The organism is Stenotrophomonas maltophilia (assembly GCF_002799245.1).
Classification (GTDB): domain Bacteria; phylum Pseudomonadota; class Gammaproteobacteria; order Xanthomonadales; family Xanthomonadaceae; genus Stenotrophomonas; species Stenotrophomonas maltophilia_S.
The window spans coordinates 113,061-227,772 of the sequence record NZ_NEQV01000006.1 but is presented as its reverse complement, the minus strand read 5'-3'; the positions used below and the strand labels follow the sequence as shown (position 1 = coordinate 227,772).

Below are 114,712 nucleotides of genomic sequence, written 5' to 3'. Positions count from 1 at the left end.
CGAGCGTAGGCTTGGCTCTACAGGGAGTCTCCTGCCGGATCGGGCCAGTCTTCGTGCGACCATGCCAGGCAGCGCATCAAGGAACTGAACCTCACGCATGAGTCGCATCGTTGCACTGGATACCGAAACCACCGGCATCTCCCACCGCCTGGGGCACCGGGTGATCGAAATCGGTGCCGTCGAGCTGATCGATGGCCAGCTCACCGGCCGTCAGTTCCACACCTACCTGCAGCCGCAGCGCAAGGTCGACTGGGGCGCGCAGCGCGTGCATGGCATCAGCGATGCGATGCTGGTGGGCAAGCCGCTGTTCTCCAGCAAGGCCGCAGAACTGCTGGAGTTCCTGCGTGGCAGCGAGATGGTCGCGCACAACGCCACCTTTGATGTGGGTTTCCTGGACAACGAGCTGCGCCTGGCTGGCATCCCCGCCACGCTGGCCCAGCACTGCCACATCACCTGCAGCCTGAAGCTGGCGCGGGGGCGCTGGCCGGGCCAGGGCAACAAGCTGGACGATGTGCTGCAGCGCCTGCGCATTCCCGGCAACCGGGGCCTGCACGGCGCGCTGAAGGATGCCCATCTGCTGGCCCAGGTCATTCCGCACCTGCGCTGAGCCAGCTCTGTCGCTGTTGTAGAGCCGAGCCCGCGCTCGGCGGCCTTCCCGTCACACCGCGGGTGCGGCGTGACTGGGCCGAGCATTGGCTCGGCTCCACAGCAAGGCGGTCGCTGTTGTAGAGCCGAGCCCACGCTCGGCTGCTTTCCCGTCACACCGCAGGTCCGGCGTGACTGGGCCGAGCATCGGCTCGGCTCCACAGCAAGGCGGTCGCAGTTGTAGAGCCGAGCCCACGCTCGGCTGCTTTCCCATCACACCGCGGGTCTGGCGTGACTGGGCCGAGCATCGGCTCGGCTCCACAGCAAGGCGGTCGCTGTTGTAGAGCCGAGCCCACGCTCGGCTGCTTTCCCGTCACACCGCGGGTGCGGCGTGACTGGGCCGAGCATCGGCTCGGCTCCACAGCAAGGCGGTCGCTGTTGTAGAGCCGAGCCCACGCTCGGCGGCCTTCCCGTCACACCGCGGGTGCGGCGTGACTGGGCCGAGCATGGGCCCGGCTCTGCAGGACGGCGGTTGCCGTGTTCAGCCCCAGCCTGTGGGTAACTTGCGCAAGTGCTTGAACCCGTGCATAATGCGCGGCTCGCTGTGTCCGGTTTTCTATCGGGCGGCGCCCCCGGGAGCACGTCCCCGGCCGCCCAACGCCAGCGTAACCCTTTGATTCTCTTGACGTGTGGTGGGCAACCATCGAGGCCGCCGTCTCCCGGGCTACGGGCTGACAACTACTACTATCGAGGTGCGCAATGTCCCGCGTATGCCAGGTTTCCGGCAAGCGAGTGCAGACGGGTAACAACGTCTCGCACGCCAACAACAAGACCCGTCGTCGTTTCCTGCCGAATCTGCACGAGCGCCGTTTCTGGGTGGCCAGCGAGAACCGCTGGGTCAAGCTTCGTGTTTCCGCGCATGCACTGCGCACCATCGACAAGAACGGCATTGATTCCGTTCTGGCTGAGCTGCGTGCGCGCGGCGAAAAGGTCTGAGGAGTAAAGCATCATGGCAGGCAAGCGCGATAAGGTCCGTATGATTTCCTCGGCCGGTACCGGCCACTTCTACACGACCGACAAGAACAAGAAGAACACCCCGGGGAAGATGGAATTCCTGAAGTACGATCCGGTCGTGCGCAAGCACGTCCTGTACAAGGAAGGCAAGATCAAGTAATCCGCACGGATTGCTGATCCCCGCGAAGAAACCCGCCCTTGTGGCGGGTTTTTTCATGCCCGGCATTTCTGTGGTGGCTGCTGCCTGCTGCGGCATAGCCATGGTGGGTGCCGACCGTTGGTCGGCACTGCCGGACTCCCTGCGCACGCTGTCGCCAATGGCGCCCTGCCTGGTGTGAAGGGCCGGATGCGATAAGTGATTGTTCCTACCGGTTCCGGCGCCTCGTGCGCTCCAAATCGATTGGAACGACAGGGCTCGCCGTGCCCATGATGGCGAGCCGCTGCGGTTGCAGTGGCCGGGCTTGCAATCCCGTCGAATCGGTAGCCAGTAAACTCGCCCGCCGTTGCCGGAAAAACTCCGCCGACGGCGGGTGACCCATCTGCCTCTATGGCGGACGGTGCGTGGGGGCCTCGCGCCCGCCGGTTTGGTGGCTACCGTTCCCGGTATTGCAACCACGCATCGTCCGCCACCTTCACCGGTGGCCAGATCCGTTGAAGGAGGTTGCATGAACACCCCATCACACCGGCAGGACCTGGAACTGGGCTGGCTGCGCCTGCAGCGCATGCTGGAAGGCATCGAGGGCATGGCGCTGCTGCTGTGCGATCACCATCTGGCACTGGCCAACGGTGCACCGTCGCCGCTGCCGGAGGCGCAGCTGGAGCGGGCCGCGCAGGCCATTGCCTGCATGGCGCTCAACGGCCGCCGCCACGCCGATTCGGTGCGCCAGCTGTGCGAGGTGCCGGTGCGGCATTGAGCCATCCCGTAGCGTCGAGCCTGCTCGACGGCTCTTGTAGAGCCGAGCCCACGCTCGGCTGCGCTGCGGCAGTCGAGCAAGCTCGACTCTACACACCCTGCTGGGCAGAATGGCCCATCACCTCCCGACGGGCGACACGATGCTGTTCGAGTGGTTGCTGGGTTCGTACCTGCTGCTGATTGACTGGCTGATCCGGCTGGTCGCGCTGTGCTGGATCCCCACCCGCACCACGCCGGGGGCCGCGCGCAGCTGGCTGCTGCTGGTCGGCTTCGTGCCACTGCTGGGCCTGCCGCTGTACCTGCTGTTCGGCCACCCCTGGCTGTCGCGCGAGCGCATCCGCCGCCAGGCCGAGGCCTCGCAGGTGATCCGCGAGGAACAGGCGTTGCAGCATCGCCTGCGCTGGACCCCGCAGCCGGATACCGCCAGCGCCGAGATCGTGCCGCTGGTGCAGCGCCAGGGTGACTTCATGCCGGTGCACGGCAACGCAGTCGATCTGTTGACCGACTACGACGAATCGCTGCACACGCTGATCGCCGACATCGACCAGGCCGAAGACCGCGTGCACCTGCTGTACTACCTGATGTTCGACGACGCGGTGGGCGAGGCCATCGTCGAGGCGCTGCAGCGTGCAGCGGCGCGTGGCGTGCAGTGCCGTGTGCTGCTCGACGCGGTGGGCGCCAAGCGCGGCCTGCGCGCCTATCGCAAGCGCCTGGAAGCGCGCGACATCGAAGTACGGGCGATGCTGCCGGGTGGCCTGCGCTGGCGCCGCAGCGGGCGCATGGACCTGCGCAACCACCGCAAGATCGCGGTGATCGACAACGAAGTGGCCTATGTCGGTTCGCAGAACCTGGCGGGCCCGCAATTCGTGCCCGGCCACCCGAACCGCGAACTGGTGGCGCGCGTGCGTGGCCCGGCCGTGGCGCATCTGGAAGCGGTCTTCGCCAGCGACTGGTACATGGAAACCGGCCAGCGCCTGGACGTGATCGCCGATGTGCCCGAGTGCAGCGACGACATCGCCACCCAGCTGCTGCCCAGCGGCCCGGCATACCCGTACAGCAACGCGCGCGATGCGGTGGCGGCGCTGATCCATCTGGCGCGGCGCCGGCTGGTGATGGTCACCCCGTATTTCGTGCCCGACGAAGCCACGCTGAGCGCGCTGCGCATTGCCGCATTGTCCGGCGTGGACGTGCAGCTGATCCTCTCGGCCAGCAACAACCAGCGGCTGACCTCGTGGGCGCAGGAGGCGTACTACGACGAGCTGCTGCGCTGTGGCGTGCGCATCGCCCTGTACGAACCGCAGTTCCTGCACGCCAAGCACATGAGCGTGGACGAGGACATCGCCGTGCTCGGCTCGATCAACATGGATATCCGCTCGTTCGCGCTGAATGCCGAGATCGGCCTGATCTGCTATGACCGTGCGCTGGTACAGCAGTTGTGCGCGATCGAGGATGGCTACCTGCGCGAGGCGCGCCAGCTGGATCTGCAGCAGTGGCGCAGCCGTCCCACGTGGCGGCGCAGCCGCGAGGGCATCGCACGCCTGGCCGATGCGTTGATGTGAGGCGGCGGCAACCGCCCATTCCGGCACTCCGGCCTGTCATCGCCGATGGCCTACAATCAGTGCATGACTGATTCACCGCGTAATGGCGAACTGGACCTGGCGATCATCGGTGGTGGTGCGGCCGGGGTGCTGGTGGCGATCCAGGTACTGCGCCAGGCCCACGCGCCGCTGGCGCTGGCCATTTTCGAGCCGGCCTCGCAGCTGGCGCAGGGCATCGCCTATGCCACGCCGTGGCCGGAGCACCTGCTGAACGTGCCGGCGGCGAAGATGAGTGCGTTTGCCGACCAGCCTGGCGATTTCCTCGACTACCTGATGGCCGCCGATGCCTACCCGGGCGAGGCGCGCGAGGTGCTGGGCGAGCGTTACGTGTGCCGCCACTACTTTGCTGCCTACCTGCAGCAGCGCCTGCAGGAGGCCGCCGCGGTCAGCCCGGCGCAGCTGCAGGTGATCGCGCAGCCGGTGCTGGGCCTGCAGCCGGATGACCATGGTTACCGGCTGCAGCTGGGCGATGGCCAGGCGCTGCATGCCGCGCAGGCGGTGCTCGCCACCGGCAACAGCATGCGTCCGCTGCCGGTGGCCGGTGCTGACGCACTGCCCGCCGATGACGTGATCGAGGCCTGGGACTACGACGGCGTGCGTACCCTGGCCGGCGAGCAGGCCGTGGCCATTGTCGGGTCCGGCCTGAGCATGGCCGACACCGCGCTGGCATTGGTCGCCGCCGGCCACACTGGTCCGCTGCATGTGATCTCGCGCCATGGCCTGCTGCCGCTGCCGCATGCGCATGGTGGCCTGCCCACGTTCGACCCGGCCACGCTGCTGCCGATGAACCTGCGCCAGCGCCTGCGTGCGCTGCGCGGGTTCGCCCGCCAGGCGCAGGCCGACGGCCTGCCGTGGCAGGGCGTGATGGACCGCATCCGCCCGCACGGGCAGGCGCTGTGGTGCAGCCTTGGCGAAGCCGACCAGCGCCGCTTCCTGCGCCATGTGGTGCGCTACTGGGACGTGCATCGCCACCGCATCGCCGAAGAGGTCGACGCGCAGCTGCAGGCCCTGCAGGACAGCGGCCAACTGCGTATCCACCGGTCCCGCCTGCAACGCGTCTGCCGCGAAGGTGATGCGCTGCAGCTGTGTGGTCGCGATGGCTCAGGCAATGAACAGCACTGGACGATTGGCGGGGTGATCAATGCCACCGGCGTAGAGACCCGCGCCAGCGCACTGCGCAATCCGCTGCTGCAGCAGTTGCTGGCCGATGGGCTGGCCCGCCCCGGCCCACATGGGCTGGGCCTGGACAGCACGGTGCCGGGTGACCGCCTGCGTGCAGCGGGTGGCCAGCCGCAGGCCCGGCTGGGCGTGCTCGGCAGCCTGCGCATCGGCAGCCTGTGGGAAAGCCTCGCAGTGCCTGAACTGCGCCAGCAGGCGCAGGCACTGGCGACCCAGGTGGTCGCAGGAGCCGCGACGGCGATGCCGTAAAATGGAGGCATGGATGTCTCCCACCTGCTCGATGGCCTGAACCCGGCCCAGCGCGAAGCCGTCTCCGCTCCCCCCGGCCACCACCTGGTGCTGGCCGGTGCCGGTTCCGGCAAGACCCGCGTACTCACCCACCGCATCGCCTGGCTGCATGAAGTCGATGGCGTGCCGACCCACGGCATTTTCGCGGTGACCTTCACCAACAAGGCGGCCGGCGAAATGCGCCACCGCATCGATGCCCAGTTGCCCAACGGCAGCCGCGGCATGTGGATCGGCACCTTCCACGGCCTGGCCAACCGCCTGCTGCGCCTGCACTGGCAGGACGCCAGGCTGCCCGAAGGCTTCCAGGTGATGGACTCGGACGACCAGCTGCGGCTGGTCAAGCGCGTGGTGCAGGCGCTGGAACTGGACGACGGCAAATACCCGGCCAAGCAGATCGCGTGGTGGATCAACGCGCAGAAGGACGAAGGCCGCCGCCCGCAGCACATCCAGCCCGAACCGCACGACGCCTGGCTGGAAACCATGCGCCAGGCCTACATCGAGTACCAGGCGCGCTGCGACCGCGCCGGCCTGGTCGACTTCGCCGAGCTGCTGCTGCGCGCGCATGAACTGCTGCGCGACAACCCGGCCCTGCTGGCCCACTACCGCGCCCGCTTCCGCGAAATCCTGGTGGACGAGTTCCAGGACACCAATGCCATCCAGTACGCCTTCGTGCGCGTGCTGGCGGGTGATTCCGGCCATGTGTTCGTGGTCGGTGACGATGACCAGGCCATCTACGGCTGGCGCGGTGCCAAGGTCGAGAACGTGCAGGGCTTCCTGCGCGACTTCCCGGGCGCACAGACCATCCGCCTGGAACAGAACTACCGCTCCACCGCCAACATCCTCGGCGCCGCCAATGCGGTGATCGCGCACAACCCCGACCGCATCGGCAAGCAGCTGTGGACCGACAGCGGCGACGGCGAGCCGATCGACCTGTATGCCGCGTACAACGAGATGGACGAGGCCCGCTACATCGTCGAGCGCGCCCGCCAATGGGTGCGCGATGGTGGCAGCTACACCGAAGTGGCCGTGCTCTACCGCAGCAACGCACAGTCGCGTGCGCTGGAAGAAGCACTGCTGAGCGAGCAGGTGCCGTACCGCGTGTATGGCGGCATGCGCTTCTTCGAGCGTGCCGAAATCAAGGACGCGCTGGCCTACCTGCGCCTGCTGTCCAACCGCAACGATGACGCCGCCTTCGAGCGTGCGGTCAACACGCCGACGCGTGGCATCGGCGACCGCACGCTGGACGAAGTGCGCCGTGAGGCACGCGCGCAGGGTATTTCGCTGTGGGAGGCGACCATGCTGGTCACCCAGGGCAGCGCGCTGGCCGCACGCGCACGCAATGCGCTGGCCGGCTTCCTGGTGCTGGTCAACGAGCTGCAGGCACAGACCCTGCACATGACCCTGGCCGAGCGCGTGGACCATGTGCTGGCCCGCTCGCAGCTGCGCGAGCACTGGAGCAAGGAGAGCCGCAACGCGCTGGACTCCGAATCGCGTACCGACAACCTCGACGAACTGGTCTCGGTGGCCTCGCGCTTCGTGCGCCGGGCAGACGACATCGAGGAGGTGGGCGAGGACATGGACGAGCTGGTCGCGTTCCTGGCCTATGCCGCGCTGGAGGCCGGCGAGGGCCAGGCGCAGGCGGGCGAGGACGGCGTGCAGCTGATGACGCTGCACTCGGCCAAGGGCCTGGAATTCCCGCTGGTGTTCCTGGCCGGCCTGGAAGAGGGGCTGTTCCCCAGCGCACGCTCGCTGGAGGAAAGCGGGCGGCTGGAAGAAGAGCGCCGCCTGGCCTACGTCGGCATCACCCGCGCGCGCCAGAAGCTGGTGCTGAGCTATGCCGAGTCGCGCCGCATCCACGGGCAGGACAACTACAGCCTGCCGTCGCGCTTCCTGCGCGAGATTCCGCGCGAGCTGCTGCACGAAGTCCGCCCGAAGGTGCAGGTTTCGCGGCCGGCCTCGATGGGCGCCAGCCGGGTGATGGGTCATGCCTCGATCGAGGCACCGCCGATCAAGCTGGGTGCACTGGTCACCCATCCCAAATTCGGCGAAGGCATGGTGACCGACTACGAAGGCAACGGCGCCCACGCCCGCGTGCAGGTCGAGTTCGCCGATGCCGGCAGCAAGTGGCTGGTGATGGCGTATGCCAACCTGACGGTGATCTGATCACTGTCGGGGTCGGATCCCTCCCGCAGGGAGGGCTCTGAGCCCAACGCGGTACACGCATGGGGTCAGAGCCCTTTTCCGTTGGAAAAGGGACCCGACCCCGATACGCTGCAGCCATGACCCGCAATGTGCTCTTCCTCTGCAGCCAGAACCGCCTGCGCAGCCCTACGGCCGAGCAGGTGTTCGCCGACTGGCCGGGCATCGAGACCGCCTCGGCCGGGTTGCTGGCCGATGCCGAGGAAGTGCTCAGCCCCGAGCTGCTGCAGTGGGCCGACCAGGTGTTCGTGATGGAGAGGGCCCACCGCAACCGGCTGTCCAGCCGCTACAAGGCCTGGTTGAACGGCAAGCGGGTGATCTGCCTGGACATCCCCGACGACTACGACTACATGGACCCGGTGCTGGTGGAGCTGCTCAAGCGCAAGGTGGCGCCGTTCCTGCGTTGACCACGGTGCTGTAGAGCCGAGCCCACGCTCGGCTGCTTCTGCCGGGAGGGCAGGCGAGCATGGCACGGCTCTACAATGGGGCGACATCTTCCAGGAACGCCCCCATGACCGAACCGACGCTGCACGTCACCGTGAAGTTGAACGCCCGTCTGCAGCCCGAGCACCGCCACGAACTGTTCGAGGATCCGCTCGACGCGCTGCTGCAGGCGGCCCAGGTGGGCGAGCTGACCGGCGGCGGCACTGCGATCTCCGACCTGGGTGAGGTCGAATACGGCGATATCGAAGTGGCGCTGGTCGATGCGGCCGGCGTGCCGAAACTGATCGACCTGCTGGAACAACTGGGTGCGCCGAAGGGCTCGCAGATTCAGGGCGCGGGCGAGGCCGACCGCAGCTTCGGCGTGACCGAGGGGCTGGGCATCTACCTGGATGGCCTGAACCTGCCGGACGAAGTCTACGAACAGTGCGATTCCAACCACGTGTTCGAGCAGCTGTCCGAGAACATCGACGGCCTTGGCGAGATCTGCAGCTGGTGGCAGGGCCCGACCGAGACCGCGCTGTACATGTATGGCGAATCGTTTGAAGCGATGCGTGATGCGATTGCCGAATTCGTGGGCAGCTATCCGCTGTGCCAGAACGCGCGCGTGGTGCAGATCGCCTGAAGGCGGGCCTGATGTAGAGCCGAGCCCATGCTCGGCTCCTTCATCCGCAGCCGAGCATGGGCTCGGCTCTACAGAAGCAGGTTACTTGCCCGCTGTCTGAAGGGCGTTGTCTCGCAGCGCCATGTCCTTGCCGATCTGGTAGCCACCGAAAAGCACCGCCAACGCGACGATCAGCGCGACCATGATGGACTTCTGTGAGCTCCAGACCGGGGGCTTGTTGTCCTGCATGTGCGTTCTCCTTGGGGGCGGCGCGGTGCCGCTGGTCCAGCATGCGCCGCGGTCAGGGGGTGTGCAAGCGGGCGGTGCGCACACGCCGCTGCGCGGCGCCAGGATTGATCCTGCTCAAGGCGCGGCCTGCACATCCGGTGTGCAATGGTGACGTTCCCATCTGGCAGATCGTCACGGAGCCCCACCATGTACAAGCGCATCCTGATTGCCACCGACGGGTCCGAGCTGGCCGACAAGGGCCTGGCCAAGGGCCTGGAGCTGGCCAAGGACCTCAACGCCGAGGTCGACATCGTGACTGTTTCCGAGCCGTGGGCGGTCGGCATGTACGACGCCATGGGCTGGAGCGTGGGCTACATGAACAGCCCCGAGTACAAGGCCGACCGCGAGGAAGGTGCACAGAAGGTGCTGCAGCCGGCGTTGGCCAAGGCCGCCGAGCAGGGCATTACCGCCAATCCGGTGCATGTGCTGGACCGCTATGCGGCCGACGGCATCATCGAGACCGCCGGCGAGCGCAACAGCGACCTGATCGTGATGACCTCGCATGGCCGCCGTGGCGTGACCCGCGTGCTGCTGGGCAGCCAGACCGCCGAAGTGCTGGCACGCAGCACGCTGCCGGTGCTGGTCATCCGCTGATCCACACCCGCTGATCCAAGCGTTCCCGGGGAGGGGACCCGACGCCGGTCGCAGGATGCGCGCCGGCGTTGTTTTTTGTGGGGCCGGGGTGCGTATCCACGCATGGCGTGGATCCACTGGACCGGCGATGGGCGTTGCCGCCGACCCCGGTCACATCACCAGCTGTACAGCTTCCAGTACACCGGCGACACGCCGTCCTTGTCGTTGTCCATGCGGCCGTCGCCGTTCTTGTCATACATGTAGAACGGGGCACCGCGCGACGGGGTCACTTTGACCATGCGCAGCTGGCCGGAGACACGGTATTCCTCGATGGTGTCGCCGTTGTCCATGGTGCGCTTGGAGACATCGGCGCCCTTGACGTCCACCGGGGGAGCACCTGCGCCACCCATGCTGGCGCAGCCAGCGAGCAGGAGCAGGGAAGCCAGCATCAGGGTCTTCATCGGCGGGGGCCTTTGCCTGGATAGAGCCTTGATTATGCCCCATCGCCGGGTGCGTGCCGTGTCGTCGCGGTGCAGGCGTGGGCGCGTAGAATCGGCGCATGAGCAGATTAGTCCTGATCGACGGGTCCAGTTACCTGTACCGCGCGTTCCACGCGCTGCCGCCCCTGTCCAATGCACAGGGTGAACCCACCGGCGCGCTGTTCGGCGTGGTCAACATGCTGCGTTCGACCCTGAAGGAACGCCCGGCCTACGTGGCGTTCGTGGTCGATGCGCCCGGCAAGACCTTCCGCGACGACCTGTACGACCAGTACAAGGCCAACCGCCCGCCGATGCCCGATGAGCTGCGCAGCCAGGTTGAGCCGATGTGCCGCATCGTCGAAGCGCTGGGCATCAGCATCCTGCGTGTTCCCGGCGTGGAAGCCGACGATGTGATCGGCACGCTGGCCCTGCAGGGCCTGGCGCAGGACCTGAAGGTGACCATTTCCACCGGCGACAAGGATTTCGCCCAGCTGGTGCGCCCGGGCATTGAACTGGTCAACACCATGACCGGCAGCCGCATGGATTCGGACGCGGCGGTGATGGAGAAGTTCGGCGTGCGCGCCGACCAGATCATCGACCTGCTGGCACTGATGGGCGACACCGTCGACAACGTGCCGGGCGTGGAGAAGTGCGGGCCGAAGACCGCTGCCAAGTGGCTGGCCGAGTACCAGCACCTGGACGGTGTGATGGCGGCCGCGCCGACCATGAAGGGCAAGATCGGCGAGAACCTGCGCGCCGCGCTGGAGCGCCTGCCGCTCAACCGCGAGCTGGTGACCATCCGTACCGACGTGGAGCTGGACGCCAGCCCGACCACGCTGGCCCTGCGCGAGCAGGACGTGCCGGAGCTGACCGGGCTGTATACGCGCTATGGCTTCACCCAGGCGCTGAAGGAACTGGGTGCGCCGCTGCCGGCGCCGGCAGCCGCCAGCGAAGCCACCCCGAGCCTGCGTGGCACGGCGGCCGGCTTCGCCCGTGGCAGCGCCGAGGCACCGGCCGCCGGCACGCTGGATCCGGCGCTGTCCGCGCCGGGCGAGTACGAGACCGTGCTGACCACCGGGCAGCTGCAGGCGTGGGTCGAGCGCGTGCAGCAGGCCGACCTGGTCAGCTTCGATACCGAAACCGATGCGCTGGACGCGATGCGCGCGCGCCTGGTGGGTATCAGCCTGGCGGTCGAGCCGGGCAAGGCGGCCTACATTCCGGTCGGCCACGATTACCCGGGCGCGCCGGCCCAGTTGCCGCTGCAGCAGGTGCTGGATGCATTGCGCCCGGTGCTGCAGGACCCGGCGAAGAAGAAGCTGGGCCAGCATGGCAAGTACGACCTGCATGTGCTGCGCCGCCATGGCGTGGACGTGCAGGGCTACCACGACGACACCATGCTCGAAAGCTTCGTGCTCAACTCCACCGCCACCCGCCACGACATGGACTCGCTGGCCCTGCGTTACCTGGGCTACAGCACCATCAAGTTCGAGGACGTGGCCGGCAAGGGTGCCAAGCAGATTCCGTTCTCGCAGGTGGGCATCGACGAGGCCAGCCGCTATGCGGCGGAGGACGCCGACATCACCCTGCGCCTGCATCGCGCATTGCAGCCGCAGCTGCTGGCCGTGCCGGCGCTGGACAGCGTGTACCGCGACATCGAGATGCCGCTGGTGCCGGTGCTGACCACGATCGAAGCCAATGGCGTGCGGATCGATACCGATGAACTGCGCCGGCAGAGCCAGGACCTGTCCTCGCGCATGCTGGCGGCGCAGCAGAAGGCCACCGAGCTGGCCGGGCGCAGCTTCAACCTGGATTCGCCCAAGCAGCTGCAGGCGGTGCTGTTCGACGAGCTGAAGCTGCCGGCGGTGGTGAAGACACCGAAGGGCCAGCCCAGCACCAATGAAGAGGCGCTGGAGGCGATTGCCGACCAGCACGAGCTGCCGCGGGTGATCCTGGAGTATCGCGGCCTGGCCAAGCTGCGCAGCACCTACACCGACAAGCTGCCGGAGATGGTCAACCCGGATACCGGCCGCGTGCATACCAGCTACCACCAGTCCGGTGCCGCCACCGGCCGCCTGTCCTCGTCGGACCCGAACCTGCAGAACATCCCGATCCGCACCGAGGACGGCCGCCGCATCCGCCGCGCGTTCGTGGCGCCGGAAGGCTTCCAGCTGCTGGCGGCCGACTATTCGCAGATCGAGCTGCGGATCATGGCCCACCTGTCCGAGGACCCGGGCCTGGTGCGTGCCTTCGAGCAGGGTGCCGACGTGCACCGTGCCACCGCCGCCGAGGTGTTCGGGCGCACGCTGGAGGAGGTGACCCCGAACGAGCGCCGCGCCGCCAAGGCGATCAACTTCGGCCTGATGTACGGCATGAGCGCCTTCGGTCTGGCCCGCAACCTGGGCATCGACCGTGGCCAGGCGCAGGACTACGTGGCGCTGTACTTCAGCCGCTACCCGGGCGTGCGCGACTTCATGGAGCGGATGCGCCAGCAGGCCCGTGACCAGGGCTACGTGGAAACCCTGTTCGGCCGCCGCCTGTACCTGAACGATATCAACGCCCGCAACCAGGGCCTGCGTGCCGGTGCCGAACGCGCGGCGATCAACGCGCCGATGCAGGGCACCGCCGCCGACATCATCAAGCGCGCGATGGTGGATGTGGACCAGTGGCTGCGCGACAGCGGGGCACCGGCACGGATGATCCTGCAGGTGCACGATGAACTGGTATTCGAAACCGAAAGCAGTTTCGTTGAAGACTTGCGTTTGCAGGTGGTGGAGCGCATGTCGCAAGCGGCCAAACTGCGGGTGCCGCTGGTGGTCGATACCGGCATCGGCAATAACTGGGACGAAGCGCACTGACGGCATTTCAGGCCGAAAACGACGTGAATTTGTTCATGCGTCGGGGCTTTCTGACTCGACCATGAATGTTGCCCCGATTGAATTTCATTAAATGGGGCCCCTTCACGAACCGTTAGTGTTCGGAGTGCTTCTATAACTCCCGACAGGCGCAATGCCTGTTGTGGATCTCTCCCATCCCCTGGAGCAGATCTCGGAACGGGGACTCCTCCCCAAGTGCCCGTTCCCCGGCCCCGTTGACCTCCCCCTGGTCAGCGGGGCTTTTTATTTGTGCCGCCCGAACACCTCGGATGGGGTCAGATCCCTTTGCCCATCGGGCAAAGGGATCTGACCCCAGGTGCTAGGCTGGGCCAACGTCCAGCAGGGGAATCCGCAATGCCCGATCTGTTCGCACTGGCGATGCCGTGGTGGGAATTCATCCTGCGCGCGGTGGTGGTGTATGTCGTGGTGCTGGGCATGGTCCGGCTCAGCGGCAAGCGCCCGCTGGGGCAGATCACCCCGTTCGACGTGCTGCTGGTGGTGCTGCTGGGCAATGCGGTGCAGAACGCCCTGCTGGGCACCGACACCTCGCTGGGCGGCGGCCTGCTGCTGGCAGCCACCCTGATCCTGCTCAACTACGGGGTGGGTTGGGTGAGCACCCGCAGCCGGCGGATTGAACGCCTGGTCGAGGGCGAACCGGTGGTGATCGCGCGCGAAGGGCGCCTGTTCGACGCCGTTCTGCGCCGTGAACAGGTCACCCGCTCGGATTTCGAGGCCGCCATGCGCCAGCAGGGCTGCCTGGACGTGGGGGATGTCGAGCTGGCCCTGCTGGAGATCAACGGGCACATCACCATCATCCCCAGAAAGCCCGGCTGAGCTTGTGGAGCCGGGCACGGGCTCGGCTCTGCAGGTGCCGCGCGTCAGGGCGCGGCTTCGGCTTCGGCCTTCAGCGCCGGCCAGTTGCGGGTGGCGTCCACATCACAGGCCACATGCGTGCCCTTGCCATCCTTGGCGCAGATGGCGGCCATGGTCTGCGGCACCTTGGGGTCGCCGGTGTGGACGTACCCGGCGGCCAGTCCCAGGCAGCCATCGCGCACGCCAGCGCTGCACAGCTTGATGAAGTAAGGCTGCGCCTGCTGCCACTTGTCTGCGCGGTGCAGTTCCTCGCCCGCCACCTTGCAGCCCAGCAGCTTGCCGTCGTCGCAGCAGGCGGCAGCACCACCCTTGCGGGCCACGGTGGGGCAGTCCAGTGGCTGCGGGATCTCCACGAATACGGCGGGCGGCTGGCACTGTGATGCGGCCTTGTCCATGCGCTCGTAGTAACCAAAGCGGTTGTCATGGTCGATCCCGACGAGGTTGCCGTTGGCCAGCGGTTGCAGCACGAAATCGCTGCCGACGTCGCGCCGGAGCAGAATCCGCCCGTCCTGCACACGTGCGCGCAGCCGGCTGCCGAGGCCGGCCACCTCGACCAGGCCGCCATCCAGGAAGTGCAGGTTCGACAGCAGGCCGCGGCCGGCCTCGAAGCGTCCGCAGGGAAGCGTGGTGGCGGCCACTGCGGCCAGTGCCGACGCGGGCTGCCGGGAGACGATCGCCAGCGCCTTGGCGGCGTCGCAGGCTGCGGCGCCCGGACGCTGCGCGCAGGAGCGCTGCAGCGCTTCGGCGGCCTGCTGGAGGCGCCCGCCGTTCCACAGTGCTTCGGCCACATTGCTGCAGAACGCCTCGCCCTGCTGCCGTGCGCACAATGCCGCCAGTTCATCCAGCTGCGGTGCAGGCAGTGGTGCGTCCGGGGACCGCTGCAGGCCGAGCACCGACATGCCCATCAATTCGCTGGCCATGACCTTCATGACCGCCAGGCAGGCCTCGGCTTCATCGGGCGAAGCGTCATCCCGGCAGAAGGCCGGCATGCGCGGCTCGGCCTTGGCTGGCTGCGGATGCGCCTCCTTGGCCTGGCGCTGGTAGGTGTCCTGCAGCTGGGTGCAGGCCACCTCCACGCCCTCGCTGCACCAGGCATGCAGCTGCGCAGGTGCGGCATCCGGCAGGGCTTCCAGGCAGTCGCTGGTGTCGGCCATGCAGCTGCCTTCGACCATGTCCGGGACCGGCTTGCAGGCGGCCGCCGCCTGCCGCTGGAACGTGTGGTATCCGCCTGAGATCGTGCGATCGTCGTCGCTGAATTCCCAGTTTTCCAGGCGCCCGGTGGACAGGTTGCCTGTGCCCAGCAGGTTGTCCTGGCGTACCAGCCGAAGCCGTTCGGTGGCCTGGTAGGGACTGGACAGGAAGCCATGGGCTTCGCTCTCGATGGTCAGCGTGGCGCCGCCGTCGACGTCCTTGTAGGTACCGCAGGCCATCGATTGTGCGGCAGCCGGCAGGCTGGCCGAGGCCAGCGCGAGCACCAGCAGGGTGCGCCAGCCCGCGACGCGGGAGCGGAAGGGAACAGCAACAGGCATGGGGTCATCCTTGAAGGAGGCAAAGCAGGGCCTGTCAGGTGCAGGGCGCACCACAGGCGGGAGAAGGCCCCACGCGTCAGGCGTGGCGCCGGAAGATCAGAGCCAGTCGCGTGGCACCAGGTAGTCGGCCAGGCGCGCCTCGGCGCTGCCCGCTTCCGGGTTGAAGCCATACTCCCAACGCACCCGGGGCGGCAGGCTCATGAGGATGCTTTCGCTGCGGCCACCGCTCTGCAGCCCGAACAGGGTGCCGCGGTCGTAGACCAGGTTGAATTCCACGTAGCGGCCGCGGCGGTATAGCTGGAACTCGCGTTCGCGCTCGCCATATGCGGCGTCCTTGCGCTGCTGCACGATCGGCAGGTAGGCGTCGAGGAAGCCATCACCGACCGCACGCAGATAGTCGAAATCGCGCTCGAAGTCGCCGTGCAGGTCGTCGAAGAACAGGCCACCAACGCCACGCGTTTCGTTGCGGTGGCGCAGGAAGAAGTATTCGTCGCACCAGCGCTTGTGCGCGGCATAGCGTTCTTCGCCGAACGGCGCGCACAGGCCACGGGCTACCTGGTGCCAATGCTGCACGTCCTCGTCGAACGGATAGAACGGGGTCAGGTCGAAGCCGCCGCCGAACCAGCTGGCCACCACCTCGCCGTCGCGCTGCGCCTGGAAGAAGCGCACGTTGGCATGGGTGGTCGGTACATAGGGGTTGAGCGGGTGGAACACCAGCGACACGCCGGTGGCGCGCCAGGAGGCGCCAGCCAGTTCCGGGCGGTTGGCCGAAGCCGACGGCGGCAGGCGGCTGCCGGCCACGTCGGAAAAACCGATACCGGCCTGCTCGAACACCGCACCGTCGCGCAGCACGCGGGTGCGCCCGCCACCGCCCTCGGCACGCTGCCACAGGTCTTCCTGGAAGCGGGCCCGGCCATCGGCGGCCTCGATCGCCGCACAGATGCGGTCCTGCAGGTCGGTGAGGTAGGCGCGCACGCGCTCGAATTCGTTCATGGCGCGTACTTTACCGCAGGGGCCGCCCGAGGCTGTCGGCCGGACGGCTGCAGGAGGGCACGCCTTCCTGCGGGCGATACCGCTGGTAGGCGGTCTGGCTATCAATGCCAAGCAGGTCACCGTTGGCGAGCGGCCGCAGCACCAGGCTCTGACCGTCGTGCTGCAGGTGGATGGCACCCTTGTGCAGGCGTGCATGGGTGCCATTGCCGAAGTCGAGCATGTCGATCACGCCACCGTCGGCCTGGTAGCGGCCGCACGGCACCTGCTGGGCCGGGACCAGGCGCAGGTCGGCACCGAGTTCACGCAATGGTGCGGTACGTTCGCAGGCACTGACGCGTCCGGCATCGCAGACCACCTGCAGCGCCTGCACCGCCAACGCAGGTTCCAGCGCATCCAGCTGCTGGGCGGCCATCTCGACGCAGAAGCGGCCAACGCGGTGCTGCAGGCACAGCCGCTGCAGGCGATCACGGACAGCAGCGGGCAGCGGCAGATCCGGCGTGCTTCGTTCCTCCTGTTCAAGCTGCTGGCCCACCCGCTGCATGGCAATGGCCAGCGCATCGTCGGTCAGTGCTTCGCAGGCCTGCGGGTCATGCCCGGGCGTGTGCTCGCGGCAGGCGGGCGGGCGCTCGAAGCGTGCTGGGCCGACGTCATTGCTTTCCGCCACGGCCGTGCCCTCGCGCAGTTGTCGCAGCAGCGCCGAGCAGCCCGCGCCAACGCCTTCGCTGCAGGCGCGCTGGGCCTGGCCGGGTGAAGCGGTGGGCAGCTGCGCGATGCAGTGGCTGCCGGCGGCGCGGCAGCTGCCATCCATCGCGCGGGGTTCGACGGCGCAGGCCCGGGGCTGGCGGAGGGTGTAGACCACCACAACGTCATCCTCGATGCGCTGCCCATCGGCGCTGATCCGGATCGGCGCCGCGACGCCATCGTCGAGCATGACCAGGCGGGTCTGTGCCGCACTGCGATCGACCCACAGCGGCTCCGGCTCACCGATGTCGTTGTGGCGGTAGCCGCTGTTGGCGGTGGTGAACACCAGCGCCATGCCGCCATCGTCGCTGCGGTACTCGCCACACCGCAACGCGTCGGCGGAAGCAGGCGGCGCGGCGAACAGCAGCAGTACGGGGAGAAGGGGCAGCACGCGCATGCGACGGTCCTTGTCGAGCGGGAATCGGACAGGGTTCAGTGGAAGCGCGAGCGGATGTCCGGCCGCAACAGGCGCCAGGCCAGCCAGCCCTGCAGGCCCAGGAACAGGATCGAGGTAGCGACCACGATGAAGGTGACCATCCAGCGCCGCGGCTGCAGCTCCTGCTGCAGGGCCGGATCATCGGCCAGCAGCGCGATGAGATCGCGCATGCAGGCGTCCAGCCACCAGGCGATCGCGAAGTTGGCCAGCGCGCTCAGCAACAACAGCGCCACGAAGCCCCACAGGCCCCAGCGGCGCTCGCGCAGCAGGCCCCAGCTGGCGGTGGTCGAGGCCAGGCAGATCAACGCGGTGATCATCGAGGCGCCGACCGGGTGGGCCAGCAGCCAGGTGACGCTGTGCATCCGGTGCGCCTGCGCCATGCCGGCCAGCGACTGCCACAGCGGGGTGCCGTGCAGTGGCCACAACAGCAGCGCCTGCAGTACGAAGTAGAGCGTCAGCAGCAGGCACAGCCAGAACGACGCCTGCGCCATCGGGCGCACCCAGGCGTTGGCGGTCGGGGTGATGGGGGTGGGAAGCGGCGGGAGCGGCACTGACATCCGATGTCCTTGCAGTCGGCGCCCGCCTGCTCAGCGGGCCGTCACCCGGGTGGCGACCGCCGGCAGGATATGGTGTTCGCTCAAGGGTGCCAAGGGCAGGCCATGCGGTGGCTGCAGGGGCACCCAGGCCAGTTCGGCGATCTCGGCGCTCGCCTGGGGCGTGCCGTCCACCTGCACCCACCACGCCTGCGCCTGCACACGGTGGCCGGGCTCGTTCACCGCCCAGTCCTCGAACGTGCCCAGCGCGATGGCCGAAGCGGCGCACAGCTGCACGCCCAGTTCCTCGTGCAGTTCGCGGGCCAGCGCCTGCAACGGTGCTTCGCCGGGTTCGGGCTTGCCACCGGGCTGGATGAAGCGGCGGGCGCCGTGCTTGCGCACCAGCAGCGCCCGGCCGCGGTCATCCAGGATGACCGCGGCCACGATCCGGATCGTGGCCGCGGCAGTACTCACTTCAGGTTCTGCTCGAACAGCTTGAGGATGCGCTTGTACTGGTCCAGCCAGGAGTCGGCACGCACGTAGCCGTGGCGCTCCAGCGGGTACGGTGCGATCGACCAGTTGTCCTTGTGCAGTTCGATCAGGCGCTGGGTCAGATGCACCGAGTCCTGGAAGAACACGTTGTCATCCATCATGCCGTGGGCGATCAGCAGGTTGTCCTGCAGGTTCTGCGCGTATTCGATCGGCGAGGACACGCGGTACGCCTCCGGATCGATGTCCGGGGTGTTGAGGATGTTGCTGGTGTAGCCGTGGTTGTAGTTGTGCCAGTCCACCACCGGGCGCAGCGCGGCGCCGGCCTTGAAGGTGCCCGGTGCACGGAACAGCGCCATGAAGGTCATGAAACCGCCGTAGGAACCGCCGTAGATGCCGGCGTGGTCACGGTCGCCCTGCTGGGTGTCGACCAGCCAGTCCAGGCCGTCCTTGTAGTCTTCCAGTTCCGGGTGGCCCATGTTGCGGTAGATGGCCGTGCGCCAGTCGCGGCCGTAGCCCTCGCTGCCGCGGTAGTCCATGTCCAGCACGATGTAACCCTTCTCCACCAGCAGGTTGTGGAACATCTGCTCGCGGAAATAGGCCGGGTAGCGCTGGTGCACGTTCTGCAGGTAGCCGGCGCCGTGCACGAACATCACGATCGGGTACTTCCTGCCCGGTTCCTTGTGCTCGGGCTCGTAGTACTTGGCCCAGACCACGCCGGCACCATGCTTGGACGGCACCGCCACCAGCTTGGGCTGGATCCACTCGCGTGCCTTGTAGTCGGCAGTGCGGGTGTCGGTCAGTACCCGCGCCTGGCCACCGGCACTGGGCAGCACGGCCAGCTGCGGCGGCAGGTAGGCTGCGGAGTAACGCACCAGCAGCTGCTGGCCATCCGGCGACAGCGAGAAGTCTTCCACGCCGTTGAGGCTGGTCAGCTCGCGTACCTGGCGGTTGCCGGTGTCGACCGCGCAGACTTCGTAGTCATGCGGCGCCTGCTGGTTGCACAGGAAATAGAAGCCCTTGCCATCGGCCGACGGCACCGGCGCCGAGGTTTCCCACTTGCCGCTGGTCAGCGCCTGCGGCTTGGCGGTGCCGGCCTGGGTGTACAGGTGCGAGAAGCCCGATTCTTCGGACAGCAGCCACAGCGTGCGGCCATCGGCCATCCAGCCGAAATCGTTGAAGCCCCAGTTGATCCAGGCGTTGTCGGTCAGGCGGTGGCGGTTCTGCACGCGGCCGTCGGCTGCGTTGACGCTGATGATCCAGCGGTCCTTGTTGTCGTTGGCACGCAGCATCACCGCTGCCTGCTGGCCGTCGGCGCTCCAGCGGATGCCGCCGCCCATGAAATCGCTCATCACCTGCACGCTGCGCTCGCCCTTCAGCGCATCCTTGCCGGCCTTGCGGCGCAGTTCGGCCAGCGGGTCGGTATTGATGCCCGGCAAGCTGCCCAGCGAGACCTTCTCGGCCTTGCCGGTGCGCACGTCCACGTACCACAGGGTGTGCGGTTCGAAACCGTTGCGGCCGACGCGGGTGCGGGTGTCCTCGGTTTCCTCGTAACCCGATTCGGTCACGTACAGCGGCATCTTGCTGGTGCGGCCGTCGTCGAAGTCCTTCGGCTTGGTCACCACGATCAGGTGGGTCAGGTCCGGTGACAGCACGCTGTCACCGATCTCGACATCGGCGCCCAGGTACACCGGGCCCGGCGCGCGGGTCGGATCGGCCTGGCGCCAGCGCTGGTCCTGGTCCTTCAGTGCTTCGCGCTGGTCGCGGTCGCGGCGCAGGGTTTCCAGCGTGCGCAGCTGCTGGTCGCGCAGCACGTCGGCCTTCGGCGCCGTACGCGGGTCCTTGTCGGCCTTCAGGCTGGCCACCTGCTGTACACCGCTGGCTGCGGTCCAGTGGAACCAGTTCTGGCCGACGCGCCAGATCACGCCGTTGTCGGCGGCGAAGTTCACGCCGCTGGCGCGTTCGTTGCTGCGGGTCAGCTGGGTCAGCGCGCCGCTGCGCAGGTCGCGCACGAACACATCGCCGTTGCGGACGAAGGCGCTGCGGCTGCGGCTGCGGTCGTAGACCGGCTCGGCGACGTCCAGGGTGCCGCGCTGGTCATCGGCCACCTGCGCGGCCACGCCGCCGGCGACCGGCTGGCGGAAGGTGTCGCGCACCGGGCTGCCGTTGCGCTTGAGCTGGTACTCCACCTGCTGGCTGTTCCACGACCACCAGGCCTTCTCGACCGGCGGACCGATCCAGTCCGGGTCGGCCATGGCCTGTTCGATGGTGATCGGCGTCGGCGCGGCATGCGCAGCCGGTGCGGCCAGCACGGCCGACAGCAGGAGGGACAGGGGCAGCACTCGGGACATGGGCGGACGGCACCAGAAGAGGAAACCGGGCAAGCGTAGCAGCCGCAAGGGCCCCGGGCAGGGGCCACAGGTCATGGCAGCGGAATCGGCAAAATGCTGCAACCGGTTGCCGTGGTCGCGCATCCATTCTCCTGAACCCGCATCATCCACCGAACAGGAGCCCGACCATGCAGGAACTGATCCCGATCACCCTCTTCATCTGCATCGCCTACGCGATCCATGCCATTGCCGATGCCCGCGCCCGCAGCAAGCTGGTGGCCCCGCACGTGCCGGAGGAAGTGATCCGCTCGCTGGCGGTGCTGGAAGAAGAGCGCCGCCGGCAGGGTGCGCTGCGCTGGGGCATCAGCCTGGTCAGCCTGGCCGTGGCGATGGGCCTGCTGGAGGCGATCGGTGCGCGCGAGCTGACCTTCGGCGCTGCCGCCGCAATGGTCGGCAGCGCCGGCCTCGGCCAGCTGCTGGCCTGGCATTTCACCCGTCCCGCCGCACGCCAGGGCTGAGGCAGGCATGCCACGGGCACAGGGGGCGCCCCGCGCATGAGCCTGCTGGGCGGAGCACTGGCTGCATTGCGGGGACGTCGCCGCAATGCAGCGGCGATGGCGGCACCCGCCGAGCCGCTGGACGCGGACCAGGCCCTGGTGCGGGCCATCATCGACGGTTCGCAAGCGGCCTTTGCACAACTGGTGGAGACGCACCAGCGCACCTGTGCGCATGTGATCGGGCGTATGGTCGGCGACCGCGACCAGGTTGCTGACCTGCTGCAGGAAACCTTCCTGGCGGTGTTCCGCCAGCTGCACCGGTTCCGCTTTGAATCCTCGCTGCGCACCTGGGTTTCCCGGGTCGCTTACACCACTGCGCTGCAGCATCTGCGGCGGCGGCGGTTGGAGAGGCAATGGATGGTGGCGGTGGAGGTGCCGGAGGAACTGGGGATCGGCGATGAAGGCCCCGGGCCCGCCGAGTTGAGTGAGGCCCTGCAGGCCGGGCGCCAGCTCGGCGCGGCACTGGAACGCTTGAGTGCACCGCAGCGCCTGATCGTCGGCCTGCATTACCTGGAGGATTTCGACCTGGCCGAGATCGAACAGGTGACCGGGCTGGCACGCGGTACCATCAAGAGCCACCTGCACCGCGCGCGCCAGGTCCTGAAGCAGGAACTGACGCGGCATGCCACCGCCGGAGAGCTGCTGTGAACCCACCGACCGACCCTCGCGATGCGGAAGCGCGCGCGCTGGCACAGGCGTTGCGTGAGCAGGCGCAGCAGGAAGAAACGCCGGACGTGAATGAGGCGCTGCAGAAGCGCATTAGCGCTGAGTCGCGCGACAGTGGTGTGTGGTATGTGGTGGTGCAGGTGCTGCTGGTTGCGGCGTTGCTGGCGGCAGGCGTCGTGTACTTCTGGCAGTGAGGCGCCCACCGGGCGATGGGCCGCTCCCATTGCTGTGGGTGGATGCCGGCCTTGGTCGGCGCTGGGGTGTGCGTGCCAACCAGGGTTGGCAGCTACTCATCCAATCGCTGTGGGTAGATGCCGACCTTGGTCGGCGCTTGAGTGTGTGCCAACCAAGGTTGGCGGCTACCAAAGCGGTCAATCGGTAGCCCCGGGCCATGCCCGGCGGCGGTCACGCCGCCCTGCGACAAAGTGAAGCAGCGCGTCACCCGGTCGCATCCCGGCTCAACGAAATCCTCCTAAAGTGGTCCGGTATCCCACCGGTCGCAGGCAGGAGGCGTCCCTTGGACGCGTTGTTGTTGTCCCGGATCCAGTTCGGATTCGTCATCAGTTTCCATGTGCTGTTCCCCGCCTTCACCATCGGTACGGCCAGCTGGCTGGCCTTCATCGAATGGCGCTGGCTGCGCACGAAGTTGCCCGTGTGGCGCGAGCTGTATTTCTTCTGGCAGAAGATCTTCGCAGTGTCGTTCGGCATGGGTGTGGTCAGCGGCATCGTCATGGCCTTCCAGTTCGGCACCAACTGGCCGCGGCTGAGCGAGGTGGCCGGCACGGTCATCGGCCCACTGCTGACCTATGAAGTGCTGACCGCCTTCTTCCTGGAGGCCAGCTTCCTCGGCGTGATGATGTTCGGCTGGGGCCGGGTCTCGCCACGCCTGCATTTTCTCTCCACCTGCATGGTGGCGCTGGGCACGCTGTTCTCCACGTTCTGGATCCTCTCGTCCAACAGCTGGCTGCATACGCCGGCCGGCTACGAGATGGTCAACGGCATCGTGCATCCGGTGGACTGGTGGCAGGTGGTGTTCAATCCCTCGTTCCCCTACCGCCTGGCGCACATGGCGCTGGGTTCGTTCATCACCACCTGTTTCGTGATTGGTGGCGTGGGCGCGTGGTACCTGCGCAGGGGCACGCACGTGGAAGCGGGCCGGCGCATGTTGATCGCCGCCGTGGCATTCGCTGCGCTGACCGTGCCGGTGCAGATCTTCGTTGGCGACATGCATGGCCTGAACACGCTCAAGCACCAGCCGATGAAGATCGCGGCGATGGAAGCGCACTGGCACGAAACCAGGGAGGGCGAGGGCGTGCCGCTGGTGGTGTTCGCGCTGCCCAATGAGAAGGAAGAGCGCAACGACTTCGAAGTGGCCATCCCGAAGCTGGGCAGCGTGATCCTCACCCATTCGCTGGACGGCACCTTCGATCCGCTCACCTCGGTACCGGCCAGCGAGCGGCCGCCGGTGACGCCGGTGTTCTTCGCCTTCCGCATCATGGTCGGGCTGGGCACGCTGATGCTGCTGCTGGCGTGGGTGTCGGCGTTCCAGCTGTGGCGCAACAGGCTGCTGGATTCGCCGTGGCTGCTGCGCGGCTGGAACTGGATGCTGCCCAGTGGCTTCATCGCGCTGATCTCCGGTTGGTTCGTCACCGAGATGGGGCGACAGCCGTGGGTGGTGTACGGCGTGCTGCGCACGGCTGATGCGGTGGGCCCGCAGAGGGCGTGGATGACCGCGCTGTCGCTGGGCGTCTATGTGGTCGGCTATGCCTTCGTGTTCGGCTGGGGCATCTGGTACCTGGTGAAGATCCTGCGCCATGGGCCGCAGCCGTACGCCGAAGGGCCGTCGCTGGACCACGGCAGCCACACCCCGGCGCGCCCGCTGTCGGCGGCCGACGAACCGCTGGAGGAGCGCTGACATGGACCTGATGACCTGGCTGCCGGTGGCATGGTTCGCGGTGATCGGCTTCGGCGTGCTGATGTATGTGGTGCTGGACGGCTTCGTGCTCGGTATCGGCATCCTTGCCCCGTTCGCCGAGGACGAGGAACAGCTGGACCTGATGATGAACACGGCCGCGCCGATCTGGGATGGCAACGAGACCTGGCTGGTGCTGGGCGGCGCTGGGCTGTTGGCGGCCTTCCCCAAGGCCTATGCGGTGCTGTTGTCGGCGCTGTACCTGCCGGTGTTGCTGCTGGTGGTGGCGCTGGTGTTCCGCGGCGTGGCCTTTGAATTCCGTTTCAAGGCGCATCGTTCGCGCCGGCTGTGGAGCGTGGCGTTCGGCCTCGGTTCGCTGCTGGCGACCTTCGCCCAGGGCGTGATCCTGGGCACCCTGGTGCAGGGCATCCCGCTGGTGGACGGTGTCTACCAGGGCGGTGCGTTTGCCTGGTTCAGCCCGTTTGCGATGCTGACCGGTGCTGCGCTGGTGGCCGGCTATGCGCTGCTGGGCAGCACCTGGCTGATCCTGAAGACAGAGGGACGCGTGCAGGCGCTTGCGCGGCAGATGACCCGGCCGCTGGTGGTGGCGGTGATCGCGGCGATGGGCCTGGTCAGCAGCTGGCTGCCGTTCCTCGATTCGCGGTTGATGGCACGCTGGTTCAGCGACGGCAACTTCTGGTGGCTGTCGCCGGTGCCGCTGCTGACCCTGGCGGTGGCTGCGGCGCTGTGGCGCAGCGCGACCCATCCGCGTCGCGATCTACCGCCGTTCCTGCTCAGCCTGGCCCTGTTCGTGCTTGGCTTCCTCGGCCTGGTGCTGGGCATGTGGCCCTACCTGCTGCCGCCGTCAATGACCCTGTGGCAGGCCGCCGCGCCGGCCTCCTCGCTGGGCTTCACCCTGGTCGGGCTGGTCATTCTGCTGCCGGTCATCCTCGGCTACACGGCCTGGTCGTACCGGGTGTTCCGCGGCAAGGTGCACGCCGACACCGGTTACCACTGATCGATTGAAGCGGGGCCGGCCGGTGCCGGGTCCCGCGTTGGGGAATGTGAAGGCCTGCACACCCCGTGCAGGACGTGCTAGCGTGCGCTCCTTTCCGGCGGCCAGGGGGGCAGCCGGCGACGTCCTGGACGGACGCACGGCTGCAGGAACGGGGGGCCGCCGCGCGTCGCCGTAATGGCTCGTGCCTATCGTTCTCCTGTTGAAGCACCTTCGCTAAATGATCGAATTCTCCATCGTCGACTGGGCTGCCTGGGCACCTGGCCTGAGCGAGCGCAGCCAGTGGCTGGGCTGGGCCGATGCGCCGTATCCGCCAGATGGCGAAGACACGCCGGCGCTGGCCGAGATACCGGCGATGCAGCGCCGCCGCATCGAGCGGCTGGGCCGGATGGCGATCCAGGCTGCGTGCTGGTGCGAGGACGGGCAGGGTGCCGACAGCCAGGTGCCGCTGGTGTTCGCCAGCCGCCATGGCGACGTGGCCCGTTCGATGGACCTGCTGAGGGCGCTGGTTGGCGAGCAGCCGCTGTCGCCGACCGGGTTCGGCCTGTCGGTCCACAACGCGATCGCGGCGCTGTACTCGATCGCCCGCGGCCACCGCGGCAACTACCTGGCGCTGGCTGCCGGCCAGGCCACGGTCGAGACCGCCTGCCTGGAGGCGGCCGGCCTGCTGGCCGATGGCGCCCGCGAAGTGCGGGTGGTGGTCTATGAATCGCCGCTTCCCGAGATTTACGCGACGTTCGCCGACGAACCCGACCCGTTCTTTGCCTGGTGTTGGCGATTGACGACGCCGACGCCGGGCCAGCCGACCCTCTCGCTGCAGTGGGAGGCGGCGCCGGACGCGACTGCCACCGCACCGGGCACGTTGCCGCACGCGCTGGACCTGCACCGCTTCCTGTTGTCCGGCGCGCCGGCACTGGAGCACGTGACCCAGGGCCAGCGCTGGCGCTGGGGGCGCCGTGGCTGAGGCGCTGCGCCGTCTCGATCATGCCTGGCGGGTGTTCGGCACCGGCCTGAGCTTTGCCGCATTTGGCATGGGCGGCCTGCTGCTGGGCGTGCTGGTGATGCCGGTGCTGCTGCTGATGCGCGACCCGGTGGTCCGCCGCCGCCGGGCCCGCCGCGTGGTCCAGGTCGCCTTTGCCAGCCACCTGCGCCTGATGCGTGCGCTGGGGGTGATGACCTACCAGATCGAGGGCGGTGAACGCCTGCAGCGCGACGGTTTGCTGGTGCTGGCCAATCACCCGACCCTGATCGATGTGGTCTGCCTGATCGCGCTGCTGCCCAACGCCGATTGCGTGGTGAAACGCGCCGTGGCCTGCAACCCGTTCATGCGCGGCCCGGTGCGGGCGGCCGGCTACATTGCCAACGATGACGGGGCTGGCCTGGTTGATGACTGCGTGGCGGCGGTGCATGCCGGCGGCACCCTGGTCATCTTCCCGGAGGGCACCCGCAGCGTGCCGGGCCAGCCGCCACGGCTGCAGCGCGGGGCCGCCAACATCGCCGTCCGCGGCCGGCTGGACATCACCCCGGTGCGGATCACCTGCACCCCGCCCACGTTGACCAAGGGACAGAAGTGGTATCGTGTCCCCTCACGTCGCTTTCACGTTCGGCTGCAGATCGGCGAAGATATCCCGATCGCGCCCTTCCTGGCCGATGACGACTCGCCAAGGGGGGATGCCTTGGCAGCACGCCGCGTCACCGAGCACCTTTCTCGTTACTTCGACCTGTCTGGAGATCCGCCCCGTGCAAGCACTTGAGCACGAGATCAAGGAATTGATCATTTCCTCCCTTTCGCTGGAGGACATCACGCCGGAGGACATCGATCCGACCGCGCCGTTGTTCGTCGAGGGCCTCGGCCTGGATTCGATCGATGCGCTGGAGCTGGGCCTGGCGCTGCAGAAGAAGTACGGTGTCAGCCTCTCGGCCGATTCGGAAGAAACCCGTCGCCATTTCTCCAGCGTGCGCGCGCTCGGCGAGTTCGTCGCCGCCCGCCAGTCGTAACGGCGCCAGGAATTGCCATGACCAAGAATGAACTGTTCGAACGCATCGTCAGCATCCTGACCGACAGCTTCGAGATTGAAACCGCCCGGATCACCCCCGAGGCCCGCCTGTACGACGACCTAGACATCGACAGCATCGATGCGGTCGACCTGATCGTGCAGCTCAAGCCGCTGCTTGGCCGCAATCTGCAGCCGGAAGCGTTCAAGGCCGTGCGCACCGTGCAGGACATCGTCGATGTCGTACATGGACTGCTGCCGGACCAGGCAGCCGCCTGACCGCAGCGCCGGCGGCTTCGCCATGGCTCGCGCACGTACCGTCGTGGTGGCAGCGATTTCGCTTGCCTACCCGCTGCTGGTGTACCTGGCGATGGGCCGTTTCGAGCCGCGCTGGCTGTCGCTGCTGCTGTTCACCCTGGCCCTGCTGCGTGCGCTGAGCACGCGCCAGCCGTTGTGGTGGGCTGCCGCGGCCGGCACCGGCCTGCTGGCGGTGCTGGCCACCGTGCTCAACCAGGCCCTGCCGTTGAAGCTGTACCCGGCGCTGGTCAACGCGGTGATGCTGGCGGTGTTCGGTACCAGCCTGCGCTTCGGGCCGCCGCTGGTGGAGCGCCTGGCGCGGCTGCAGGAGCCGGACCTGCCCCCGTTCGCGGTGGCCTATACCCGCCGCGTCACCCAGGTATGGTGTGGCTTCTTCGTTCTCAACGGCAGCCTGGCCCTGCTGACCGCGCTGTATGCGTCGGACCGGGTCTGGATGCTCTACAACGGATTGTTGGCGTACGTGATGATGGGCGTGTTGTTCGCAGGTGAGTGGCTGGTGCGGCGGCGGGTGAAGGCGGCGCACGCGCATGGCTGAGTGGATTGCCCTGGACCGGTTGCTGCTGGAGGCACGGCCGCAGCGCGTCGTCGGCCTCTGCGATGGCCACGTGGTCGACCACGCCAGCTTCCGGCAGCGCGTGCTGGACTGGCGCGCCGCCTTTGCGGCGGCCGAAGGCCGCGACTGGGCCCTGTACTTCGATGATGCCGTGGCCTTCGCCGCAGCGCTGTTCGGTGCCTGGCATGCCGGCAAGCGGGTGTTCCTGGCGGCTGACAACCTGCCGGCCACGCTGCAGGCACTGCAGCCGCAGGTGAGCGGTTTCGCGGGTGATGTCTGCGCCGATTACCACCCGCTGGCTGCACCGGACGCCGGGCGTGACGACGGACTGCAGACGCTGGACGAGCGCGCCTGCGAGCTGTGCGTGTTCACTTCCGGCAGTACCGGCCAGCCCAGTGCCATCGGCAAGCGCCTGGACCAGCTGGCGCGCGAGGTGGAAGCGCTGCAGGACGCATTCGGCGCACAGATGGAAGGGGTGCAGGTGCATGGCACGGTGTCCCACCAGCACATCTACGGGCTGCTGTTCCGCGTGCTGTGGCCGCTGGCCGCCGGTCGCCTGATCCATCCGCGCCGCTTCTTCCACGAAGACCTGGTGGGCGCGCTGGCCGGTACCGATACGGTGCTGGTGGCGACGCCGGCCCACCTCAAGCGCCTGCCCGAGCAGCTTGACTGGGCCAGCCTGCATGGCCGCCTGCGCGCGGTGTTCTCCTCCGGTGGCCCGCTGCCGGAAGACGCGGCGCGGCAGGTGCGGCAGTGGCTGGGCGTGGCCCCGACCGAGGTCTATGGCAGCAGCGAGACCGGCGGTATCGCCTGGCGTCGCTGGGACACCGACCTGCCGCCGTGGCAGCCGCTGCCGGGTGTGCAATGGCGGATCGACGACGGCTGCCTGGCGGTCGCCTCGGCACATCTGGAAACCCCCGGCTGGTGGCGCACCCAGGACCGCGTTGAAGCCCTGGCCGATGGCCGCTTCCGCCTGCTGGGACGCGCCGACCGTATCGTCAAGATCGAAGAGCGCCGCGTTTCGCTGGATGCGCTGGAACGCGCGCTGCGCGAAGACGCCGAAGTGGATGACGTGCGCGTGCTGGTGCTGGCGGGGCAGCGCGAGCAGCTGGCCGCCGTGGTGGTGCCGGCCGATCCGGCGCTGCTGGACGGCGGCGACGCCGCGCGCCGTGCGCTGGGCCAACGCCTCGGCGCGCGCCTGGCGCATGCGCACGACGCGGTGACCCGGCCGCGCCGCTGGCGCCTGGTGCAGGCCTTGCCGATCAACGCGCAGGGCAAGGTGACCCAGGCGGCATTGGCGGCGCTGTTCCAGCCACTGATGCCGGTGCCGGTCTGGGATCACCGCGATGCTGACAGCGCCACGCTGCGCATGACCCTCGACCCGGCGCTGCGGCCATTCCAGGGCCACTTCCCGCAGGCGGCGATCCTGCCCGGCGTGGCGCAGCTGGACTGGGCGGTGCGTTTCGGCCGCCAGGCGTTCGCGATGCCGGCCGGCTTCCTGCGCATGGACGCAGTGAAGTTCCAGCATGTGGCCCGCCCGGGCGATGAGCTGACCCTGCAGCTGGACTGGGATGCCGCACGCAACGTGCTGGCCTTCCGCTACACCTCCAGCCACGGCGTGCATGCCAGCGGCAAGGTGGTTTTCGCTGATGCGGACTGACCCGGCCGTCGCCGGTGCCGCGTTCGCGCCACTGGTGGTGATTCCCGTCTACGACCACGAGCAAGCCATCGTGGCGGTGGTCGATGGCGTGCAGGCCGCCGGCCTGCCCTGCCTGCTGGTCGACGATGGTTCGCGTGCGTCCTGTGCGACGGTGCTGCGTTCGCTGGCACAGCGCCAGGGCGTGGACCTGCTGCGCCTGGACGTGAACCAGGGCAAGGGCGGGGCAATGCTGGCCGGTTTTGCCGAAGCCGGTGCGCGTGGCTACAGCCACGTGCTGCAGATCGATGCAGACGGCCAGCACGATACCGCTGACCTGCCGCGCTTCATCGAGGCCGCATGCGCGCATCCCGATGCGGTGATCTGCGGCATTCCGGCCTACGACGCCAGCGTTCCCAAGGCGCGCCTGTATGGCCGCTACGCGACCCACATCTGGGTCTGGATCAACACGCTGTCGCTGCACCTGCGCGACACCATGTGCGGCTTCCGCGTGTATCCACTGCCGCCGGTGCTGCGCCTGATCGGTGAAGAGACCATCGGCCGGCGCATGGATTTCGATACTGAAGTGATGGTGCGCCTGTACTGGCGCCAGCTGCCGGTCGAGCACCTGGCCACGCGCGTGACCTATCCTGCCGATGGCGTGTCGCACTTCGATGTGTGGCGCGACAACGTGCGCATCAGCCGCATGCACACCCGCCTGTTCTTCGGCATGCTCTGGCGCGCTCCGCGCCTGCTGTGGCGCCGCCTGCAGGGACAGCGCTGAGATGGCGACCACGCAGGACGCCCCGCACTGGGCCGACATCGGCGAATCCACGTCGGTGGCCGGCGTGCTGTTCCTGTGCTGGGTGCACCGCTGGTTCGGGCGCTGGCCGTTCCGCCTGTGCGTGTGGCCGGTGGTGGCCTGCCATTGGCTGGGCAACCGCGTCGGGCGCCAGGCCTCGATGCAGTACCTGCAGCGGCTGCAGGCGTACAGCGGCGTGCTGGGACGCACGCCGACCCGGCGCGACAGCCTGCGCCACTTCTTCGCCTTCGCCGATACGATGCTGGACAAGATCCTCGGCCTGGGCGGGCGCTATCCGGCCGAGCGCATCCACCTGCATCGCGACCTGGTGCTGCAGAAGATCGCGCGCCGCGAAGGCGGGCTGATCCTCACCGCGCACATCGGCTGCCTGGAACTGTGCCAGGTGCTTGCCGAACAGGTGCCGGGTTTCCGCATCACCGTGCTGGTGCACACCGCGCATGCGCAGCGCTTCAACCGCCTGCTGCAGCGGCTGGACCCGCTGGCCGCGGTGGAGCTGGTGCAGGTGACCGAAATGGGGCCGGCCACCGCGGTGATGCTTGCCGAGCGCGTGGCGGCAGGTGGCTTCGTCGCCATCGTCGGCGACCGTACACCGGTGCAGGGAGGGCGCAGCGTCACCGCCGATTTCCTTGGCCACCGCGCGCCGTTCCCGATCGGTGCCTATGTGCTCGCCGCTGCGTTGGGTTGTCCGGTCTACACCATGGCCTGCCTGCACCAGGGCGAGGGCTATCGCGTGGCATTTGAACAATTCGCCGAACGCATCGTGCTGCCACGTGGCTCGCGCGACGCAGCACTGGCCGAACAGGCACAGCGCTTCGCGCGCTGGCTGGAACTCCAGGTCATCCAGTCCCCGTTGGACTGGTTCAATTTCTTCCCCTTCTGGGATCAGGCTCCGCATGACGACTGACGCCGTACCCGTGTGCCGCTTTGGCGATGCACCGTTGACCATCGAAGACGTGGTTGCCCTGGCCCAGCGCCAGTGCGAGGCCGCGCTGAGCGACGCGCCGGCGTTCCGCGCGCACATCCAGCGTGGTGCCGACTTCCTCGACCGCCTGCTGCGCGAGGACGGCGTGATCTACGGCGTGACCACCGGCTATGGCGATTCGTGCACGGTGAACATCCCGCCGGCACTGGTGGCTGAACTGCCGCACCACCTGTACACCTACCATGGCTGCGGCCTGGGCCGTTACCTGGATCCGGTCGAGACCCGTGCGGTGCTGGCCGCGCGCCTGGCGTCGCTGGTGCGCGGCATGTCCGGCGTCAGTGTGCCGCTGCTGGAAGGCCTGGCCACGCTGCTGCAGCACGACGTGCTGCCGATGATTCCGGCCGAAGGCTCGGTCGGTGCCAGCGGCGATCTGACGCCGCTGTCCTACGTGGCGGCGGTGCTGTGCGGAGAGCGCGAGGTGCTGCACGAGGGTCGCGTGCAGCCGGCGGCCGGGGTGCTGGCGAAGATCGGCATGACCCCGCTGAAGCTGCGGCCGAAGGAAGGCCTGGCAATCATGAACGGTACCGCCGTGATGACCGGCCTGGCCTGCCTGGCCTGGCAGCGCGCCGACTACCTGGCACGCATGGCCACGCGCCTGACCGCGTTCAACGTGCTGGCCAGCGACGGCAACGCGCACCACTTCGACGAAACCCTGTTCGCGGCCAAGCCGCACCCGGGCCAGGGCCGCATCGCCGCGCGCCTGCGCAGCGACCTGCACAGTGAGCGTCCGCCACGCAATGAACAGCGCCTGCAGGACCGCTATTCGCTGCGCTGCGCGCCGCATGTGATCGGCGTGCTGGAGGACAGCCTGCCGTTCCTGCGCCAGCTGATCGAAACCGAACTGAACAGCGCCAACGACAATCCGCTGATCGATGCCGACGGTGAGCGCATCCTGCATGGCGGCCACTTCTACGGCGGCCACATCGCGCTGGCGATGGACACCCTGAAGAACACCGTGGCCAACGTGGCCGATCTGCTCGACCGCCAGCTGGCACTGGTGGTCGATGCCCGCTACAACCATGGCCTGCCGGCCAACCTGTCGGCGGCCACCGGCCCGCGCGCGGCCATCAACCATGGCCTGAAGGCGCTGCAGATCAGCGTTTCGGCCTGGACCGCCGAAGCACTGAAGCAGACCATGCCGGCCAGCGTGTTCTCGCGTTCCACCGAATGCCACAACCAGGACAAGGTCAGCATGGGCACGATCGCCGCGCGCGACTGCCTGCGCGTGATCGAGCTGACTGAACAGGTGGTGGCCGCCATGCTGATCGCTGCCCGCCAGGGCCTGGCGCTGCGCGAACGGGTTGGCCTGAACGCGCAGCTGCATGGCAGTCTGGCCGACATGTACGCCGACCTGGGGCAGCGCATCGCCCTGGTTGAAGAAGACCGCGCGCTGGATCGCGAACTGCGGGAACTGCTGGTGGAGATCCGCGCGCAACGTTGGGAGCTGTATGCCGGTGAATGAGGCCATCGAACGGGTTGGCGAGATTGCGTTGACCCCCGCCTTCCATGACTGCGATCCGATGAACGTGGTCTGGCATGGCAACTACTTCAAGTACTTCGAGATCGCGCGCTGCGCGCTGCTCGGGCGCTACGACTACGACTACCCGCAGATGCTCGAATCGGGCTACCTGTGGCCGGTGGTCGATGCACGGGTGAAGTATGTGCGCCCGCTGCTGTTCAACCAGGCGCTGCGCGTGATCGCGCGCATCGTGGAATGGGAGAACCGGCTGAAGATCGAGTACGAAATCGTCGACGCGCAGAGCGGCCAGGTGCTGACCCGCGCGATGACCATCCAGGTTGCGGTGGACGCGGCCAGCAAGGAAATGCTGTACCAGTGCCCGCCGGTGCTGTGGGAGCGCCTGGGAGTGCCTGCGCCATGAACCTTGCCAACCGTTTCGCGCGTGCACTGCTGTGCGCCTTGCTGCTGCTGGTTGCGCCGCTGGTGCAGGCGGCCGCCCCGGCCATCGATGCGATCACCCAGGCGGTGGCGCGGCCGGATGTGCTGCGTGGCCAGTTCAGCCAGGAAAAGCAGGTCAGTGGCTTCAAGAACCCGCTGCGCTCGCAGGGCCAGTTCGTGGTCGCGCGCCAGCACGGCGTGATCTGGACCACGCTCAAGCCGTTCCCCTCCGAGGTGGTGGTCACCGCCGACCGCATCCTCAGCCGCCAGCGCGATGGCAGCACCCGCGTCGAGCTCGATGCACGGCAGCAGCCGGCGATGCGTTCGGTGAACGCGATCATGTTCGCGCTGATGAGTGGTGACGTGCAGGCGCTGTCCAGCCAGTTCAACGTGGCGGCCAGCCGGGAAGGACAGGGCTGGCAGCTGCGCCTGACACCGAAGTCGGCGATGCTGGCCAAGGCCTTCCAGTCGCTGACCCTGCAGGGTGACCGCTACGTGCGCCAGGTCGAGATCGTCGAGGCCAACAAGGACCGCACCCAGATCCGGTTCAGCGCATTGAGCGAAGCGCCGGCCACGCTCACCGCCGACGAGGCCCGCCGCTTTGAGTGAGGCCGTGGCATCGAACGCACCGGACCGCTTGCGGCGCTGGTGGCACTGGCTGGGTATCGCCTGGCTGGTACTGCTGCTGGTGATGGGCGCGCAGCAGTGGCGCCTGTGGAGCCAGCAATCGCGGATCGACACCGATATCCTCGCCCTGCTTCCGCAGGATGCGCACGACCGCCTGTTGAGCGACGTCACCCGGCGCATCGCCGACGGCAGCTCGCGGCAGGTGGTGGTGCTGCTGGGCAGCAAGGACGGCGGCGCCGCCAAGCGCGCGCAGGCGGCCTTCGCTGCGGCCATGGCCAAGGACACCGACCATGCACTGCTGGTGCCCAGTGGTTCGATCGAAGGCTGGTTCGATGAGGCGCGCGCGTTCTACGCGCCGTACCGCGACCGCCTGCTGACGCCGGCCCAGCGCGAGCAGCTGCAGGGCAGCGAACCGGGCGCGTTGGCCGAGCAGGCGCTGGCCGCGCTGTACGGCCCGATGGGCGCGCCGCGCCTGACCGATTGGCGCCAGGATCCGCTGTCGCTGTGGCCGCAATGGTGGCAGCAGCAGGCCCAGGGTTCGGGGTTGCGGCTGGGTGATGACGGCCTGCTCGAAGCCGAGGGCAAGCATTGGGCCGCGCTGCAGTTCGATACGCCGGGTTCGGCGTTCCAGCTTGACGGTGAGCGCCATCTTGATGGCCTGCTGGAACGTGCCGGGCAGGCCGCCAGGGCGGCAGCGCCGGAGCTGGAAATCCTGCATGCCGGCGTGCCGCTGCACGCCGAGGCAGCCGCGGTGCAGGCCAACCAGGAGATCAACACGATCGGCTGGGGCTCGCTGGCCGCGGTGCTGCTGCTGGTGTGGCTGGCGTTCCGTTCGCTGCGGCCGATCCTGCTGGTCGCTGCGTCGTTGCTGATCGGCTGTGGCGTGGCGCTGGCGGTGACCGTGCTGGTGTTCGGCAAGGTGCACGTGCTCACCCTGGTGTTCGGTGCATCGCTGGTGGGCGTGGCCGAGGACTATGGCATCCACTGGTTCGCCTCGCGCCAGGCCGAACCGGCCGATCGCCGCTGGAAACTGCTGCGGCACCTGTTGCCGGGCTTGTGGCTGGCCCTGTTGACCAGCGCGCTGGCCTACCTGGCGCTGGGCCTGGCGCCGTTCCCGGGCCTGCGCCAGATGGCCTTGTTCTCGGTGGTCGGGCTGGCCGCCGCCTTCCTTACGGTGATCTTCTGGTTCCCGTGGCTGGATGGCGGCGAGATCCGCCAGACCCGTTTCTCGCAGTGGCTGGGCAACACGCTGGAGCGTTTCCCGCGGCTGCATGGCCGTCGCCCGGTGACGGTGTTCGTGCTGGTTGCGCTGGCGTTCTCTGCCATCGGCATTGCCCGCCTGCACAGCAACGACGACCTGCGCAGCCTGCAGTCTTCGCCGCCGGCGTTGATGGCCCAGCAGATCCGCCTGAGCCAGCTGCTGGGCATGCCCAGCCCCGCGCAGTTCTATCTCGTGCAGGGCGCCGATGCCGCGCAGCTGCTGCAGCGCGAGGAGGCACTGACCGAACGCCTGCGTTCGCTCGCCCACGACCAGCGCATCGGTGGCTACCGCGCGATCAGCGACTGGCTGCCGTCGCCGGCGCGCCAGCAGGCCGATGCCGCGCTGACCGCGAAGGTGGAACCGGGCGTGCTGGATGCGGTGTCCGATGCAGTCGGCGAACCGTTGCCGCGCCCGGACTTCGCCGCTGCACCGCTGACCGCGGAAGCGTTCCTGGCCTCGCCGGCCTCGCAGCCGTTCCGTCACCTGTGGGTGGGTGAGGTCGGCGGGCAGATGATCAGCGTGGTGATGGTCGATGACCTGTCGCGCGCCGATGCGCTGACCACCCTGCGTGGGGCGGCCGAGGGCCTGCCGGGTGTGCGCTGGGTGGACCGCACTGCCGATTTCTCGCAGCTGCTGGGCCACTACCGCAAGCTGATGGGTGGGCTGCTGCTGGTCGGCATCGTGCTGGTGTTCGGCGCGCTGTGGCTGCGCTACCGCCGCCAGGCCTGGCGCGTGTTCGCGCCGACCCTGGTTGCCGGTGCATTGACCCTGGGCCTGCTGGGCCTGTTCGGCCAGCCGCTGCAGCTGTTCAACGTGCTGGCACTGATGCTGCTGCTGGGCATGGGTATCGATTACGGCATCTTCCTGATCGAGCACCGCGGCGATGCCAGTGCCTGGCTGGCGGTGTGCGTGGGCGCGGCCAGCACCTGGCTGTCGTTCGGCCTGCTGGGCCTGTCGCAGACCCCGGCGTTGCGCGCGTTCGGCCTGACCCTGCTGTTCGGCATCGGCCTGGTCTGGCTGATCTCGCCGCTGTTCCGGCCGCCGCCGCACGATCTGCCGCCGGCCTGAGCCTGTTTTCCGACTTCCTTCTTTCTACTTGATCGAGCAACAAGGACGCACCGATGACTACTGCTGTGGATGCTGTCGAACGCACTGAAATCCTGATAATCGGCGCCGGCCCGGCCGGCTCCGTGGCTGCGGCGATGCTGCGCCAGCAGGGCCGCCAGGTGCTGATGCTGGAGCGCCAGCAGTTCCCGCGCTTCTCCATCGGCGAAAGCCTGCTGCCGCAGAGCATGGAGTACATCGAGGCCGCCGGCCTGCTGCAGGACGTGGTCGAAGCGGGTTTCCAGCACAAGAACGGCGCCGCCTTCGTGCATGGCGAGGCACGCACTGCGTTCGACTTCAGGAAGAAGTTCTCGCCGGGTTGGGGGACCACCTACCAGGTGCAGCGCGCCGACTTCGACAACGTGCTGGCGCGCGGTGCCGAGCGCATGGGCACCACGCTGCGCTTCGGTGATGAAGTGCTGTCGGTCGAAGCGGGGGAGCAGCCGGCGGTGACCGTGCGCCGCCCGGATGGCAGCGAGTACCGCATCGAGGCCGATTTCATCCTCGATGCGTCCGGTTTCGCGCGCCTGCTGCCGCGCCTGCTGCAGCTGGAATCGCCGTCCAACTTCCCGGTGCGCGGCGCGATCTTCTGCCACGTGCGCGACAACATTCCGGCCGAAGCGGACTTTGATCGCAACAAGATCCTGATCACCACCCACCCCGAACACATCGACGTCTGGTACTGGACGATCCCGTTCTCCAACGGCTGCTGCTCGCTGGGCGTGGTGGCCGAGCCGTCGTTCTTCGAACGCTACGAGGGCGACGACCTGCAGAAACTGCAGGCCATCGTCGGCGAGGATCCCAACCTGGCCCGGCTGCTGGCCAACGCCGAATGGGCGGTGCTGCCGGTGCGCCGCATCACCGGGTACTCGGCCAACGTCAGTTCGTTGTGGGGCCCGGGCTACGCCCTGCTGGGCAATGCCGGCGAGTTCCTCGACCCGGTGTTCTCCTCCGGCGTCACCATCGCCTTCAAGTCCGCGCAGCTGGCGAGCGAGTGCCTGGCGCGCCGCTATGCCGGTGAAACCGTCGACTGGGAAGCCGGGTTCTCGATCCCGCTGCGTGCTGGCGTGAAGACCTTCCGCCGCTTCGTCGAAAGCTGGTACGAAGGTGGCTTCCAGAAGATCATCTACCACCCGCAGCAGCAGCCTGAAGTACGCGACATGATCAGTTCCATCCTGGCCGGCTACGCCTGGGACACCAACAACCCGTACGTGGCCGACGAAAGCGGCCGCCGCATGCGCGTGCTGGAGCAGCTGTGCAGCGCGTGATCGCCCGTACTGCGGCATGGCTGCTGTGCCTGCTGCTGGCCGCCTGTGCCGGCCGCATGCCGAAGCCGCAGGTGGAACTGCCGCCGCTGCGCCTGTCGCCGGCCAGCCTGCCGGCGCCGTTGGCGCTGCAGCAGCAGCTGCATTTCCGGTTCGGCACGCATGAGCGCGACCTCGACGCTCTGCTGGAAGCCGATGCCCAGCAGGTGCAGCTGGCCGTGCAGGCGATGGGCCAGACCGGCGTGCGCCTGCAATGGGACGGCCAGCAGCTGACCCAGCAACGCGCGCCATGGCTGCCGCCGCAGGTGCGCGCCGAGCGCGTGCTGGATGACCTGCAGTTCGCGCTGTGGCCGACTGCGGCCATTGCCGCCGCGCTGCCGGCCGGCTGGCAGGTCAGTGACGATGGCCATCAGCGCAGCCTGTCGCGCGACGGCACGGTGTGGCTGCAGCTGCAGCGCATGGACGATGGCAGCGTGCAGCTGGACAACCGCGCCGAAGGCTATGCGCTGCGCATCGAATCGATCGACATGGCCGGGCCGGACCGATGAGTGCACCGATCTACCTGAACGACCTGGGGGTGGTCTGTGCGCTCGGCGATGGCCGGGCCGCGGTGACGTCGGCAATGTTCGCCGACGTGCCGGGCGGGCTCAGCGACAACGACAGCCTGTTGCCGGGACGCACCCTGGCACTGGGAGAAGTACGCACGCCGCTGCCGACGCTGGATGAGCTGCCAGTGGCCCTGCGCGGGCGCAACAACGCTCTGCTGGACGTGGCGCTGGCACAGATCGCACCGGCCGTGGCCGCCGCCATCGCCCGCCATGGCGCCGAGCGCGTGGCGGTGGTACTGGGCACCAGCACCTCGGGCATCGGTGAATCCGAGCAGGCATTGCGCAGCCACGCCGAACAGGGCCAGTGGCCGCAGGGTTTCGATTACGCCCAGCAGGAAATGGGTACTGCCGCGCAGTTCGTGCGCCAGCGCAGTGGCGCGCAGGGGCCGGCATGGACCCTGTCCACCGCCTGCTCGTCCAGCGCCAAGGCGCTGATGTCGGCCGCGCGCATGCTGCGCGCCGGCATCGTCGATGCGGTGATCGCCGGTGGCGCCGATTCGCTGTGCCGCTTCACCGTGGCCGGCTTCAGCGCGCTGGAATCAGTCTCGGCCCTGCGCTGCAATCCGTTCTCGCAGCATCGTGCCGGCATCAACATCGGTGAGGGTGCCGCGCTGTTCCTGCTCACCCGCGAACCGGGTCCGGTCTGCCTGGCCGGGTGGGGCGAGTCGGCCGACGCGCACCACATGTCCGCCCCCGACCCGCAGGGACTGGGGGCCATCGACGCCCTGCAGCAGGCGTTGTTGCGTGCCGGCTGGGCTGCCGACGAAGTGGACTACGTGAACCTGCATGGCACCGCGACCGGCCACAACGATGCGATGGAAAGCCTGGCGGTGTCGCAGGTGCTGGGCAACCACGTGCCGGCCAGTTCGACCAAGCCGTTGACCGGCCATACGCTGGGCGCCTCCGGTGCGATCGAGGCGGCGCTGTGCTGGATCCTGCTGGCCGAGAACCCGCAGCAGCAGCTGCCGCCGCACTGGTGGGACGGCGTGGCCGACCCCGCACTGCCGGTGCTGCCGCTGGTGGCACCGGCCACCCGCCTGGCGCAGCCGCCGCGGCGGGTGCTGAGCAATTCGTTCGCCTTCGGCGGCAGCAATGCCGTGCTGGCACTGGAGCGTCGATGAACACGCTGTACGCGATCGAGGACGTGGTGCCGCATCGTCAGGACATGTGCCTGCTGGAGTGCATCACGCAGTGGGACCAGGACGCCATCGAGGCCGAACTGGTGGTGCCCGCGGCAGGCCTGTTCGTCGAGGACGGCCAGGTGCCGGCCTGGGTCGGCATCGAATACATGGCACAGGCCATCGCGGCCTGGGCCGGTTGCCGTGCGCGCGCGGCCGGCAGGCCGCCGCAGCTGGGCTTCCTGCTCGGCAGCCGCCGCTACAGCAGCCTGCGCAGCAGTTTCCCCAGCGGTTCGCGGCTGCGCGTACAGGCGCGCTGCGAGCTGTTGGGCGACAATGGATTGGGGATGTTCGCCTGCCGCATCCTGGCAGGTGAGGAAGAATGGGCGACAGCCAACGTGTCGGTGTTCGAACCGGCCGACGCGATGGCCTATCTGGAGAGTGGACAGGCATGACAGGGAATCGAAGCGTGCTGGTGACCGGCGCCAGCCGGGGCATCGGCCGGGCCATCGCGCTGCGTATCGCGCGTGACGGCTTCGACGTGGTGGTGCATTGCCGCAGCCGCGTGGAAGAGGCACAGGCCGTGGTGGCCGAGATCCAGGCACTGGGCCAGCAGGCCCGCGTGCTGGTATTCGACGTGGCCGACCGCGATGCGGCACGGGCCGCGCTGGAGGCCGATGTCGAAGCGCACGGCGCGTACTACGGCGTGGTCTGCAATGCCGGCATCGCCCGTGATGGCGCCTTCCCGGCGCTGTCAGCGGACGATTGGGACCAGGTCATCCACACCAACCTGGATGGCTTCTACAACGTGCTGCATCCGCTGATCATGCCGATGGTGCGCCGGCGCAAGCCGGGCCGCATCGTCACCCTGTCGTCGGTGTCCGGGCTGGCCGGCAACCGTGGGCAGGTCAACTACAGCGCCGCCAAGGCCGGCATCATCGGGGCCACCAAGGCCCTGGCGCTGGAACTGGCCAGCCGCCAGATCACCGTCAACTGCGTGGCCCCGGGCCTGATCGAGACCGAAATGCTCAACGACGAAGTGGTTGAACACGCGCTCAAGCTGATTCCCGCAGGCCGCGTCGGCCGTCCCGACGAAGTGGCGGCCACGGTCGCGTTCCTGCTGTCCGAACCGGCCGGCTACATCACCCGCCAGGTGATCTCGGTGAACGGGGGCATGCTCTGATGGCCGCCGATCGTCGCGTGGTGGTCACCGGTGCCGCCGCCATCAGCCCGCTTGGCCACGACTGGCCGACCATCGAGGCGCACCTGCGCAGTTGCCGCAATGCGGTGCGCGCGATGCCCGAGTGGGATGTCTATGCAGGGCTGAACACCAAGCTGGCCGCGCCGGCGCAGGACTTCGAGCTGCCGCCGAACTACAACCGCAAGACCACCCGCTCGATGGGCAAGGTCGCGATCATGTCGGTGCGCGCCACCGAGGTGGCGCTGCGCGAAGCCGGCCTGCACGAGCATCCGGTGCTGCGCAGTGGCCGTACCGGCGTGGCCTACGGGTCCTCGTCCGGCAGCCACGAGGCTACCGGTGAATTCGGGCGCATGCTCAACGAGTTCACCACCGAAGGCATCAGTGCCACCACCTACCTGAAGATGATGAGCCACACCGCGCCGGTCAACATCGGCGTGTTCTTTGGCCTGTCCGGGCGCGTCTACACCACCTCCAGCGCCTGCACGTCGGGCAGCCAGGGCGTGGGCGCGGCCTATGAAGCGATCCGCAGCGGCAAGCAGACGGTGATGGTGGCCGGCGGTGCCGAGCAGCTCGATGCCACCGCCGCGGCGGTATTCGACACCCTGTTCGCCACCAGCGTGCGCAACGATGCGCCGCAGACCACCCCGCGCCCGTTCGATGCCGGCCGTGATGGCCTGGTGCTGGGCGAGGGCGCCTGCACGCTGATCCTGGAAGACCTGGAGCACGCGCAGGCGCGTGGTGCCACCATCCTGGCCGAGGTGGTCGGCTACGGCACCAACAGCGATGGCCAGCACGTCACCCAGCCCAGCGCCGACACCATGGCCCAGGCCATGCGCCTGGCGCTGGAGGATGCTGGCCTGGACGCAGCACGGATCGACTACGTCAATGCCCACGGCACCGCCACCGATCACGGTGACATCGCCGAGACCCAGGCCACCGCGCAGGTGTTCGGCAGCCGCGTGCCGATCAGCTCGCTGAAGAGCTATGTCGGCCACATGCTGGGTGCCTGCGGCGCCTTTGAAGCCTGGTTGAGCATCCAGATGATGCGCGCTGGTTGGTTCGCGCCGACCCTGAACCTGGCCGAGGTCGATCCGCGCTGTGGCCAGCTCGACTTCATCACCGGGCAAGGCCGCGAACTGCAGGCCGAGTACGTGATGAGCAACAACTTCGCCTTCGGCGGCATCAACACTTCGTTGGTTTTCCGCCGCTGGAGCGAGTGATCCACCGCCCCACCGCACTGTTCCCGTTACCCCTGCACCCTCGACAAGGAGATGTTTCGATGCGCCGCACTCTCATGATCGCCACTGCCACCGCGCTGCTGGCCCTGACTTCCACCGCTTCGGCCCGTGATACCCGCGTCGAGCAGCCGCTGCAGGAGCTGGTCAACTCACAGGCCGCGCGTGATGCCGGTATCGACGGCAGCGTGCGCTTCTACCTGGCCGGCCAGCCGGTCAGCGTGCAGCAGCGCCTGGGCGAAGATGTGACCAACAAGAAGACCAACGCCGCCAACAAGAGCGATGCCGAGGCCTGCCGCTGGGTCGCGCTGTCGGCACTGCGCGCGCTGCAGGACGGCGCCAAGTCGCGCGGCGCCAATGCCGTGGTCGACATCGTCAGCTACTACAAGAAGAACGAGTTCAAGAGCAGCACCAATTACGAGTGCTACGCCGGCACCATCCTCGCCGGTGTCGCGCTGAAGGGCACCTACGCCAAGGTCAAGTAAGCGCCCGCGTGGCGGCGGCGTTGGCTGAACGTCGCCGCCACATTGCTGAACCCCGCAGCGGAAACGCCGCCGATCGCGCCGCCATCGTCGGCTGACGGCTTTCCCCGGTGTCGGCTTTCCGACACAATCATGGCTCTTCCCGGGTTATCGTCCCGCGGACATGCACGCCTACGTCTATAAAAGCCAACTCAAGCCGGACACCTACGTCTACGTTCCCCGACGCGATGATTTCAGCGCGCTGCCCGCGCCGCTGCTCACCTCGTTGGGTACGCTTGCCTTCGTCCTGGAGGTTGCCCTGGATGCCCAGCGCCGCCTGGCCCAGGCCGACCCCGAAAAGGTCCGCAGCGAAATGATCGAACGCGGGTTCTACCTGCAGGTGCCGCCGTCGGTGGCCAGCCTGATGCCGCGCCACTATGACTGACACCTCCCGTCCACGCGCCCTGTCGATCGCCTTCGCCGTGGGGGCCGTGCTGGCGCTGGGCGCCGCGGTGGGCGGCATTCCTGGCGCGATCCTTGCCGCACTGGCGCAGCCGGCGTTCGCGCTGGCGGTATCGTGGTGGCGCCGCAGCCGCGCGCTGCTGCCGCTGAAGGTGGTCGCCCGCCAGGACCTGCCGGCACTGCTGGCATTGTGGGCGGCCGCGCCGCTGCTGCTGGCGCTGCTGCTGGCCTGGCCGCTCGCGGCGCTGCGTGACAGCGGCAGCCTGGCGGCGGTGCTCGGCCTGAGCGTGCTGGTCAGTGCCGGCCTGCTGGCGGCCTGGCGCACCTGGCCGTTGTGGAACGATGTCGAACGCCTCGATGGCAGCCTGGCCCAGCACTGGCAGGCCCTGGCCGGGCGCGACCTGACCGCCTGGCGTGGCCTCGGCGTGGCCGCGCTGGTCATCGGCGTGGCCGCACTGGTGGTGCTGCCGGCCTGGCCGGGCCTGTTGCCGGACAGCGCACGCTGGCCCGCCGCGCTGGCGGTCATGCTGCTGTCGCCGGTGCTGCACCTGCTGCTGCAGCGGGTCGCGCCCGCGCCGCTGGTGTCGTTGCGGTCCAGCCCGTTGGCAGCGTCCAGCGCTGAACACGAACCGATGTTCCCGGCGGCAGCCGAAACCGTGCCGCTGGAGGCCATGGCGCCGCAGGAACTGACACCGGCGCTGTATGAAGCCGCCCGCCAGGGCCGTATCGATCGAGCCCTGCAGCTGCTGCAGGCCGGTGCCGATCCCTATGCGCTGCCGGATCCGAACTGGCGTGACCAGCGCAGCCTGGCGGTGCTGGCCGCGGTGCTTCCGGACCTGCGCCTGCTGCGCGAACTGATTGCCCGTGGCGTCGATGTGAATGCGCCGCACCGGGGCATGACTCCGCTGCTGGCCGCGACCCGCGACAGCTGGCATGGCCGCCCCGAAGCGGTGATGACCCTGCTTGCCAACGGCGCCGATTCGCGCGCCACCGACGGTGATGGCAACACCCCGCTGCACCATGCCGCACGCAGTTCCGACCCGGGTGTGGCTGCGCTGCTGCGCGATGCTGCTGCCGAAGTCGATGCGCTGAACCGCGATGGCTGGTCGCCGCTGGCGGTGGCCTGCCAGGTCGGCAACTGGCGCCTGGCCCGTTTCCTGCTCGAACGCGGTGCACGCAGCGAACCGGCCGAAGGCACCCCGGTGCTGCTGGCCGCCGCCGCCACCGAGGACGATGATCCGGCCGGCGTGCAGCTGCTGCTCAAGCACAAGGCACGGGCCGATGCGCGTGATCGCCAGCGCCGCAGTGCGCTGCACGAGGCGGCCCTGGCCGGCCACGTCGAGATCATCGGCGTGCTGCTCGGCGCCGGCGCCAATCTGGAAGCGCGCGATGCACTGGGGCGCACGCCGTGGCTGGAAGCGGCCCGTGCCGGCCGCGCCGCCGTGGTCGAGCACCTGCTGCCGCACAAGCCGGACCTGGTCGCGGTGGACGGCGAAGGCCGCAATGCGGTGCAGCTGGCGGCGATGGCCGAGGATGTCTCGCCGCTGCTGATCAAGCGCCTGGTCGAACTGGGCATCGCTGCCGACGCCGCCGATCCGGTCGGCCGCCGCGCGGTGGACTACGCTGCTGAAGCCGGCCGCTGGGCGATCGTCGCCCTGCTGGACCCGTCCTATCCGTTGCCGGCCGCCGTCAGTGATGGCCTGGCCGAGCGCGGCGAAGCCGCCAGCGCCAGCGGCCTGCTGCCGGACCGTCCGCCGCTGACCCTGCTGCGCGAAGCGCTGGGCTTCGGCAACACCGAAGGCATGGCCGCGCTGGCCAGGCTGTGCCAGCCGGAAGAGCTGGGCGGCCTGTTGCTCGATCCGGAACTGGCACTGGAGCCGCGCGCAGTCGATTGGCTGCTGGCCCACGGTGCCGATCCCTATGTGCGCGATGCCTGCGCCGACACCCCGATGTTCGCGCTGCTGTCGCGCGGCATCGATGCGGTGCCTGCGTTGCAGGTGATGCTGCAGCGTGGCCTGTCGCCGGCTGGCCGGGGTGGCCTGGCGCGCTTCCTGGCTGCCTGCGCACAGCATGACCAGGCTGCCCGTGGCCTGGAACAGCTGGCGCTGGAACTGCTGGAACGTGGCGCCGATCCGTTCGCCGCCTCGCCGGCCGGTGACCCGCCGTTGTCGCTGGCGGTGCGCCTGGGCTGGCTGCGCCTGCAGCAGGCCCTGCTCAAGGCTGGCGTTGATCGTGAAGCGCGCGACAGCCATGGCATGACCGCATTGCATCTGGCCACCGCACTGGCCCGCGAAGGTGCACTGAAGCTGCTGGTACAGCATGGTGCCTCGCCGGAAGCACGTGCCGCCGACGGCCAGACGCCGCTGGGCGTGGCGCTGTCGATCGGTCGCCGCGATCTGGCCGACTGGCTGGACTGGCGGGTGTGGCCGTTGCCACGCCGCACCCTGCGTGAGGCCGATCTGCCGGCTGCCGCGATGGCCGGTGACGTGGACGCGGTGCGCCGCCTGATCGATCTGGGATTCGCCGTCGATGCGGTCGACGCACAGGGCTGCACCGCGCTGCTGCGTGCGGCCGGTGGTGGCCACCTGGCAGTGACCGACCTGCTGCTGGCGCGTGGTGCGGATCCGCAACATGCCGCAGCCAGTGGTGCGACGCCGCTGTCGGCGGCGGTCAGCATGCGCCAGGTGGACATCGTGTCGGCCCTGCTCGATGCAGGTGCCAAGCTGGAACACCGCCTGCCCGGTGGCGTGACGGTGCTGATGCTAGCCTCGGCGCTGGGCCTGCCGGACATCGTCGCGCGCCTGCTCACTGCGGGTGCCGACGTGCATGCCGGTGACGCGCAGCAGCTGGGGCCGCTGCACTGTGCCGCGCTGTACGGCTTCAGTGCCCGTGACCGCTCGCGCCTGCTGGCCCTGCTCGACACCCTGCTGCTGGCCGGGGCCGAACCGGACCAGGCCGCGGCCGGTTCGGTCACGCCGCTGCTGTTGCTGCTGGGCGCGCGCGCCGAGCCGGGCACCGCCTGCGATGAGCAGGTGGTGATGGCGGCAGTGGAGCGCCTGCTGGACGAGGATGTGAGCCTGGACGTGCGTGATCCGCGCGGTTTCGGCCCGCTGCACCTGGCTGCGCTGCATGGGCTGCCGTTGCTGGTGCAGCGCCTGCTGCGCGCAGGTGCCGATCCGGAAGTGCGCGACAGCCTCAACCGCAGCCCGCGCGAGATCGCGGTGATGCGCGGCTTCATCGACGTTGCCGGCGAGTTCGAACCGCGCGTGCCGGGCGTTTCGTCGATGGCGCGGTTCCTGCGCGACAACGGCTGATCCCGAGGCCAAAGGGTAGTGCCGGCCGCTGGCCGGCATCCTCCTGAAACCTCGGGGATCCCTGGCTTGCCGGCCAGCGGCCGGCACTACCGCAACCTGTGGTGGGTGCCGACCATGGGTCGGCACGCCTACTTGTCGTCGCTTTCCGCGTCGGCCTCGAACAGGTGCATCAGGTCGTTGCGTGCATCGCGCGAGGTCTGGATCACGGCGGCCTCGTCGTCGTACACCAGATACTGGTCGCGCAGCAGCTGTTCGTCGTGTTCGCGGAAGCGCTGCACATGACGTTCGGCCACCTCCGGTGCCAGGCCCAGCGCGGTCAGCACGCGGCCGCTCATCTCCAGGCTGGTGCCGAACACTTCGCGGAACGGCTCGGCCGACATGTCCATCAGGCGCCATGCATGCTGGCGGTTGCGTGCACGCGCCAGCACCTTCGCGTCCGGGTACAGCCGGCGCACCATGCGTACCGCACGCAGGTTGGTCTCCGGGTCGTCCACGGTGATCACGAACACATCAATGTGCTCGCCGCCCGCAGCGCGCAGCATCTCCGGCCGGGTCGGGTCGCCGTAGTACAACTGGTTGCCGAAACGGCGCAGGTCGGCCACCGTGTCCGGGTTCGCCTCCAGCGCCACGAACGGCACCTTCTGTGCCGTCAGCAGGCGCGCAATCACCTGGCCGAAGCGGCCCATGCCGGCAATCAGCACCTTGGGCCGGTTGTCCGGCGCCACCTTGTCAGCCTCGGCCGCCGTGCGTGGCGTGGCTTTTTCCTGGCCGAGCAGCTTGAGCAGCGCGATCATCAGCAGCGGGGTGATCGCCATCGACAGGCCGACAATCGCCACCAGGCGGTCGTGGTTGGCGTTGCCCAGCAGGTGCGCGCGCTGCGCTTCGTTGAACACCACGAAGGCGAACTCGCCGCCCAGCCACAGTACGCTGCCCAGCAGCAGCGACTGCCGTGAGCTGAGCCGGGCGATGCGGCCGATCACGTACAGCAGGCTGAATTTGACCACCAGCAGGATCGCGACGCCGGCAGCGATCAGCCATGGCTCGGCAGCGATGCGGTCGAGGTCGATGCCCATGCCCACGGCGATGAAGAACAGGCCCAGCAGCAGGCCCTTGAACGGCTCGATCTGCGCTTCCAGTTCGTGCCGGAACTCCGAATCGGACAGCAGCACGCCGGCCAGGAACGCGCCCAGGCTGGGGCTGAGGCCGGCTTCCTGCATGAACCAGGCGGTGCCGAGCACCACCAGCAGGGCGGTGGCGGTGAACACTTCCGGGCTGCGGGTGCGCGCGATGATGCTGAACACCCTGCGCAGCACCGGTCGCCCGCACAGGATCACCACCGCCAGCGCACCCAGCGCCACCATCGCATCCTCGATGCGCAGGGTCTCGTTCTTCACCCCGCCCAGCAGCGGGATGGCCGCCAGCAACGGGATCGCGATCAGGTCCTGGAACAGCAGGATGGCGAAACCCAGCCGGCCATGGTCGCTGTTGATCGCCTTGTGCTCGGACAGCAGCTGCAGGCCGACCGCAGTGGACGACAGGGCCAGTGCCACGCCCACCACCAGCGCGCTTTTCCACTGGAAATGGTCAAGCAGCAGCAGGCCGCCCAGCACCAGCCCGGACAGCGCCACCTGCGCCGCACCAGCGCCGAACACCGAGCGCCGCATGACCTTCAGGCGTGCCGGTGACAGCTCCAGGCCGATCACGAACAGCAGCATCACCACGCCGATTTCGGCTGCGCCAAGGATGCGGTCGGCATCCTGCACGAAGCCCAGCCCATCCGGGCCCAGCACCACGCCGGCCGCCAGGTAGCCCAGCACCGCGCCGAAGCCGAACTTCTTGAACACCGGCACGGCGATGACCGCCGCCAGCAGCAGCACCAGGGCCAGTTCCAGACCACCGCTATGCATGGGAATACCTGGTCATCGGGGAAGCCCGCAGTGCGTCCGTTCGGGTGGGGGAAAGCGTGGCGAGCGCCACCGCAGCATTATGCGCGCCGGCCTGTGTACGGACGAGAACAACCGGTGGGGCCGTGGCTCGCAGCAGGGCTTCCGGGTTGACCTGCATGGCCCAGGGGTCCAGACTGCCCGCCGCTGGCGGCGCGTCCGTCGGCACACGCATCCCGGAGTCCCCAACCCATGTCCAGCGACAGTAGAAGTCGACCTCGTTCGACGCCAGCGATGGCCACCGCCTGACATCGGGACGGTTTGCCTGCGTTGGCGTTGCGCGAGGTCGCACCCCCACAAGGCAAAACCGATGAACCAGAAGCAATTGCTGCGCCCGGTGGCCGATGCCGCCGCACTGGCCGCGCCGCTGGCGAACTACAACACCGCCGACGCGGTGGAATTCCTCAACACGCTGGAACTGGCCCGCGCCGCCGAAACGCTGGCCGCGCTGCCGTTGCCGCGTGCGGTGAAGATGCTCGAAGCGCCCGAACTGCAGCGCAGCGGTGAGCTGGTGGCAGTGCTGCCGCCGGCCCGCGCCGCCGCCCTGCTTGGGCTGATGGCCGATGACCGCGCCACCGACATCGTCCACGAGCTGGACGAGGACGAGCGCGCGCGGCTGATCCCGCTGCTGGGCACCGACGCCCGCCAGGCCATCCAGAAGCTGCTCAGCTACCCGCCCAACACCGCTGGCGCGCTGATGACCACCGAGTACGTGGGAGTGCCCGCCAGCTGGACCGTGGCGCAGACCCTGCAGCACATCCGCCAGGTCGAGCGCACCCGCGAAACGGTGTACGCGATCTACGTGCTGGATCCCGCCAGCCAACAGCTGCAGCAGGTGGTGACCATGCGCCGGCTGATTACCGGCCTTCCTGAGGAATCGATCCTGGACGTGGCCCAGGTCAACCCGCCGGTAACGGTGGACGCGCTGATGGACCAGGAAGAGGTGGCGCGGCTGATCCGCCGCCACGACCTGCTGGCGATCCCGGTGGTCGATGCGCAGCAGCAGATGCTGGGCATCGTCACCGTGGACGACGTGCTCGACGCGCTGATCGAGGAATCCACCGAGGACGCGCACAAGTTCGGCGGCATGGAGGCGCTGGACAAGCCGTACATGCAGATCGGCTTCCTCGAGATGCTGCGCAAGCGCGCCGGTTGGCTGAGCGTGCTGTTCCTGGGTGAAATGCTGACCGCCAGCGCGATGCAGCATTACGAAGACGAACTGGCACGTGCGGTGGTGCTGACCCTGTTCATCCCACTGATCATGAGTTCAGGCGGCAACTCCGGTTCGCAGGCTACCTCGCTGCTGATCCGCAGCCTGGCGCTGCGCGAACTGCGCCTGCGCGACTGGTGGAAGGTGGCCCTGCGCGAGATCCCGACCGGCATGGTACTGGGCGCCATCCTGGGCTGCCTGGCCATCGTGCGCATCGTGATCTGGCAGCTGGGCGGCCTGCACGACTATGGTGAGCACTGGATCCTGCTGGCGATCACTATCGGCGCGGCGCTGATCGGCATCGTCACCTTCGGTTCGCTGTCCGGCTCGATGCTGCCCTTCATCCTCAAGCGGCTTGGCTTCGACCCGGCCAGCGCCTCGGCCCCGTTCGTGGCCACCCTGGTGGACGTGACCGGCCTGGTGATCTACTTCAGCATCGCCGCGATGATCCTGCACGGCACGTTGCTGTAACAAAAAGGGGACGGAGGGGATTAAGTCGTTTGTGCCTCAGATGCCTTAAACGACTTAATCCCCTCCGTCCCCTTTTTTGCGCTGGATCATGCGCCCGATGCGCTGGTGCGTGTACCGTAGGCGCATGAGTACCTACCACCTGCAGTCCGTGTTCCGTCCGCAGTCGGTCGCGGTGATCGGCGGCAGTCCGCGTGAGCGTTCGGCCGGCCGCGCGGTGATGCGCAACCTGCGTGGCACCGGCTTCCCCGGCAAGGTGGCGTGGATCAACCCGCGGCATGCCGAGATCGATGGCATCCGCACGGTCAAGCGCTTGAAGGACCTGGACTGGGTGCCCGACCTGGTGGTGATCACCGCGCCGGCGGCGATCGTTCCCCAGGTGGTGCGCACTGCCGCCGAACGCGGCGTGCAGGCGGCGATCATCCTCACCGCGCATCTGGGTGAAGGCCCCGGCTCGCTGTCGGCGCAGGTGGAAGCAGTGGCCCGCAAGCACGGCCTGCGTATCCTCGGCCCGCACTGCCTGGGCGTGATTGCGCCGCATGCACGTCTCAACGCGAGCATCGCCGCGCACTTCCCGCAGGCCGGCGACCTTGCGTTGATCTCCGAATCCTCGGCCATTGCCGCCGCACTGGTGGAATGGGGCGTGGCGCGCTCGGTCGGCTTCTCCGCCGTGGTCTCGCTGGGCGACACCATGGATGTCGACTTCGGCGACCTGCTCGACTACTTCGCCACCGACTACCGCACCCGCGCCATCCTGCTCTATGTCGAGCAGATCAAGGACGCGCGCAAGTTCATGTCGGCCGCGCGTGCTGCCGCGCGCGCCAAGCCGGTGGTGGTGGTGAAGTCTGGCCGCGCCGAGCGCGTGCAGCCGGGCAGCCGCGATACCCATGTGCAGGCCCTGGCCCGCGCCGATGATGTGTACGGTGCGGCCTTCAACCGCGCCGGCCTGCTGCGCGTCAGCGCGCTCGACGAACTGTTCACCGCTGCCGAGTCGCTGGGCCGGCTGGGCACCTTCCCCGGCCGCCGCCTGGCCATCCTCAGCAATGGTGGCGGTGTCGGTCGCCTTGCGGTGGACCAGCTCATCGCCCTGCGTGGCACGCTGGCCAACCTGTCCGACAGCACGATCGAGAAGCTCGACGCGGTGTTGCCGCAGGGCTGGTCGCGCAGCAATCCGGTCGACATCGTGGTCGACGCCGATGGCGACCGCTATGCCTCGGCCATCGAAGCGTTGCTGGCCGACAACGAGAATGACGCGGTGATGGTGGTCAACGTGCCGACCGCATTCACCTCGTCCGCAGACGCCGCGCAGGCGCTCACCCGCACGCTTGGCCTACGCCCCCGCCATCATCGCGACAAGCCGGTGTTCGCGGTGTGGCTGGGCAACGACGACCAGGCCACCGCCACGCTCAACGCGGCGCGGGTGCCGACCTATCCGACCGAGGCTGAAGCAGTCCGTGGCTTCCAGCATCTGGTGCGCTACCGCGAAGCGCAGAGCGCGCTGATGGAAACCCCGCCCAGCCTGCCGCAGGACTTCAGTGTCGATGCGGCGGCCGCGCGGGCGCTGGTCGATGCGGCGCTGGCCAATGGCCAGCAGTGGCTGGACCCGCTGGCCACGCATGAACTGCTCAAGGCCTACGGCATTCCCTCCGCGCCGGTGATGCATGCGCGCGATGCGCACGAGGCGATGGACCTGGCGCAGCCGCTGCTGGAACGCGGCGCTACGGTCGCACTGAAGATCCTCTCGCCGGATATCCCGCACAAGTCCGAAGTGGATGGTGTGCGCCTCAACCTGTCCACCCTGCCGGCGGTGCAGAGCGCGGCCAACGCGATCCTGTCGCGTGCGCGCCAGCTGCGGCCGGACGCACGCATCGATGGCCTGCTGGTGCAGCCGACCATTGTTCGCCCGAAGGCGCGTGAGCTGATCGTCGGCATTGCCGATGACGCAACGTTCGGTCCGGTGATCGTGGTCGGTCGTGGCGGCACTGCCGTCGAAGTGATCAACGACAAGGCGCTGGCATTGCCGCCGCTGGACCTGCGCCTGGCCCACGAGCTGATCGGCCAGACCCGCGCCTCGCGCATCCTCAAGGCCTACGGCGATGTTCCCGCCGCCGACGAGCGCGCATTGGCGCTGGCGCTGGTCAAGCTGGCGCAGCTGGCCGCCGATATTCCCGAAGTGCGCACGCTGGACATCAATCCGCTGCTGGTCGACAGCAAGGGCATCCTCGCCCTTGACGCGCGCGTGGCAGTGGCGCCGTCGCGCATCCTGCACAAGGGCCGCGGCCATCCACGCTTCTCGGTGTTCCCGTACCCGAAGGAGTGGGAGCGCACCATCGAACTGTCCGACGGTGGCCGTGCCTTCGTGCGCCCGGTGCGGCCGGAGGACGATGCGCTGTTCCGCGCGTTCTTCGCCCGCGTCAGCGACGAAGATCTGCGCCTGCGCTTCTTCCAGTCGGTGAAGCACTTCAGCCACGAATTCATCGCGCGCCTGACCCAGCTCGACTACGCACGCTCGATCGCGTTGGTAGCGATCGAGCCACGCAGCGGTGAAATGCTCGGCGCGGTGCGCCTGCACGCCGATGCGGATTACCACCGTGGTGAGTACGGCATCCTGATCCGCTCGGACCTGAAGGGCCACGGCATCGGCTGGCGCCTGATGGCGATCATGATCGAGTACGCCAAGTGGCTGGGCCTGGACGTGGTTGAAGGCCAGGTGCTGCGCGAGAACAGCACCATGCTGGCGATGTGCCAGAGCCTGGGCTTCAAGACCAGGCTGGACCCGGACGACCCGACGGTGATGATGGTGACCCTGCCGGTGCAGCAGGTCGAGGTCCCCGACGTCCCGCCGGTGGCGTAATTCCTGGAGAGCCGAGCCTACGCTCGGCTGCTCCTGCGTGCGCTTGGCGCCGGCATCACCGCAACGGTTCCACCACCACCGCCGTGCCATAGCACAGCACTTCGGTTAGCCCGGTCATCACATCGGTGGCGTCGTAGCGCATGCCGATGATTGCGTTGGCGCCCAGCTGCCGCGCATGCTTGACCATGTCGCGGTAGGTTTCCTCGCGGGCCTGTTCGCACAGCTCGGTGTAGATGGTGATGTTGCCGCCGAAGATCGTCTGGATGCCGCCCAGGAAGTTGCCGACGATCGAGCGCGAGCGCACGGTGATGCCGCGCACCACACCGAGGTTGCGCACGACGCGATGGCCGGGCAGCTCGAAGGCGGTGGTGACCAGCGAATCGTCGAAGCGCAGCGCGGGTGGGGAGGGGGTGCCGCTGTTGTAGGGGTCTGCCATGGTCGCGTCCTTGGAACGGGGAGGATGATGCGTCGCATCCTAGCGTGCCACTGCGCTGCCGGCCCGGTTCTGCAACGCACAGGGCCAGCCACAGCATGTCCTTGTCACCGCACCGGCGCCACAATACCCCCATGACCGAGCGTATCCCCCTCTTGCTGCTGCCTGGCCTGCTCAATGATGCCGAGCTCTGGCGCGCGCAGCTGGCCGACCTGGCCGATATCGCCGACTGCACGGTGGGCGATCAGACCCGTGGTGAAACCCTGCAGGCGGTGGCCGAGGATGTACTGGCGCAGGCACCGGAGCGCTTTGCGCTGGCCGGTTTCTCGCTGGGTGGCTTCGTGGCCCAGCAGATCCTGCGCATCGCGCCAGAACGGGTAATGCAGCTGGCGCTGATCGATACCTCGATCCGCGCCGACTCCGCCGAGCGCGCCGAGCAGCGCCGCAGCCAGCGCGCCAGCGTGCGCCTGCCGGGCAGGTTCCATGGCTTCGGCGACGTGCTGATGCGCAGCTACATCGATGCTTCTCGGCTGGATGACTATGTGCTGGTGCAGCGCGTGCGCGACATGACCGCCCGGCTGGGCGCGGAGGTCTTCCTGCGGCAGAGCGCACTGGAACGGCGTGATGGCCATGATGTGCTGGCCGGTTATCGCGACCCGCTGCTGATCGTGTGCGGCGCGAACGATCGCATCACGCCGCTGGCGGTGAGCGAGGAAATGCACGCGATGGTGCCGCACTCGCAGCTGGTGGTGGTGCCCGACTGCGGGCACCTGGCACCGATGGAGAAGCCGGACGAAGTGAGTACGGCGATGCGCGGCTGGTTGTTGTCCGACCAGGGGTAATTCCTGCCTCTGGCAGGTGCCGACCTTGGTCGGCATCCAGCTGTAGAGCCGAGCCATGCTCGGCTGCAGGGTGGCAGCAGCCGAGCGTGGGCTCGGCTCTGCAACAACACTGTCTCAATCCCAGGCTGGCGCGATACCGTCCGGGTTGGCCAGGCGATGGCCACGATCGAGCCTGGCGATCTGTGCCATGTCTTCGTCGGTCAGGCGGATGGCTGCTGCTTCCAGGTTGCCCGACAGGTTTTCGCGCTTGGTCGACGAGGGAATGACCGAGAAGCCCTGCTGCAGCGCCCACGCCAGCGCGATCTGCGCCGGGGTGGCCTGGTGCCGGCCGGCAATGGCCTGGATCACCGGGTCCTTGGTCACCTCGCCATAGGCCAGGCTCATGTAGGCGGTGATGTGGATGCCGTTGTCCTGCAGGAACTTCACCAGCAGGCGGTTCTGCAGGTACGGGTGGATCTCGATCTGGTTGGTGGCGATGGCCGCGGCACCCAGGATGCCGATCGCCTTGCGGGTCTGCGCGATGGTGAAGTTCGAGATGCCGATCTCACGGGTCAGGCCCTGCGCCCTGGCTTCGGCCAGCGCAGCCAGGTACTCCTCCATCGGCACGTCGACCTTGTCGTTCGGCGAAGGCCAGTGGATCAGCGCCAGATCCACCCGGTCGGTGCGGAGCTTTTCCAGGCTGGTGCGCAGGCTGGCCAGCAGTGCATCGCGCTTGAAGGCGGTGATCCAGACCTTGGTGGTCAGGTAGATGTCATCGCGCGGCACGCCGGAGTCGGCGATGGCCTGGCCGACTTCGGCTTCGTTGCCGTAGATCTGCGCGGTATCGATGGCGCGGTAGCCGACTTCCAGCGCGTTGCGCACGGAGTCGATCACGGTCTGGTCTTTCAGGCGGAAGGTGCCGAGACCGAAGGCGGGAACAGTCATGGGGGCTCCAGCAGAGGGGGAGGGAGGCGGGACTATCCGGCAAAGGGTAGGCCAGTGACCGCGTGCATGCCGGCAACGGTGCATTGCATCACCGTGTACTACCGCGAGGCCGTTGCGGTTCCTGGTAGGTGCGGACCGTTGGTCCGCACTGTTCATGCCGCTACCCCTGTAGCGTTGGACGCTGCCGGCCAGCGGCCGGCACTATCCCAATCCGCGTTTCACGGTAGTGCCTGCCGCTGGCCGGCAACCGGATCAATCAGGCTGCGCGCGCCAACGCGTCTTTCGTGGTCGCCGTGGTCGCCAGGTCGAACACATCCACCGCGTCGATCAGGCGGTTGGCCTGCTGCTCCAGGCTGCGTGCCGCCGCGCTGGCTTCTTCCACCAGTGCGGCGTTCTGCTGGGTGGTGCCGTCCATCTGGATCACGGTCTGGCTGACCTGTTCGATGCCCGCGCTCTGCTCCTGCGAGGCAGCGGAGATCTCGGCCATGATGTCGGTCACGCGCTGCACCGATGCCACGATCTCGGCCATGGTGTTGCCCGCTTCGCGCACGCGCTGCGCGCCATGACCGACCTGTTCCACCGACGCTTCGATCAGCGACTTGATCTCCTTCGCCGCCGCCGCCGAGCGCTGCGCCAGCGTGCGCACTTCACTGGCGACCACAGCGAAGCCGCGGCCCTGCTCACCGGCGCGCGCCGCTTCCACCGCCGCGTTCAGGGCCAGGATGTTGGTCTGGAACGCGATGCCGTCGATCACGCTGATGATCTCGGCGATCTGCCGCGACGAGGTCTCGATCGCGCCCATCGTTGCCACCACCTGGCCGACCACGCTGCCACCGTGCGAGGCGACCGTATGAGCGCCGATCGCCAGCTGGTTGGCCTGGCGTGCATGTTCGGCGTTCTGGCGCACGGTGGAGGTCAGTTCCTCCATCGATGCGGCCGTTTCTTCCAGATTGGCGGCCTGCTGTTCGGTGCGGCGCGACAGATCATTGTTGCCGGCAGCGATTTCCGCCGCGGCGGTATGGATATTGCCGGACGCGTGCTTGATGTCGGTGACGATGGTTGCCAGCTGCGCGGCGGTGGTATTGGCGTCGCCAGCGATACGCGCGAACACCCCCTGGAAATCACCGTGCATGCGCGCGCCGAGACGTCCATCGGCGATTGCGCGCAGCATGCTGGAAACCTCGCCCAGGTTCAGTTCGGTGGTCTGCATCAGGCGGTTCAGGCCTTCGACCATCGCGCGGAAATCATGCTCGAAGCGCGCACTGTCGCCGCGCTGGCCGAAGTCACCGGCGGCCGCTGCTTCGGCCAGGCGGCGGATCTCGCCATTGATCGCGCCAAGGTTGTGCTTGACCGCATCGAGCGCTTCGGTGATCACCGCTTTCTCGCCGGGCAGGCGCTCCATGTCCTGGCTGAGGTCGCCGACAGCGTAGCGGCCCATGATCGAGATCGCGCGCATCTTCACCCGGATGTGCGCGTCAACCAGCGTGTTGCAGTCGGCCACCATGGTGCCGAACGCACCGGGGAAGGCACCGGCGTCCATGCGATGGCTGATGGTGCCGGCCTCGTGCGCCTGCGCCATTGCGGTCTGTGCATCCAGCACGCCGCGCAGCGTGGATTGCACCGCCTGCATGGCCTGCGCGAGGCGTCCGATCTCGTCGCGGCTGCGCACCTGTACCACATGCTGCAGGTCGCCGGCGGCCACCGCGCGCGCGGCGGCTTCGACCGCCAGCACCGGCTGCACCACCGCGCGCCGCAACCACCAGGCCAGGCCCATCAGCAGCAGCACGGCGGCCAGCACCGTCAACGCCGCGCACAGCAGCAGCGTCTGCCGGGCCTGGTGCGAGCGGGCCGCCAGCGCCGCTTCGGCTACCTGCGTAGCGTGCGTGCTCAGGGCATCCAGTGCCGCTGCCACCGGGCGATCCTTGCCGCGCACGAGGTTGTCGCCGGCGGCAGGATCGTAGCTGGCCTCGGCAAACGCCTGCAGCGCCGCGTGGTAATCCTGCTGCAGCTGCGCGTGCAGGCCGATGAACGCCTGCGCCAGTTCACGCGTGCGCACGTCCGGGCTGGTCACCAGCCCCCTGGCCAGTTGCTCGACCAGGCGGCCTTCGCTGTCGAAGGCATCCAGGTGGCGCTGGCGCAACGCGTCGTCGTGGCCGCGCAGCAGCACGTTCTTCCATTCCTGCACCTGGCCGCGGAACTCACGCTGCAGGCGTTCCGCATCGCGGCTGTGCGCGACTTCGGGCGGAACCTCGGTGGACAACTTCAACCAGGCGGAGGCCAGTCCCGCCAGAGCGCACAGCAGGACCACGGCCAGACCAACAGAAACCGCGCCGAGCAGCTTGGACTGCAGGCGCGGAGCACGGACAGACACATTCATGGGGAAGAACTCTCGGGAAGGGGCACTGCGGTATCGACCCGCTGCGCACGCTCTGAAGTGCGACGTGCATCACATTCGCGTTTCGTTTAGTGATGTGAAGAAATCATTTCACAGGACAAATGTGTCCATATGGAACGAATACGGACCCTCGACAGGCGGATTAAATGTAACTATCGTTGTTACATGAAATCCGCCAACCCACTTTCCGACGCCCTGCATGTGATGGCGCACCTGGTCGGCCAGGCCGCTCCGCGTACCTCCGAGCAGCTGGCGTCGTGCCTGCCCACCCATCCGGTGGTGATCCGCCGCCTGCTGGCGCAGCTGCACAAGGCCGGCCTGGTGCGCAGCACCCGCGGTCATGGAGGTGGCAGCCTGCTGGCCCGCGATGCCGCAGCGATCACCCTGCATGACATCTACCTGGCGGTGGGCGCACCACCGCTGGTGCAGGTCGGCACCCGCGATTCGGGCGGCGGCTGCCCGATCCAGCACCTGGTCAACAGCGCCCTGCTCGAGGGTGCGCGCGAGGCGCAGCGCCTGCTCGAAGCGCGGCTGCAGGCGGCCACGCTGGACCAGCTCGGCGCCGACTTCGCCCGCCATCTCGCCCATCACCGTTCCCTGGAAGGTCACCATGAATCCTGATGTGCTCATCGTCGGCGGCAGCTACGCCGGCATTGCCGCCGGCCTGATGCTGGCCCGTGCCCGTCGCCCGGTCACCGTCATCGACGCCGGTTTGCCGCGCAACCGTTTCGCCAGCCATTCGCACGGTGTGCTGGGGCTGGATGGCATCAGCGGCGCCGAGCTTCTGAAGACCGCACGCCAGCAACTGCTGGATTACCCCGGCGTGCGTTGGGTGAATGCCGAGGCGGTGCAGGCCACCGCCAGCGCAGAGGGCGTGGAAGTGCGCACCGCCGATGGCCAGGTGCTGGCTGCGCGCAAGCTGCTGCTGGCCAGCGGCATCGCCGACCAGCTGCCGGAGCTGCCCGGACTGGCCGAGCGCTGGGGCAGCACCGTGCTGCACTGCCCGTACTGCCACGGGTACGAGGTGGGTGGCGGCGCCATCGGCCTGCTTGGCGGCCATCCGATGTCCGCCAGCAAGGCGCCACTGTTCGCCGATTGGGGCAATGTCACCTTCTTCAGCCAGGGCCTGCCGATCAGCGATGAGGAACGGGCCGCCATGCAGCAGCGTGGCGTGCAGATCGAGACCTCGCCAGTGCTGGGCGTGCACGGCGACCAGCCGACCTGGCTGGAAGTGGAGCTGGCCGATGGCCGCCGCATCGCCCAGCGTGCCCTGTTCGTGCCGGCCACCCAGGCGATGGCCACGGCACTGGTGCAGCAGCTGGGCTGCGCGCTGGCCGACAGCCCGCTGGGCGTGCTGATCGAGGTCGATGCGATGAAGCAGACTTCGGTGCCGAACGTGTATGCCGCAGGCGATGCGACGACGGTCGGCAACATCACCCTGGCCACGGCCGAGGGCGTGCGCGCGGGCATCGGTGTGCATCATGCGCTGGTGGGCGAAGACAGCGTGCCGCGCTGAGTGCAGCGGCTCTGGTAGATGCCGACCTTGGTCGGCGCCGTTCCATCCACGCATGGCGTGGATCTACTGCGCCCTTGGGGTCAGATTCCTTTCGCAGAAAGGGCTCTGACCCCGGTCCGAGCGCTGACGCGGCATCCACCTGCAAACGCCGATAGTGGGCGCAACGCACCCACGCAGCCCGGGCCCGGCATGGACGAAGCAAACCGCCTCAGATCGCTGCTGGCCCCGTTGCAGGGCCTGCGCGGCTGGCGGCCGGTGCAGGCCACGCGCGATGCCATCGCCGGCATCACCCTGGCGGCGATCACCCTGCCCGAACAGATGGCGACGGCACGGCTGGGTGGCTTCGAGCCGCAGGTGGGCTTCTACGCCTTCGTCGGCGCCACGCTCGGCTTCGTGTTGCTGGGCCGCAACCGCCGGCTGACCGTTGGCGCCGATTCCACCATCACGCCGATCTTCGCGCTCACCCTGGCTGGGCTGGCTGCGCAACAGGCCAGCGCGCTGGCCGGAAGTGCCGTGCTGCTGGCGCTGCTGGTCGGCGTATTCCTGGCACTGGCGGCGCTGCTGCGGATCGGCGTGGTCGCCGCACTGCTGTCGGTGCCGGTGGTGACCGGCTTTCTGGGCGGCATCGCCGTGCATATCGCGGCCTCGCAGCTGCCGGCGGCACTGGGCGTCAGCCTGCCGTCGAGCGAGCTGCCCGAGCGCCTGTACGGGTTGCTGCGGGCATTGCCGCATGCACAGTTGCTGCCGACCCTGATCAGCTTCGGCGTGCTGCTGGCGATGGCGCTGTGCGACCGCATCAATCCACGCATTCCCGGCGCGCTGATCGCGGTGGCCATTGCCACGCTGCTGGTTGCGCTGCTGGGCGCCGAGCGATTGGATGTGGCGACCCTCGGCGCGGTGTCACCGTATCCGCCGCCATGGCAGCTGCCCGCGCTGGCGACGCTCACCACCCTGGTGCCGCTGGCGCTGCTGCTGACCCTGGTGATCATCATGCAGGTGGCCGCCGTCGACCGCGCGTTTCCCGGCGAGGAGGAGCCCGACGTCAACAAGGACTTCCTCGGTGTCGGCGCCGGCAACCTGCTGTCAGCCGCGTTCGGCGCCTTCCCGGTCAATGCCAGCCCACCGCGCACCGCGGTGGTGGTGGAAGCCGGTGCGACGTCGCAGCTGGGCGCACTGATCGCCGCGGCCCTGGTGATGCTGCTGGCGTTCTGCGGCGGCAGCGTGCTCGGTGCCATTCCCGAGGCAGCGTTGGCCGGCGTGCTGTTGTTCGTAGCGGTGCGCCTGTTCCGCCTGCGTGTGTTGATCGACATCGCCCGCCGTGCGCGCGGCGAAGCGCTGCTGGCGGTGCTGACCTTCCTGGCGGTGGTCTGCCTGCCCATCCAGTCGGGCATCGCGATGGGTGTGGGCCTGGCCCTGCTGCATGGCGTGTGGATGATCGCGCACAGCCCGATGCTGGCACTGACCCGCCTGCCGGGCAGCACGGTCTGGTGGCCGGGCAGCCGTGGCGAGACCGAGCCGGGTGTGACCGTGCTGGCGTTCCAGGCACCGCTGCTGTTCGCCAACGCCGACAGCTTCAAGCGGCAGCTGCTGGCCAGCATCGATACGACCCCGGCACCGGGGTTGATCGTGCTGGAAGGCAGCGCGATCGTCGAGATCGACTACAGCGCCGCGCAGACCCTGCGCGAGGTGGTGGGTCTCTGCCAGCAGCAGGGCATCGTGTTCGTCATCGCGCGGTTGGGCTCGGTACGCGCGATGCAGGCGCTGGAGCGCTTCGGCATCGCTGCTCTGCTGGGGCCGGACGGAACAACCCATAGCGTGCAGCAGGCCGTTGACCACTACCGCACACGAGGTACGCCATGACCCGCATTCCCGAACCACGGCTTTCGCCGGTTGCCATCCTCGAGCTGCGGCCGACGCAGATGAGCGTGGGCCTGCTGGAGGTAGAACGCAAGCGCGCACAGTGGAAGACCCTGCCCAGGGAAGGCGAAGAGCGCTACCTCGGGCGGCACATGGTGCCGGTGGTGGTGGGGCCGTCGAACCGGCTGTACCTGATCGACCATCATCACCTGGCGCTGGCCCTGCACGAGGAGGGCATCGAACATGTGCTGACCGTGGTGCAGGCCGATCTGTCACACCTGCCGAGGAAGCTGTTCTGGACGGTGATGGAGCGTTACTGCTGGGCGCATCCGTTCGATGCCGAGGGCGTGCGGCAGCCGCCGTCGGCGATGCCGAAATCGCTGCTGGAGCTGGCCGACGACCCGCATCGCTCGCTGGCCGGCGAGGTGCGCCGTCGCGGCGGCTATGCCAAATCGGTGCAGCCGTTCGCTGAGTTCCTGTGGGCCGACCATTTCCGCCAGCGGATGACCCGCAAGCTGATCCGCCGCGATTTCAAGCGGGCGGTGGCCACCGCCACCGAGCATGCACGGCACGCCGACGCCCGCTATCTGCCAGGCTGGTGTGGCGTCGAGCACGATTGAGGTGCGATGGGTGCCGGCCTTGGCCGGCACCGCTCCCTCATCCCTTCACGCACAGCACCTGGCGCAGGGTATGCACCACGTCGACCAGGTCGAGCTGCGCTGCCATCACGTCGTCGATCGACTTGTATGCAGCCGGTGACTCGTCCAGCACGCCGCTGTCCTTGCGGCATTCCACATGCGCGGTGGCCTCGCGGTGCTGGGCCAGCGTGATCTGCTGGCGCGCAGTACCGCGGCTCATCACCCGGCCGGCACCGTGGCTGCAGCTGTGGAAGCTGCCCGCGTTGCCCTTGCCGCGCACGATGTAGCTGCGCGTGCCCATGCTGCCGGGAATGATGCCCAGCTCGCCCTCGCGGGCACTCACCGCACCCTTGCGCGTTACCAGCAGCTCCTGGCCATGGTGCATCTCCTTCTGCACGTAGTTGTGGTGGCAGTTCACTGCCATCGCCGCCAGCTGGAACTTCGGCAGCCGGTGGCGCATCTCGGCCAGCACGCGCGACATCATCGCCTCGCGGTTCTGCCGGGCGTAGTCCTGCGCCCACGACACTGCTTCGACGTAGTCATCGAACAGCGGCTCGCCTTCCATGAAGAACGCCAGGTCCTTGTCCGGCAGGTGGAAGCCCAGCACGCGCCGGGCCAGCTCCTCGCGCGCCTTCTCGATGAAGTAGGTGCCGATCAGGTTGCCGGTGCCGCGCGATCCGCTGTGCAGCATCACCCACACCGTATCCGTCTCGTCCAGGCACAGTTCGATGAAGTGGTTTCCGCCGCCCAGCGTACCCAGCTGGCGGTCGAGCTTGTCGGTGCGGATCCTGCGGTGCTTGTCCTTGATCTTCTCCAGGCCGGCGGCCAGCCCGGACTGCACCAGCCGGGTGTGGATGCTGTCGGGCATGCGCTGATGCTCGCCGCCACGGCCGTTGCCGACCGGGATGCTGCGCTCGATGCTGTTGCGCAGCTGCCGCAGGTCATCAGGCAGGTCATTGGCGCGCAGCGTGGTACGCACCGCCGCCATGCCGCAGCCGATGTCGACGCCGACCGCGGCCGGGATGATCGCGCCGCGGGTCGGGATCACCGAGCCCACGGTCGCGCCCTTGCCCAGGTGCACGTCCGGCATCACGGCCACCCACGGCCCCACGAACGGGATCGCAGCGATGTTGCGCAGCTGCTCATGGGCCTGCGCTTCCAGCGGCACACCGTTGACCCAGCCCTTGATCGGCGTGGTGCCCTCTGCGTGCAGCCATTGATAGTTCTGTTGAGTATCCATGTCTTCGTGTATGTCCTTGATGGGCCGGCGGCGCGTCCCTGCGCCACCGCTACCCCCTACCTGATCGTCACCAGCTGCTTCAGCACGCCATCCAGGCCGCCGAATACGGTGAGCTTGTCGATCTTCTCGGTGACCTTCTCCAGCGCCTCCAGCTCCTTCAAGCGCATCAGCACCGGGTTGTCCTCGATCAGCTTTGCGGTGTTGAGCTGCGAACGCGTGGCGTTGGCCTCCTCGCGGCGACGGATCACGCTGGCCTGGGCCTGCTTCTCGGCCAGCACCACGCCGTTGAGGATCTCCTTCATCTCGCCCGGCAGGATCACGTCCTTGATACCGACGCCAAGCAGCCGCACGCCGTGGCCCTCGATCGCCGCCTGCACATGGGCGGCGATCTCGCCGTCCAGCGCCGCCTTGTCGCCCAGCAACTCGTCCAGGCTGCGCGCGGCAATCGCCTGGCGCAGGCCGAACTGCAGCTGCCGATAGACGAACTCATCGGCATTGCTGAGCGTGCGGTGCGCACGCACCGGGTCGACCACCTGCACGGTCGCGGCCAGGTTCACCCGCAGGGTCACCTTGTCGCGGCTGAGCAGCTCCTGGCCGGACACGTCCAGTGAACGTGCACGCAGCTCCACACGCTCCACCGACACGTTGCCGTTGAAGTTCCAGAACGCGTGCAGGCCGGCATCCAGCGTCTGCCGCAGCGTGCCATCGATGAACAGCAGGCCCACCGACTCGCTCGGCACGGTGCTGATCACCGCCACACGCGGCAGCACGCCCAGCTGGCCCAGGCGCTGCTGCACGTCCGCCGGAATGCGCGGCTCGTCACCCAGTGCCATCACGCGCACCTGGGTGTCGACAGAACCGCGCCAGTACAGGCGGCGGCTGCCCGGCGGCAGCACTTCATCGATGCGGCCGTTGCGCAGCAACAGGCCGACCTCGCCGGCGCCGACGTTGGCCAGCACGAAGTGCGTGTCCAACCGCGGGCCCAGTGCTTCGATCAGGCTGTCCTGGTCGCTGCCGGTGTAGGCGGCGCCCTTCGATGCAGTGTGGATGTCCACGTGCGGCCGGCCGCCGAACGGCGACAGGCGGTGCACGCCCGGCAGCAGGATCTGCTGGAAACGACGGTTGCGATACACCAGGCCGCGCTCGCCGTCGCCGATCACGACCTTGATGGTCCAGAACATGGGAGTCTCTCCTTGTATGGCTCTGGTGGTTCGACCCGGTGGGAAGCAATCGCCATGACCCGGGCCGATCAGGTCGTGGCGAGGCCGCCTGCACACCACGTGCAGGCAGCGGAAGAGGGCGGCCATCGGCGGACGGTCCGCGCGCGGAGCCTTCGGTGCACCGGCAGTGCTGCCATCGTCGTCGCCGGCAGGCAGCGCCGGTGCGGACCAGGGCGGGCAGTGGCGGCGGGCCGGGGCCCGGCGTGCGGTCCGTTGCCTTCCACGCCCCGCCCGAAGGCGATGACGGTGGACGGCGACGATGGCCGCTGGGGCGTGCGCCCCGGGTGTTGCTTCAAGTCATGACGTGACAGGTCATGTGGTTTGGAGTGGGAATCGAACCCACGACAGACGGAATCAGGATCCGTTGCTCTACCCTACTGAGCTATCCAGTGGTGAACCGCGCGGAATCGAACCGCGTGCCGGCGAACCGGCGCCTGCCTCCAGCAGGCGATCCAGGCGATGGCATGTCCGCGACCTCCGGCATACGCCACGGCAATGCCGCGCGCACCAGCCCGTGGTGGAAACGGGACCGTTGGTAGTCGAGGGTGCAGGCCACCGACATTATCGCGAGCGATAATGTTTGGGTGCGATGCAGATAATGTCCAGGCGTTGCCATGCACGCGGAGAAACTCCTCCGGTGCGGCGAAAAAACCTGGGTCAGTGAGCGGCGGGTTGCCGCGCGGGGTGCAGTTCTGGCATCGCGGGTCCTTGTGCCGACGCAAACGAAAACGCCCCCGGGACGTGCGTTCCGAGGGCGTCGTCAGGCCTCGGAGATCGGGGTGGCCGATCTCCGCAGGGCGGGTATCAGGCCGTTGTCAGCTGGACTTCCTTGCCGAACGCGCGCGCCAGCCCGTCCATGCGCAGGCATGGCAGCAGTTTGGCGATGGCGACGGAATGCGCGTTCAAGGGAAGTTTCCAGTGGCTGTTGAAACGAGGTGCGCACGATAAACCACGATTTAGTCGTGCGCAACCATTTTGTTCAATTATTTTCTTCGCTGCGCGTGTCATGCCGGCCAGCGGCCGGCACTACCGGGTCTCAGGCTTCCGTGCTGGCGGCGTCGAGTTGCGCGACATCCTGCACGCTCAACGACACGTTGGCCGCCGCCAGCAGGTCATGCAGCTGTTCGACGCTGGTGGCGCTGACGATCGGCGCGGTGATCGACGGCCGCGCGATCTGCCACGCCAGCGCGATCTGTGCAGCGCTGGCGGTGTGCTTGCTGGCCACGTCATCCAGTGCCTGCAGGATGCGCAGGCCGCGCGGGTTCAGATAGCGCTTCACCACTGTTTCGCCACGCGCCGGGCTCTTGGCCGCATCGGCCGGCGTGCGGTACTTGCCGCTGAGGAAGCCACTGGCCAGCGCGTAGTAGCCGATCACGCCGATCTGTTCGCGCTGCACCAGCGGTTCCAGTTCGGTTTCGTAGCCGGCGCGGTCATACAGGTTGTACTCCGGCTGCAGGGTTTCGTAACGCGGCAGCCTGTAGTCGGTGGACACCTTCAGCGCATCGGCCAGGCGCGTGGCGCTGTAGTTGGAGGCACCGATCGCACGTACCTTGCCGGCTTCGATCAGCCGACCGAACGCGGCCAGGGTCGCTTCCAGCGGCGTCGACTCGTCATCCTCGTGGGCCTGGTACAGATCGATCACGTCGGTCTGCAGGCGGCGCAGCGAATCCTCGACCGCGGCATTGATGTTGTCCGGGGTCAGGCCGGGGCGCTCGGCCCACTTGGCCACCTTGGTCGCCAGCACCACTTTGTCGCGCTTGCCGCTGCGGGCAAACCACTTGCCGATCAACGTCTCCGATTCGCCGCCGGCATTGCCCGGCACCCAGGCCGAATACACATCGGCGGTGTCGACCAGGTTGAAGCCGGCATCGACGAAGGCATCGAGCAGGGCGAAGCTGGCCTTCTCATCGGCGCTCCAGCCGAACACGTTGCCACCGAAGGCGAGCGGACGTACATGCAGGCCGGAACGGCCCAGTTCGCGGGTTGCCGTCATGGGCACGGACTCCTTGGGGGAAGTGCTCCAGAATAGAACGCGCTGTGTTACCGCGCTGCGGCGGTGACCACAAAACAGTGTTCCGCAACCTGCACCCGGCTAACGTTTTGTGAACACCTGGGACGCCGCGGCTGCTAGTCTCGCCGCATCTTCCGCTGGAGTCGTCCCGATGATGCCTGCTTCGTCCCTGCGTGGCTGCCGCCTGCTGCTTGCCTCGGCCCTGCTTGCCGCTGTTCCCGCGTTCGCCGCACCGGCCACGGTGGCGCCGGCGAAGATCCAGGTGTCGCCGGCCATCGACGCGGCGGTGAAGGCGTCCACCCGCGATGCCAACAACATCAAGCGCGATGGCTATCGTCATCCGGCGCAGACGCTGTCGTTCTTCAAGGTTGCACCGGAGAAGACCGTCATCGAGATCACCCCCGGCAACGGCTGGTACTCGGAAATCCTGGCACCGCTGCTGCATGACAAGGGCCATTACATTGCCGCTGTGGTCGATCCGATGGCCGTGCCCGAGGGCCGTGGCCGTGACTACCAGCAGCGCAGCCGCGACAGCCTGGAAAAGAAGTACGCCGGTGCGCCGGCGCAGTACGGCAAGACCGCCGTGGTCGCCTACGACCCGGCCAAGCCGGTGTTCGGCCCGGCCGGTTCAGCCGACGTGGTGCTGACCTTCCGCAACGTGCACAACTGGCGCAAGGCCGGCCAGGCGCAGGGCATGTTCCAGGGCTTCTTCAACGTGCTCAAGCCGGGCGGCGTGCTGGGCGTGGTCGAGCATCGCGCCAAGGCCGATGTGGCCGACGACGATGACACCGGCTATGTCGGCCAGCAGCAGGTGATCGCGATGGCCGAAGCCGCTGGCTTCAAGCTGGACGCACGCAGCGAGGTCAACGCCAACCCGCGTGACACCAAGGACCACCCGAACGGCGTGTGGACGCTGCCGCCGACCAACCAGCACGACAAGGCCGATGATGCGAAATACCAGGCGATCGGCGAAAGCGACCGCATGACCCTGCGCTTCATCAAGCCGTAAGGCGTACACGCGTCAAGCCTGTAGGGCCGAGCCCATGCTCGGCCCATCGCGCGCAGCGCGGCAGGGAACAGCAGCAGCCGAGCATGGGCTCGGCTCTACAGGGACGTGGGACGTGGCGCGTGACGCGGCGTGGGACAATGCCCCACCCACCGCTGCCGTGCCCGCAATGCTGATCGCCTTCAACAAGCCCTTCAACGTGCTCTGCCAGTTCACCGACCGCAGCGTGCCGCCGCGGCCGACCCTGGCCGGGTTCGGCCTGCCGCCGCGCGTGTATGCCGCCGGCCGGCTGGACCATGACAGCGAGGGCCTGCTGCTGCTGACCGACAACGGCACGCTGGCGCACAAGCTGACCGACCCGAAGCACAAGGCCGACAAAACCTACTGGGTGCAGGTGGAAGGCATGCCCAGTGACGAGCAGCTGCAACAGCTGCGCGAAGGCGTGGTGCTCAACGACGGGCCGACCCTGCCGGCGAAGATCGAGCGCCTCGATCCGGCGCCGTCGCTGTGGACGCGCGATCCGCCGGTACGGTTTCGCAAGACCGTGCCTGACAGCTGGCTGGCGATCACGATCCGCGAGGGCCGCAACCGGCAGGTACGGCGGATGACTGCGGCGGTGAACCTGCCGACGTTGCGGCTGGTGCGGGTGTCGATGGGACCGTACCGGTTGGACGATCTGCAGCCGGGGCAGTGGCGGCAGATCGGTTGAAACAGAAAGGGCCGGATACCTTGCGGCGTCCGGCCCTTACAGGCTGATGGGGTCAAAGCCCTTCCTGCGGAAGGGATCCGACCCTGGATCGGGGTCAGACCCCTTCCGCAGGAAGGGCTCTGACCCGGGCAGACTTACGCGTCGCTGCCGATATCGCTGTGCTCGTCCACCACGGTGTCGTTGCGGCGGTCACGCGCGCTGATGCGCTGCGCCTGGCCGTTCACCACGTGGCCATTGGCGGCCTTCTTCTTCTGCTGCTTGCGGTACAGCGCATAGCCGAGCAGGCCGACACCCACCGCTGCAGCGGCCACGGCCACTGCCGGATTGCGGCGCACGAACTTGGTCGCGGCCTTGCCGCCGGTCTTGACTGCGCCGATGGCGGCGCCGGTCTTGATCCAGTCCGCATTGCGCAGGCTGCCACCGGCGCTCTTCAGGCCGTCGCCGGCGCTGTGGGCCAGGTCCAGGGCGCGCTCCAGAGCGCGGTCGGTGATTACGGTCAGCTTGCTCATGCGGGGGGTCCTTTGCCTCGGGTCGAAGTCCAGTGTCGCGTGTTGCCCGTAAACGGTATGTCAGTCGGGGACGGGCATGGTGTGACTCTACTGCAGCCATTCAGGATCAGGCAGGGTGGGGTCGGATCCCTTTTCCTTGCGGAAAGGGCTCTGACCCCAACCACCGACCCCGGGGTCAGAGCCCATTGCGATGCAATGGGATCCGACCCCGCCCCTCAGGTTCCGCGTGGCTTGGCCCGATGCGTGGCCGTGGCCGTCCACGGATCATCCGGCCATGGATGGCGTGGGTAGCGGCCCTTCATTTCCTTTTTCACTTCGGCGTAAGTGTTTTCCCAGAAGTTGCGCAGGTCCTGGGTGACCTGCAGTGGGCGGCCACCGGGAGATAGCAGGTGCAGGGTCAGCGGCACGCGGCCATCGGCGATGCGCGGCGTGTCGGCCAGGCCGAACAGTTCCTGCAGCTTCACCGCCAGCACCGGTGGCAGCGGATCGCCGCTCTCGCTGTCCAGCGCATAGGTGATCGGCCGCTCCAGTCCGGATGGCACGGTGATGCGGGTCGGTGCGTGGCGTTCGACCAGCTGCCGTTGTGACCACTCCAAGGGTGACTTCAACGCCTCGCCGAAGCTGGATTCGTCCAGCGCATCCAGTCGCGTCCTGCCGGCAAACGCCGGCTGCAGCCATTGCGCACGCGTGGCCAGCAGGGCGTCGTCGCTGCAATCGGGCAGGCCGAGCTCGGGCATCCAGCGGCGCAGCGATTGCACCCGTGCCTGCCACTGGCGCAGGCCCTCGGTCCACGGCAGCGCCGACAGGCCGAGCTCGGCCACGGCATCGGTCAGCGCCTGCGCCGCGTGCTGCGGATCGACCCGTCCGGCCGAGCGGCTGTCCAGCACGATGCGATCGAAACGGGTCTCGCGCAATGCCACCAGGGCGCGTCGCTCGCTGTCCCAGCGCACCACGTCTTCGGTGACGAAGCGCTCCGGCCACGCCTTGCGCAGCCGATCCTCGTCCACTGGCGCGGCACGCAGCAGCAGGGCATCACGCGCCTCGAAGCGCAGTTCGCTGGCCACCAGCCAGGGCTCACCGCGCAGGTCGCTCAGTTCGTGCAGGCGCGCGCTGCGGCCATTGGCGAGCAGATAGCGCAGCGGATCGCCGGGATGCTGGAAACCGATCCGGTCGGGGAAGGCATGCGCGAGCAGGTCACCCAGCTCGTGGGCCTCGATGCTGACCGGCGGCATGGCCTCGCAGCGCAGGCGGCGACGCCACTGCCTGGCGGCAGCATCGATGGCGGCCAGCCCGCTGCGATTGGCGTCGCCCGGCGCGCGGCCATTGCGGAACGCGGCCAGTGCGCGCCAGCGGGCGGCCAGCGCGTCACCGCCCTGGCGCAGCGGATCGCGCGCTTCGAGCAGCGCGGCCAGGTCGGCGGCCAGCGCCTGTGCACGCGCATCCGGTGCGGCCAGCAGCATCGCCGCCATCCGTGGGTGCGTGCCCAGCGCCAGCACACGGCGGCCGAGTGCGGTGATCGCGCCGCTGCTGGACAGCGCGCCCAACCGCTGCAGCAGTTCGCGGGCGGCGCCCATCGGGCCGGCCGGTGGCGGATCGAGAAAGCGCAGGTCGCTGCTGCCCCAGGCTGCCAGCTCCAGTGCCAGCCCTGCCAGTTCCACCTGGTCGATCTCGGCGCGGCGCTGCGGCTCCAGCCGCTGCGACTGCGGCCACAGCCGCCACGCCACGCCCTCGGCCACGCGGCCGGCACGGCCCGCGCGCTGGTCGGCCGACGCCTGCGCGATGGCCACCACGTCCAGCCGGGTGAAACCACTGTTGGGGTCGTAGCGCGGTTCGCGTGCCTGCCCGCTGTCGATCACCACGCGCACGCCGGGCAGCGTCACCGACGACTCGGCGACGTTGGTGGCCAGCACCACGCGGCGGCGGCCATCACCAGCGGCCTGCAGTACGCGCGCCTGCTGTTCCACCGGCAGCTCACCGTGCAGGGCCAGCACCTCGACATTGCCGTCCAGTGATTCCTGCAGCCCGGCCTGCACCCGCGCGATCTCGCGCTGGCCGGGCAGGAACACCAGCAGGTCACCGGGGTGCTCGGCCAAGGCCTGCTGCACCGCGCGGCGTACCTGCAGCTCCAGCGCTTCGTCGCGGCGCGCCGGGAAGTGGCTGACCGCCACCGGGAAGCTGCGGCCCTCGCTGCTCAGGCGGGGTGCATCGAGGAAGCGCGCCAGCCGCTCGCCATCCAGTGTGGCCGACATCACCACCAGGCGCAGGTCGTCGCGCAGCTGCGCCTGCACGTCCAGCGCCAGCGCCAGGCCCAGATCGCCACTGAGATGGCGCTCATGGAACTCGTCGAACAGGATCGCGCCGACCTCTTCCAGCATCGGGTCGTCCTGCAGCATGCGGGTCAGGATGCCTTCGGTGACCACCTCGATCCGCGTACGTGACGAGACCTTGTTCTCGAAGCGGATGCGGTAGCCGACCGTGCCGCCCACCTCTTCACCCAGCTGCCGTGCCATGAACAGTGCCGCGCTGCGTGCGGCGACCCGGCGCGGTTCCAGCAGGATGATCTTCCTGCCCTGCAGCCATGGTGCATCGAGCAGCGCCAGTGGCACCTGGGTGGTCTTGCCGGCGCCGGGCGGGGCCTCCAGCACCAGGCGTGGCTGCGCGGCCAGGTGCTGCTGGATCTGCGGCAGCAGCGGGGAAATCGGGAAGAGCGGGGCGTTCATGTGCAAAGGATAAGGGGCCACGGCGGGCGCAGGTACAATGCGCGGGCACTTTTCCCCCGCGATGACCATGCATCTGATCGATATCGGCGCCAACCTGACCCACGACTCCTTCGACCGCGACCGCGATGCCGTGCTGGATCGTGCGCGCCAGGCCGGCGTGGTGCAGATGGTCATCACCGGTGCCAGCCGCGAGCACTCGCCCCTGGCCGTGCAGCTGGCGCAGCAGCACCCGGGCTTCCTGTACGCCACCGCTGGCGTGCACCCGCACCACGCAGTGGAATACACCGAGGAATGCGATGCCGAGATGCGCGCGCTGCATGCGCACCCGGAAGTGGTGGCGGTGGGTGAGTGCGGGCTGGACTACTTCCGTGATTTCTCGCCGCGCCCGGCCCAGCACCGTGCGTTCGAGCGCCAGCTGCAGCTGGCCGCGGACAATGGAAAGCCCCTGTTCCTGCACCAGCGCGACGCGCATGCCGATTTCATGGCACAGATGAAGAACTTCGAAGGTCGCATCGGCCCGGCGGTGGTGCATTGCTTCACCGGTGAGCGCGACGAACTGTTCGATTACCTGGATCAGGACTGGTACATCGGCATCACCGGCTGGCTGTGCGATGAGCGCCGCGGCGCGCACCTGCGCGAACTGGTGAAGAACATCCCGGCCAACCGCCTGATGATCGAGACGGATGCACCGTACCTGCTGCCGCGCACGCTGAAGCCGATGCCGAAGGATCGCCGCAACGAACCGATGTTCCTCTCGCACATCGTGGAAGAGCTGGCACGTGACCGTGGTGAGGACGTGGCGGTGACCGCGGCCAATGCCACCGCTGCCACGCGTGCGTTCTTCCGGCTGCCCGAGGCCCCGAAACCGTAGAGCCGAGCCTGCGCTCGGCTGATCGCGCGCAGCGCGGGTTCTTGGGGGTTTGCCGAAGAGCAGCCGAGCATGGGCTCGGCTCTACAAAAGCCGGGTGCTGCGGAATGCCCGTAGAGCCGAGCCTGCGCTCGGCTGATCGCGCGCAGCGCGGGTTCTTGGGGGTTTGCCGAAGAGCAGCCGAGCATGGGCTCGGCTCTACAGAAGGGCGCGCAGGCCTTCGCGGTAGGTCGGGAACTGCGGTTGCCAGCCCAGCGCTGCGCGCGTGCCACGGCTGTCGATGCGCTTGTTGCTTGCGTAGAACCGCCGCAACGCAGGGCTCAGCGTGGGGTCATCCCAGGCCACTGCTGGTGGCAGCACGAAGCCCCCCAGCTGCGCGGCGAACGCCAGCACGTCCTGCGGTGGGGCGGGCTCATCATCGCTGGGCAGGTAAAGCCCACGGGCGGCAGGCCGCTGCAGGGCAGCGACGACCGCCGTGGCCAGGTCCTGCACGTGCAGGCGGTTGAACATCAGGCCGGGGCGAATCACATGGCGGGCACGGCCCTCCGCCAGCTGCAGCAGTGCGTTGCGGCCGGGACCATACAGCCCCGGCAGGCGGAACAGCGCCGACGCGATACCGCGTTCTTCCGCAAGGGCACGCCACTGGGCCTCGGCGCGCCTGCGCTGCACGCCGGCCGCTTCGGTGGAATCGGCCCTGCTGCTGTCGTCGATCCAGCCTCCGGCGCGATCGGCATATACCGACGTGGACGACAGATAGCCCACCCAGCGCAGTGCCGGGCTGCCCCGCAGTGCCGGCAGCAGCAGGCGCAGTACCGGGTCGCCCTCGGCATCCGGCGGCACGCTGCACAGTACGGCTTCGGCCTGCGCGATCTCATCGAGCAGGGCAGGTGATGGTGGGGCGTCGATATGCAGTGGATGCCGCAGCACGCCGTCGTCCGGAGCCGACGATGGGTCGCGCACCGTGCCGGCCACGCGTACCCCCAGCGCCTGCAGGTGCTGGGCCAGAACGCGCCCGCTCCAGCCCAGGCCGAGGATCAGCACCCGCGACGGCAGCGTGGCGGGGCTCACGCGCCGCGCAGTGCCTGGTACGCCTGCAGGCTGCTGTAGGCGACCTGCAGCAGCAGGGCTTCCTGGTCGGCCTTGCGCGCACGCGCCAGCATGTCGCCGACGATCTGCTCGGCCTCCACCTGCTGGCCGGCTTCCAGATCACGCAGCATCGATGCCTTCAGTGCCGAGCCGGCCTGGGTCAGCGTGCCGCGCGCGGTGTCCTGCGCGGCCTCGGGAATCGGTTCACCGGCGGCTTCGGCCACGGCCAGGCATTCGTCGTACAGGCCGCGCACGATCGCCTCGCCATCGTCGGTGGCAACGAGGGTGCCGATGTCGGCGCGCAGCAGGCAGGTCGCCGCCGCCAGCGCGGTCAGGAAGGTGTACTTGACCCACTGTTCCTGGCCGATGCGTTCGCTGGCCAGGTGATCAAGGTTGGCCTGCGCGCAGACCGCAGCGAAATCACGCACGCGTGCGGAGAGCGCGCCGCCGTCGCGTTCGCCGAAAGTCAGCTTGGCCGGCTTGCCCAGATGCAGCACCGCGCCATCGGGTGCCTTGGTGGCGCTGATGAAGCACAGGCCGCCGAGTACAGCGTCGCGGCCGAAGCGCAGATCCAGCGCGTTGTAGTGATGCAGGCCGTTGAGGATCGGCAGTACGGTGGTGCCTGCGCCAACGGCTGGTGCAATGGCGTCGATCGAGCTGTCCAGGTCGTAGGCCTTGCAGCTGAGGATGACCAGGTCGAACGGCTTCTGCGCGGCCAGCGCGGGCAGCGCATCGGCGGTGACGTGCTGCACCGGGAAGCGGGCATCGCCGAGCGGGCTGCGGATGACCAGGCCATCGTGGTCCAGCTGCGCGGCGCGCGCGGGACGCACCAGGAAGGTGACGTCCACGCCGGCCTGGGCCAGGCGACCACCGAAGTAACCGCCGGTACCGCCGGCGCCGAGGATCAGGATGCGCATTGCACGTTCACCGTTTTCTGGGGGAATCAGTAACCTGATTGTGCCGGAGAACGTGGCCGGTGGCGGTGCGCGTTGTGGCTGCATCGGCGCGAAGAGCAGCCGAGCATGGGCTCGGCTCTACAAGGGCCAAGCGTTGCGGAATGCCTGTAGAGCCGAGCCTGCGCTCGGCTCGCGCGAAGCGCGGGTTCCCGGGGCCGGCCGGAAAGCAGCCGAGCATGGGCTCGGCTCTACAAGGGCCAAGCGCTGCGGAATGCCTGTAGAGCCGAGCCTGCGCTCGGCTCGTGCGCGAAGCGCGGGTTCCCGGGGCCGGCCGGAAAGCAGCCGAGCATGGGCTCGGCTCTACCACAAATGATCGGTATTCTGCAGGCAACCCTCAGCTGCGCATGCCCACGCCGCGACGCAGCAGCCACAGCGCCAGTGCCGTCAGCGCCACCACGAATCCGATCATCAACCCGTAGGCAACCGGCAGCGGCACATCACTGCTGCCCAGCAGGCCATAGCGGAACGCATTGACCATGTAGAAGATCGGATTTGCGTGCGTGGCCGCTTCCGCCCAGCCCGGCAGCAGCTTCACCGAATAGAACACGCCACCCAGGTAGGTCAGCGGGGTCAGGATGAAGGTCGGTACGATCGCCACGTCGTCGAACTTCTTCGCATACACCGCGTTGATGAAGCCGGCCAGCGAGAAGATCGTCGCACCCAGGATCACCGTGGTCAGCATCACCAGCGGGTGCGGGATACGCACCGGGGTGAAGAACATCGCGATGATCAGCACGATCACGCCCACCATCAGTCCACGCAGCACGGCGCCGGCCACGTAGCCCCACAGGATCACCCAGTTCGGCATCGGGCTGACCAGCAGCTCTTCCACGTGGCGGCCGAACTTGGCGCCGAAGAACGAGGAACTGATGTTGCCGTAGCTGTTCTGGATCACGCTCATCATCACCAGGCCCGGCACGATGAACTGCATGTAGGTGTAACCCCCCATATCGCCTACGCGCGACCCGATCAGGTTGCCGAAGATCAGGAAGTACAGGGTCATGGTGATCGCCGGCGGCACCAGGGTCTGGCCCCAGATACGCATGATGCGGGCGACTTCGCGGCGCACGATGGTCATCAGTGCGATGCGGTTGCGCTGGCCGTCGGTCAGCTCGGTGGTGCTCATGCAGGCTTCTCCAGGTTGCCGGTGAGGCGCACGAACAGCTCCTCCAGGCGGTTGCTCTTGGTACGCATCGATCGCACGCGGATGCCGGACTCGTTGAGCGTGGCGAACACGCGGTTGAGGTCCATGGCGCGCGGCATGTCGATGTCCAGCGTGTGCGGGTCCGGCGCGGTCAGGATCGCGCCCTCGATCACCGGCAGCTGCGCCGGCAGGTCACCGTCGATGTCCAGCAGGAAGCCTTCGACGTCGAGCTTCGCCAGCAGGGTGCGCATCGGCCCCTGCTCGACGATCTGGCCATGGTTGATGATCGCCAGGTGCCGGCACAGGTACTCGGCTTCTTCCAGGTAGTGGGTGGTGAGGATGATCGTGGTGCCGGCGGCATTGATCTCCTTCAGCACGCGCCACATGTCGCGGCGGATCTCGATGTCCACGCCGGCGGTCGGCTCGTCCAGGATCAGCAGCCGGGGGCGGGTCATCATCGCGCGGGCGATCATCAGCCGGCGCTTCATGCCGCCGGACAACGTACGGCTCATCACCTGCGCCTTTTCCCACAGGTGGGCGCGCTTCAGTTCCTCTTCGGCGCGCTGCTCGGCTTCCTCGCGCGGCACGCCATAGAAGCCGGCGTAGTTCACCAGGATGTCGAAGGGCTTTTCGAACAGGTTGAAGTTGATTTCCTGTGGCACCAGCCCGATCAGGCGCATGGTGGCGCTGCGGTTGCGCACCAGGTCGCTGCCGAACACTTCCACCTGGCCCTCGCTGAGGTTGACCAGGGAGCTGATGATGCCGATCAGGGTCGACTTGCCGGCCCCGTTGGGGCCGAGCAGGGCGAAGAAATCGCCCGGGGCCACTTCCAGGGAAACCCCCTTCAGGGCCTGGGTGCCGTTGTCGTAGGTCTTGCGCAGGTCGCGCACGCGCAGGGCGGGCGCCGTATCGTTCAGGGAAGCCAAGCTCGAAGCCTTCGCGCCCATGGGCTGGCGCTGGAGAGGGGCGGGGAGACGCTATTATAGAAGACCCCGAGGGCTTGCCCCGGCTACACACTGTCCCGAAAAGTCGTGCCTGTTCAATTCCCCCTCAAGCTGGTCGGCCGCCGCATGCTGGCCCCGACCGTCGGCCACTACCAGTTCGTGCGTGACGACGGACAGCCGCTGGATTTCCAGCCGGGCCAGTTCATCCAGGTCCATTTCAGCTACGCCGACGGCACCGAAACCAAGCGCAGCTACTCGCTGGCGACCATCCACGACCATGCGCTGGGCCCGGGCGAGGCAGTGGATATCGCGGTCAGTTTCGTGCCCGGTGGAGCCGCCACGGCCCTGTTCGAGGCGCTGGAGCACGGTGGCCAGGTCAGCGCGTCCGGCCCGTATGGCCGCTTCTGCCTGAACCCCGGCGACCACAACGCCCGCTACCTGCTGATCGCCACCGGCACCGGCGTCACCCCGTACCGCTCGATGCTGCCGCTGCTGGAAAAGGCGATGGCCGAGCGCGGCGTGCAGATCGTGCTGCTGCAGGGCGCGCGCAGCCCGGGCGAGCTGCTGTACAGCGAAGATTTCTACAGCTTCGCCGAAAAGCACCCTAACTTCCGTTATGTTCCCTGCCTGTCGCGGGAGCTGCCGGTCGAGCCGCACCCGGACGTGCAGCACGGCTACGTGCAGCAGGCGCTGGCCGGCATCACCCCGGACCCGGCCACCGACATCGCGTACCTGTGCGGCAACCCGGACATGGTCGACGCCTGCGCCGAACTGCTGAAGGCCGCCGGCCTGGGCAACCCGCAGATCCGCCGCGAGAAGTACGTAAGTTCAACCCCTTCAAAGGCTTAAGTGGCCTATTGACCTTGGCGAACAGCGGGCGTACCGTCCGCTGCAGGTCAGCTCGGAGTCAATCCGATGCAAGTGGTTATGCCCCCTGAGGGAGCCTTTGCACACGCGCCTAAGTTGCAGCATGTACCGATTCTGATCGGTGACGATGGCTCATACCCAATTGAAGCCAACCGCTACCTCGATGAGCGCAGCAACGGGGAATGGCAACTTCCTCGCGACCGATCAAAAGCAAAAGCTGAGAGTGAGCTCTTTTACGGGCCCATCCCAACCTTGCGCTCGCGAAGAAACATGGCCGCAAGGCTTTCTATTTTTCTCGAATGGTGCATAGACCAAGCCACTGATTGGCGAGAAATTTCCTACAACGAGAATATCCTTCATCAGTATCAGCCGGCACTCCTGAGTGGAGACGGCTCCCCGAGTGGGAGGCAGTTGGATCCCGCTACAGTTAACCTCTACGTCAATGAGGCGTGTCTATTTCTGACCTGGGCCAGCGAGCGCGGCTATCGCCTGCCCATGCAGATACCTGTAAGAAAAGTTGCATACACCTACATATCGCCCACAAGCTCGCAAAGCGGAACACTGCGCTCAAAGACTGTGCGGATCGGGTCTCTAACTGCGCCGGAAGCTCCGATCATCCTCCCTCCTGACAGGGAGGTTGAGATGTGGTTGAAGTCGATTTCGGTGCGTGCGCCCGTAAAAATTCTGATCTTCGAGCTGATCATCCGTTCTGGCCTCAGGATCTCGGAAGCCAATCAACTACGGGTCACCTGTTTTCCAGCAAAAAGAACGAGCGAGAGAACCAACTGGCAACCCGACTGGATATTGGCTGGTGAGGTTCCGCTAGTGCTCAAGTATGGCACTAAGGGAGGCAAGGTCAGTCCTGGGTCAGACCTTGGCACAAGATGGCGTACGGTATTTGTGCCACTAGATCTTGCCGAAAGGATCTGGCACTACATTTCGGTGATTCGACCGACCCAGCTGACGAGATATCACATTGGTGATAGGAAACACACCAAGCGGACAGATCGTCTGTGGCTTGGAGAAGGTGTGAACCGACCTGTGAGCAATGAGATGCTTCGCCGGATTTGGACTTCCGATCGGCATTGTCCCAAAGGATGGCACCCTCATACAGGAAGGCACCATTTTGCGGTGGAGAAGATCTGCGCCCTGACGCGGGCGCAGTTGGCCCTCGCAGGCAACTCAGAGCTGAGTGGTGCTGACTTCGGTTGGTTGCATGGGCTCATGGCCGGACAGGTAAAGATGCTTCTCAGTCCGCTTATGGGGCACGTTGATGAGCGCACGACGATGCAATACTTGCGCGCTGCGGTAGCCAAAATTGGTCGTGATCGAGGGCATCCAGCAATTCGTTGGAATGCGATCATCGACGAGGCATTGACGTGAGAGCGCGTGAAGATACAGGGGGAATGCCTGGGAAATGGGTGGTGCCCTGTACACATCCGGACCTCATTAGCACGGGGAAGATCTATGACTTCTCGATTCTGGCGACTGGTGCAAGTGATGCCCCGCCCATTGCCGCAGTCAGGCATTCCTGGAAGGGGGGATTCACTGGTAGGCCGGAGCTGCTGCGCGATCTATGGCCTACGCTGAGCGCGAGTATTGAAGGCATCGCATCAGACGGTGCAGCTGCAAGAAGGGGGGCACTGGTGTCCTTCTGGAGATTCCTCGATGCACTTGAGGGATACATGGCCTCAAATGGAATTCCATTCAAACGGGTGGTTAGACTTCGCGATCTGACATCCCGGCACGTTGCCCTCTACACAAGCCCGAGTCCGGAGGGTGCATGGGATGCCACTATGGACAGCAGAGCTGCCGTCGTCCGCGCGATTATAAAGACCGCGATTAGCTACCATGAACTTCCAGAGCTAGTACTTCCAGTTTTCAGGATAGCCTCGAATCGCCGCGAGACCCCATCCGAAGAGCACGGATTGGCCGTCATTAGGCTGCTACGAGCGGAGGCACTGAAGGTTCTACAGCGGTGGAGGAGAACGGACAGACTCATTCCTCAAGGACGCGATCTGATCGAGTTGTACAGAGAGAATCCTGAGTTCATGAATGCCCCCGACTTCGTATGTACGGAAGCGGATGCGCACGCGACCTATCGCGCGCTCATAAGGCTGACGGGAAATCCAGTGCCTCGGCGATCTCAGTTGTTGGCGATCTTCGGCAAGCGCATCAAAAGACTCCCAAGCTGGTGGGCGCACTACCCCGATGACCACGAACGATCAGGAAGCGAGGTCGGCTGGCACGATCTGGTTGCCGGAACCTATCCTACTAGCGCAGATGTCTCAATTTTCTTCCTGCTCTTTGTAGCGCGGAGCGCCTGGAACCCCGCAACCGCAGCATCCATGAACTTGAGCGACTGGACGGCAGTCTATGATGAGCAGCATGCATGGATCTATGCGCCTAAGGACCGGGCCAAAGGGACCGCGCAATGGACTGTGTCACGGGTAGGCGATGCGACGGGCTGTCATTCGTTAGTTGAGCTTCTTCTGAAGCGGACAGAAGGGCTTCGAGGCCATATCGAAAGAAACCCGCGCCTGTGCCCTCTCCCAGACGTTGTCGCTCGTAGTCCATGGGTGGGCGTAACAGTGCGCGGACGGCGACAAGGGGTGTATGTAGTAAATCCCCGCACAACTCGAACTGCAAACAACTGGCTCGCCTCTCTGATAGAGCAACTCGATGACGGCACCCGTACAGCTTCCGAGACCATGTCAATTGGACAGTTCAGAGATGTCGCCGCGGCTGCGATCTTCAAGGATTCTCAATACTCGAACTGGGTAATGATGGTACTACTTGGTCACAAGAACCTCATGACCACTAGGCACTATGGCTACCGAAGATCTTCTTTTGAGGAATCCTTCTCGCTTGTGTCCGAAGTGATTGATGACTTGTTCTCCCAGCTTCGGGTCAATCGTGTGTTCGACGTAGCCTTGACGAGGGCGAAGCTCGCAAAGTTGGACGTCAGTGAAGCCGAGATCGAAAAGCTGAATCAAGCACGCCGTCATAAGACCTACGACGGAAGCGGATGTGCAGATCCTTACAGCCCGCCAGCAGTCATTGATCCAGGCAATCCGAGAGATGGATGCACTCTATGCGTCCAGCAGCATAGGTGTGCTTCCAGCGGCTGCCCCAACTGTTTTGTGTTCACGGACAGCCTGGACTTCATCTGCCGGCGTGTGGCAGAGCTAGAGGCAGTTCGGACCTCCGTAGGAATGGTTCGGTTCGATGCTGGATCAGATGCAAGTGACCTGGCGCGGCTTCGCCTAACCGTTCTTCAATGGCCAGCAGATGCAGTGAAGTTCGCCATTGATAAGTGGGCGGCAAGGATAGCCTCCGGTGAGCACATGCCAATCTACTTCGCAGGGCAGCACTGATGAAAATGGTCAACCGGTCTCTAGTAGCAGGCAACCATGAACTCCTAGCTCCTGACGTGGAGGTGTCGCTACTGTCGATTAGTCCGAATGAGCTGAGGTTGGCGCCGGAGGCAAAGCTGAAGCAGCTTCAGAAGCTTGTTGGAATGGGGGACAACTGGGGCGTTCTTCGTATTGACGACGAACATCAGTCTGGCCTACGGACCTCTGATCTCGATCTAAGGCTCTATTCTGGAAGGGGCAAGACGTGCAAGGGGAAGCACTCACCCTTCGTAGTTCGAGAGCTTATGAGGCTGGCGATCACGATGGCGATAATTCCAGGCAAAACCGGGAAGGTGTATAGATACACAACGATCCGGACGCTCATTGCCAATCTTAAGAGGGCGATCCAGCGTACAAATGTACGTCCAAGCTCCAAGAGACTCTGGAGCCTGGTCGAACGCGCTGGCCTGACGCAGAAGTACTCTGACTGCCTTGGGGTGGTTGAGTACTACCACCGACTGGGGTGTCTTCCCGATGGCCCCGCGCCCATGCGTCCAACGGTTCATGGAATGAAGGCTGCGCGAGATCGAACGGGTGAACCTGAGCATACAATCCCGGTCAGCATAGCGAAACCTCATCAGCCATACTCAGATGAGTTCGTCTCTGAAGCAGGCTCGATGGCACTGGTGATGATCGAAGTCGTTGGTCCTACTTTGTTGGATGCCGTAGAGGCCGCACTCGCCGCTACTGAAACTACTCGTGATCTGAAAGACGGTCCCTCGCCATCTCCCAGTCGCCGAGCTGCTCGCGTAAGCAATGCTGTGATCCGGTCATGGGAATGGCGGGGGCCTGACGGGGAGCCGCTTAGGGATGCCCCGCTTCAATTTTCGATGAAATCCGGGCGAAGTGGAAAAACCGTCGCATGGCCGCCTCGGACGTTACCCCAGGCCTTGCGCCTGATAGTGGTTCTACAGGGTGCACACGCTTTTCCGGTGGCTCTTTCTGGCGGTCCCCGACATGGTGAACTGCTAACGATGCAGATCGGCTCGCTTGGCAAGCGAGGTGGTTCCAGTGTTTACGAGTTCAGAACCTGGAAGTTTGAGAATCCCGGAGGGAGGCAGAGTGAAGCGCCAGCGCCGTCAATTGCCATTCAAGCGATTCTGCAGCAAGAGCGCCTAGCGAACATTTTTCGACGGCACCACGGCCTAAAGGGGAACGGCCTGTGGGTTTCCCCAAGATATCCAGATAAGGTGCCGAGCCTTGCGCATGTGTTCAATAGCTTCGTGGAGATACTTGGCCTGGAGCGCTGGCTCACCGATGGTGGTATGAACCCGCATCGATTCCGAAAGACCCTCGCTCGAATTGTTGCTCTAGCGCTTGTCCATGCGCCAAAGATTTTGATGGATGTCTTTGGGCACAGGGATGAACAAATGACAATCATGCGCTACATACTTTCGGATCCAGGAATTCTTTCCGAAGTACAGCAAGTTGTACGTGAGATGCTTATTCTAAAGGGAGTGGAGGCGATCAATAAGGCTGATGAGGTTCAGGGGGCCGGCGCAGAGAAGCTACGGGGGCGTGTGGCGCTGTTCGCGCGCCGGCTGGGTAAGTCCGCCCTTGATCCGCAGAACATCAGGGAGTTCGCCCGCGCGATGACTGCTGAGGGCTCTTCTTGGGCAGTTGTCGCACCAGGAATAGTGTGTACGAACTTCACCGATGGAGGCCTTTGCAACAAGGGGCATGGTCAGGCTAATCCACACTACTGTCATCCTGCATGTGAGAATCAGTTGATTCTCCCTGACGACGAGGATAAGGCGTCCAGAAGCGTTGTTCAGGCCATCGAGACAGTTCAGTACAATCTTGAGTTGCTAGAGCACGCTTTCGTGGATGATGACGTTATGCTCATTGCTCAGTTCCGGGGGCAGATCAAGTCCGTGCTCGGCAGGTGGAAGAAGGTGGACGAATACTTCTCGAAGAGCAGTTTGCTGACGCGCCTCGTACCCAATGTGGTACTTCTGAAATGAGACAAAAGAAGAGTCTTGCCGAGCTTGGAAAGGAGCGGACGGAGGCGTTCGTTGCACGCCTTCGATCAACTATGGCCGAGATTGACAGGGAGATATCGGAGAACGACGGAGTGTATCCACGGAACTCTGGTCGGCTGAATGTTGCAGAGCTGTGTCGGCGGGCAAAGGTAACAGCGGTATCGCTGCACGGAGAGAAGCATGCCGGCACCACAAAGCTCGAGGTGCAGGCCTGGCTCACGAAACTTCGAGTGGACGTTCCTACGAGCGTGAAGGCCGCCAGACGAAAGTCCTACTCACAAAGGCTGGGATGGAAAGAGAGGTACGACGGTATTTCTGCGCAGTTCAAGAACATGTACTCGATCGAGGTGGTGCAGCGAGATGCAAAGATCGCCGCCTTGAAGAAGGAGATTTCTGAGCTGAAGTCACAGATCAAGAAGCAGCGCGAGGCGGGCTCAAGGGTGGTTGGAATCGAGAGCGGGAGAAGGAGAAAAGCGAGTTCGTAATAGGGCATCTCGCAAGCTTCGAATGATGCCCCGCCAGAACTCTTAGGAGCGCGTTCGCACCAGCTCCTCAAGTCGATGAAACTGGTTGTTTCGCTCTAGGTCGGGAGCGGCGGCCCTTACTTGAGCTAGGCATTCATTCAGTCCTAGAGGCGCCCATTGTTGGGATCCAACAACGGCACCCAGCAAATCTAAAGCCTCAGTTGGCGACTGGCTACAAAGGCCAGATTCTAGTAGAAGATGGACGATGTAGTCCGAATTCGCTACCGGCTGAAGCCAGTCACGTACCGCCTTCAATGCGGAAGGGAACTCAACCCGGGCCGCGATGGCGAGTCGAGCTAAGGAGGCAGCAATGCTGGGTGTAGCTAGATTGCGCGATTTTGGCCAAATCTCCTGCCAGAAGGGTTGGACTCGATTTCTCCAGAAGTCTTCGCGTTGATCGCCTGCGGCCTCCAGTGCTTGGGAGAGCGATTGTGCGGACTTCTCCAGTCCATCCTGTGGAAGCTTGCCCAATGCAGATCTAAAGTCGTCCCGAGAGTAGCCTTCCAATTGCCCTAGGGCTGAGTGCGTTAGGAAAGCAGAGAACTGTCCTCGGTGTTCACCAAGGTCGGCGTAGTGACCGGCCGTCAATAGGAACTGCGACTTCAATGCCACCATCAATGGCTGGTACAGTCGCGGTGACCAAAGAAATCCTTCCCAGGCTGCTTTCGCTTCGACAGGGTTGGACCAATCGAAGAGCGGTAGTAGCGTCGCTTCGGTCCACGCCCGGTCTACGCGATACAGGGCGATGAGTCTAGATGCGAGCAACACCCTGCCATGGCGGAATCGATCTACTTCAACATCGCATATGGCGGAAAATGCCGCCTTAAGTTCAGGGGGAAGTAGGTCTCCATCGTTGGGCGCCCTCTTGAACCATAGATTGAGCAAGGCGCGCGTGGCATGCCCAATGGGGTGATTAATCGCCTCCGAGACAGGGTTATCGATTGGCTCGCCGTTCCTTGTCATGCCACTACTCAAGGGGATCGGAAGCGCAAGCACTCGACCGGCGAGAGTCAATAGGAGGTTCTCGCGATTCGCGCCGCTTCTTGAAGTGGCCTCCATCCACCACGCTACTGCAGGTGCGATCTCGGACAGAACTTCATCAGGCATTAGCAGTACCAAAGGCGATGCGTACTGCCAGGAGCGGGCTGCCATTGAATCGTCCGACCAAACCTGAAGCGCCTCGCGCCACCGAACTGCGGGCCAGACGTCTTGGTGAGCGAGGTCGCAGAGCGCGGCAAGGCTATGGAAGAAGCGAGTACGGCAGACATCCCGCCAAGTGTCCTCATAGAACGGTCTATGGGCAGGCCTCGGCGATTCAAGCCATTCAACTAGCTCCTTGCGAGTGCGAGGGGCGACATCGACCTCTCTGCCGTCCTCGAAATCCGGATCTCCGGTGCCGCTCATCCAGTGTGAGAATTCGTCCTTCTCGTTAGGGTCCAATCTCAACTCAGGATGCGCGATGGATATCTCCGCTAGGCGCCTTGCTGCAGACACACCAAGATGTAGGCCCGAGGACTCCAGCTTCGCTAGACGAATCCATACTGCGCGAGCAACCAGGCGATCCCAGCGTTCGGACTCCAGATCATCGCGATACATCTCGCGGGGAGGTCCTGCCAAGATGACATTCTCCAAGCGTGCTTGAGACGCGTTGTCTAGAATTCACCCCTGGAGAACAAGAAGCCTCAGCACTTCGCGTGCGGTGCACTGCGACCACAGCCACCGCCCCTCATCCAGTAGCAGCCAATCGACCCACTGCTCCTGCTCGATGCAATTGTCCTGGCTGGCCGCAAACAATGCCAGCCGCTTGAATGTGGGATACGGGATCTCGAACCATGCCTGAGCCATGAGCGTGGATCTCGACTCATCCGTAGCTCGAACTGCTAACCAAGCGTCGCGTAGCAGTTCAATCAGGCTAACCCAGTCTCGGAAGGACCGGTTCTGCCAATGGGGCGTGATTGATGGAAGGTCCCAGTAGGATCTATCGACAAGGTCATCTGCCTCTCCTAGATCTCGAAGAAGGCCCAGCGCGTCACAGAGCAGTTGCTGTAGGTCCGAATGCAGGAGCGGGAGTGCCTTCTCCCACTCACCCTTAGACTGATCCTGGAGGACCGCATGTACATTGTCCTCCGCAAGCACAAGGTCCCAGTCAACCAACTGCTTAATTCGCACTGTCTCGTCTGCACCATCGGCCACTTCGCCGTCCCAAACAAATGGACGCCTTAGTGTGATCTTTGGGCTGAGAAGGCTACGAAGTTCCATCCGAAGAGACGTGTTCAGTCCCTCACGTCTAAGACGCTTGATCCAACGATATAGCAGCCCCCCTGACAGTGGGGTCTTGAGTCGGCCACCGAGCACGATTCTCCAAAGAGTTCGCATCTTTGGATCGGGCACACCCTTTGGGGCGTCCAGGCGAATAAGATCCAGCTCCGAGACTTTGCCATCCCGTTCCAGTGTGGCCAGACGCTCAAGTTCGGAGTCGACTAGAGAGATCCAGCGACTATCCATCTGCCCGCCACGCTCTGCAATCCATATGATCAATCGTGGATCGTCCAGATGACGCACAAGCCAGCGTGCGAGCTGGAACATCAATCCATCCCATCGGCTGGCCATACTTCCAGAATACGCCAGTGTCATAGGAGGAGCGTGATCATAAGGCGCAGGCCTACGAACCAAGCTGAATCTGAGTTCTGCATCCTCCTCCTTAACCGAGGAGAAGCCAAAGCGGGCTAGATCCCTCTGCAAGAATCGCTCATGGGAAAATGCCTCGAGGAGCCACTCAAGCGGGGGAACTGGATTGAACTCCGCGAAGCGCTTCGCGGGGAGGCCTGACTTGTCTGAAAGAGCCCACAGCATTCGTCCAACAAAATCGTCCTGGAGCGTGCTGTCCTGAGGTTGGGCCATGGCGTGCTTCGCAACAATGGCCTCTTTACCTTGAACTCCATCGCGATAGACATCTGCCCAAGTCCTGATTGTGTCGTGCAACGCAGAGTGGTCATGGGTAGCAGGCTGAACCCTGTAGAGGATAGGTCTAACGCCCTTAGCTTCCCATTCAATAGTCTTCAGATGCTCTTTCCCGGCTTCGCAATCTCCGAACGCCCACGCCTGCGGGGTAACCTCACCGAGCATTCGATCTGCTGCTAATGCGTCCATCATGTACCGGAGGACCGGATCGTCAATGCTGTATCCAATGAAGCAAACGACATAGTTGCGAAAAAGTTCGCTGACGAACCGCGCGGCCCAGCGTTCGGTCAAGTAAGCCAAGCCGAAGTCACCACTGGTGGCCACTAGTCGATGGAGTGCTGCATCATCCTCACTCTCCGGAAGCAGGCCATGCAGAAAGACAAGCCCATCCCAGCGGCTGCTCTTAGGGATCGGCAGCATTGGAGCGGGATAGGCCGGAAATGGTTGGCCCATGCGCTTCGCCGCCGCGTGGAAGGTTCGATCGAAGTTGGTAGTCACCAACCGCAACGCGCCATCCCGGCTTCGTGCTAACCGAAGAAGCGCTGCTTGGGTGTCAATTGCTCCCTTCCGACGAAGCTTGGGTCTCAACGATTTCGCTAGGGCGCGCCGAACCGCCAATCGCTGCCCAGGCAGTCGCCTTTCAAGTAGATCGAGAGTCGCGTCGAACTTTGAATGATCGAAGGCGGCACGCTCGATGTCCGTGAATGATGTCCCATTCGACGCATAGATTTGCTCAACCAGTCCTTTGAAACCAGGTAGTCCTGACGGGTAGGAGACTCCGGCGCCGCAGAAGAAGACTACTCGTCCTTCTTCGTGTGCCTGTAGAAGTGCTTCTGGGATGTCTGGCCCGTCGACGATGAACTGCATTGCAACTCCCTCTGAATGCTCTCGAACAGAGTGTAGGTTCAAATCAGATGGAATTGGCCAATCGCAGCGTCCAATTAAGTTCTTCTTTTGAAGTTTGTGCGGATTCAGTCTGATGGTCCAAGAGGTGAGATCTGTCCGAGCCCGCTCAACGCCTCGTCGTGGCAGTGCCAATCATTCTTCAGTAAATTCGGCTTCGAACTCGTGCTGATGTGGCAGTATTGAAGGTAGGGTTTTTGGTCTCATCCGCGTTTAGGAATGTTAAAGCCAACCACAGCGGAGGACCGCAACTTCAGCGCCTCAACAGTGGTTGGCAATTGAACGCTTCCATATGAAGGGACTGCATTCCGATACCCACTCATATGGACGAGGTGCTTATGGAACTAGCGAGTCCAGGGCATCCATTCTCGGAGTCCTCCGGACTGGCTCTGTCTGATGCCGGTGGCAAGAAGCGCTCTCATTGCCTCACAGCAACCTACATATGTGATCCAGAGGGAGAGTCTGGAGAGCACTCCGGTATCGAACTGGTGATGGAGTACGTTGGCAGACCATTCATGTCGATCCCAACTCCATAGTTTGGAGCATGTTTTAGCATGCATCGATCATCTGTGTCCGAATTACCTCCGCTAGCCCCTTGAGGCCGGGCAGGGATTGGCGACGAGTGGGGTAGTACAGCATGAATGGTGCGCCCATTGATGCCCAGTCTGGCATCACAACTTCAAGTGCGCCGGACGAGATTTCGTCCTGCACTCTGAGTTCCAGACAGTATGCCAACCCCAATCCCTGCAACGTTGCAGCGAGCAGAGAGTCGGTGCTGCTCACCCTCAGCATTCCGCTGGGAATTACCTTGACCATACGATCACCGTCGCCAAGTTCCCAGCGATAGATTGAGCCGTCGCCGATTCTGTTCTCAATACAAACATGCCGCCGCAGATCGCTTGGATTCTCAGGTCTCCCAGCATGTTGCAGATCGCTGGGCGCTGCCACGACCACCCACTTAAGCGGATGTGTAAGCTCCAGACCAACCATCCCCTCTGGCACTCGGTCACCGTATCGAATGCCGCCGTCAAAGCCTTCCGCTACTAAGTCCACCAGGCGTTCTTCTATCACTAGATCAAGATGGACGTTAGGCCAGCGTTGCTGAAAGCTCCACAGCACTGGCCAGAGTAGGAGGCGCGCCGCATCGTGTGATAGCGAGATCTTGAGCATCTGGATCTCTGACTGCTTCCGAGCCCGAATCGCGGCTAGACCCTCTCCAATTGTATCTAGGCCAGTGGCTGCATAGCGTTCCAGTTCGCGTCCTTCAACGGTGATCGAAAGCGCACGGGTCGTACGATTAACGAGACGCACACCCAGTCGATCTTCCAGCCGCTTTAAGGCGTGACTTAGAGCTGAGGCAGATAAGCCAAGTTCGAGGGCGGCGGCGCGCATTGATCCATGCCGAGCGATCTCGATGAACGCAGCTAGATCTGAAATGCTTATTCTCTCTAGATCACCTTTCAAGACACTTCACCCGGGTATCGATTACTAAACGTGCCAATGATCCGCCGCACAAAGCATGATTTATGGATCGAACGCAGTGCAGATGCTTCCCCATTATCGCCGAGGATGGCATGGCAAGAAGCTGCGCCGTCGACGCTTTCGATCATTTCTGAATTGAAAGAACTTCAGCAATAAAATTGCTACTTGCGCATGTTCGCCGCAGTAAAGTTGCGTCTCCTCCACGGTCGCTGTACTCAAATTTGCTTGGGCCAGAGTGACCAATCAACTGGGATGAACATGTCAAATTCGAATAGTGATTTGCCTGAGCACGACGATGAAGCCACGCCGGTCATCGGCCGCAGACAGTTTATTGCGGGAAGCAGTGTGGCCATCGCCAGCGGAATTGCTGCTTCCTCGGCATTCGGTGCTGTGCCCGCTGCGGTACTCTCGGAGGCGCAGGGTCAGGGCCGCCCGCGAGCCGGCCTGATCGACCCTCGGCAGGCATATCCTCGGCCACCCTACCCGCGCCAAGAACAGCCTTGGCCGGGGCTTGCGTCGAAGATGCGTCCGCTGCCGGACCACGGTGAGAAAACCTATCGAGGCAATCGGCGCCTTGAAGGCCGCAAGGCACTGATTACGGGAGGAGACTCAGGAATCGGTCGGGCCGCTGCCATTGCATACGCCCGCGAGGGTGCCGATGTGGCCATCAACTATTTGCCTGAAGAAGAGGAAGATGCGCGTGAAGTTATTGCGCTGATACGCGCAACCGGCCGTCAGGCATACGCTTTACCTGGTGATATTCGCAGCAAAGACTTTTGCCTGGATCTTGTGCGCAAGGCGGCATCGGCGTTGGGCTCGATCGACACCTTGGTGCTGAACGCGGCGTATCAGCAGCAGGAGCCGGACATTCTAAAGATTACCGACGAACACCTCGAGAACACCTTCCTTACCAACATCAATGCAATGGTATGGATGACCCAAGAGGCACTGCGTGTGTCTCTTCCGCCTGGAAGCGTCATCATCGTTACTACGTCTGAGCAGGGCTACGATCCGTCCCCCTACCTGGTCGACTATGCGATGACGAAGAGTGCGCAGGTTAGCTACGTTCGCTCGATGGCTAAGCAGCTTGGCCCTAAGGGGATTCGGGTAAACGGAGTTGCTCCAGGTCCTATCTGGACTCCGTTGCAGATCAGTGGCGGGACTGCATCCGAGAAGATTCCGAACTTCGGGGGGGACAAGCCGCTAGGACGCGCAGGTCAGCCTGCTGAGCTGGGTTCAATCTTCGTCCAACTTGCGGCAAGCGACGCCAGTTATGCGAACGGCCAGGTGTATGGGGCCGAAGGTGGCGCTGCACGCCCCTAACTTGCGTCACAGACGACCCCAACTCCTTTCATGACTCAACTACACCTGGTCGCCAACGAACGTAGGAGATAGACCTTGACAGAAGCAAGTTACAGCCTTAGAAACCGCTGCGTTGCCATTACTGGCGCCGGTTCGGGGATCGGACTGGCAACGGCGGAGATGATCTTACGCAGTGGTGGAAGCGTTCTTGGAGGATCCAGGCGTTTAGGTGACTTCAAGCGGCTACAGGATGAGTTCGGCGCTGATCGCGCCTACTGGATGCGTCTGGATGTGCGCGATCCGGATAGCGTGGGTGCCTTCGCATCTTGCGGCATTGATCACTTTGGAAGCGTACATTCGGTAGTGGCCAACGCCGGGGTTGGCTACTACGGCGGAGTCGCTGACGCAAGCGATGATCAAGTCATCGAAATGTGTGAAATCAACTATCTCGGAACGGTCCTCACGGTACGTGCTTTCCTCCCTCATCTTCGTAGCGTTGGTGGCGGGGATATTTTGATCGTATCGAGCGTCGCAGCTCATCGCAGTGGGGCGGACGAAGCCGTCTACGCAGGTACCAAGGCCGCCCAGCTCATTTTTGCGGGCGGCTTGGACCGAGAAGTAAGGAAAGATGGGATTCGCGTGAGTGCCATCTGCCCCGCAGGTACTCATACATCTTTTGCCGTGGGTCACGGTCGCACGGCCGACGATCCCCGTTTGAGCGAATTCATGGCCGCGCAGGATGTAGCCTCGCAGATTGTCTATTGCTTGCAGCAACCGCGGACCTTGCGGACCGGCGTATGGACGACTTGGAGCATGAGCCAGTCCAGCTGAGGTGCTGCCCAGACAGCATCGGTCGGCCACAGTTTGATACCTGACCTCAAGACGCAAGCCAGCCCTCGACCCGATATGGGCGTTTTCCGGAATCAAGCGAGGCAGCCATTCCCCAGCAATAATGCCCGTTACCGGATTACCCCGAGATGTCGCACACATACCTGAAGTCACGACTTGCTCTTCCCACGCTGACAGTTGCTATTGGTCTGGCCCTTTCTTCGCATGCCAGCGCTGAAGCTTTGACGCATGCCTCCTCCGTCAAGCAGTTGGACACCTTGGTCGTTACCGCCACCGGTGCCCAGCAGTGGATCAGGGATGCGCCAGCCAGCATTAGCGTTATCAGCCGCGAGGAGATCGAGCGTAAGCCGGTCACCAGCATCGGCCAGCTGCTGAGTACCGTCCCTGGAGTGACCGGTGGCTATGCACTGTCCGGAGCGCAGTCGAAGATCCGCCTGCGTGGACTGCCCGAGCAGTACACGCTGATCCTGATCGACGGCCGCCGCCAGGGCAACTCCTCCGGCGTGAACTACCGCGACGACCTGGGTCCGCAGGATCTGAACTGGCTGTCGCCGGACATGATCGAACGAATAGAAGTGGTGCGCGGCCCGATGTCGTCGCTATACGGTTCGGATGCGATGGGCGGCGTGATCAACATCATTACCCGCAAGATTTCCGACCACTGGGGCGGCTCGGTCACCTTGAACCACAGCGTGCCCGATTCATCCACCCGCGGTGATACCACGCAGATGGGTGCCCTTTTCAGCGGCCCACTGACCGACAACCTGGGGATCCGCATCGGGGCCAACGTGACCGACCGCAAGTCCGATCGCCTTGAGGGCCAGACTCCGGGCAGCAAGGCGGAGAATGCCAACCTGCAGTTCCACTGGCGCCTCAACGATGACCACGCACTGACCATAGAAGGGTCGCGCGGCGTGCAGCGCAACACCGGCAGCGGTGATGTATATGCCTGGGGTCTGTCCAAGCTGGTACAGACCGGTTACGTGCTGGGCCATGATGGCCGTTACGGCGACTCCACCACCTCCAAGACCACCCTTGTGCGGAACGACTACCAAGACAAGGGCAGTGCGGTGGGCAACCATTCGAAGGAAACGGTGTTCGATACTGCCTTCACCACCGCTTTCCATTGGGGCTTCGAGCACAGCCTGAACGTGGGTGGTCAGTGGAAGCGCGAGCAGCTGGAAAACAGCGACACCATCGGTACCGTACCTGTGACTTGGACCGGCAGCAGCCGCATCAGCCCGACCAGTGAAGCGGACTCATGGGCCTTGTTCGCCGAAGACCACATCACCCTGCACGAGCGCTTCGTGCTGACTCTGGGCGTGCGCTGGGACAACACCGACAACTACGACGACAACGTGAGCCCGCGCATCTACGGCGTGTGGCACCCGGCAGACGCATGGACAGTACGCGGCGGTGTCTCCAAAGGGTTCCGCGCGCCCAATCTTAAGCAGGGCACCGCTGGTGCGGCCACCCAGTCTCTGGGACGCGGCTGCGGCAGCCTGACCCCGGAAGGCTGGAACAGCCGGCTGATCAACGCCGACGGCACGACCGGCTGCTACATGGCCGGTAACCCGAACCTGAAACCGGAAACCAGCACCAACTATGAGCTTGGCGTGGGCTTCGACCAGAACGGCTGGTCCGCATCGGCCACCTACTTCCTGACCAACTTCGACGACAAGATCGAACAGGTGCCGCTGCGCGAGATCCCAGGCCAGAACACTAGCTTCGTAAACGGCTTCTGGTGGACGGTGGCGCAGAACATCCAGAAGGCTCGCACGCGAGGCGTGGAAGCCAGTGTGACCGTGCCGCTGCACGAGCGACTGAGCTGGACCACCAACGCCACACGCATGTTGGAATCGAAGAACCGCACCACCGGCGCCAGCCTGCTAGTGGTGCCGAAGATCACCGCCAACACTTCGCTGAACTGGAGCGTGTCCGATGCATGGTCGCTTAACCTCAGCGCGCAACACATCGGGAAGCAGCTTGTGTCTTCGTCCAGACCTACCTTCGCCAAGGCATACACCACGGTGGATCTGGTCACCGCTCTCGATGTGAACGAAAACCTGACCTTGCGCGTCGGCGTACAGAACTTGGGTGATGTTTCCACGCTTGAAGAAGGCAATAATTACGACGGCGGCGCACGCACGCTCTTTGTGGGCGCGACCGCGCGCTTCTAAGGCGGGTTGATCAGGTCAGGAGATTGCGTTCGGTTCAGCACGTTCGATCACGTCGATGATTGCAAATGAACTTTGCCGCACTCGGGTTTGGAGAATGTAAGCCCGAGTGCGGCTCTAATCGCAATCCTCCGGTCAAACGCTAGCATTCGAGAGCGAGCCTGTTGGAAGAATGAGGGTCTAACCGAGGTCTATTTGTAGGACGACGCTGGCACTATTCGCTTGGCTCAAGGGTAAAGACGAATGGTCCGACTTCACCCAAGCCGGACCATTCGCCGCAATCAATTACTTCTTCTTCGCAGCCGACTGCGCCTGAGCGTCGCACCTGTCCTTCAGCGCCTTGGTCTGAGGATCGGCAAGATCCACCTTGAACTTCGTCCGGTCAGCCAGCTGTTCACACGTAGCAGGCTTTGCCTTAGGCGCCTCCTTCACTTCCGACTCGGCATGAAGCGCCGGATCATGTGCGAAGGCCGATGCGGACGCTGCAATGGAAGCGAAAAGGACGCTGATGAGGGCAAAACGATTCTTCATGTTGCTTCTCCTAGGTTGATTTCGGCGTTATGCCGGGTGTCACGGCTGGTAGAGGTCGGCTTGGTAGCCGGTAATTTGCACCTCGATGATCACGGGGGTGCTGCCGCGGTTCTGCCAGTACCACCCATGGGTACCTTCAAAGGGAGCAATGAACGTTCCCTCGGCCTGACGCTGGGCGCCTTCAACGGCGTAGCTGGTCCAGGGGCCCTTCACGTCGGGACGCTCGCCGTGCATGTCCACGGCAACATCAGACGTGGCCTTCCAGCTGAAAACCATCCCAGCGCCCTGAGCCATATGGGCCTTCACCTCCTGGCCCTTACCAGGGGCAAGCTCGATCGTCAGTGAGTCCTGCCGTAAAGGAGTGCTGGCGAGAGAGACAGCGGCGGGTTCGAAGGCCTGCTTGCCATTGCTCCCGAAGGCAACCTTGGCCTTCTCGAACAGCGCCGAGACGGCTTCGGCGCTGCCAGCAGATGCCGGAACTGGGGGAGCTACGGCCTCTACCTGGTCAGTGGAGGCTAGGGCGTCCAGACCCAGAACCTTACCTACGCCCGTAGGGTCGATTCCGTACTCCGCGGGAAGCACGGTGGTGAGCAGAATCACCCCTGCAACGGCAGCGGCCAGGGCGGTGGATTTCAGCAGCTTGCGAGTGCTGGGCAGCTGATTGGAAAGCGTGATGGACATGAGTACCTCTGTAGATTCAGGAAACGAAGTAGCCGGTGAGCTGCATGCCAACAAGCACGAAGCCGGCGCACATAAGGGCGGTGTTGATGCTGTACGCCTGTCGATGGAATGACGGCAAGCGGCGCCAGAAGCCCATCACGATCAAGATGCCTGCGAGCGCGAGCAGCTGTCCGATCTCGACCCCCACGTTGAAGGCGAGCATGTTTGGGACAAGCCCGTCAGGTGAGAGCGAGAAATCCTGCAGCTTTGTCGCTAGACCAAAGCCATGGAAGAAGCCAAAGATCAGCACGGCGGCTTTGGTGTTGGGCTGTACCCCAAACCAGCGCTTGAACGCGCCCATGTTGTCCAGCGCCTTGTAGACAACCGACAGGCCAATGATTGCGTCGACCAGGTACGCATTCACATGCAATCCGCCCAGGACACCTAGCAGCAAGGTGGTGCTGTGGCCGATCGCGAACAACGTCACGTAGATGCTGACATCACGCATCCGGTACAGGAAGAAGATCACCCCGAACAGAAACAGGAGGTGGTCGTATCCAGTCACCATGTGCTTGGCGCCGAGGTACGTGAACGCGATGAGCTGCAGGCCGGTACTGTCTTCCAGGAAGGCCTGGTCGCCTTCACTGACGCCATGCGCCCAAGCAACGCAAGGCAGAAGGATGGCTGCAAGCAGGTAGAGCCACGCTTGGGTTCGTTTGGAAATGGTCAACTGCATGTTCCTGGGAGGGGTTGAGATGGACGGGTTCACGCTGCGTCCTCCTTCCGCTCATCCCCTTCGCGGTGGATGAGGCGATAGAGCGCCGGCAACACCAGCAAGGTCAGCAGCGTGGAGGAGATGATTCCGCCGATAACGACCGTCGCCAGCGGGCGCTGAACTTCCGCGCCAGCCCCAACGTTTAGGGCCATTGGCAGGAAGCCCAGGCTGGCAACCAGGGCCGTCATCAGCACGGGGCGCAGCCGGGTCAGTGCACCTTCGGTTACCGCTTGGTGCAGGGGAGTGCCCTGTTCCCTAAGGCTCTTGATGAAGCTGATCATGACCAGGCCGTTGAGCACGGCGACGCCCGACAGCGCGATGAACCCCACGCCTGCAGAAATGGACAGGGGTATGTCACGCATCCACAGAGCCACCACGCCACCGGTCAACGCAAGTGGAACGCCGCTGAACACGATGGCAGCATCCTTGCCCGAGCCGAACGCCATGAAGAGCAAGCCGAAGATCATCACCAGGACGACCGGCACGACCACGGACAGCCGCTTGCTGGCAGAGATGAGCTGCTCGAAGGTACCGCCATACTCAATCCAGTAGCCTTCCGGCAACTGCACCTCCTGACCAACCTTCTCTCGCAGCTCCTCTACGAACGAACCAAGGTCGCGACCACGTACGTTGCTGGTGATGACGACGCGACGCTTGCCGTTCTCGCGACTGACCTGGTTTGGGCCTGGCGCAACTTCAACTTTAGCCAGCTGCCCCAGCGGAACGAACGCTCTCTGTTCGCCGGAACTGGCCCCGACGGCGACGGCTACCGGTAGCGATGCGAGCGTCCGGGTGTCCTGACGCAGGTTCTCGGGCAGACGAACGACGATGTCGAAGCGACGATCACCCTCAAAGACCTGACCGACCGCCTCACCGCCCAGCGCAACAGAGATGGTCTTCTGGACCTCGTCGATCGAAACGCCATAGCGGGCCAAAGCACCCAGGTCAGGCGTGATGGTCATAAGAGGCAGACCACTGATCTGCTCTAACTTCACGTCTGCGGCGCCTGGGATGGAACCTGCGGCGTCCTCGATCTGGCTGCCGATCTGCGCCAGCTGATCCAGGTCGTCACCGTACAACTTCACCGCCACCTCGGCGCGTACACCGGCAATCAGCTCGTTCATGCGCATCTGCACGGGCTGGGTGAACTCGTAGTTGTTGCCGGGAATTGCTCGGACAGCCTTCTCCAGCTCAGCAATGAGCTGCGCCTTTGGCTTGCGGGGATCAGGCCATTGGTCGCGATCCTTGAGCATGATGAAGGTGTCTGCGACCGACGGTGGCATGGGGTCGGTCGCTACCTCTGCTGTGCCGATCTTTGCGACAACCTCATCCACCTCGGGGAACTTCTTGATGGTCGCTTCAAGCTGGCGCTGCATGCCGATGGCTTGCGTCAGACTAGTGCCGGGAATGCGCAGCGCGTGAAGCGCAATATCACCTTCGTCCAGATTCGGAATGAACTCAGTGCCCATGCGACTGGCCAGAAGACCCGCCAGTACGGTGAGGACGGCTGCACCACCCACAACCAGTTTGCGAGCACTGACTGCCCGCTCCAGCATCGGGCCATACAGCTTGGTTACGCCCCGCATAGCCTTGGTTTCCTTCTCCGAGACCTTGCCCGTGACAAACTGAGCAACCGCAGCGGGAACGAACGTGAGGGACAATGCCATCGCACCAGTCAGCGCGATAACGACGGTCAGGGCCATCGGGTGGAACATCTTTCCTTCCACGCCGGAGAGCGCAAAGATCGGGATGTAGACGGCGGCAATGATGAACAAGCCGAACAAGCTGGGCTTGATCACCTCGGCACTGGCGCTGGCGGCCAAAGCAAAGCGCTCATCCCGGGTCAACAGACGCCCCAGGGCGTGCTGACGCTCGCCGAAGCGGCGCAGACAGTTCTCAACAATGATGACCGCGCCGTCGACGATCAGACCGAAGTCCAGCGCACCCAAGCTCATCAGATTTGCTGAGACACGGTTCTGGACCATGCCGGAGATGGTCAGCAGCATGGTCAAAGGAATGACCGCGGCCGTGATCAGTGCGGCGCGAAGATTTCCGAGCAGAAGGAACAGCACCGCAATGACCAGCAGGGCACCTTCCAGTAGGTTCTTCTTGACGGTTTCAATGGTGCGGTCGACCAGCTCCGTACGGTCATAGACCGCATGCGCGCGGACACCTTCTGGAAGCGTCTCGTCGATCTCCTTCAGCTTGGCAGCGGTTCGCTGAGCGACTTCGCGGCTGTTCTCACCAATGAGCATGAATGCAGTACCAAGTACCACTTCCTTGCCATCTTTGGTCGCTGCACCCGTTCGCAGTTCGGTGCCCTCGTGAACGTCTGCGAGGTCACCGACGCGAAGCGGCAGCCCCTCGCGATTGGCGACCACGATCTTGCGCAGGCCGTCCATGTCCGCCACTTGGCCAGGAACGCGCACAAGGTACTGTTCACCACTCTTTTCAATGTAGCCGGCACCCACGTTCGCATTGCTGCGCGCCACGGCCTCCATCACATCCTGCATGGTCAGCTCGTACGCCTGAAGCTTGCGCGGGTCAGGCGTGATGTGGAACTGCCGCACATAGCCACCGACGGTGTTGACCTCTGTAACACCTTTCAGATGTCGCATCTGGGGGCGTACCACCCAATCCTGGAGGGTACGAAGCGCCATCGGCGTCCAGGTCTCTTCAGCACCCTTCTCGGCTTCCACGGTGTACATGAAGATCTCACCGAGACCGGTGGCGACCGGGCCCAGCGTTGGCTTCAGCCCAGTTGGGAGCTGGGATGCGGCTTGCTGCAAGCGCTCGGCCACCTGCTGCCGCGCGAAGTAGATGTCGGTACCGTCTTCGAATACAACGGTGACCTGGGAGAGACCATAACGCGAGATGGACCGCGTGTACTCCAGCTTGGCTAAGCCGGCCAAGGCTGTCTCGACGGGGAACGTTACCCGCTGCTCTGCCTCCAGTGGAGAGTAGCCCGGTGCTTCGGTGTTGATCTGGACCTGGACATTGGTGATGTCAGGGACGGCGTCGATTGGCAGCCTGCTGTAGTTCCAGATGCCCAAGCCTGACAGCGCCAGGACCAGAAGCAGCACAAGCCATCTATGCGCGATGGACGCGCGAATGATTCGCTCTAGCATGATGGATCCTTAGTGGTCGTGGCTGGCGCCAGACTTCTCGATGTCTGCACGGATCAGATAGCTCTGCTCGGCGACGTACCGCGTTCCGGGCTTCAGTCCGCCAAGAACCTCTGCCCACTCGCCATCACGCTTTCCAAGCTCAAGCATGCGCACCTCATAGGTATCGCCCACCTGCGCAAATACGACGGTAAAGTCGCGAAATCGCTGGAGCCCTGACTCTTTGACGGCCAGTGGAACAGGTGTCTCGGCAATGATGACCTCGGCCGAGACAGCCATTCCTGGACGCCACTTGCCGTCACCATTGGGGATACTCACGCGCGCAACCACGCTTTGGCCGCTGCTTGCCAGCGGAAGCAGGCTTTGGAGCCTACCTTCAGTCTCCAAGGCACCCGTGGCGGAACGGATCCGCACTGCTTGACCTGGAGCGAGACGCTCGGCGTCAGTGCCCAGAGCTCGTAGATCGACCCAGACCTCTGACAGATCGGCAACGTCGAACAGTGTGTTGTCGGCGGCCACATCACCAACACTGGTGTTGCGCGCAAGAACGATGCCGCTGAAGGGAGCAATCACCGCGTAGGTGCGCATGCTGTCATTGCCTTCAACCGTCGCCAGCGTCTGCCCTGCGGAAACGCGTTGGCCCATCTCGACCGACACGCTGCGGACAATACCTGGGAATCGTGCTTTGACGGCGGCCTGGCGGCCAGTGTTGACCGCGATGTTCCCCATCAGCGTGACCGTATCGCGGATAGTGCCAGCGGTAGCCTCTTCCACCACCACACCCGCATCCTTGGCAGCGCTTGGCTCGATGGTGGTACGGCCCTCATAGGACTGATAGGACCAGGTGTGTGTCTTTCCTCCTACCACTGCGTCTGCCTTCACGTCGAAAGAATGAGGTTCCACGACCTCGCCGTTCCCCACGAGATAGTCGTTTTCGGCGGTGAAAGTGAAATCATTGACCTCACCGTCGAGGCGCTTCAACTGCATTGTTGCCTTCACCTCATTCGGTGAGATCGGCTTGTCATTTCGATAGGCGTAGAGGCGGAACTGAGGAGGCGTGTTGGTTTCATAGACGGTGACTTCAAGTGCGAAATCACCATCGCGGAGCATGCGACCGCGGTTGGGGCCGCGCTCGTAGTCGCCGGCCGCGGCGGTGGACTCTGCGGCTTCTTTCTCAACCGGCTTTTCACCGCCACAGGCGGCCAGTGCCAGCGGAAGCAACATAAGAAGGGCGTAACGATTCATGGGCGGATATCCTGGGCGGAGGCGGTGAGGCGATCTGCCTCGACCAGCAATCGGAGATAGAGTGCGGCGGACTCGACTTCGCGCTCACGAAGGTCGAACAGCGTCTTCTGCGCCTGGCTCAATGCGAGATAGGAGAATCGACCCTCCTCGAAGCCACGACGGCTCTGATTCATCGCCTGCTCCGCCTTGGGGAGCTGCCGCTCACGAACGGAGGTGACCTCCAACTGCGCTTGGCGCAGCTGTTGATAGACTCCGAACAGCTCCTGGTTGAGCTCCAACATTTGTGCTTCACGGCGTGACTTGAGCGCACTCAGTTCGTAGTCGACTTCGGATACCGAGTAGGCTGATCGACGCCGGGTTCCCAAGGGAACCGAGATCGACATGACCAAGCCACTGTCCTTCGTTGCTTCAAGACGGCGAAGTCCAAATCCAACACTCACGTCAGGCTTCGCGCTGGAAACGGCGACATCGCGGCGCGCGGCAAGAATTCTGGACTGGGCATCGAAGGCACGTTGCTGTGGCGCGTTCTGAAGGCGTTCGGACAGCGTCTGGTAGTCATCCAGCGGGGGGAGGATGTTTGTATCGCCGGCGACGGTGTCGAAGTCAGCGGTGAAAGAGCCCCAGGAAGACGCAAGCGCCATGCGCGATGCCTCCAACCGCTGGACTGCTTGATCACGCTTGAGCTCTGCATCGGCCAGGGCGATTTCAGCGGCCCTCAGGTCTGAGTCCGGGTTCCGTGCCGCAGAGACCCAGCGGGCCACCTCTCGCTGGAGCGCGCGGGCCATACGAATCCGCTCTTCCGCATGCTCGACATGCTCCTGCGCCGCAAGCACGTCGATGAATCGACCAGCGGTGCGTGTGGCGATGGCCACCCGGGTCACATCAGCCTCTCGCTGGGCTGCATCGACCTCCGCGCCGCCAAGCGCTTGGCGGGCCGCCCGCTTGCCACCCAGTTCCAGAATCTTGGATACCCGGAACGTTGCCTCGGCAGCGTCCATACCTCGCACGCTGCCACTACCGGCCACGTTCTCCAGTTCTCCGCCGAGCACCAACGGGGCTGCTAAGCCCTCTCGCGCCGCACGGTTCTTTGTCGCCTCTATTTGTGCGGCATCTGCCTGCACGCTTGGGTGAGTGCCAAGGGCGCGGGCAACCGCATCCTCCAGGCGCAGCACTTCGGCGGCGTGGCCAGGAAGGGCCACACCGCAGGCGCCGGCAACAGCCAGCGCCCACACACTACGGAATTTCACGGAAGCCTCCGGAAAGAAAGTCAGAACGACGCGCCGCGTCCCGCTACACGGGAGGCGCGCTCAGGCTGCTAGAGCGCAGCTAGGGTCGTCAGACGATCGGAGGTCGGAAGGGTGACGCCGGGTGCCCTGCAGGCACCCTCAGAAGTCGCAGAGCATGGACTTCACCGGCCAGCGGTAGTGAAGCCAGGTAGACGTGGGGCGTGAACAAGCTTCCAGCGAAACTCGCGTCTGCCTGATGCAGTACCGCATGAGCGCCAGTGGCGTGATCCGGGTCCAGATTGTCGCCCGCACCGCCGGCATGTGAATGGCCATGATCCACCGCTGCTGCGATGTCATGTTCCAATCCGTGCAGTTCGCTGAGCTGGATCACCATCGGCCGCGCAACGACACTCAACAGCATCAGCGCAAAGAAGCTGATCCTGAGGGCAAGGCCGTGGCGGGCGGAAAGACGCATATGGGTTAGCTTAAGCGGGGCTGGCTGGGGTTGTCGAGGGGCCGAAACTGGGCGCAGCCCATCGGAAATACCCCACATAGGGCGGTGGCCGGGCCTTAAGCGCACCCGGCCACCGCTCACCGCTGCGGTTTACATCTTCTTGATCAACTCGTACTCCCCTCCGGTGCGGAGCAGAAGCGTTACGGGCTCCTCGCCCCTGTTGCGCCAGAACCATCCGTGGTTGCCATCGAAGGCAGCCAGGAGCACCCCCTGCTTGGTGGCTTCCCCTCGACCCTTCTCATAGCTGATCGCTCGACCGCCGCCGTCTCCGTGGGTGTCGAAGTTCACGACGCCGCCTTCAACAGACCACTGGTAGCTGGCGCGCTCGCCCGCCTTCATGACGAGCTTGATCTCGGTGCCCTGGCCCGGCGTCAGGACAACCTGTTCTTCGTCCCGCCATTTGGCAGCGGTGGCCGCATTACTCGCGGCAGGCTTCTGAGCAACTTCAACGGTCTTACGGTTCTGCGTGGACACCTGCGTCAGCAGGGCGGCTGCCTCGTCTTCGGCGGCCTTTGCGTCCATCGCAGCGTCAGCTGCCGCTTCCTCGGCAAGCTGTTCCTTGATCTCCCCCATTTCCTTCAGACCAAGTACCCGACCAACACCAGTGGGATCGATTCCGTACTCAGATGGCATCACCACTCCAACCAGGAGGATGATGGCGATGCCGGCGGCAATTGCGGTGGTGCGTCCCAGCTGGCGGCTGGTGGGAAGGTCGCCTTCGGCGGGCTTACTGTTGTACATGATGTAGTTCTCTTGAAAGTCAGGAAACGAAGTAGCCAGTGAGCTGCATGCCGATCAGAATGAATCCGGCGCAGAGCATGGCGGCATTGGCGGTGTAGGCGTGCTTGAAGAAGCTGGGCGTGCGGCGCCAGTAGCCCATTGCGATCAGAATCGCGCCAAGCGAGAGGATCTGGCCGATCTCCACGCCGACGTTGAACGCAAGCAGGTTGGGCAACAGACCATCGGGTGAGATGTCGTACTCGATGATCTTGGTTGACAGACCAAAGCCGTGGAACAGGCCGAAGATCAACGTCGCAACCTTTGTGTTTGGCTGGAAGCCGAACCAACGCTGGTAGGCGCCCAGATTGTCCAAGGCCTTGTAGACCACAGACAGACCAATGATTGCGTCGATCAGGTAGCTGTTGATGCCCACGTTGAACAGCACACCCAGCAGCATCGTTGTGGAGTGCCCGATCGCGAACAGCGTCACATACAGCGCGACATGCTTCATCCGGTACAGGAAGAACACCACGCCCAGGAGGAACAGGATGTGGTCATAGCCGGTGGCCATGTGTTTCGCGCCCAGATAGGCGAATGCGATCAGATTTACTCCAGATATTTCCTGGATGTAGCCCTTGTCGCCTTCGGCGATCGCGTGAGCCAACGCCCCGTCAGCTGTGAGTAGCAGCATGAACAGGGAAAGCAGTGCGAGTAGAGTTCGCGGCCAGTGCGACAGTAGTGGGGGTTGGAGAAGGACGCGCGAGAGCGTCCCGGATTCAGAACTGGGGATCATGATGAGGATCTACGAATGCGGTCAGCGGACCTCCGCCAAAGCTATCCGCTACGACACTGGGAACCGGCGCAACGTGCTACGAGTGCGCAGAAGGCGCGCACGGCACGTCACACGGATCACTGCGCGTAAGCGGGGTCCGGGCGGGGAACGAATGAATAATTTCTTGCAGCGACGAACGTCCAGTAAGGATTGACTGGACGGGCGCTGCCAAGCCTCTGCTCAGTGCGAGCACGATGCCTGGGTCTCAGGCGATAGGAGGCCTGAACAGGGATGAGCGATGATGCTGAAGCTCTGCCGCTGGCTGGTGCCAGGGATGGATATCGCTCAGATCAACTCGAGCGGGTCCAGCAAGGCTGGCCAAGATGCCTACAGAAGCCGTCAGATCGGCCTGGTGCAACAGGCTGTGCAATCCAACCGCGTGTTCAAGATCACGGTCTGCGGCATCACTCACCCCAACATGGGGGTGACCATGTTCCACCGCAGCCTGCACGATGTGCTGCAAGCCGTGCAGCTCACCCAGATGATTCAGGACGGGTCGCACGAGCAGACTCGCCACCAGCATCATGAAGATGCAGCTGCGCAACAGCACGCTGGTTGGTAGACGAAGGGATCGCACGGGCAAAGACTAGAGGCTTGTTCTGGCAAAGTCGATATGACAACGTCGGGCGCGAGCGGTGAAAATGCCCTCTCGCGCCCCTTGTTCAAGTTTCCGTCATCCAGGCCAACGAGGGTGCACGTCGTCGATGACATACCGATGTGAATGCTTGCCGTTGGAAGAGGCGTGTTCCGCCCAGTGGGGATGGTCCGCAGCCAGATCGTCGTGACCGTGGGAAATCTCGTCCGGGTCATGGGCGGGCCAGATTCTCCAGGCGAACACGAATCCGGCGATGCCGACTACTGCCAGTGCCATGATCGCCACTGGCATTCCAAACTTCGCACCCACGGTTCCCGCCAGAGGGTAGGCAATCAGCCAACACACGTGGGAGAGAGAGAACTGCGCTGCGAACAGGAATGGCAGATCGGTGGATTCCGCTGATCGTCGCAGCAATCTGCCGCCAGGAGTCACCAGCCCCGCATAGCTCATCCCCAACAATGCCCAGCCGGCGAGCACGATGGGCCAACCTATGGAGGAGGGCGAGAGCAGCCAGGTAAGACTGAGGGTCACAAGTACAATGCACATTGCAAGGGCTGCGGAGAGCATCACACGCCTGTCAGCCACCCGATCGAGAACCTTGGGGAGGACAAGCGCCGTCAGCATCGAACCGCCACCGAAAGCTGCCAGCGCCCATGCCACCTGTGACTCTGCTCCGCCGAGAACGTTGCGCACCACGACGACAGTGTTCACGAACACCATGGCGCCGCCGGCGGCCGCACACAGATTAAGGGCAAGCAACCCTTTCAGCCTGGGCGTCTTCAGGTAGATCCGCATTCCTCGAATCGCGCGGGCGTAGGGACCGTCCTTTCTCAGGGAAGGAGCAACGAAGGGGAATGCAGTTGAGAACACCAGCATGGCGGATATCACGAAGCCTACGGACGTACCAGCGAACAGGCCGTGGAAGCTGATCAGCGTCAGCAGAGCAGCGGCCAACGCGGGACTCAGCAGGCTCTCCAGGTCATAGGCCAGGCGCGACAGGGACAGTGCTCGGGTGTAGTCGCGTTCCTCCTTCAGGATTTCCGGGATCGTCGACTGGAACAGAGGGGTGAAGCACGCCGAGGCCGACTGCAGCAAGGCAATGAGCAGGTACACCTGCCAGATCTGGTTGACGAACGGCAGACAAAGCGCCGCGCCCGCCCGCACCAGGTCGAGGGCAATAAGCACCGGTTTGCGTAGATTTGCCGGGACGATCGCTCCGGACAGAGGGGCCAACAGCACGTAGACAATCATCTTGATTGCCAGAGCCGTACCTAGCACAGCGCCCGCCTCAGCCCCCGCCAGGTCATAGGCCAAAAGAGAGAGCGCCACGGTAGCCAAGCCCGTGCCGATCAGCGCGATAACCTGCGCAGCGAACAGGTTCCTGAATGTTGGAAAGCGTAGGACCTCGATCATGGCTCACCTCTAGATGGAACAGTGGAAAGCGCCGCTGCCCTGCGGATCGTAATCCGATCCGTAGGGCAGGACGTGAAGCCGTGGAAGGGGCTTGTGCTCAATCGACTTCGGGTACCGGCAGGGGGTCTTCAATGCCCGCGGCCTTCCTGCGCGCAGTTCTTCGGAGTACCAGCCCGCACAGCGCAGGCAGCACGAACAGCGTCAGTACGGTTGCCGTGGCAAGACCCCCGATAACCACTGTAGCCAGTGGCTTCTGCACTTCGGCGCCCGTACCCGTTGCAATCGCCATCGGGACGAAGCCCAGGGAGGCAACCAGCGCGGTCATAAGAACCGGTCTGACGCGCTCCATTGCACCCAGTTCGACCGCCTCATCTGGCGGAAGCCCCTCGTGCAGGCGTTTCTTGATCGCGGAGATCAGAACCAGGCCGTTGAGCACCGCGACACCAGATACCGCGATGAAGCCCACAGCGGCTGAGATCGAGAAGGGGATTCCTCTCAACGCCAATGCGAAGAATCCACCGGCCAGAGCAAGTGGCACTGCAGTCAGTACCGTACCTGTCAGCAAACCGTTGCCAATCGCCATGTAGAGGACGGCCGCAATGAGGATGAAGCAGAGAGGCACAATGATCGCCAGTCGCTTCGTTGCTGCCTGCAGATTTTGGAACTGCCCGCCCCATTCGATCCAGGAACCGGTGGGCAACTGCACCTGCTGGCCAATAGCCGCCTTGGCGTCGTCAACGAAGCTACCCAGGTCACGCCCGACCACATTCGCTTCCACATAGATTCGACGTTTGCCATTGTCGCGGCTGACTTCGTTCAGACCCTGCGTGAAGCGGAAGCTGACCAATTCACGAAGCGGAACAGACTGACGGCCTTCCTGACTGCCTGGCGGCAGCATGACCGGAACGGCTCCCAGTACATCGAGATCGCTGCGGTCCACACGGGGCAGACGAACCACTACGTCGAAGCGCCGATCACCTTCGAAGATCTGGCCCGCCATGCGACCTGCCAGCGCAGCAGACACTGTGTCGGCCACTTCCTTGACGGTCAGTCCGTAACGGGCGATCGCGGCCCGGTCGAATGCCATGTCAAAGGTCGGGAAGCCTCCCGTTTGCGCCACACGGACATCCGATGCGCCCGGAATCTTCTTGAGGACGCTCGCAATCTTGTCAGCGCTGCCGGCAAGCGCCGTCAGGTCTTCGCCATAGATCTTGACTGCAACGTCGCTACGAACGCCGCCGATCAGCTCATTGAAGCGCATCTCGATGGGCTGGGTGGCGTCATAGTTGTTACCAACAAGAAAGGCTGTCTTCTCTCGAATCCTCTCGATCACCTGCTCTTTGGTCTTCACTCCATCCGGCCATTGGTCCTTGGGCTTGAGGATCACGTAGTTGTCGGACGCGTTGGGCGGCATGGGATCTGCGGCCAGGCTTGCGGTACCGGCCTTGGAGTACACCGTCTGTACCTCCGGCAACGTCATCAGTGCCTTCTCAAGAGGAAGGTCGATGGCGACGGACTGCTCGATCGATGTGGACGGGATGCGAACGGAGGACAGGTTGAGATTCTGCTCATCCAATGTGGGCATGAACTCCCGACCCACAAAGCCAAAGGCCACAACGCCGGCCACCAGGACGCCAAGACCACCGGCCAGGTAGGGCATGGGTTGGCGGATTGCGCTGCGAAGCATCGGCTGATAGCGGCTCTTGGTGGCAGCGACTACCCGTACTTCTTTCTCGGAAATGTGGCCCTTGAGCATGACCGCCACCATCGCCGGAACGAAAGTGAGGGAGAGCACGAATGCAGAGGCCAGCGCCAGCATCAGGGTAATTACCATCGGGGAGAACATCTTTCCCTCGACGCCCTGGAAGGTCAGGCATGGCACGAAGACCAGGAAGATGACCGCCTGCCCATACACGGTCGGGCGGACCATCTCCTTGGACGAGGCGATCGTTTCATGCAGCCGCTCCGATAGATTGAGTGGGCGCCCAAGTGCATGCTGTCGCTCTGCCAAACGGCGCAGCGCGTTCTCGACGATGATGACCGCGCCGTCGATGATCAGGCCAAAGTCGAGCGCACCCAGACTCATCAGGTTGCCAGAGATCCCGAGCTTGTTCATGCCGATCGCGGTGATCAGCAGGGACAACGGAATCACCAATGCAGCAATGACAGCAGCTCGCCAGTTTCCGAGCAATGCAAATAGGATGACCACGACTAGAAGAGCGCCTTCGGCCAGGTTCTTGGCGACGGTCTTGATCGTTGCGACAACCAGCTGGGATCGGTCCAGCGTGGGAACAATCCTCACGCCCGGCGGCATGGTCTTGCCGATCTCCTGCAGCTTGTCACCCACTGCGGCCGCCACAGTTCGGCTGTTGGCGCCAACCAGCATGAGTGCGCTGCCAACGACGGTCTCGTAGCCATTGCGGCTGGCGGCACCGCGGCGGAGCTCACCGTCAACGACCACACGTGCGACGTCTCCCACTGTTACGGGAACTCCGTTGCGATTGCCCACAACGGCACGGGCAATCTCGTCCACGGAGCGGATGCGGGCGTCTGCGCGCACCAGATAGGACTCGCCCGACCTCTGGATGTAGTCTGCTCCGACCGACAGGTTGGCATCCTGCAACGCGTCGGCTAGGTCGGTATAGGAGAACCCGTACTCTGCGAGCTTGCTCGCATTGGGCTCAACGACATACTCCTTGACGTAGCCGCCGAGGCTGTCGACGTCTGCTACGCCCGGCGTCGTGCGCAGCTGAGGCCGCACAATCCAGTCCTGGACTGTGCGCAAGTAGGCCAGACGTGCCATGTTGTCCGTCAGCCGTTCCCCCTGATCAGTCAGGAACGAACCGTCGCTTTGCCAGCCAGGCTTACCATCATTTCGCGGGGCATCTTTGCCATCTGGGTGGGTGAATTCAACGCTGTAGTGGAATACTTCGCCCAACCCGGTCGAAACCGGGCCCATCAGCGGTTCGGCACCCTCCGGCAACTGGGGCCGAGCCTGAGTCAGTCGCTCGGTGACCTGTTGGCGCATGAAGTAGAGGTCTGCGCTCTCATCGAAGATCACCGTGACCTGGCTGAAGCCGTTGCGCGAGAACGACCGGGTGTTCGCGACGCCCCGAAGTCCTGCCATCGCGGTCTCGATCGGGTAGGTAACGCGCTTCTCGACCTCCACTGGACTCAGCGTCGGGATGACGGTGTTGATCTGGACCTGCTTGTTCGTGATATCCGGAGTCACGTCGATCGGTAGCAGGTTCAGTTGCCACCCGCCGATCACCGCAATCACCAGTGTGATGAACAGAACCAGCCAGCGGTGCCGTACGGCACCCGTAAGTACTTGCTCGATCATTACTCGTCTCCGCCCGACTTTTTCATCTCGGCCTTCACCAGAAACGCATTACGGGTAGCAACCGGGGTTCCCGCAGTGACGCCAGAAAGGATCTGCGCCATACCACCGCTACGGAGGCCAATGAAGACCGGCTGTGCAGTGAACCCCTTACTGGTTCTGACGAAGAGGACGTCTTTTCCGTCGATGTTCTGGACCGCCTCTTCCGAGACAGACAGCCCCTCACCCGATCCGGAAGCGGTGACCAGCCGGACCTGCACACCGTCACCCACAACCAATCCGTTCGCCTCTGCGCTCGGGGTGATTACGACTGTGGCAGCCCTTGTCAGCCCACCTACGGCGGCAGCAACTGAACGGACCTTGCCTGAGGTGACGCTTCCGTCGGAGCGGGTAATGGACGCGCTGTCGCCGGCCTTGATCCGACCGGTGTCACCCGCACGAACGGAGGCCTGAATCTCCACGCCATTGGAACCTGTGACCCTATAGAGGGAGGCCTGCGGCTCGACGAAAGCGCCCAGAGTCACTTGCGAGCTGCTGATGGTTCCATCGATAGGGCTGATGACGTTGACGCTACCTCCTCCATCCACATTGGCGGTGCGTGCCACCAGGGCAGCGCGTTGTGCTTCTGCTTGCGCTGTGAGATAAGCGGCGCGACTCGCCTCGGCCTCTTGTCGTGCCAACACGCCCTGTGCGAGCAACGACTCATCGCGCTTGACGTTCTTTTCGGCGAGGGAGAGGCTGGCGCTGGCCACACGAAGGTCAGCCGCAATACGGGCCCCATCAGGGCTGGCTACGCGTGCCAGCACTTCGCCCTTCTTCACCTTGTCGCCCACCTGCCGGATGACATCGGTGACGTTACCGGCCGCACGTGCCACCACGACGGCCTCACCACCGGGGATTGCCACGACCGAACCCGATGCGGTGATGTTCGCCGCTACCTGAGCGGAAGTGACGGGCTCCACCGAGATCCCCGCAGCGGCAACATACTCCTTGGGAATCGCGACTTCCTGAGCCGCCTCCGCCGGCGCACTGGCGCTGGCTTCGTCTTTCGCGGGGTCGACCACCGTCTCTGAAGGGGCGGATAAGCGTGCAATGCCAAATCCTGCGCCAAGCGCCAAGGTAGCCACGCCGATCATCGTCAGGGTGTTAACAGCCGGAATACTTCTCTTCATCTACATGTCTCCAAAGGCAATCTGACCGCTGGCCACGGCGAGCGATGCGTAGGCGGCAACGCGTGCGAGTCGTGCATCCACCACGCTCAGCCTCGCGTCCGTCAGCGTGCGACGGCTAAGCAGCAGCTCAACCAGTGGGGTTCTACCGGCCTCGTATCCCAAGCGCGCCATTCGGTAGGCTTCCGTGGCTGCTTCCTCTCCCTTGGAGGCAGCGATCAGTCCTCGCTTGGCGGCGTCAACACGCGCAAGCGCAGTCGCACGGTCCGCCTGGCTCTGGAGGCGTGCGGCATCCAATCGAGCACGGGCGGCGTCGCTCCGTGCTCGAGCCGCGCTGATCCCGCCACTGTTCCGGTCAAACAATGGGATGCTCAGAGACACGCCGACGACCAATGCGTCCCCACCGGCGGCGAAGTTGCGACGGCCTGCGGTGAGGTTCAGGTCCGGTGCCCGCTTGAAGCGTTCAGTGCGCAGAACCGCATCGCTCGCGTCGACGTCTGCCTTCGCAGACAGGACAGATGCCGAATCGACGTTCGCAATTGCGGGCGCAACCCACTCGCGCACCAGGAGTGACTCGGACGTGCCTGAGTAGGGTTCCGCTCTTCCCGCCAGTACTGACAGTTGCTCGAGAGCTGCAGCCGCCTCTGCCTCTCTTGAGGCGGCAATCGCTTCTGCTGAGCTCAAGCCTGCCTGGGCTTGTGCTACGCGCAGGCTGGCCTCCTTTCCTGCGTCAACCAGCGCCTGAGCTGCCTTCAGGTCGCCTCTGGCGCGATCAACATCTTCGGCAGCAATGTCGCGCCGTATCAGCCCAGCTTCGGAAGACGCGTAGGCAACAGCCAAGGCTGCGGCGAATTCGACTTGCGCCTGGTGCTGGCGAGCTTCGGCCGCCTGCAGCCCTTTCTCTCCCGCCTGGATTCGAGCCCCACGTTGGCCAAAGATCTCGAGTGGCTGGCTGATGGTGTAGGTCGTCTGCCGCTGGCTCGCGCCATTGCTGGGGGGAGCGTTGAGATTCTCTGCGAGGGCATCAATGGTGGGGTTACGTAGCGCTCGCGCTTGGCGGGCTTCGCCCGCAGCGGCAGCTGTGTCGAACCCCTTTTCCTGAAGGAAGGGGGATTGGGCCCTGCTCTGCTCGAGCAACGCGCTGAAGTTCGGGGCGTCCGAGGCATAGGCCGCAGAGATACTGGTCAGGGCCAGCATCACCGTCAGGGCAAGCAATGATGGTTTCATGAGGATCCGGTGCAGTGGGGCCGCAATCTCGGCCGTCTTTCTGCACTACGCGGCCTGCGCGGCCTTCCCCTCGAATCCGGCGAAAATTTATTTCCCGCGGCTCAGTGCATCTGTCAGTTTGGCCCGCGCTCTCAGGACGCGACCCTCTATCGTTTTGAGACTGATACCCAGGGCGGAAGCTGCTTCAACCTGGGAAAGGCCGACGAAGGCAGTCAGAACCAGAGCTTCACGCAGGCTCGGGTCGATCGTGTTGAGAACCCTTCTTACTTCTGCGAGCTCAAGCTGAGAACCGGCAACCTGCTCTGGCCCGGCCTGCTCGGAATGCAGGGCGCGTCCTTCCTCATCATCCAAAGGCTTGGCCCGAAACAGGAAGTGGCGGACGCGTCGAAACCGTTGCGTATCACGAACCTTGTTGATTCCAATACGCATCAGCCAAGGAAGTACCGAGCGCGTCGGATCGTACTCTGACAGGCCTCGCCAAGCGGCAACGAATGTCTCCTGCACGACATCATCGACGTCGGTTTCGGGCAGACCCATGCCTCGAACCATCTGCTTGATTGCTGGCGAGTGACGGCGGACCAGGCGAGCGAAGGCCTCAGCATCACCCGCCGCAGCTTCAACTGCCCAGTTGTTGTCGTCCTCGATGGTCACAACGTTTGTGGGGCTCAGGGAGAGTCGGTGCGAAGTGCTTCAAGGAGTGCCTTGTCGTAGGCCGGCCGGTGCTCGGGTTTCAAGCCCTCGCGCATCTCGAACACATGCTCGAGCGTGATGCGCTGGAGATCGCCCGCAGCCCGCTCCACCTCACGACTTGCACGTTCCACCTGGGGGTTCCATTTGGGGTCAGCCGCGATGGCGTCCGCCAGCTGGCGGTTGGCAATCCGCAGGCGCGCTTCGATCTCACCTCGCCTTGTTGCGAACAGCTGTTCCTTGGCCTGGAGGATCTGCTTCTCCGAGTCGTCCAGAGGCACCACGGCGTGAAGGCGTTCATGGAGATCGCTGTGCCCAGGATTGAGCGAGTGCCAGATCCAGCCGATAGCCAGCGCGCACACTACGCCAATGATGGCGCCAGCGATTGTTGCCAGCGGCAGCCTCATGAGGGGTCCGATTGCCATCAGCGTTCCACCAGTAGAGCGTATGGGGACATGGAAGCTGGGGCCGCGACCCATGTCGGGCGCGAGGGTGCCTGGGTGACAAAGAAGGCGGAGCCTACTCCTCCGCAGGTAAGCACCGCCGCGAGCGCCGCGCATGCGAGTGCCCGGCGGAACTCTCGCTTACCGGCCCATTGCGAAGGGGAAGCTTCCTGGGACAGGCGTCGGACCAGGCTATCGGTGGCCCGATCATGGCCGTCTGGCCTTGTAGCTGCCGAGGCTCTGGACAGCCAATCGTCTAGATCATTCATGTGGAGATCTCCTCATCCTTCCCTACTTATACGCCTGCCGTGGGGAGATCCCCTCAAACCTCTGATTGCTGACCTCCCCGCGGGTTCTCAGATTCACCGATGAGCACCGGGGCGAAGCTGATCCGGCACTGGGAGGTTCACAGGTCTGGACGTGATTAGTGCCGTGTCAAGAGTTCAGAACGGATGCTTCAGCGCACACGGTTCTAGAGCATCCGAGAAGCCCAGTGAAGAAGGAAGCGCTCTTGCTCCGCCGTTTCCACGGCTCCGGGACGAGCACTCCGAACTCTGGCCATAGCTTCTTCAGCGCTTAGGCATGATCTGCTCTCGAGCAGTAGCATCGAAGCCACGGTGCCCGCTCTGCCAAGCCCTCCTTTGCAATGAACGACTACTTTGTCACCGCGGAGCAAATCGTCAGTGAGGACGGGGCCTAGTCGTGTCCACTCGTCCAAGAACTGAGGATCCGGCGCTTCTCCATCACGAATCGGAAGACCATGCCAGTGCAGGCCATGAGCGCGCGCGCGTTCGGGTAGCGACCCTATCCCGAGATCGTCGAACTCCCACGGTTCAATCAAGGAAAGCAGATGGCGACATCCCCAAGCTGAGACGGACGCTAGATCGAGCTCGAGATCTCTACACCACGAGCCCGTCATTGCAACTTTCTGATGCTTACCGGGGGCAAAGGTAACGCCTATGGTTCCTCCGTTGGCACCGACGGAAAGTCCCGCAATCTGCAACGGATGAGACAAGCTAGTTCTGTGCACAGAATCCTCGAGTATTGGGGGCTGGCGGTGTCTCACTGCGGCGTCCGAAGATTGCATCCACGGCACACTCCATCCACTAAGGCCGCGCCTTGGGCTTTGTGCTGCCTGGATTGAGGCGCTCCTCAAGACGCTGGATCACCAGCTGCAGCCCCTCGTCTCCATCAGAATATGGTGCAGCGAAGAGAGGGGCTTCAATCCAGAGGAAGTGTTGGCCGGGATGCACGTAGGCCCCGTGATCATCCAGCAACAGTGCCTCGCCAAGTTCTGCCGAAACGAATCGAAGGTCCTTCGTCGGACCGTCCCATTCGATGTATGGGAGATGTTGAGACCATTCGGGAGCGCGTCCCTCCAGCACCAAGAGGGATGTAATCTCTGCAACAACCTTTTGGGGTACAGAGGTGAACATGACGATCCGATTGAAGGTGCTGCTGGCATAGTTTAGGAACTCCATCAGGCCGGGTCGGGGTATTTGACTGACGGCATTGGAGATAAGTGTTCCCTCAAGGTCCAGTGCAAGAATGATTGGACGCATCTATCAAGTCTCGTGATTCTTGGTTCAGATGAGCCAGGGAAGTGGGTAATCGAGGGCCTCTGTTTTGACTAGATTTCGCCCAAGGATGGAGCTGCAAGCCAGTAGTCATCGCCTATCTTCAGTATGCTTTCCAGCGCTACATCGATCATCAGTGGTCGTCGCCAACCTGTGTCAGGAAGGAAGCAATAGTCGGTTCTTCGAAGTTCACCCGCGGCCGCCTTTACTACCAGCCAGCGCGTCCTCCTTCGCATCTCTCGGGAAAGCACTTCTAGTGCGGCGTCCTCGTTGCCACCGCTACTAAGGAACTGGCTCGCTGCTCCCCTTACAGATGACCAGAGCACGTATCGTTTCCGCCCCAGGCTCAGACGAGTCCACTCCTCATCCTGACTTCTCAGGATTTCATCTACGCGGTGCACTCCGATACGGTGACGGCGCAGCAATGATGTGAGATAGGCGCTTGCCTCTCGATCCGCTAGCTGGCGCCAGATCCAAAGTCTTGCGTGTTTATCAAGCGTCGGGCGCCAAGCATCAAGCATCCCCTTGAGCGCTGCATCAAGGTCATCAGGAAGAATCAGGTCATCGACGTAGGACCAACTGACCGGTTCGTAGAGAGAGCGCTTAACGGCTCCGTTGCCTGAACTGGAACCGGTCACAACACCTGCGCTTTTTAGGAATTGCAGGAGTTGCTGGGCGACAGCAGGGTCTGAGGAAACGGGCGCGCTAACGGAAGTGGAGCGTTCAAGCGCACACCAGGCGCAGGTGTAGAAAGGACCAAGCGATACGACAAGTGAGTCGAGCTCGGGCCACGAAGGAAGGAGGGTCTGTTGGCTACGGCCATAGATCACTCGATCCCCGGCAAATTAACCAGTCCGGATGCTACCAAGGCGGCACGATGTCGTCTACATGATTTTCATGTATGCCGTGCCCCGGTCATAGATTTCCATCCGCTCCTTGAGGCGGACCGGATGGCTACGAAGACGATCTATCAGAACCCGTACCTCCGTTTGGTCGGAAAGCTTCGGGAGCATCGGGAGATCTTGGGCATCAGTCAGACTCAGCTTGCTGCCCATCTGGGGTGGCCCCAACAGCGCATTTCTTCAATAGAGTCTGGATCACGTCGTCTAGACGTTCTCGAATTCTGCCAAATGGCATCTGCGCTGGGTGTCTCTCCAGCTGAGGTGTCTGATCTGATCTGCAAGGCTCTAAAGGCAGTGCGAGTCTCGAGGATCAATTGACAAGGCTCACATAAGTCGAAAGTCTTATTTCAAGCATAAGTAATTGATTTATATGCTTTAAATAAGTTTTCCGTTGTTATTTAGTCCTTCAGCAGCAAATAGGCCCGGGTAGTGCCGGCCGCTGGCCGGCAACCTCATGAAGCCTTGAAGTGCCCACCAGGGGCGGCATCACGCCGCCCCCGGTGCGCAGCCTCAGTACGCGATCCACGCATCCCGCCAGGCACTGCCCACGCCTGGCCGGTACGCTTCGGCGTCGACGTTGCACCACGCGCCTTCCGGTTTCGGGCGGCAGGCATACAGCTTGCCGTCGCTGCCCTTGACCACGGTCTGGCCCGGCACATAGTGGCCGATGCCGACCGGGTACACGCTGTCGTAGTCGCCGCCCGGCGTCGGGGTGCCCGGGTCCGGCAGCTTCGTATCAAGCTGGAAGCGGTTGCCATCCTTCAGGTAGACGCGGTTGGCGGTGGCCGAGGCCGTCGGCGTGATCACGCCATTGCTGAGCACACCCAGGCGCGCATGCTGCGCACCGGTATTGACCTTGCGCGCCAGTACCAACGGCCACTGTGCAGCGGCGGTCTGGCCGCTGGCCAGGGTTGCCTCGACGCGCTCGACATCGTTGCCGTTGGCGTTGAACACGCGCAGCGCCAGGGTGGTTCCGACCGGCAGGTCGCCGCGTGCGGTCACCGGGCCTGCATCCTGCCATTGCGGTGCAGGTGCCGTGCCACCGCCCTGGAAGCGCACGTCCATGCACGTGTAGAACGCCTCGGTCGAATCCGAGCGCTGCCAGGTGTTGTAGATCACGTGCTGGCCGGTGCGCTGCGGCAGGGTGCACTGCAGCTTGTACGTGCCATCGGCCGACAGCGGCGTATTGCCCAGCGTGCAGAACTCCTGCAGGTCGGCCCAGCGCAGCGGGCTGCCCGGCTGCCAGCCTTCGCGGGTGACGAAAAAGCGCCAGTCACGCGTGGCGTGCGGCGCGGTGGCCTTGAACACGAAGGTGAACCTGCCATTCGCATCGGGCTGGATCGGCGTGGTCTGCCAGTCGCTGCGGTCCACGTCCAGGCCGCGGAAGGTCGGGTTGTTGCCACTGCACAGCTTGCCGTCGGGTACTACCGCCTGGTGGTTGCCGTTGGCGTTGGCCTGGTTGATGCCGTTCCAGTCGTAGAACGCCTGTGAACCGCCGATCGCCTTGGCGGCGGCACAGGCCGGATTGGTCGGGTTCTCCGGGTTGCCCTGGAAGCAGGCATAGACGCGGCTGACCGGGGTGGTCATGGTGCCGTGGGCGAACGCGTTGCCGGCCAGGCACAGGCCCGCCGCGGCGAACGAGGCGGCCAGCAACAGCGGTGTGGATCGGAATGACATGGCGCATCCTTGTGGTCGTCGAATGGGAACGGTGACCGCAGGGGCTGCGCTGCGTGGCGGACCAACGGCGGCACCACGGCGAGTATCGAGTCGTGATGCAGGCGGTGGAACCATCGGAATGCCGATCCGTG

General features: G+C 65.1%; 102 protein-coding genes and 1 tRNA gene. 58 read left to right on the top strand and 45 right to left on the bottom strand.

All coding sequences use genetic code 11. The features are described from left to right. The first annotated feature begins 97 nt into the window (after nt 1-97). The 9 genes from dnaQ (at nt 98) to B9Y64_RS18155 (ending at nt 8,842) form a co-directional block, all read left to right on the top strand. On the top strand, nt 98-607 hold the full coding sequence (gene dnaQ / locus B9Y64_RS18195; protein WP_100441908.1) for a DNA polymerase III subunit epsilon: 510 nt from the start codon (nt 98-100) through the stop codon (nt 605-607). A 737-nt stretch (nt 608-1,344) separates the two neighbouring features. Then, nucleotides 1,345-1,581: a 50S ribosomal protein L28 gene (rpmB, locus tag B9Y64_RS18190; RefSeq protein ID WP_005411638.1), complete on the top strand. Its 237-nt coding sequence runs from the start codon at nt 1,345-1,347 to the stop codon at nt 1,579-1,581. Nucleotides 1,582-1,591: 10 nt separating this feature from the next. Then, entirely contained in the window at nt 1,592-1,759 is a 168-nt protein-coding gene (rpmG, locus tag B9Y64_RS18185) for a 50S ribosomal protein L33 (RefSeq protein WP_169411268.1), read from the top strand. 505 nt (nt 1,760-2,264) lie between these two features. Beyond that, complete coding sequence (locus tag B9Y64_RS18180; RefSeq protein ID WP_100441907.1) at nt 2,265-2,513, top strand: hypothetical protein; 249 nt, start codon at nt 2,265-2,267, stop codon at nt 2,511-2,513. Nucleotides 2,514-2,652: 139 nt separating this feature from the next. Then, the gene (gene cls, locus B9Y64_RS18175) at nt 2,653-4,071 is read left to right on the top strand and encodes a cardiolipin synthase (RefSeq protein WP_100441906.1); all 1,419 of its coding nucleotides are present in this window, start codon (nt 2,653-2,655) and stop codon (nt 4,069-4,071) included. Between the two features lie 45 nt (nt 4,072-4,116). Next, a complete protein-coding gene (locus B9Y64_RS18170; RefSeq protein WP_100441905.1) occupies nt 4,117-5,538 on the top strand; it encodes an FAD/NAD(P)-binding protein in 1,422 nt (473 codons plus the stop codon). Nucleotides 5,539-5,547: 9 nt separating this feature from the next. After that, complete coding sequence (gene uvrD, locus B9Y64_RS18165) at nt 5,548-7,740, top strand: DNA helicase II (RefSeq protein ID WP_100441904.1); 2,193 nt, start codon at nt 5,548-5,550, stop codon at nt 7,738-7,740. 116 nt (nt 7,741-7,856) lie between these two features. After that, the gene (locus B9Y64_RS18160) at nt 7,857-8,183 is read left to right on the top strand and encodes a low molecular weight protein tyrosine phosphatase family protein (RefSeq protein ID WP_100441903.1); all 327 of its coding nucleotides are present in this window, start codon (nt 7,857-7,859) and stop codon (nt 8,181-8,183) included. 104 nt (nt 8,184-8,287) lie between these two features. Next, nucleotides 8,288-8,842, top strand: coding sequence for a hypothetical protein (locus B9Y64_RS18155; RefSeq protein WP_100441902.1), 555 nt, complete (start codon nt 8,288-8,290; stop codon nt 8,840-8,842). Nucleotides 8,843-8,923: 81 nt separating this feature from the next. Here the strand turns inward: B9Y64_RS18155 and B9Y64_RS22190 are convergent, their stop codons facing one another. Next, on the bottom strand, nt 8,924-9,070 hold the full coding sequence (locus B9Y64_RS22190) for a hypothetical protein (protein ID WP_202909081.1): 147 nt from the start codon (nt 9,068-9,070) through the stop codon (nt 8,924-8,926). A gap of 186 nt (nt 9,071-9,256) precedes the next feature. On the opposite strand from B9Y64_RS22190, the gene B9Y64_RS18150 reads away from it, so the two are divergent. Further along, a complete protein-coding gene (locus tag B9Y64_RS18150) occupies nt 9,257-9,703 on the top strand; it encodes a universal stress protein (RefSeq protein ID WP_005411629.1) in 447 nt (148 codons plus the stop codon). Between the two features lie 155 nt (nt 9,704-9,858). On the opposite strand, the gene B9Y64_RS18145 is transcribed toward B9Y64_RS18150, so the two are convergent. After that, a complete protein-coding gene (locus B9Y64_RS18145; RefSeq protein WP_014038952.1) occupies nt 9,859-10,143 on the bottom strand; it encodes a DUF2782 domain-containing protein in 285 nt (94 codons plus the stop codon). Between the two features lie 98 nt (nt 10,144-10,241). Here B9Y64_RS18145 and polA point away from each other — a divergent pair, with 98 nt between their 5' ends. Together polA and B9Y64_RS18135 are read left to right on the top strand one after the other, a co-directional pair. Further along, nucleotides 10,242-13,016 carry a DNA polymerase I gene (polA, locus tag B9Y64_RS18140; RefSeq protein WP_100441901.1) on the top strand — a complete coding sequence of 925 codons (2,775 nt, stop codon included), beginning with the start codon at nt 10,242-10,244 and terminating at the stop codon, nt 13,014-13,016. Nucleotides 13,017-13,388: 372 nt separating this feature from the next. Further along, complete coding sequence (locus B9Y64_RS18135) at nt 13,389-13,868, top strand: DUF421 domain-containing protein (RefSeq protein WP_100441900.1); 480 nt, start codon at nt 13,389-13,391, stop codon at nt 13,866-13,868. Between the two features lie 44 nt (nt 13,869-13,912). Here B9Y64_RS18135 and B9Y64_RS18130 read toward each other — a convergent pair whose 3' ends face one another. The 6 genes from B9Y64_RS18130 to B9Y64_RS18105 all read right to left on the bottom strand — a co-directional run bounded on the left by B9Y64_RS18130 (nt 13,913) and on the right by B9Y64_RS18105 (nt 20,979). Beyond that, nucleotides 13,913-15,436 (bottom strand): hypothetical protein, encoded by a 1,524-nt coding sequence (locus B9Y64_RS18130; protein ID WP_100441899.1) that lies wholly within the window; start codon nt 15,434-15,436, stop codon nt 13,913-13,915. A 96-nt stretch (nt 15,437-15,532) separates the two neighbouring features. Next, entirely contained in the window at nt 15,533-16,429 is an 897-nt protein-coding gene (gene hemF / locus B9Y64_RS18125) for an oxygen-dependent coproporphyrinogen oxidase (protein ID WP_100441898.1), read from the bottom strand. A gap of 10 nt (nt 16,430-16,439) precedes the next feature. Next, nucleotides 16,440-17,567, bottom strand: coding sequence for a hypothetical protein (locus tag B9Y64_RS18120; protein WP_100441897.1), 1,128 nt, complete (start codon nt 17,565-17,567; stop codon nt 16,440-16,442). Nucleotides 17,568-17,602: 35 nt separating this feature from the next. Next, the gene (locus B9Y64_RS18115) at nt 17,603-18,163 is read right to left on the bottom strand and encodes a hypothetical protein (protein WP_100441896.1); all 561 of its coding nucleotides are present in this window, start codon (nt 18,161-18,163) and stop codon (nt 17,603-17,605) included. A gap of 30 nt (nt 18,164-18,193) precedes the next feature. Further along, nucleotides 18,194-18,613: an NUDIX hydrolase gene (locus B9Y64_RS18110; protein ID WP_100441895.1), complete on the bottom strand. Its 420-nt coding sequence runs from the start codon at nt 18,611-18,613 to the stop codon at nt 18,194-18,196. Continuing rightward, nucleotides 18,610-20,979: a S9 family peptidase gene (locus B9Y64_RS18105; protein WP_100441894.1), complete on the bottom strand. Its 2,370-nt coding sequence runs from the start codon at nt 20,977-20,979 to the stop codon at nt 18,610-18,612. The genes B9Y64_RS18110 and B9Y64_RS18105 overlap by 4 nt, the downstream gene beginning before the upstream one ends. A 167-nt stretch (nt 20,980-21,146) precedes the next feature. On the opposite strand from B9Y64_RS18105, the gene B9Y64_RS18100 reads away from it, so the two are divergent. The 26 genes from B9Y64_RS18100 (at nt 21,147) to B9Y64_RS17975 (ending at nt 45,967) form a co-directional block, all read left to right on the top strand. Continuing rightward, nucleotides 21,147-21,476: a hypothetical protein gene (locus B9Y64_RS18100; RefSeq protein ID WP_100441893.1), complete on the top strand. Its 330-nt coding sequence runs from the start codon at nt 21,147-21,149 to the stop codon at nt 21,474-21,476. Nucleotides 21,477-21,512: 36 nt separating this feature from the next. Then, nucleotides 21,513-22,163, top strand: a complete 651-nt coding sequence (locus B9Y64_RS18095; RefSeq protein ID WP_100441892.1) for an RNA polymerase sigma factor — start codon at nt 21,513-21,515, stop codon at nt 22,161-22,163. Beyond that, entirely contained in the window at nt 22,160-22,375 is a 216-nt protein-coding gene (locus tag B9Y64_RS18090) for a hypothetical protein (protein WP_100441891.1), read from the top strand. The genes B9Y64_RS18095 and B9Y64_RS18090 overlap by 4 nt, the downstream gene beginning before the upstream one ends. A 323-nt stretch (nt 22,376-22,698) precedes the next feature. Further along, nucleotides 22,699-24,096, top strand: a complete 1,398-nt coding sequence (locus B9Y64_RS18085; protein ID WP_100441890.1) for a cytochrome ubiquinol oxidase subunit I — start codon at nt 22,699-22,701, stop codon at nt 24,094-24,096. 1 nt (nt 24,097) lies between these two features. Beyond that, nucleotides 24,098-25,111, top strand: a complete 1,014-nt coding sequence (gene cydB, locus B9Y64_RS18080) for a cytochrome d ubiquinol oxidase subunit II (protein WP_100441889.1) — start codon at nt 24,098-24,100, stop codon at nt 25,109-25,111. Nucleotides 25,112-25,328: 217 nt separating this feature from the next. Beyond that, complete coding sequence (locus B9Y64_RS18075; protein WP_100441888.1) at nt 25,329-26,072, top strand: beta-ketoacyl synthase chain length factor; 744 nt, start codon at nt 25,329-25,331, stop codon at nt 26,070-26,072. Beyond that, nucleotides 26,065-26,862: a lysophospholipid acyltransferase family protein gene (locus tag B9Y64_RS18070; protein ID WP_100441887.1), complete on the top strand. Its 798-nt coding sequence runs from the start codon at nt 26,065-26,067 to the stop codon at nt 26,860-26,862. The genes B9Y64_RS18075 and B9Y64_RS18070 overlap by 8 nt, the downstream gene beginning before the upstream one ends. After that, nucleotides 26,849-27,106, top strand: a complete 258-nt coding sequence (locus B9Y64_RS18065; protein WP_005411610.1) for a phosphopantetheine-binding protein — start codon at nt 26,849-26,851, stop codon at nt 27,104-27,106. The genes B9Y64_RS18070 and B9Y64_RS18065 overlap by 14 nt, the downstream gene beginning before the upstream one ends. A 17-nt stretch (nt 27,107-27,123) precedes the next feature. Further along, on the top strand, nt 27,124-27,381 hold the full coding sequence (locus tag B9Y64_RS18060; protein WP_005411609.1) for an acyl carrier protein: 258 nt from the start codon (nt 27,124-27,126) through the stop codon (nt 27,379-27,381). A gap of 22 nt (nt 27,382-27,403) precedes the next feature. Further along, complete coding sequence (locus tag B9Y64_RS18055; RefSeq protein WP_032954654.1) at nt 27,404-27,955, top strand: membrane protein; 552 nt, start codon at nt 27,404-27,406, stop codon at nt 27,953-27,955. Further along, on the top strand, nt 27,948-29,633 hold the full coding sequence (locus B9Y64_RS18050; protein ID WP_100441886.1) for an AMP-binding protein: 1,686 nt from the start codon (nt 27,948-27,950) through the stop codon (nt 29,631-29,633). The genes B9Y64_RS18055 and B9Y64_RS18050 overlap by 8 nt, the downstream gene beginning before the upstream one ends. Then, nucleotides 29,623-30,393, top strand: a complete 771-nt coding sequence (locus B9Y64_RS18045) for a glycosyltransferase family 2 protein (RefSeq protein ID WP_100441885.1) — start codon at nt 29,623-29,625, stop codon at nt 30,391-30,393. Before B9Y64_RS18050 ends, B9Y64_RS18045 begins: the two co-directional genes overlap by 11 nt. Nucleotide 30,394: 1 nt before the next feature. Continuing rightward, on the top strand, nt 30,395-31,336 hold the full coding sequence (locus tag B9Y64_RS18040) for an acyltransferase (protein ID WP_100441884.1): 942 nt from the start codon (nt 30,395-30,397) through the stop codon (nt 31,334-31,336). Then, nucleotides 31,326-32,876 carry an HAL/PAL/TAL family ammonia-lyase gene (locus B9Y64_RS18035; protein WP_100441883.1) on the top strand — a complete coding sequence of 517 codons (1,551 nt, stop codon included), beginning with the start codon at nt 31,326-31,328 and terminating at the stop codon, nt 32,874-32,876. Before B9Y64_RS18040 ends, B9Y64_RS18035 begins: the two co-directional genes overlap by 11 nt. Further along, nucleotides 32,863-33,294 (top strand): acyl-CoA thioesterase, encoded by a 432-nt coding sequence (locus B9Y64_RS18030; RefSeq protein ID WP_014038931.1) that lies wholly within the window; start codon nt 32,863-32,865, stop codon nt 33,292-33,294. The genes B9Y64_RS18035 and B9Y64_RS18030 overlap by 14 nt, the downstream gene beginning before the upstream one ends. Beyond that, nucleotides 33,291-33,920, top strand: a complete 630-nt coding sequence (locus B9Y64_RS18025) for an outer membrane lipoprotein carrier protein LolA (RefSeq protein WP_100441882.1) — start codon at nt 33,291-33,293, stop codon at nt 33,918-33,920. The genes B9Y64_RS18030 and B9Y64_RS18025 overlap by 4 nt, the downstream gene beginning before the upstream one ends. Continuing rightward, nucleotides 33,913-36,267: an MMPL family transporter gene (locus B9Y64_RS18020; protein ID WP_100441881.1), complete on the top strand. Its 2,355-nt coding sequence runs from the start codon at nt 33,913-33,915 to the stop codon at nt 36,265-36,267. The genes B9Y64_RS18025 and B9Y64_RS18020 overlap by 8 nt, the downstream gene beginning before the upstream one ends. Nucleotides 36,268-36,320: 53 nt before the next feature. Further along, the gene (locus tag B9Y64_RS18015) at nt 36,321-37,571 is read left to right on the top strand and encodes an NAD(P)/FAD-dependent oxidoreductase (RefSeq protein WP_100441880.1); all 1,251 of its coding nucleotides are present in this window, start codon (nt 36,321-36,323) and stop codon (nt 37,569-37,571) included. Then, nucleotides 37,559-38,116 carry a DUF3261 domain-containing protein gene (locus B9Y64_RS18010; RefSeq protein WP_100441879.1) on the top strand — a complete coding sequence of 186 codons (558 nt, stop codon included), beginning with the start codon at nt 37,559-37,561 and terminating at the stop codon, nt 38,114-38,116. Before B9Y64_RS18015 ends, B9Y64_RS18010 begins: the two co-directional genes overlap by 13 nt. Next, nucleotides 38,113-39,297 (top strand): beta-ketoacyl-[acyl-carrier-protein] synthase family protein, encoded by a 1,185-nt coding sequence (locus tag B9Y64_RS18005; RefSeq protein WP_100441878.1) that lies wholly within the window; start codon nt 38,113-38,115, stop codon nt 39,295-39,297. The genes B9Y64_RS18010 and B9Y64_RS18005 overlap by 4 nt, the downstream gene beginning before the upstream one ends. After that, the gene (locus tag B9Y64_RS18000; protein WP_100441877.1) at nt 39,294-39,749 is read left to right on the top strand and encodes a hypothetical protein; all 456 of its coding nucleotides are present in this window, start codon (nt 39,294-39,296) and stop codon (nt 39,747-39,749) included. Before B9Y64_RS18005 ends, B9Y64_RS18000 begins: the two co-directional genes overlap by 4 nt. Further along, nucleotides 39,746-40,477 (top strand): 3-ketoacyl-ACP reductase FabG2, encoded by a 732-nt coding sequence (locus B9Y64_RS17995; protein ID WP_100441876.1) that lies wholly within the window; start codon nt 39,746-39,748, stop codon nt 40,475-40,477. The genes B9Y64_RS18000 and B9Y64_RS17995 overlap by 4 nt, the downstream gene beginning before the upstream one ends. After that, nucleotides 40,477-41,715, top strand: a complete 1,239-nt coding sequence (locus B9Y64_RS17990; protein ID WP_100441875.1) for a beta-ketoacyl-ACP synthase — start codon at nt 40,477-40,479, stop codon at nt 41,713-41,715. The genes B9Y64_RS17995 and B9Y64_RS17990 overlap by 1 nt, the downstream gene beginning before the upstream one ends. Before the next feature lie 59 nt (nt 41,716-41,774). Continuing rightward, nucleotides 41,775-42,215: an excinuclease ATPase subunit gene (locus B9Y64_RS17985; RefSeq protein WP_100441874.1), complete on the top strand. Its 441-nt coding sequence runs from the start codon at nt 41,775-41,777 to the stop codon at nt 42,213-42,215. 160 nt (nt 42,216-42,375) lie between these two features. Further along, the gene (locus B9Y64_RS17980; RefSeq protein ID WP_100441873.1) at nt 42,376-42,636 is read left to right on the top strand and encodes a YcgL domain-containing protein; all 261 of its coding nucleotides are present in this window, start codon (nt 42,376-42,378) and stop codon (nt 42,634-42,636) included. Continuing rightward, the gene (locus B9Y64_RS17975; protein ID WP_100441872.1) at nt 42,629-45,967 is read left to right on the top strand and encodes an ankyrin repeat domain-containing protein; all 3,339 of its coding nucleotides are present in this window, start codon (nt 42,629-42,631) and stop codon (nt 45,965-45,967) included. Before B9Y64_RS17980 ends, B9Y64_RS17975 begins: the two co-directional genes overlap by 8 nt. A 128-nt stretch (nt 45,968-46,095) precedes the next feature. Here the strand turns inward: B9Y64_RS17975 and B9Y64_RS17970 are convergent, their stop codons facing one another. Further along, nucleotides 46,096-47,874: a monovalent cation:proton antiporter-2 (CPA2) family protein gene (locus tag B9Y64_RS17970; protein ID WP_100441871.1), complete on the bottom strand. Its 1,779-nt coding sequence runs from the start codon at nt 47,872-47,874 to the stop codon at nt 46,096-46,098. A 346-nt stretch (nt 47,875-48,220) separates the two neighbouring features. Between B9Y64_RS17970 and mgtE the strand changes: the two genes are divergently transcribed. Together mgtE and B9Y64_RS17955 are read left to right on the top strand one after the other, a co-directional pair. Further along, nucleotides 48,221-49,591: a magnesium transporter gene (gene mgtE, locus B9Y64_RS17960; RefSeq protein WP_100441870.1), complete on the top strand. Its 1,371-nt coding sequence runs from the start codon at nt 48,221-48,223 to the stop codon at nt 49,589-49,591. Between the two features lie 124 nt (nt 49,592-49,715). Continuing rightward, nucleotides 49,716-52,442, top strand: coding sequence for a bifunctional acetate--CoA ligase family protein/GNAT family N-acetyltransferase (locus B9Y64_RS17955; protein WP_100441869.1), 2,727 nt, complete (start codon nt 49,716-49,718; stop codon nt 52,440-52,442). Nucleotides 52,443-52,497: 55 nt separating this feature from the next. Here B9Y64_RS17955 and B9Y64_RS17950 read toward each other — a convergent pair whose 3' ends face one another. Further along, on the bottom strand, nt 52,498-52,878 hold the full coding sequence (locus tag B9Y64_RS17950) for a YbjQ family protein (protein ID WP_100441868.1): 381 nt from the start codon (nt 52,876-52,878) through the stop codon (nt 52,498-52,500). Nucleotides 52,879-53,009: 131 nt separating this feature from the next. Between B9Y64_RS17950 and B9Y64_RS17945 the strand changes: the two genes are divergently transcribed. Continuing rightward, a complete protein-coding gene (locus B9Y64_RS17945; RefSeq protein ID WP_100441867.1) occupies nt 53,010-53,717 on the top strand; it encodes an alpha/beta fold hydrolase in 708 nt (235 codons plus the stop codon). A gap of 114 nt (nt 53,718-53,831) precedes the next feature. Here B9Y64_RS17945 and dkgB read toward each other — a convergent pair whose 3' ends face one another. After that, the gene (dkgB, locus tag B9Y64_RS17940) at nt 53,832-54,641 is read right to left on the bottom strand and encodes a 2,5-didehydrogluconate reductase DkgB (protein WP_100441866.1); all 810 of its coding nucleotides are present in this window, start codon (nt 54,639-54,641) and stop codon (nt 53,832-53,834) included. 256 nt (nt 54,642-54,897) lie between these two features. Next, complete coding sequence (locus B9Y64_RS17935) at nt 54,898-57,018, bottom strand: methyl-accepting chemotaxis protein (RefSeq protein ID WP_100441865.1); 2,121 nt, start codon at nt 57,016-57,018, stop codon at nt 54,898-54,900. 183 nt (nt 57,019-57,201) lie between these two features. On the opposite strand from B9Y64_RS17935, the gene B9Y64_RS17930 reads away from it, so the two are divergent. From B9Y64_RS17930 to B9Y64_RS17915, 4 genes are all read left to right on the top strand, one after another. Next, entirely contained in the window at nt 57,202-57,657 is a 456-nt protein-coding gene (locus B9Y64_RS17930; protein WP_100441864.1) for an Rrf2 family transcriptional regulator, read from the top strand. Continuing rightward, a complete protein-coding gene (locus tag B9Y64_RS17925) occupies nt 57,647-58,552 on the top strand; it encodes an NAD(P)/FAD-dependent oxidoreductase (protein ID WP_100441863.1) in 906 nt (301 codons plus the stop codon). Before B9Y64_RS17930 ends, B9Y64_RS17925 begins: the two co-directional genes overlap by 11 nt. 189 nt (nt 58,553-58,741) lie before the next feature. Then, the gene (locus B9Y64_RS17920; RefSeq protein ID WP_100441862.1) at nt 58,742-60,412 is read left to right on the top strand and encodes a SulP family inorganic anion transporter; all 1,671 of its coding nucleotides are present in this window, start codon (nt 58,742-58,744) and stop codon (nt 60,410-60,412) included. Further along, nucleotides 60,409-61,029 carry a ParB-like protein gene (locus B9Y64_RS17915; RefSeq protein WP_100441861.1) on the top strand — a complete coding sequence of 207 codons (621 nt, stop codon included), beginning with the start codon at nt 60,409-60,411 and terminating at the stop codon, nt 61,027-61,029. Before B9Y64_RS17920 ends, B9Y64_RS17915 begins: the two co-directional genes overlap by 4 nt. 37 nt (nt 61,030-61,066) lie before the next feature. On the opposite strand, the gene B9Y64_RS17910 is transcribed toward B9Y64_RS17915, so the two are convergent. The 4 genes from B9Y64_RS17910 to B9Y64_RS17895 form a co-directional block, all read right to left on the bottom strand. Continuing rightward, on the bottom strand, nt 61,067-62,287 hold the full coding sequence (locus B9Y64_RS17910) for an RtcB family protein (protein WP_100441860.1): 1,221 nt from the start codon (nt 62,285-62,287) through the stop codon (nt 61,067-61,069). A 56-nt stretch (nt 62,288-62,343) separates the two neighbouring features. Next, nucleotides 62,344-63,468 carry a slipin family protein gene (locus tag B9Y64_RS17905; RefSeq protein WP_100441859.1) on the bottom strand — a complete coding sequence of 375 codons (1,125 nt, stop codon included), beginning with the start codon at nt 63,466-63,468 and terminating at the stop codon, nt 62,344-62,346. 356 nt (nt 63,469-63,824) lie between these two features. Beyond that, nucleotides 63,825-63,897 (bottom strand) — tRNA-Gln (locus B9Y64_RS17900). Nucleotides 63,898-64,543: 646 nt separating this feature from the next. After that, the gene (locus B9Y64_RS17895; protein WP_100441858.1) at nt 64,544-65,500 is read right to left on the bottom strand and encodes an aldo/keto reductase; all 957 of its coding nucleotides are present in this window, start codon (nt 65,498-65,500) and stop codon (nt 64,544-64,546) included. Between the two features lie 169 nt (nt 65,501-65,669). On the opposite strand from B9Y64_RS17895, the gene B9Y64_RS17890 reads away from it, so the two are divergent. Further along, on the top strand, nt 65,670-66,527 hold the full coding sequence (locus tag B9Y64_RS17890) for a class I SAM-dependent methyltransferase (RefSeq protein ID WP_100441857.1): 858 nt from the start codon (nt 65,670-65,672) through the stop codon (nt 66,525-66,527). A 166-nt stretch (nt 66,528-66,693) separates the two neighbouring features. Further along, nucleotides 66,694-67,233 (top strand): pseudouridine synthase, encoded by a 540-nt coding sequence (locus B9Y64_RS17885; RefSeq protein WP_014038904.1) that lies wholly within the window; start codon nt 66,694-66,696, stop codon nt 67,231-67,233. 134 nt (nt 67,234-67,367) lie between these two features. Here the strand turns inward: B9Y64_RS17885 and B9Y64_RS17880 are convergent, their stop codons facing one another. Together B9Y64_RS17880 and hrpB are read right to left on the bottom strand one after the other, a co-directional pair. Beyond that, entirely contained in the window at nt 67,368-67,742 is a 375-nt protein-coding gene (locus tag B9Y64_RS17880; protein ID WP_100441856.1) for a hypothetical protein, read from the bottom strand. A 215-nt stretch (nt 67,743-67,957) separates the two neighbouring features. Beyond that, entirely contained in the window at nt 67,958-70,462 is a 2,505-nt protein-coding gene (gene hrpB / locus B9Y64_RS17875; RefSeq protein ID WP_100441855.1) for an ATP-dependent helicase HrpB, read from the bottom strand. A gap of 67 nt (nt 70,463-70,529) precedes the next feature. Between hrpB and B9Y64_RS17870 the strand changes: the two genes are divergently transcribed. Then, nucleotides 70,530-71,333 (top strand): TatD family hydrolase, encoded by an 804-nt coding sequence (locus B9Y64_RS17870; protein WP_100441950.1) that lies wholly within the window; start codon nt 70,530-70,532, stop codon nt 71,331-71,333. Between the two features lie 195 nt (nt 71,334-71,528). Here the strand turns inward: B9Y64_RS17870 and B9Y64_RS17865 are convergent, their stop codons facing one another. From B9Y64_RS17865 to B9Y64_RS17850, 4 genes are all read right to left on the bottom strand, one after another. Continuing rightward, complete coding sequence (locus B9Y64_RS17865; RefSeq protein WP_100441854.1) at nt 71,529-72,398, bottom strand: NAD-dependent epimerase/dehydratase family protein; 870 nt, start codon at nt 72,396-72,398, stop codon at nt 71,529-71,531. Continuing rightward, complete coding sequence (gene panE / locus B9Y64_RS17860; protein WP_100441853.1) at nt 72,395-73,333, bottom strand: 2-dehydropantoate 2-reductase; 939 nt, start codon at nt 73,331-73,333, stop codon at nt 72,395-72,397. The genes B9Y64_RS17865 and panE overlap by 4 nt, the downstream gene beginning before the upstream one ends. 373 nt (nt 73,334-73,706) lie before the next feature. Next, nucleotides 73,707-74,498 carry an ABC transporter permease gene (locus tag B9Y64_RS17855; protein ID WP_014038898.1) on the bottom strand — a complete coding sequence of 264 codons (792 nt, stop codon included), beginning with the start codon at nt 74,496-74,498 and terminating at the stop codon, nt 73,707-73,709. Next, nucleotides 74,495-75,463 carry an ABC transporter ATP-binding protein gene (locus B9Y64_RS17850; protein WP_162292383.1) on the bottom strand — a complete coding sequence of 323 codons (969 nt, stop codon included), beginning with the start codon at nt 75,461-75,463 and terminating at the stop codon, nt 74,495-74,497. The genes B9Y64_RS17855 and B9Y64_RS17850 overlap by 4 nt, the downstream gene beginning before the upstream one ends. Nucleotides 75,464-75,547: 84 nt before the next feature. Here B9Y64_RS17850 and B9Y64_RS17845 point away from each other — a divergent pair, with 84 nt between their 5' ends. The 5 genes from B9Y64_RS17845 (at nt 75,548) to B9Y64_RS17830 (ending at nt 82,210) form a co-directional block, all read left to right on the top strand. Further along, nucleotides 75,548-76,309, top strand: coding sequence for a ferredoxin--NADP reductase (locus tag B9Y64_RS17845; RefSeq protein WP_100441851.1), 762 nt, complete (start codon nt 75,548-75,550; stop codon nt 76,307-76,309). Between the two features lie 66 nt (nt 76,310-76,375). Beyond that, nucleotides 76,376-77,710 (top strand): site-specific integrase, encoded by a 1,335-nt coding sequence (locus B9Y64_RS22045; RefSeq protein ID WP_125899101.1) that lies wholly within the window; start codon nt 76,376-76,378, stop codon nt 77,708-77,710. A 23-nt stretch (nt 77,711-77,733) separates the two neighbouring features. After that, the gene (locus B9Y64_RS22040) at nt 77,734-79,704 is read left to right on the top strand and encodes a hypothetical protein (RefSeq protein ID WP_157804537.1); all 1,971 of its coding nucleotides are present in this window, start codon (nt 77,734-77,736) and stop codon (nt 79,702-79,704) included. Then, the gene (locus B9Y64_RS22035) at nt 79,704-81,707 is read left to right on the top strand and encodes a hypothetical protein (protein ID WP_125899103.1); all 2,004 of its coding nucleotides are present in this window, start codon (nt 79,704-79,706) and stop codon (nt 81,705-81,707) included. The genes B9Y64_RS22040 and B9Y64_RS22035 overlap by 1 nt, the downstream gene beginning before the upstream one ends. Continuing rightward, nucleotides 81,704-82,210, top strand: coding sequence for a hypothetical protein (locus B9Y64_RS17830; protein ID WP_049459868.1), 507 nt, complete (start codon nt 81,704-81,706; stop codon nt 82,208-82,210). Before B9Y64_RS22035 ends, B9Y64_RS17830 begins: the two co-directional genes overlap by 4 nt. 42 nt (nt 82,211-82,252) lie before the next feature. On the opposite strand, the gene B9Y64_RS22180 is transcribed toward B9Y64_RS17830, so the two are convergent. The 3 genes from B9Y64_RS22180 to B9Y64_RS17820 all read right to left on the bottom strand — a co-directional run bounded on the left by B9Y64_RS22180 (nt 82,253) and on the right by B9Y64_RS17820 (nt 87,577). After that, complete coding sequence (locus B9Y64_RS22180) at nt 82,253-83,356, bottom strand: hypothetical protein (RefSeq protein ID WP_197579984.1); 1,104 nt, start codon at nt 83,354-83,356, stop codon at nt 82,253-82,255. Nucleotides 83,357-83,908: 552 nt separating this feature from the next. Further along, on the bottom strand, nt 83,909-86,077 hold the full coding sequence (locus B9Y64_RS22175) for an SIR2 family protein (protein WP_202909079.1): 2,169 nt from the start codon (nt 86,075-86,077) through the stop codon (nt 83,909-83,911). Between the two features lie 585 nt (nt 86,078-86,662). After that, the gene (locus B9Y64_RS17820) at nt 86,663-87,577 is read right to left on the bottom strand and encodes a LysR family transcriptional regulator (RefSeq protein WP_075675881.1); all 915 of its coding nucleotides are present in this window, start codon (nt 87,575-87,577) and stop codon (nt 86,663-86,665) included. Between the two features lie 276 nt (nt 87,578-87,853). Between B9Y64_RS17820 and B9Y64_RS17815 the strand changes: the two genes are divergently transcribed. The 3 genes from B9Y64_RS17815 (at nt 87,854) to B9Y64_RS17805 (ending at nt 91,926) form a co-directional block, all read left to right on the top strand. Then, nucleotides 87,854-88,918 (top strand): SDR family oxidoreductase, encoded by a 1,065-nt coding sequence (locus B9Y64_RS17815; protein ID WP_008266446.1) that lies wholly within the window; start codon nt 87,854-87,856, stop codon nt 88,916-88,918. Nucleotides 88,919-88,993: 75 nt separating this feature from the next. After that, on the top strand, nt 88,994-89,728 hold the full coding sequence (locus B9Y64_RS17810) for an SDR family oxidoreductase (RefSeq protein WP_075075813.1): 735 nt from the start codon (nt 88,994-88,996) through the stop codon (nt 89,726-89,728). Nucleotides 89,729-89,874: 146 nt separating this feature from the next. Next, nucleotides 89,875-91,926: a TonB-dependent receptor domain-containing protein gene (locus B9Y64_RS17805; protein WP_202909078.1), complete on the top strand. Its 2,052-nt coding sequence runs from the start codon at nt 89,875-89,877 to the stop codon at nt 91,924-91,926. A 282-nt stretch (nt 91,927-92,208) separates the two neighbouring features. Here the strand turns inward: B9Y64_RS17805 and B9Y64_RS17800 are convergent, their stop codons facing one another. From B9Y64_RS17800 to B9Y64_RS17760, 9 genes are all read right to left on the bottom strand, one after another. Beyond that, entirely contained in the window at nt 92,209-92,454 is a 246-nt protein-coding gene (locus tag B9Y64_RS17800; protein WP_008267212.1) for a hypothetical protein, read from the bottom strand. A 39-nt stretch (nt 92,455-92,493) separates the two neighbouring features. Further along, nucleotides 92,494-93,135, bottom strand: a complete 642-nt coding sequence (locus tag B9Y64_RS17795) for a hypothetical protein (RefSeq protein WP_032961297.1) — start codon at nt 93,133-93,135, stop codon at nt 92,494-92,496. 16 nt (nt 93,136-93,151) lie between these two features. Continuing rightward, nucleotides 93,152-93,850 (bottom strand): HupE/UreJ family protein, encoded by a 699-nt coding sequence (locus B9Y64_RS17790; RefSeq protein WP_008264906.1) that lies wholly within the window; start codon nt 93,848-93,850, stop codon nt 93,152-93,154. A gap of 29 nt (nt 93,851-93,879) precedes the next feature. Further along, nucleotides 93,880-97,017 (bottom strand): efflux RND transporter permease subunit, encoded by a 3,138-nt coding sequence (locus B9Y64_RS17785; RefSeq protein ID WP_049400892.1) that lies wholly within the window; start codon nt 97,015-97,017, stop codon nt 93,880-93,882. A gap of 9 nt (nt 97,018-97,026) precedes the next feature. After that, nucleotides 97,027-98,259, bottom strand: a complete 1,233-nt coding sequence (locus tag B9Y64_RS17780; protein ID WP_040006894.1) for an efflux RND transporter periplasmic adaptor subunit — start codon at nt 98,257-98,259, stop codon at nt 97,027-97,029. After that, nucleotides 98,256-99,506, bottom strand: coding sequence for a TolC family protein (locus tag B9Y64_RS17775; RefSeq protein WP_075075812.1), 1,251 nt, complete (start codon nt 99,504-99,506; stop codon nt 98,256-98,258). The genes B9Y64_RS17780 and B9Y64_RS17775 overlap by 4 nt, the downstream gene beginning before the upstream one ends. Before the next feature lie 88 nt (nt 99,507-99,594). Next, nucleotides 99,595-99,960 carry a hypothetical protein gene (locus tag B9Y64_RS17770; protein ID WP_075075811.1) on the bottom strand — a complete coding sequence of 122 codons (366 nt, stop codon included), beginning with the start codon at nt 99,958-99,960 and terminating at the stop codon, nt 99,595-99,597. Nucleotides 99,961-100,089: 129 nt separating this feature from the next. Beyond that, complete coding sequence (locus B9Y64_RS17765; RefSeq protein WP_100441850.1) at nt 100,090-100,740, bottom strand: transmembrane anchor protein; 651 nt, start codon at nt 100,738-100,740, stop codon at nt 100,090-100,092. A 19-nt stretch (nt 100,741-100,759) separates the two neighbouring features. Continuing rightward, on the bottom strand, nt 100,760-101,410 hold the full coding sequence (locus B9Y64_RS17760) for a HupE/UreJ family protein (RefSeq protein ID WP_223224807.1): 651 nt from the start codon (nt 101,408-101,410) through the stop codon (nt 100,760-100,762). Nucleotides 101,411-101,789: 379 nt separating this feature from the next. Here B9Y64_RS17760 and B9Y64_RS17755 point away from each other — a divergent pair, with 379 nt between their 5' ends. After that, a complete protein-coding gene (locus B9Y64_RS17755; RefSeq protein ID WP_008264507.1) occupies nt 101,790-102,113 on the top strand; it encodes a hypothetical protein in 324 nt (107 codons plus the stop codon). Nucleotides 102,114-102,224: 111 nt separating this feature from the next. Here B9Y64_RS17755 and B9Y64_RS17750 read toward each other — a convergent pair whose 3' ends face one another. The 10 genes from B9Y64_RS17750 to B9Y64_RS22025 form a co-directional block, all read right to left on the bottom strand. Next, nucleotides 102,225-103,559 carry an MFS transporter gene (locus B9Y64_RS17750; protein WP_008267238.1) on the bottom strand — a complete coding sequence of 445 codons (1,335 nt, stop codon included), beginning with the start codon at nt 103,557-103,559 and terminating at the stop codon, nt 102,225-102,227. Nucleotides 103,560-103,656: 97 nt separating this feature from the next. Continuing rightward, nucleotides 103,657-106,902, bottom strand: a complete 3,246-nt coding sequence (locus B9Y64_RS17745) for a CusA/CzcA family heavy metal efflux RND transporter (RefSeq protein ID WP_008266162.1) — start codon at nt 106,900-106,902, stop codon at nt 103,657-103,659. Beyond that, nucleotides 106,902-108,071, bottom strand: coding sequence for an efflux RND transporter periplasmic adaptor subunit (locus B9Y64_RS17740; RefSeq protein ID WP_032961315.1), 1,170 nt, complete (start codon nt 108,069-108,071; stop codon nt 106,902-106,904). The genes B9Y64_RS17745 and B9Y64_RS17740 overlap by 1 nt, the downstream gene beginning before the upstream one ends. Then, nucleotides 108,072-109,295 carry a TolC family protein gene (locus tag B9Y64_RS17735; protein ID WP_008266451.1) on the bottom strand — a complete coding sequence of 408 codons (1,224 nt, stop codon included), beginning with the start codon at nt 109,293-109,295 and terminating at the stop codon, nt 108,072-108,074. 87 nt (nt 109,296-109,382) lie between these two features. Continuing rightward, nucleotides 109,383-109,946: an RNA polymerase sigma factor gene (locus B9Y64_RS17730; protein WP_049400889.1), complete on the bottom strand. Its 564-nt coding sequence runs from the start codon at nt 109,944-109,946 to the stop codon at nt 109,383-109,385. 14 nt (nt 109,947-109,960) lie between these two features. Further along, nucleotides 109,961-110,389: a periplasmic heavy metal sensor gene (locus tag B9Y64_RS17725; RefSeq protein WP_087786541.1), complete on the bottom strand. Its 429-nt coding sequence runs from the start codon at nt 110,387-110,389 to the stop codon at nt 109,961-109,963. Between the two features lie 17 nt (nt 110,390-110,406). Beyond that, nucleotides 110,407-110,694, bottom strand: coding sequence for a CnrY/NccY family anti-sigma factor (locus B9Y64_RS22590; RefSeq protein WP_133308083.1), 288 nt, complete (start codon nt 110,692-110,694; stop codon nt 110,407-110,409). 203 nt (nt 110,695-110,897) lie between these two features. Next, the gene (locus B9Y64_RS17720; RefSeq protein WP_226053690.1) at nt 110,898-111,344 is read right to left on the bottom strand and encodes a cyclin-dependent kinase inhibitor 3 family protein; all 447 of its coding nucleotides are present in this window, start codon (nt 111,342-111,344) and stop codon (nt 110,898-110,900) included. A 187-nt stretch (nt 111,345-111,531) separates the two neighbouring features. After that, entirely contained in the window at nt 111,532-111,987 is a 456-nt protein-coding gene (locus tag B9Y64_RS17715) for an NIF family HAD-type phosphatase (RefSeq protein ID WP_032961321.1), read from the bottom strand. Nucleotides 111,988-112,055: 68 nt separating this feature from the next. Further along, on the bottom strand, nt 112,056-112,640 hold the full coding sequence (locus B9Y64_RS22025) for a hypothetical protein (protein ID WP_141097639.1): 585 nt from the start codon (nt 112,638-112,640) through the stop codon (nt 112,056-112,058). Nucleotides 112,641-112,952: 312 nt separating this feature from the next. Here B9Y64_RS22025 and B9Y64_RS17710 point away from each other — a divergent pair, with 312 nt between their 5' ends. Continuing rightward, nucleotides 112,953-113,222 (top strand): helix-turn-helix domain-containing protein, encoded by a 270-nt coding sequence (locus B9Y64_RS17710; protein ID WP_075075810.1) that lies wholly within the window; start codon nt 112,953-112,955, stop codon nt 113,220-113,222. Nucleotides 113,223-113,414: 192 nt separating this feature from the next. On the opposite strand, the gene B9Y64_RS17705 is transcribed toward B9Y64_RS17710, so the two are convergent. Continuing rightward, nucleotides 113,415-114,581 carry a lytic polysaccharide monooxygenase gene (locus tag B9Y64_RS17705; protein ID WP_100441849.1) on the bottom strand — a complete coding sequence of 389 codons (1,167 nt, stop codon included), beginning with the start codon at nt 114,579-114,581 and terminating at the stop codon, nt 113,415-113,417. Nucleotides 114,582-114,712: the final 131 nt, after the last annotated feature.

Coding starts and splice junctions, on each gene's coding strand:
- dnaQ (WP_100441908.1), top strand. CDS start 98: ATGAGTCGCATCGTTGCACTGGATACCGAAACCACCGGCATCTCCCAC.
- rpmB (WP_005411638.1), top strand. CDS start 1,345: ATGTCCCGCGTATGCCAGGTTTCCGGCAAGCGAGTGCAGACGGGTAAC.
- B9Y64_RS18180 (WP_100441907.1), top strand. CDS start 2,265: ATGAACACCCCATCACACCGGCAGGACCTGGAACTGGGCTGGCTGCGC.
- cls (WP_100441906.1), top strand. CDS start 2,653: ATGCTGTTCGAGTGGTTGCTGGGTTCGTACCTGCTGCTGATTGACTGG.
- B9Y64_RS18170 (WP_100441905.1), top strand. CDS start 4,117: ATGGCCTACAATCAGTGCATGACTGATTCACCGCGTAATGGCGAACTG.
- uvrD (WP_100441904.1), top strand. CDS start 5,548: ATGGATGTCTCCCACCTGCTCGATGGCCTGAACCCGGCCCAGCGCGAA.
- B9Y64_RS18160 (WP_100441903.1), top strand. CDS start 7,857: ATGACCCGCAATGTGCTCTTCCTCTGCAGCCAGAACCGCCTGCGCAGC.
- B9Y64_RS18155 (WP_100441902.1), top strand. CDS start 8,288: ATGACCGAACCGACGCTGCACGTCACCGTGAAGTTGAACGCCCGTCTG.
- B9Y64_RS22190 (WP_202909081.1), bottom strand. CDS start 9,070: ATGCAGGACAACAAGCCCCCGGTCTGGAGCTCACAGAAGTCCATCATG.
- B9Y64_RS18150 (WP_005411629.1), top strand. CDS start 9,257: ATGTACAAGCGCATCCTGATTGCCACCGACGGGTCCGAGCTGGCCGAC.
- B9Y64_RS18145 (WP_014038952.1), bottom strand. CDS start 10,143: ATGAAGACCCTGATGCTGGCTTCCCTGCTCCTGCTCGCTGGCTGCGCC.
- polA (WP_100441901.1), top strand. CDS start 10,242: ATGAGCAGATTAGTCCTGATCGACGGGTCCAGTTACCTGTACCGCGCG.
- B9Y64_RS18135 (WP_100441900.1), top strand. CDS start 13,389: ATGCCCGATCTGTTCGCACTGGCGATGCCGTGGTGGGAATTCATCCTG.
- B9Y64_RS18130 (WP_100441899.1), bottom strand. CDS start 15,436: ATGCCTGTTGCTGTTCCCTTCCGCTCCCGCGTCGCGGGCTGGCGCACC.
- hemF (WP_100441898.1), bottom strand. CDS start 16,429: ATGAACGAATTCGAGCGCGTGCGCGCCTACCTCACCGACCTGCAGGAC.
- B9Y64_RS18120 (WP_100441897.1), bottom strand. CDS start 17,567: ATGCGCGTGCTGCCCCTTCTCCCCGTACTGCTGCTGTTCGCCGCGCCG.
- B9Y64_RS18115 (WP_100441896.1), bottom strand. CDS start 18,163: ATGTCAGTGCCGCTCCCGCCGCTTCCCACCCCCATCACCCCGACCGCC.
- B9Y64_RS18105 (WP_100441894.1), bottom strand. CDS start 20,979: ATGTCCCGAGTGCTGCCCCTGTCCCTCCTGCTGTCGGCCGTGCTGGCC.
- B9Y64_RS18100 (WP_100441893.1), top strand. CDS start 21,147: ATGCAGGAACTGATCCCGATCACCCTCTTCATCTGCATCGCCTACGCG.
- B9Y64_RS18095 (WP_100441892.1), top strand. CDS start 21,513: ATGAGCCTGCTGGGCGGAGCACTGGCTGCATTGCGGGGACGTCGCCGC.
- cydB (WP_100441889.1), top strand. CDS start 24,098: ATGGACCTGATGACCTGGCTGCCGGTGGCATGGTTCGCGGTGATCGGC.
- B9Y64_RS18075 (WP_100441888.1), top strand. CDS start 25,329: ATGATCGAATTCTCCATCGTCGACTGGGCTGCCTGGGCACCTGGCCTG.
- B9Y64_RS18060 (WP_005411609.1), top strand. CDS start 27,124: ATGACCAAGAATGAACTGTTCGAACGCATCGTCAGCATCCTGACCGAC.
- B9Y64_RS18055 (WP_032954654.1), top strand. CDS start 27,404: ATGGCTCGCGCACGTACCGTCGTGGTGGCAGCGATTTCGCTTGCCTAC.
- B9Y64_RS18050 (WP_100441886.1), top strand. CDS start 27,948: ATGGCTGAGTGGATTGCCCTGGACCGGTTGCTGCTGGAGGCACGGCCG.
- B9Y64_RS18045 (WP_100441885.1), top strand. CDS start 29,623: ATGCGGACTGACCCGGCCGTCGCCGGTGCCGCGTTCGCGCCACTGGTG.
- B9Y64_RS18040 (WP_100441884.1), top strand. CDS start 30,395: ATGGCGACCACGCAGGACGCCCCGCACTGGGCCGACATCGGCGAATCC.
- B9Y64_RS18035 (WP_100441883.1), top strand. CDS start 31,326: ATGACGACTGACGCCGTACCCGTGTGCCGCTTTGGCGATGCACCGTTG.
- B9Y64_RS18030 (WP_014038931.1), top strand. CDS start 32,863: ATGCCGGTGAATGAGGCCATCGAACGGGTTGGCGAGATTGCGTTGACC.
- B9Y64_RS18025 (WP_100441882.1), top strand. CDS start 33,291: ATGAACCTTGCCAACCGTTTCGCGCGTGCACTGCTGTGCGCCTTGCTG.
- B9Y64_RS18015 (WP_100441880.1), top strand. CDS start 36,321: ATGACTACTGCTGTGGATGCTGTCGAACGCACTGAAATCCTGATAATC.
- B9Y64_RS18005 (WP_100441878.1), top strand. CDS start 38,113: ATGAGTGCACCGATCTACCTGAACGACCTGGGGGTGGTCTGTGCGCTC.
- B9Y64_RS18000 (WP_100441877.1), top strand. CDS start 39,294: ATGAACACGCTGTACGCGATCGAGGACGTGGTGCCGCATCGTCAGGAC.
- B9Y64_RS17995 (WP_100441876.1), top strand. CDS start 39,746: ATGACAGGGAATCGAAGCGTGCTGGTGACCGGCGCCAGCCGGGGCATC.
- B9Y64_RS17990 (WP_100441875.1), top strand. CDS start 40,477: ATGGCCGCCGATCGTCGCGTGGTGGTCACCGGTGCCGCCGCCATCAGC.
- B9Y64_RS17985 (WP_100441874.1), top strand. CDS start 41,775: ATGCGCCGCACTCTCATGATCGCCACTGCCACCGCGCTGCTGGCCCTG.
- B9Y64_RS17980 (WP_100441873.1), top strand. CDS start 42,376: ATGCACGCCTACGTCTATAAAAGCCAACTCAAGCCGGACACCTACGTC.
- B9Y64_RS17975 (WP_100441872.1), top strand. CDS start 42,629: ATGACTGACACCTCCCGTCCACGCGCCCTGTCGATCGCCTTCGCCGTG.
- B9Y64_RS17970 (WP_100441871.1), bottom strand. CDS start 47,874: ATGCATAGCGGTGGTCTGGAACTGGCCCTGGTGCTGCTGCTGGCGGCG.
- mgtE (WP_100441870.1), top strand. CDS start 48,221: ATGAACCAGAAGCAATTGCTGCGCCCGGTGGCCGATGCCGCCGCACTG.
- B9Y64_RS17955 (WP_100441869.1), top strand. CDS start 49,716: ATGAGTACCTACCACCTGCAGTCCGTGTTCCGTCCGCAGTCGGTCGCG.
- B9Y64_RS17950 (WP_100441868.1), bottom strand. CDS start 52,878: ATGGCAGACCCCTACAACAGCGGCACCCCCTCCCCACCCGCGCTGCGC.
- B9Y64_RS17945 (WP_100441867.1), top strand. CDS start 53,010: ATGACCGAGCGTATCCCCCTCTTGCTGCTGCCTGGCCTGCTCAATGAT.
- dkgB (WP_100441866.1), bottom strand. CDS start 54,641: ATGACTGTTCCCGCCTTCGGTCTCGGCACCTTCCGCCTGAAAGACCAG.
- B9Y64_RS17935 (WP_100441865.1), bottom strand. CDS start 57,018: ATGAATGTGTCTGTCCGTGCTCCGCGCCTGCAGTCCAAGCTGCTCGGC.
- B9Y64_RS17930 (WP_100441864.1), top strand. CDS start 57,202: ATGAAATCCGCCAACCCACTTTCCGACGCCCTGCATGTGATGGCGCAC.
- B9Y64_RS17925 (WP_100441863.1), top strand. CDS start 57,647: ATGAATCCTGATGTGCTCATCGTCGGCGGCAGCTACGCCGGCATTGCC.
- B9Y64_RS17920 (WP_100441862.1), top strand. CDS start 58,742: ATGGACGAAGCAAACCGCCTCAGATCGCTGCTGGCCCCGTTGCAGGGC.
- B9Y64_RS17915 (WP_100441861.1), top strand. CDS start 60,409: ATGACCCGCATTCCCGAACCACGGCTTTCGCCGGTTGCCATCCTCGAG.
- B9Y64_RS17910 (WP_100441860.1), bottom strand. CDS start 62,287: ATGGATACTCAACAGAACTATCAATGGCTGCACGCAGAGGGCACCACG.
- B9Y64_RS17905 (WP_100441859.1), bottom strand. CDS start 63,468: ATGTTCTGGACCATCAAGGTCGTGATCGGCGACGGCGAGCGCGGCCTG.
- B9Y64_RS17895 (WP_100441858.1), bottom strand. CDS start 65,500: ATGACGGCAACCCGCGAACTGGGCCGTTCCGGCCTGCATGTACGTCCG.
- B9Y64_RS17890 (WP_100441857.1), top strand. CDS start 65,670: ATGATGCCTGCTTCGTCCCTGCGTGGCTGCCGCCTGCTGCTTGCCTCG.
- B9Y64_RS17885 (WP_014038904.1), top strand. CDS start 66,694: ATGCTGATCGCCTTCAACAAGCCCTTCAACGTGCTCTGCCAGTTCACC.
- B9Y64_RS17880 (WP_100441856.1), bottom strand. CDS start 67,742: ATGAGCAAGCTGACCGTAATCACCGACCGCGCTCTGGAGCGCGCCCTG.
- hrpB (WP_100441855.1), bottom strand. CDS start 70,462: ATGAACGCCCCGCTCTTCCCGATTTCCCCGCTGCTGCCGCAGATCCAG.
- B9Y64_RS17870 (WP_100441950.1), top strand. CDS start 70,530: ATGCATCTGATCGATATCGGCGCCAACCTGACCCACGACTCCTTCGAC.
- panE (WP_100441853.1), bottom strand. CDS start 73,333: ATGCGCATCCTGATCCTCGGCGCCGGCGGTACCGGCGGTTACTTCGGT.
- B9Y64_RS17855 (WP_014038898.1), bottom strand. CDS start 74,498: ATGAGCACCACCGAGCTGACCGACGGCCAGCGCAACCGCATCGCACTG.
- B9Y64_RS17850 (WP_162292383.1), bottom strand. CDS start 75,463: ATGGGCGCGAAGGCTTCGAGCTTGGCTTCCCTGAACGATACGGCGCCC.
- B9Y64_RS22045 (WP_125899101.1), top strand. CDS start 76,376: ATGCAAGTGGTTATGCCCCCTGAGGGAGCCTTTGCACACGCGCCTAAG.
- B9Y64_RS22040 (WP_157804537.1), top strand. CDS start 77,734: ATGCCTGGGAAATGGGTGGTGCCCTGTACACATCCGGACCTCATTAGC.
- B9Y64_RS22035 (WP_125899103.1), top strand. CDS start 79,704: ATGAAAATGGTCAACCGGTCTCTAGTAGCAGGCAACCATGAACTCCTA.
- B9Y64_RS17830 (WP_049459868.1), top strand. CDS start 81,704: ATGAGACAAAAGAAGAGTCTTGCCGAGCTTGGAAAGGAGCGGACGGAG.
- B9Y64_RS22180 (WP_197579984.1), bottom strand. CDS start 83,356: ATGCCTGATGAAGTTCTGTCCGAGATCGCACCTGCAGTAGCGTGGTGG.
- B9Y64_RS22175 (WP_202909079.1), bottom strand. CDS start 86,077: ATGCAGTTCATCGTCGACGGGCCAGACATCCCAGAAGCACTTCTACAG.
- B9Y64_RS17815 (WP_008266446.1), top strand. CDS start 87,854: ATGTCAAATTCGAATAGTGATTTGCCTGAGCACGACGATGAAGCCACG.
- B9Y64_RS17805 (WP_202909078.1), top strand. CDS start 89,875: ATGTCGCACACATACCTGAAGTCACGACTTGCTCTTCCCACGCTGACA.
- B9Y64_RS17800 (WP_008267212.1), bottom strand. CDS start 92,454: ATGAAGAATCGTTTTGCCCTCATCAGCGTCCTTTTCGCTTCCATTGCA.
- B9Y64_RS17795 (WP_032961297.1), bottom strand. CDS start 93,135: ATGTCCATCACGCTTTCCAATCAGCTGCCCAGCACTCGCAAGCTGCTG.
- B9Y64_RS17790 (WP_008264906.1), bottom strand. CDS start 93,850: ATGCAGTTGACCATTTCCAAACGAACCCAAGCGTGGCTCTACCTGCTT.
- B9Y64_RS17785 (WP_049400892.1), bottom strand. CDS start 97,017: ATGCTAGAGCGAATCATTCGCGCGTCCATCGCGCATAGATGGCTTGTG.
- B9Y64_RS17780 (WP_040006894.1), bottom strand. CDS start 98,259: ATGAATCGTTACGCCCTTCTTATGTTGCTTCCGCTGGCACTGGCCGCC.
- B9Y64_RS17770 (WP_075075811.1), bottom strand. CDS start 99,960: ATGCGTCTTTCCGCCCGCCACGGCCTTGCCCTCAGGATCAGCTTCTTT.
- B9Y64_RS17765 (WP_100441850.1), bottom strand. CDS start 100,740: ATGTACAACAGTAAGCCCGCCGAAGGCGACCTTCCCACCAGCCGCCAG.
- B9Y64_RS17760 (WP_223224807.1), bottom strand. CDS start 101,410: ATGCTGCTACTCACAGCTGACGGGGCGTTGGCTCACGCGATCGCCGAA.
- B9Y64_RS17755 (WP_008264507.1), top strand. CDS start 101,790: ATGATGCTGAAGCTCTGCCGCTGGCTGGTGCCAGGGATGGATATCGCT.
- B9Y64_RS17750 (WP_008267238.1), bottom strand. CDS start 103,559: ATGATCGAGGTCCTACGCTTTCCAACATTCAGGAACCTGTTCGCTGCG.
- B9Y64_RS17745 (WP_008266162.1), bottom strand. CDS start 106,902: ATGATCGAGCAAGTACTTACGGGTGCCGTACGGCACCGCTGGCTGGTT.
- B9Y64_RS17740 (WP_032961315.1), bottom strand. CDS start 108,071: ATGAAGAGAAGTATTCCGGCTGTTAACACCCTGACGATGATCGGCGTG.
- B9Y64_RS17735 (WP_008266451.1), bottom strand. CDS start 109,295: ATGAAACCATCATTGCTTGCCCTGACGGTGATGCTGGCCCTGACCAGT.
- B9Y64_RS17725 (WP_087786541.1), bottom strand. CDS start 110,389: ATGAGGCTGCCGCTGGCAACAATCGCTGGCGCCATCATTGGCGTAGTG.
- B9Y64_RS22590 (WP_133308083.1), bottom strand. CDS start 110,694: ATGAATGATCTAGACGATTGGCTGTCCAGAGCCTCGGCAGCTACAAGG.
- B9Y64_RS17720 (WP_226053690.1), bottom strand. CDS start 111,344: ATGACGGGCTCGTGGTGTAGAGATCTCGAGCTCGATCTAGCGTCCGTC.
- B9Y64_RS17715 (WP_032961321.1), bottom strand. CDS start 111,987: ATGCGTCCAATCATTCTTGCACTGGACCTTGAGGGAACACTTATCTCC.
- B9Y64_RS17710 (WP_075075810.1), top strand. CDS start 112,953: ATGGCTACGAAGACGATCTATCAGAACCCGTACCTCCGTTTGGTCGGA.
- B9Y64_RS17705 (WP_100441849.1), bottom strand. CDS start 114,581: ATGTCATTCCGATCCACACCGCTGTTGCTGGCCGCCTCGTTCGCCGCG.